Origin of the sequence: Ruegeria jejuensis (genome assembly GCF_041537905.1) — a bacterium.
Lineage (GTDB): Bacteria > Pseudomonadota > Alphaproteobacteria > Rhodobacterales > Rhodobacteraceae > Ruegeria_C.
The window spans coordinates 1-110,544 of the sequence record NZ_JBGRUO010000011.1; the positions used below are offsets into that span (position 1 = coordinate 1).

Here is a 110,544-nt window from a genome sequence, read left to right on the forward strand (position 1 = left end):
CACATCTCCGCAGGATCGGCGCGCGAACCTTCACCGATATGTTCGACGCCCTGACAGAAATCTGTGACCTACTCTCGCCACAGGAGTGCTGGAACTACCTTAAGGCTGAAGGGCATGTCTCAGGTTAAACGTCGTGGGCTCTAGGGCCGCCTTGCTGTCGCCCGATGACTTGGTCGGGTTCTTGAACAAAATCTTCAGCGCCTTCGACGAGCTGGCAGAAATACATGGCCTCGAGAAGATCAAGACCATTGGAGACGCCTATATGGCGGCCGCCGGAATGCCCTCGCCAGTCCATGACCCTACCCATCGGGTGGCAGAAATGGCTCTGGATATGCAACTGACCGTCGAGGCGATGTCCCGCGACTTCCCTACAGGACTGAACGACTACCGACTGACGTCGGTAGGATCGGCGATGTGGTTTTCGAGGTATTGCAACACGACGTCTTCGATGATGGCGCCGTTGGTCGTTGAGAAATACCCTCGCCCCCAGAACCGGCGTCCCCAATAGCGCTTGCGGATCGCGGGGAATTCCCGTTGCACCTTGTGGGACGAACGGCCCTTCATCTTGCGCACCAGATCGGAAATGGCAATCTTCGGCGGCGCGGACACGAACATGTGGACGTGGTCACTCGACAGCACACCGCGCAAGATGTCGACCTCGTTCTCCCGACAGACCTGCCGAAGGATGTCGCGCACCCGCAAGCGCAACGCCCCGGTCAACACCTTGTAGCGATACTTCGTCGACCAGACGATATGATAGCGATGATAGAAAACGCAGTGCTTGCCGCTGTCATATTGCATGATCTTACCCTCTGGAAAATGAGCCTTCGACCCGGCTGCGGCTCATTTTCCAGAGGGTAAGATCATTACACGATTCTTTACGCTGAAGCGGGTCCGACTGGAAGTCGGAGGGTTTGCTCCAGAGCGTGGATACTAAAGGTTCGCAGCGGAATCCACGCAGGCCCAGCGGTGGCAGGTGTCATCGGAAATCGAAAGCTCTTATACGATGTCTGGGGTGAGACTGTGAACACCGCCTCAAGAATGGAGAGCCACGGGGAACCTGGTCGCATCCAAGTGACGACAGCGGCAAAAGAAGAACTGGATCAGAGCTACCAATTCGAACGACGCGGATCAGTTGATGTGAAGGGTGTAGGTGATGTGGAGACTTGGTGGCGAACCGGAAGACAAGCGGCTACTTAGGGCTCTTTGCAGGCATTTTCTGCGCCGCGTTGTCGAGCCAAAGATATCTGATGTCGGAAAACAAAAAAGTTCGAGCGGGACCCTATGGGCTCGGTTCGTGACGCGAAGGTCAAATTCGTCTGACCTCTTATAATGGCCTTGATTGCCGATCGAACAGGCCATCGCTGTCGCACGCTACGCACGCCCTTGCCAAAGTGCGCGTCTGAACCTCCGCAATCCACCAGATGCAATCGAACGCCCTGCCTCCCGGGCCGGTTGATCCACATCCTGCATCCTTTGCCGCCTTTGCCCGGCCCCGGCAACAGGCACCAAAAAACCGCGAATCCCGTTCATTTCATGGATTCACAAGCCGAATCACCTGTGCCATACTGTCCCGAGACGCCCGCAAAGGGCGCATGACAGGCAGTTTTCATAAGCGGTTTCAACGTGACCCGATCCAATCGACCCAGCCTTGGCGCATTGCTGTTCTTTGCCTTTGCCTTTGCCATCGGCACCTATTTCACCTTCGCCGCCGTGCAGGGGGATTTCGGTCTGTTCCGCCGGGTCGAGATCGGCGCCGAACGCAATGCGCTGCAGCAGAACCTCGCAACACTCGATTCCGAGGTCGCACGGATGGAAAACCTCACAAGGCGCCTGTCCGACGACTACCTCGATCTCGACCTGCTGGATCAGCAGGCGCGTTCGGTGCTGGGCCTGCTGCGCTCGGACGAGATCGTCATTCGCTGATCGCCCATATTTTCAGCCGTTTTCGGCCGCGTTTTCCCCTACGTAATATTATGTCTCGCAATGGCATGTGAAATGCTTTAAGAGATAGTTTAACGCTAAACTATCTCAGCATAAGGGGATCCGCCGGCCATGGCAGCGCGTAAAAGCACAAGGAAACCAAACGTTTCCGCTGAAAAGCTGAAAGAATACTATCGTGAGATGCTGTTGATACGGCGATTCGAGGAAAAAGCGGGCCAATTATACGGCATGGGTCTGATCGGCGGGTTCTGCCATTTGTATATCGGACAAGAGGCCGTTGTCGTCGGGCTTGAGGCGGCCACCGAAGAGGGGGACAAGCGCGTCACCTCCTACCGCGATCACGGCCACATGCTGGCCTGTGGCATGAACCCCGATGGCGTGATGGCCGAGCTGACCGGGCGCGAGGGTGGTTATTCCAAGGGCAAGGGCGGCTCAATGCACATGTTCTCGAAAGAGAAGCATTTCTATGGCGGCCATGGCATCGTCGCAGCTCAGGTCCCGATCGGCGCAGGGCTGGCTTTTGCCGACAAGTACAAAGAAAACGGTCGCGTGACCTTCACCTATTTCGGGGATGGTGCCGCGAACCAGGGCCAGGTTTATGAGACGTTCAACATGGCTGCGCTCTGGGACCTGCCGGTGGTCTTCGTGATCGAGAATAACCAATACGCCATGGGCACCTCGCAACAACGCTCGACCTCGACCAAGGACATCTATCACCGGGGCGAGGCATTCGGCATCGCCGGTGAGATTGTCGACGGCATGGATGTGCTGGCGGTCAAGGCGGCAGGTGAAAAGGCCGTCGCGCACTGCCGCGCGGGCAAGGGCCCCTATATTCTTGAGGTCAAGACCTATCGCTATCGCGGCCACTCCATGTCGGATCCGGCCAAGTACCGCACCCGCGAAGAGGTGCAGAAAGTGCGCGAGGAACGCGACCCGATCGAACATGTGCGCGAGCTGCTGCTCAGCGGCAAACACGCCAGTGAGGACGACCTGAAGGCGATCGACAAAGACATCAAGCAGATCGTCAACAAAGCCGCCGACTTCTCGAAAGAGAGCCCCGAGCCCGCGCTCGAAGAGCTCTGGACCGACATCTACGCCTGAGGGGACTTACCAGACATGGCAACCGAAATTCTCATGCCCGCCCTCTCTCCGACGATGGAAGAAGGCACACTCGCGAAATGGCTGGTCAAAGAGGGCGACACCGTCTCCTCCGGCGACATCATGGCCGAGATCGAAACCGACAAGGCCACGATGGAATTCGAGGCGGTCGATGAAGGCATCGTCGGCAAGATCCTGATCGCCGAAGGCACCGAAGGGGTCAAGGTCAACACCCCGATCGCAATCCTGGTCGAGGAAGGCGAAGACGCCTCCGCCCTGCCGGAAGCCGCGCCCGCGGCTGACGCGGGCCATGAGGCGGCTCCCGCAGGGAGCTCCGAAGCGCCCGCCCCTGCCGCAGCAGCCCCGGCTGCGCCGCAGGTCGATCTGACCCCGGACTGGCCCGAGGGCACCGAGCTCAAACCGCAAACCGTGCGCGAAGCCCTGCGCGACGCCATGGCCGAAGAGATGCGCGCCGATCCGGACGTCTTCCTGATGGGCGAAGAAGTCGCCGAATATCAGGGCGCCTACAAGGTCAGCCAGGGCCTGCTGGACGAGTTCGGCGCCAAGCGCGTCATCGACACGCCGATCACCGAACACGGCTTTACCGGCATCGGCGTCGGCGCGGCCTTTGGCGGGTTGAAACCGATTGTCGAATTCATGACCTTCAACTTCTCGATGCAGGCCATGGACCATATCGTCAATTCAGCGGCCAAGACGCTCTATATGTCCGGCGGCCAGATGGGCGCGCATATGGTCTTCCGTGGCCCCAACGGTGCCGCAGCCCGCGTCGCCGCCCAGCACAGCCAGGACTATGCGGCCTGGTTCATGCAGGTGCCGGGCCTGAAGGTCGCGATGCCCTATTCGGCGGCTGACGCCAAAGGCCTGCTGAAAACCGCGATCCGCGACCCCAACCCGGTGATTTTCCTGGAAAACGAAATCCTCTATGGCCGCAGCTTCGATGTGCCGGTGCTGGATGATTTCACCATCCCCTTCGGCAAGGCCAAGATCTGCCGCGAGGGCAGCGATGTTACCATCGTCAGCTTCGGCATCTCGATGCAATTCGCGCTAGAAGCCGCCGACAAGCTCGCCGAGGATGGCATCAATGCCGAGGTGATCGACCTGCGCACTCTGCGCCCGATGGATACCGGCGCCATCCTCAACTCGGTGATGAAAACCAACCGTCTGGTGACGGTGGAAGAAGGCTGGCCGCAAGGCTCAGTCGGCAGCTACATCTCCTCGGTGGTGATGCAACAGGCCTTCGACTATCTCGACGCGCCGGTCATCAACTGCACCGGCAAGGACGTGCCAATGCCTTATGCCGCCAATCTGGAAAAACTGGCGCTGGTGACCACGGATGAGGTGATCGCCGCCGTCAAAGAAGTGACCTACCGCTAAGGGATCGGGATGGAGATCAGGGGCCGCGATCCAGCGACGGAATGCTACCGGGTGAGCCTCACGGTTGATGGCCGTGAGGTGACCGGACTGGTTCCCGAACGGCTGGCCGCGGATCTACGCCTGATCGGGTCCCGCCCCAGCCACCAGACCGCCTATGTCTGGATGGCCGAGAACAAAAAGAAGATCACAGCCGCGATCGAGATCCTCGCACGCGGCACCGGGCGCCCCAAGGCGCCTTTCGACCAAATTATTTTGATTGAGGACCGCTGAGATGCCCACCGAAATCCTGATGCCCGCCCTGTCTCCGACCATGGAGGAAGGCACGCTGGCAAAATGGCTGGTCAAGGAGGGCGACACCGTGTCGTCCGGCGACCTGCTGGCCGAAATTGAAACCGACAAGGCCACGATGGAGTTCGAGGCGGTCGATGAAGGCACCGTCGGCAAAATTCTCGTCGCCGAAGGCAGCGAAGGCGTGCTGGTCAACACCCCCATCGCCGTGCTGCTGGAAGAAGGCGAAAGCGCCGATGATATCGCCGCCAGCCCGGCCAAGGCGCCGGAGGCAGCCCCTGCTGCCGATGCGGGTAAAGAGGCGGCCCCCGCAGGGGACTCCGATGCACCCGCCCCTGCCCCCGCCGCAGCCAAATCCGCTGACGGCACCCGCATTTTCGCCTCCCCCCTGGCCCGTCGTATTGCCGCCCAGAAGGGCCTCGACCTCAGCCAGATCGCAGGCTCCGGCCCGCATGGGCGAATCGTGAAAGCGGATGTGGAAGGCGCCAGCCCAACCGCCGCTAAACCCGCACCTGCTGCCGCACCCGCCGCCGCGGCCCCCGCCGCAGCCGCAGCGACCGGCCCCTCGACCGATATGGTCGCCCGCATGTATGAAGGCCGCGAATACGAGGAAATCGCGCTCGACGGCATGCGCAAGACCATCGCCGCCCGTCTGACCGAGGCAAAACAGTCGATCCCGCATTTCTACCTGCGCCGCGACATCAAGCTCGATGCGCTGCTCAAATTCCGCAGCCAGCTCAACAAGCAGCTGGAATCGCGTGGCACCAAGCTCAGCGTCAACGATTTCATCATCAAGGCCATGGCCAACGCGCTGCAACAAGTCCCCGAATGCAACGCCGTCTGGGCCGGAGACCGTGTATTCCAGCTCAAACCGTCTGACGTTGCCGTTGCCGTCGCCATCGAAGGCGGCCTGTTCACGCCGGTCCTGAAAGATGCCGACATGAAATCGCTCTCGGCGCTCTCGGCTGAAATGAAAGACCTCGCCGCCCGCGCCCGCGACCGCAAGCTTGCGCCGCATGAATACCAAGGCGGCAGCTTTGCGATCTCGAACCTTGGCATGTTCGGCATCGACAATTTCGACGCCATCGTGAACCCGCCCCATGCCGGTATTCTGGCCGTGGGCACGGGCGTCAAGAAACCCGTTGTCGGCGATGATGGTGAATTGACGGTCGCCACCGTGATGTCGGTGACCATGTCGGTCGATCACCGGGTCATCGACGGCGCACTGGGCGCACAATTGCTGCAAGCCATCGTTGACAATCTGGAAAACCCGATGCTGATGCTGGCCTAAGAGGCATCACCAAAACACGAAAAAACGCCGCCGAATTTCGGCGGCGTTTTCATTTTCCGAGGTTAGATCAGTAACGCTTTGCCGTCACAAACCCGACCGAAACATCTGGTTCATGCTGACCGCAGGCTGGTCGCAGCCCGCCTCGCCCACGATCTTGGCCGGAATGCCCGCAACCGTCTTGCAGGGCGGCACCTCGGACAGAACAACCGATCCGGCGGCAATCCGGCTGCACCGACCAACCGTGATATTGCCGAGCACTTTCGCACCGGCCCCGATCAGAACTCCATCGGCGATCTTGGGGTGGCGGTCCTCTTCTTCTTTCCCGGTTCCGCCCAGCGTCACCGAATGCAGCATCGAAACGTTATCGCCGACAACCGCAGTTTCACCGATCACGATGGAGTGGGCATGGTCGATCATGATCCCCTTGCCGATCCGCGCTGCCGGGTGAATGTCGATCCCGAAAATCTCGGAAATCCGCATCTGGAAGAAATAGGCCAGATCATGTTTGCCCTGATGCCAAAGCCAATGCGCGATGCGATATCCCTGCATCGCCTGATAGCCCTTGAAATACAGCACGGGCTGCAACAGGCGGTGGCAGGCCGGGTCGCGCTCAAAAACCGCAACCAGATCGGCACGCGCCGCTTCGATAAGTTCCGGCGCCTTGGCATAGGCATCATCCGCGATCTCACGCAGGATCACCATCGACATCTCGTTCGAGGCCAGCTTGGCCGCGATCCGATAAGACAGCGCCTTTTCCAGCGACCGGTGATGCAGGATACAGGCATGCACCAGACCACCCATCAACGGCTCTTGGCGAACCGCCTCTTCGGCCTCTTTGGTGATGCGATCCCAGACCGGATCAACGGAAGAAATATGTGCACGCGTTTCGGCCATCAATCTGCCTCCATGTTTGCGCAGTTCTTATATGTAGCGCATCTTGCTGCAAGCCGAAAGCGGTCGTGTTTCAACTTTCTGCCAACCCCTTGTAATCGGGGCTATCTTTGACGTGGCACCCTTCGGTTTCGCGGTATCGCATCACGGCTTTCAAGACCTCGATCACGCAGCCGCAATAGTCCGGGTCGTCAAATCCCGGCTCATCGGCAACCCCGCGCGCGCGTGCGGCCGCCATCAGCGATCCGTTGCCGTAGCGCGGATGTAGCCGCCCGGTTCGCCGCACATGCGCCGCCGCCTGGGACGCATCCGCCACCAATTGCGCGCATATCTGGCTGCGCATGTCTGGCGCGACCATCAGCAAGGCACATGCGGCATTGCTGATGTCACCATGCAGCAGAGGCAACACCAGCTCAGGCCGCCCAATCCATGCTTGCAAAAAGCCCCGGTCCAAACCGCGCCGAGACCTGCGCAACCTCGATCCGCACACCGCTCTCGGCCCCGTCCTGTACCTGCATCGCTTCCGTGTAGGTCCATTCAGGCGCCCTCAGCGTTACCTCGCGCAGCAACGCCCCCTCACGCGTTACGCGCAACAAATAGGTCTCGCTCTCCTCGCCCAAGGGCACCTCGGGGGCATCCCAGCTGTCCCCATCGATCCGGGTGCGGCGAATCCAGCTGACTCGATGCCCGCCCGAAGTTGCCTCGACCCGCAAATGCACCGGCGCATAGGGGCGCAAACCATTCCCGTCAAAGGCTTCGACCCGGTGCAGGTAAGCAGGGTCATCATACCCACGTGCCGCCGGCCCGATCCTGAAATGCCGCGCGATCCGGCGCGCCGAACTGGACAGGCCCAGCTGCGTCACCGTGCGGTCAAGCAGCACAAAGACCGACCCATCCGGCCAGACCTCGGGCATCAGCGCATCGCTGCCCAATTGCCCCCGCAACCGGTTGCGCAACAGATAGGTCTCAGGCGCGATCAGTTCTGCCTCGGAAAACTGCAGCAATTCCCATCTGCCGCTCGACCCGTCCCCGATCGCCGCCAGGTTCGCACCGTTGAGCAACGCCTCGACCCCACGCGATTCCAATTCGCCCGAGATCAGCCGGACCTGCAAATCCGCCCCACGGTCCCACAGCCCGGGCCGCGCCCGGAATAGCGGCGTCTCGGTCCGCCCGATCACCGATTGTGCCGCGATGATCTCACCCAGCTCATAATCTTCGTCACTGGAGGATCGATACACCGCGACCGAACCCGGCCACGGGTCGGCCGCGACCGCCAGATAAGGCGCATGCGGCACCTCGTCCCCGGTAAAGAGAGGCAGGTCCAGAAACATCGGCGTCACCGGCAAGGGCGGCGCGAAGGCGCGCAGCGCGGGCACATCCTCGGCCATTTCGGTGGTCTCGTAGATGCCCGGCTCGATCCGCACCGCCTCGATCAATTGCAAATCGGTCTGTTCTACCCTGTCCACGCGGTAGCGCGCCGTTTTGCCATCCACCGAAGGCAATTGCACCACATCACCGGCGCCCAGCGCGATTTTCGAGGGTGGCAGCGCAAACCGGGCCGTGTCGCGTGACACCCGTGCCTCGGCCAGCCAGCGTTCGACCGTTTGCCGCCCCTCGGCGCGGGTCATGGCCAAGGGGATTTCGCTTGTCGCCACCGCATGGGTCGCGTCATCGGGCAGAACCGCCTCTTCCGAAATCGCATCGAAGTCACTACCCGATTGCACGAAGCGCAGTCGCACCCGTCCAGTCATGTCCACATCCGCCTCGCGGCGCAGCTCGACATCCCCGTCCAACTCGCGGCTCTCGGCGAACTGGTCGGGCAGGATTTCGATGGCCCGCTTGCCATCGCGCAGGCGAAACACCAGCTTGCCGTCGCGCTCGATCGCATCAAAGCCATAGCGCAGCATCAGCGGTTGCAGCGCCGCACGCGCATCCTCGACCTGATCCAGCACATAGCCACGCACCACGCCCCACAGTTCGGAGACATCCAAATCGTCCACCAGATCGGAGGCACGACAGATCTCGGCCACGACCGAAGCCAGCGACCGGTTGCTCACCCGCCCGTTCAACCAATGCCCGCGCGCATAGTTGCCACCATCGCTCCATTGTTCGCGATTGTTCGGAAAGGCCGGGAAAGGCCGCGCATCCCAGGCCCAGACATAGGCATTGCCCATGTCGATCATGCGCCCGTCATATTCGCTTGCCGCCGGATTGTTCTGAGGCCGCGCCCAATAGCCAAGAACCGCCTTCAGATACTGCATCTGCACGAAGTCATCGCGCAGCCCGTTGGAATGGTGCGGCAACCGGGATTCCGAGGATTTCGGGTCCAGAAACTTGTTGGGCTGGTTCGGCCCCTTGTCGATGGCCGCGCAACCCAGTTCGGTGAACCAAAACGGCTTTGACCCCGGCACCCAGTCGGTTGGCAACGCTTGGCGAACCCCACCGATCCGCTCGTAATGCCGCTGCGACCACCAGTTGCGCAAATCCTTATAGCGCCAAACCCACGGCTCGTCATGATCGCCATCGGTGATCGGGGTGCGGACCTGCGCCGCGCGCGCCTCGGATGAGGCATAGTACCAGTCAAACCCCTCACCGCCCTCGATATTCGAGCGCAGATAGTCGATATCGTAGATCGAGTTGATACCGGCCTGTGCGTCCAGATGATCATCCTCGTCGCGCCAATCGGCCACCGGCATGTAGTTGTCGATCCCGATGAAATCGATATTCTCATCCGCCCAGAGCGGGTCCAGATGGAAATACCGGTCACCCGGCGCATCACCGGGCTGATAGCCAAAATACTCCGACCAATCCGCCGCATAGCTGATCTTGGTATCCGGCCCGAGAAGGTCGCGCACATCCCCTGCCAACTGGCGCAGCGCGTCAACCGCCGGGAAGCCATTCGCGCCCCGGATCTGCGTCAGCCCCCGCATTTCCGAGCCGATGCAGAACGCCGACACGCCTCCCGCAGCCGCGCAAAGTGCGGCGTAATGCAGGATGAACCGGCGAAAGCTCCACTCTTGCGGACCACTATAAGAGACCCGCCCCGAACTGATCTGAAAATGCGACCTCTGCGCGGTGCCGAAAAACGCCGCCACCTCATCATCCGCCGCCACCGTCTGGTCCGGGCTGTCCGTCCGCCCCGGCGCCATGCTGAGCGTGATCCGCCCGCGCCAGGGCAGAACCGGCTGGGCCTCGGCCCCGCTCCAGGGATCGGGCAGCGTGTTGTTTTCATCCTGATCCATCAGGATGAAGGGATAGAACATCACCCGCTTGCCCTGCGCCTGTAGATACCGGATCGCCTCGACCACCGAGTCATCGGCCGGTGTGCCGCCATAGATCGGCTCGCCATCCTTGCGCGGCACCTCGGCCACGCCGGACCGGCCCGCGCCCGACACCCGCCAGGGCATGTTGGTCCCGTCGATCCCGCGCCGTTCGACTTTGGGCTCGACCCGGCATTCGCCACAGCGCAAATCGCCGCCGAACCAAGACACCACCAACGAGGCGGCACCACATCCCGGAACCTCTTCGCGCAGGGCTTTCATCGATTGCACGAAATCGGTCCCGCCAGTCGGCGAATGGACATTTGCCGCCCAATGCTGCCCCCAGCCCTTACTGTAATTGACCTGCCTGGTGGCCAGCGAATACTCCCCTGTCCCGGGCACAATCGCCACGGCGCGCACGATCCGCCCCAGATCCTCGCGGTAATCCTCGGTTTCCTTCTGCGCCGGTCTAACCACCTCGAACGAGAATTGCGGCACCCGGTTGCCGAACTGACCCAGAGGCAGGTTCTCCATCACCACATAGGCGGTGCCGCGATATGCAGGCACCGCCCCGGTGCCCTCAACCGCCTCCATGGTCGGATCGGGCAATTGATCGGCGCTGCCGGTATAGACCCGCATGTTCAGCCGGTCATGTTCGATCTCTTCGCCATCGGCCCAGACACGTCCCACCGACGCGATCTCTCCTTCGCAAAGCGCCAGCGCCACAGACACCGTGTAACTGTATTGAGTCACTTCCGGCTCAGGCGGCTTGGGCGCACCTTTGCCGCCCCCTCCGCCACCGCTGCGGCTGACATGTTCGCGAAACTGCGAGGCCCAGATCATCTGCCCGGCGATCCGCATCCGGCCATGCAACCGCGCAACCGCCGCGCCCTCACCCGAATGGGTCAGGCGGAACCGGTCCACCTTGCCGGTCTCGACCGGCTCGGCCCCCTGACCCAGCAAGCGGTTGTCGATGAGCCTGCCCACCGTCGCGCCAACCGCGCGCCCGATCGCCACCGAGGACAGACCCGCAAAGGTGCCCCCGATGGACCCGCCAATGGCCGCTCCGGCCGCAGAAAGGACGATCGTCGCCATCACTTCACCTCCACAGGAAATTCAAACCGGGAAACCACCTTGCGCCGCCAGGGCGCGCTCAGCGCGCTCTCCACCACCCCATGTCCCGAATAGGAATGGATGAAACGGGGCACCTCCCCCACCTCGGACAGGATGCCCACATGTTTGGCCACCGACCGCGACCTCATCCGGAACAGCAGCATGTCGCCGGGCCGCCATGGCCCTGCCTCGCACGGGATCAGATGACGGCGCGCCGCCGCCCACATCCGTTCCTCGCCCTGCGGCTCGGACCAGTCCATGCTATAGGCAGGGGCAGCCTCGGGCTCGGCACCATAGCACTCGCGCCAGACGCCGCGGATCAGCCCGAGGCAATCGCATCCCGCCCCACGGGCCGCAGCCTGATGGCGATAAGGCGTGCCCAGCCAGCCCCGCGCCACCTCCACGATCTCCGAGCCACGCGCAGTCATCTGCGGCTCCCGCCTTGGTTCACGCCTGACCGCTTCGGCACCGCCATCAGCCAGTCCTCGCCCGGCAGGTCCGGGAATCCCTGAAAGTTGAGCAGGTTGTTGAATTTCAGCCGACATGTCTCCATCCGCTTGTCACACCCCGCCGCCAAACGCACCCGATCGCCCGGCGTGACTGCCGCACGCAACGGTTCCCACAGCTCGATCTGGCGGTAGCCGTCGAAGAGTCGATCGGTCTTGATCGCCCCCCAAAGCCCCTTGGCGGTCCCATCCAGCACGTCCAGCCTACCTCTCTCGAACCAGCTTGGCGCAAAGCCGGGTAATTCGGGCCAGCGCAGGCTGACATCCCCGTCGACTTCAACCACGTCCAGCTCGGTCGCATATCCCGGCCGATCCAAATCAAAGGTGCAGGCGCGATCCCCCAGCACCGCCGTACACGGCTTCTGATAAACCCGCCCAACGGGGCGATTCAGCTGCTCAGTCAGCCCGCGCAGCTCGGCCTGAAAAGCACCGCCTGATTGGCGCAACTCACCCAATGTGCCGCGAAACTGCATCACCCGCATCTGCGGATCTGCCCAATTCACCAACCAGGCCGTAACCTCGGCCCCGTCATAGCGGCCCGCCTCGATATCCTCGGCCCGGATCGACGCGTCGCTAAGCGCACCAACCGCCTCGGAATTGTCCACCGACAGCCCGGTGCCCTGCTGCAGGGCCGCCGCCGTCAGCCCGGTGTCGGCGCGAAACAGCAGCCCGTCGAACGCCAGATCGCAATCATGGTCGGTAAACCCCTGCCGCGCGCCATCCTTGCGCCGGATTGCCCAGCAGCGGCAGAGCGTGGTCAACCCGCTATCAAGATGATCCTGAAACTCTTGCGTCAGCCCCGCCATCACACCCGGACCTCCACGACTGGTACATTCGGCACATCGCCTGCCTGAAAGCTCGCCACGCTGGTCTGGATACGGTCGGTATCAAAACGCACCGGCACATCGAACTCGAAGCCAGCGGTGATCTGTGTTTCGGCCGCAGGCGCCACTGCAAAACTCACCAGCCCCGAGGTTTCGTCGATCTCATAATCCACCCCTTCGCGCTGCTCGTCCTGCTCTATACCGACCCGAACGCTGCCCCGCACCGGCTTCATGATGGGCCGCTCGTAACTGAACTCGCCCGAGCGATAGAGCTTGGCCAGCCGGAACCTGCGCAGCGCGCCATCCCCTACACCGATCACTTGATCATCATAGGACACCTCAGCGGAGGCCGAGGACGACTTGAAATCCGACCAATCCTTCCAACGAAAGCCGCAGAGCTGCCCGCGTCGCGCCTCGAAAAAGGCGATCAGCGTTTCGACATCATCCAGCGACCGCATGCCCAGCCCCGCATCATAGCGCCGACGCGAATGCGCCCAGGGTGAATTGCGTTCTTCGAACCCGTTGGCCAGTGTGACCACATCGGTCCGCCGCTCAGGCCCGCCCACCGAGCCAAAGCTCAGCGACGCGGGAAACCGTACCTCGTGAAAGTTAACCATCCCTGCTCTCCCCTAGCGATTGCGATTGCCCCGGCTCAGCGCGCGGCCCATCTGTGCGGCGATCTGGCCCTGGCTGCGCCGGAAGCCCTGCACATCCGGTGTCGAGATATTCATGACAACGCTCACCGGCCGCCCACCAGACGCGCTGCGCACGCCCAGCTTGCCGTCAGCACCACGTGCCAGCGGCATGATCGCCTCCGGCCCGGCTTCGCCCATCAGGCCCATACCACCCCGCATCGGAAAGCTCACCGGCCCCGACACAACGCCGCCATTGGCAAAGGGCATCACCCGCCCTTGGGCAAAGCCCGCCCCATCGGCAAACGGCAAGATTCCCGACACCAGATTGCCCACGCCATCGGCCAGCAATCCGCCCACATGGTTCGTCACCGGCTTGATCGCCGCCGAATAGGCCGTCTGGATCATCGAATCCCGAATGCTCGACAGCGCATCCGACAGTTTCATGCCGTCAAACACCATCCCGTCAAAGGCACGGCGCAGCCCCTTGGACATGCCGCGCTCCAGCGTCTCGACATCCTTGCCGGTCGCGGCAAGCGCAGACCGCACCCGTCGCAGCTCGGTGTCGAAACCTGCGGCCATCGCCGCCGTGCTGCCAAGCGTTTCGCCCAGCGCCTCACCGCTTTCCTGCAGATCGGAAATTCCGTCGCTATCCGTCATCATCCTCTCCATTTCCCGCATCCGGGTAGGCCGCAAGCAGCGCGTCCAGACCTGTTCGGTCCAATGGCCGGCCCGCCGCCGCCTGCCCCAGCATCAACCGCAACTCTGCCGGTGTGAGTTGCCAGAACGCCTGCGGCGACAGGCGCAACCCCTGCATCCCGGCCCGCATCAGATCGGGCCAGTCAAACCCGCTCATGCCTCGCCCGGAACCATGAAGGCGCGCGCGATCAGTTCCGCCGCCGCCTTGGCCGCCCCCATGGGACCACCCGCGATCTCGGCCCGCAGCAAATCGGAGGCCGTCACATCCGCCCCGCCTCCGCGCAGCCCCGCCACGATCAGCGCCAGCACATCGCGCCCCGAGAACGCACCGCCTTCGAACCGCTGCACCAGATCCACCAGCGAGCCGCTCTCCAGCGTGGCCTCGAGCTCGGCCAGCGCGCCAAGAGTCAGTTTCAGCACCCGCCGCTTGCCATCAATCGTCAGGGCCACCTCGCCCGCCCACGGATTGGCCATGGTTCAAAGCGCCGTAAAGCTCAGCGCCCCGGCGCTGGCCATCGACATCTCATAGGTGGCCTCGCCATTGTGGCTGCCCGCGTATTCGATCGAGGTCACCTGGAACGGCCCCTCGACAATGCCGAAGTCGGGGATGATCACCTGAAACTCGGGCGTCTCACCGTCAAAGAACAGCTGCCGCGCCCGCTCATCGGTATTGGCGTCTTTGAACACGCCCGACCCCGAGATCGCCGCCGACTTCACGCCCGCGCCCGACAGCAGCTCACGCCAGCCGCCCTGGCTTTCCAGGCTGGTCACATCGACGCTTTCCGCGTTGAAACTCACCCGCGTGGCGCGCAGCCCCGCAATGGTCTCGAACAGACCACCGCCATTCATATCCACCTTGACCAACAGGTCCTTGCCGTTCTGAGCACCCATATCCGTGTCTCCAAATCCAGAAGTTCAGTTGTCTTCGACGCGCGCGCGAAAGCGCAGATCGATACGCCGCACGGCCCCACCCGAGCCGGTCCGACGCGCCACCGCGCGTTCGAACCACAGTCCCACCAGCCGCCCCCGGCCCAGCGCCAGGGGCGCATCGTCCAACGCGTCCCCGATCAGGCCCGCCAGTTCCTTGGCTGCGGCAAAGCCCGCCGCCTCCGAGATCACCGAGACGGTAAACCGATGCTCCGAGCCGCGCCCGTTCACATCCGAGCGGTCCCGCGCTTCCTCCGGTCCCAGCGCAATGTAGGTTTCGGGCACCGTCCCGGTCGGCAGCGCATCATAAATCGCTGTTCCGACGCGCGCGCTGATGTCCACATCCGCCGACAGGTGCTGAAACACCGCCGCCTGCAAGGCTGCCGCCATGCCATAGCTCATGCCGATACCTCCTCATCCGCGAAGCAGGTCAGATAGCGCCCGTCAGTTCCCAGCTCGGCCACCGCCCGGATCGCATAGATCCGGTCGCCCTCGCGCAGCCGCTGGTCCGGTTCGGGACGCATGGACGAGCCCTGAGGCGCCGCCCGCAACACGATCCGGTAATTGACCCGCGACACCGTGGCCCCGGCTTGCGCGCGCACCGTACCGCTGCGCGCCTTTACCTCACCCCAGTGCGTGCCCAGCGCCTGCCAGCTTTCGATGAACCCACCAGCCCCGTCGGCCACCCGCGAGGGGGCTTCCAACACCAGCTTGCGGTTGAGACGCGGCGCGCTCATTGTCCCGCTCCCAGCCCAAGACGCATCGTGCAATAACGCTGGATCAGGCTGGTCACACCAAAGGGCATGCAGCCATCGCCCAGAGCAGTCTCGTGACGGTACTCGTAGTAATGCGCCGCCAGCATCAGTACCGCCTGGCCCAGATCAGCGGGCAACCCGCCCCAATCCACCGCCATCCCGGCACTCAGCCCAACCCGCGCGCTGCCGCCCTGCGCGATCAGGGGCAACATCCCCCCGACAGGTTTCAGCCGTGGCCGCTGACTGTCTTTTTCCAGCCAATAGCTCTCGGCATTCAGCACGCTCTCGACGCCTTGCGCATTTTCCAACACCACCGAGCGCAGCTCGGTGACCGGCGCCACCGGCAGCACCTCGCCCGCCGGGTCGCGCCAGCGGTGCAGGACCAGCGAAAACGACCGCGAAATCAGAACCTTGCCCGTACGTGTTTCAATCGCCGCGATCGCAGCCCTCAGAAACCCGCGCAGCACGCCATCCTGCAGGTCGCCCTCGGCAAACCCGGTGCCCAGCCGCAAATGCGCCTTGAACTGATCCACCGGCAGCGCCGCGTCCGGGATCGAGGTTTCTTCGGTCAACATCATAGATACACTCCGCAAACTCGGACCCCACCGGGTCGCGTTCCCTGATTGACGCGGACGCACGCCACCCCACGTCGCTCGAACGGAGGGGAGCAGCTAGACAACGTGAAAGGCCTTCACGGCGCACGCCCGCACACGGGCCGGTTTCCCGGCCCGCCACTCGGTGCCGCTTACGCGGCGCCGAATTTCAGCAGCTTGATCGCAGCAAAGTCGCTGACATCGCCGCCCACGCGCTTGGTGGCATAAAACAGAACATGCGGTTTGGCGCTGAACGGGTCGCGCAACACGCGCAGGTCAGGACGCTCGGCAATGGTGTAACCCGCCGCAAAATCGCCAAAGGCAATAGAGTAACTGTCGGTACCGGGATCGGGCATGTCCTCGGCGATCACCACCGGATAGCCCATCAGGCGCGCAGGCTCGCCCGCCGCCAAACCGTCGGACCACAGGAAGCGGCCATCGGCATCCTTCAGCTTGCGCACGGTACCGGCAGTTTTCGAGTTCATCACGAAGCTGCCATTGGCACGGTACTGCGCACCCAGCGCATAAACGATATCGACAATCGCATCCGCCTCGACACCGCCATCAACACCGGTCGGCACATAACCCAGATTGCTCCAGGCCCAGACATCATTGTCCACCTTAGCGTGATCGAGAATGCCGCGCGGTTTGTCGACACCGTCGCCAGTGATGAACGCCCCGGCCTCGGCACGGGCGAACTTGTCGGCGATGCGCCCCGCCAACCAGGTCTCGATCTCGAACGCGCTGTCATCCAGCAGACGCTGCGAGGCTTTCGGCAGCGCCGACAGCTCATGCAGCGGGATCGAAATACGGTCGATGCTGGGCGTGCCGGTTTCGGCCGAGGGCGTGTTCTCAGCTGCCCAGCCTGCGCCAACATCGGAATGATCGACCAGCACGTCATAAGAATTGGCCTCGACATTCACCACCGAGGCGATCGAGCGGATGGAGGCGGTCGATTTCAGCACCGACTTGATCACATCCGAGGTCTGCGGGTCGATCAGGAACCCACCATCGCCACTGACGGCATTGGACAGGGATTTCGCCTCCATCTCCAGCCCGCGCAGCGCGTCGTCATCGCCCGAGCGCAGATAGTCGCCAAAGGCTTTCTGATGCGGCTGACCCGCCTCGATGGAGCCCGCCAAAGGCGGACGGCCCGCCAGTTGAGATTTACGATCCAGCATACTCACTCGCTCTTCTGTTTGTTTGAGTTTTGTTTCAAGTTCCGACCGGAACCCTTTGAACTCGCTGACAAAGCCAGCCATCGCCCGCTTCACCTCCTGCACCGGCGGCACAGCCTCACCGGTCAAGGCCGACGCATCGGTCTTGCTCATGGGAACACCCCTTTTCCTGCTGTTTGTCGCGGCGCTATCGCTGCGCCAGATCCTGCCGCGCGCCATCCAGCACATCGGCAATGCTGCGCCAGGCTTCGGCCTCGTCGGGCGCGATGCCCTTGGCCGTCACCCGCGCACTGGGCAGCATCGGAAAGGTCACCAAGGACACTTCCCAAAGCTCCAGTTCCGTCAGCAGCCGATGGCCGCTCTCATCCTTGCGCGCCCTGGTGGTGCGGTAACCGATGGACAGCCCGTCAATCGCCCCCGCCCTGATCAACGCCACCGCCTCGCGGCCCTTCTGGGTATCCTCCAGAAGTCGGCCCTTGACCCACAGCCCGCGTTCATCCTCGCGCACCTCGTCCCAGACGCCGATGGGTTGCGCGGGGTCATGCTGCCACAGCATCTTGACCCGCTGGCCCGCCGTACCGAGCTTTTCCAGAGACCGCGCATAAGCCCCTGGCATCACCCGGTCGCCGCCCTGATCCACCTGCCCGAACAGGCTGGCATAGCCCTGGATCGTTGCATCCTCTGCAACCGTCAGCCCGTCGCCAAAGCGGGCAAACTTGTGTTCCAACTCCGTGCTCATGCGTGAACACCTCCTCGCAAATCCCTGAAACTCATGGCGCGGCAATCACCAGCGATTGAAACGCTTGCGCCAGTATCACCGCCGCGACCCCGTAAACCGTCAGCCACAAGCGCTTTTCCAGCCGCTGCAACAGGTCCTCCATCTGATCCAGCCTCTGACACAGATGCTCATGCTGGATCGCCGCGACCCGCTCATGCGCGGCCAGCCGCAGCCCCGGCGCGCAATCAAACGGCGCATATCCCGGCCCATCAGCCATCCGCCTCTCCTGCAGGCAGCCCCAACAACGCCCGCTTCTCTGCCCCGCTCAGGAAATCCGCATTGTTCACCCGCGTCCATTGCGCATCGCGCTCGGTGGCCAGGGCCGGGACCTGATCCAGATCCGGCTTCAGCTCGACCGCCTCGCCGCTGAACCCCGAGAGCCATTCCGACAGCGCCGCCGCCACCCGCGTCACCAGGGGCAGCACGGTCAGGCGATAAAACGCCCGATTGGCCTCCTGATAGTTCGAATATGTCGCGTCGCCCTGGATGCCCAGCAACATCGGCGGCACCCCAAAGGCCAGCGCGATCTCGCGGGCGGCGGCTTCTTTGGTCTTCTGAAACTCCATATCCGAGGGCGAGAACCCCATTGGCTTCCAATCGAGCCCCCCTTCCAGAACCATCGGTCGCCCCGCATTGCGCGCGCCCTGATAATTCGCCTCGATCTCGTCGCTCAGGCGGCGGAACTGATCCTCGGCCATGACCCCTTGCCCGTCCGATCCCTTCCAGACCAGCGCGCCCGAAGGCCGCGCCGCATTGTCCAGCAGCGACTTGGACCAGCGCGAGGCCGCATTATGCACATCCACCGCCATCGCTGCCGCCTGCATCGGCGCAAAGCCGTAATGGTCGTCCTGTGGATGAAAGCTCTTGATATGGCAGATCGCCGGATTGACCCCCGTGACATCAAACCGATGCTTGCGCCCGCCCAGCGCATATTCATAGGCCACCGGCCAGCCATCCGGTCCCGGCACCACGCTGACCCGATCCGAGCGCAGCACATGCAGCTCAAGCGGCAAGCCCCCCTCGCCCTGCACCGCCTCGACATAGGCATTGCCCGACAAGAGCAGCTGCGCAAACAGCGCCTCGAACAGATCGGCCTTGCCCTGCGCCACATTCGGGCGTCGGATCAGCGACAGCAGCGGATGGGTCTCAAAGCGCTGCTCCGCATCCTGCAAAACCAACGGCAGCGCCGAGGCCGCCTCGGCGATCAGCTTGACTGACCGGAACCCCACCGGGTTGCCCGCAAATCCCGTCCGCGTCAGCGAGGCGGTATCCCGCGCGCTCCACGCCACGCGGCCCGCACTGTGCCAGGTGACCACCGGCCCGGCCGCACTTGCCTTGGCCTCCGGCAGCTCCGCCTTTGCCCCGCGCCGCAAGAAATCAAATACCATCCGTGATGCTCCTCATTGCCCACCGCGCCAGTGACGCCTCACCGCTTCGTTGACACCGTTATCCCGCAAAGAAGTTGAAAGCCTCGGAACCCACCGTCCGCCCCCCACGCAACGGGGCACAAAAAAAGGCGCCCGAAACCCGAGCGCCGTTGTTTTGTTGGGTAGTTGGAGTGGTATCCGCCGAGAGCCCTACAAAACCCGCAGCCGGGGCCGCTTGTAACGCACGGCAGATGCGATCATCAACTCATGCAAGGCCCAGACCAGCGCATCCACCCGGTCCGGCGATCCCTGCCCCTCGAATCCCTGGCTGGTCATCAGGCACATCTGCTCCTCTAGCGCACCAAGCCCCCGCAGATGGCAAACCTTGCCTTGCTCGTAAAGCGCCGCCACCGGTTCGGCCCGCGCCGCCTTGCCCCGCGCCGCATGCACCGCCTTGAACGGCACCAGCGGATCGACCTGACGCAAAACCTCTTCGACAAGCTGCCCGCCCTGATTGACCTCCGCAACCAGCCGCTCAGCATCAAATTCTTCCATCGCCGCAATTGCCGCCCGCGCCCAGCCCGCCGGTCCTTTTCCGCGCACCGTCCGGTCCGCCAGAACATAAGCCCGCCAATCCTGAGGCGGTCCCTGTATCCGGGCGCCAACCACAACGATACCGCATTCATCTGCAGACGCACCCGAACTCACCGCCGGGTCCAGCGCCACCACCACGCGGTCAAGCTCCGGCGCCGCGTCGACCTGCGCGCCCTCCAGCATCTCGGAGCTCCAGAGCGCGCCTTCCACATCGGCCATCAGAACGCCTTCAAGCTCCTGCCGTCCCAACCTCGTCCCGGCATAGCGCGCCCGCACTTCCTCAAGGAACGAGTCGGCCAGATTGGCCCGGTTCGCCTCTGTCGGCGCATGGGTCACGACAGTCGAGGGGGACGCCAGCAAATCCCTGAGCGCCGCTACATTGCGCGGCGTTGTTGTCGCACAGACGCGCGGCGCATCCCCCAAGCGCAAGGCAAATTGCAGCATATCCCAGGTCTCGCCCGCCTTCTTCCATTTCGCCAATTCATCGACCCAGGCCGCATCAAATTGCGGCCCGCGCAGCGCTTCGGGGTCCGAGGCGGAAAACGCCTGCGCCTCAGCCCCGTTCGGCCAGACCAGCCTGCGTTCCGAGGCTTTCCATTTCGGGCGACGATCCGGCGGCGAGCAGGCCAGAATCCCGCTGTCGCCAAAAATCATAACATCGCGCACCTGATCATAGGTCTCGCCCACCAGCGCCACCCGCCGCGCAGCGCCGCTATCCAAAGGCCGCGCGCCTTCGACCATGGATCGCACCCATTCCGCCCCGGCACGGGTCTTGCCCGCGCCCCGGCCGCCCATCACCACCCAGGCGCGCCAGTCGCCTTCGGGCGGCAATTGATGCGGCAGCGCCCAGAATTCGAACAGGAAAGGGAGGGCGCACAGCCCTCCCTCCCCAATGTCACTCAGGAACTCCTCTCTGACGGCAGCAGGCGCGGAGGCGAGCCAGTCGGCACCCGACCTCAAATCGAGCCTGCTCAAGGTCGAGGGCGTACCCGCCCTGGGCAATTCCGGTTTGGGCATGATGTAGTTCGACAAAACTTTTCTCCACTTTCTGACAGTCGCGGATCAGGCCGCTCACTTGTCCCAATTGCCTGGCTCCGCCAGCAAGATCTGCATCCTCCCCGGCCTCGATCTGTCTGCGCAGGTCTTCCGCCGCGTTTCGCAGACCGCGAATGGTTTCCTCGAACGACGCCAACAGGTCTGCCGTCCGCGAAATCCGCTCCTCCGGGGTAATCAAAGTCATGTGTGCTCGTGACCTCTTGCGTGAGTGATCTCCGCACGAGAGACATGAAAAAACGGCCAACGGGGTCATCCCCGAGGCCGCTCACCCATGTCTTCCAGCATGACACAACCTATACGCGATAACGTGCACAAAGTCAAGGAATCCCGCAACAGCTGCAACGGACAACCATCCGTTAAGTATACGAAAAATTAGGAAATACCGCTCAGACGCGCCGCGTGATCAGACGTCAGCTAGAACGGCAGTTGGGGCAGCGGCGGCGGCGCTGGCAGCCGCATATTTGCCATGCCAGCCGCAATCTCACCGATCTGTTCATTGCAGTTGATGCACGGCACCAGCGACCCCGGCGTCAGCTTTTCCTTCAACGCGGCGAGTTCTTCCAGCAACGGCAGAATCGGCACCACCGGCGGCGCAACACTCATTGAGGCGGCTATGTTCATGGCCCCCGAACTCGCAGCCTGCGCCCCCTGCGCCACGTCATCGATCTTGGGCAAGGCATCCAGTTGCACCTGCAGCGACTGCGCAGGCAGCGGCATCGGTATCTTCAGACTGGCCATATAGCTCAGCATCGCGTTGACCCGCGCAACACCGGCGGGCGTCATCGCATCCGGCCCAAAGGCTTCCTGTATTGTCGCCAGATCCTGCACCTGTTCGGCCATGGTTTTCAACTCGTCAAGCGGGATAGGCAAGGCAGGCACCGGGACAGTCGACAAGACGCCAAGCTGGCTCAGCAGCGCCTTTGTCAGGTTGGGATCGGACATGGCGGGCAACCCCATCGCCGCCGGAGCATTGGCCGCCTGCGCCGTCATTGCCATCTGATATGCAAGATCCAGCTTGGGTCCCGGCAAGGCAAAAGGCGGCATACGCAGGCGCGGCAGCGTCGCGGCAAACCCCATGGCCGAAGAAAACGTGCCCTGCGAATTGGCAGCGCCCGCCTGAGCGGCAAAACTCGCATCCACATTAGCCAGTGCCATCGGGCAGATGCCCTGCGCTCGCAGCGCCAGCGTCACGCGCGCAGCGATGGCCATGTTCTGCATCTGCACGGCTGGCAGCGCCTGCGCCTGTGGCAAGACGCTCGCCGCCAGGCTCGCAACGGCCTGCTGGATATACGCCATCAGCATACGCGGATTTGTGACCGGAAAGACCGGCGCAACCGCCGCCAGTTTCACCATCACCGACAGCATCCCGCCGCCACCCGGAGGCAGTACCGCAGGCAGTTGGATCGTCGGTGCATTGGCCGCAAGGGTCGCCCGCAAATAGGCGTCCGAGCTCATATCCGGCAGCATCGCCGCGAGTTTCATATCCGCGCGGATGTCAGCCTGCGCCTGGGCCTGCAAACCCAGCAGGCTTTGCAGCTTTATCATCTGCGGCGGCACCGCCATGACCGACAGGCTGCTTGCCGGCATCACCGGCAGGCTGAAGGCGGCAGTGTCACAAAAACAGGGCATGGGCGGTCCGATTTGGGGGATGTTGGTCAGGCAGGGCCAGAAGACCCCACCGTACTAAACCCCGTCGCGCGCAAGAAATAAACTCCCTTTCGGACAAACCCGGTCAGTTCCCGGAATTTGCCCGCTCCGCCTCGATCTCGCGCCATTTGGCAACGTTACGGTTATGTTCTTGCAACGTCTCGGCAAAGGCATGCCCCCCCGTGCCATCGGCAACAAAGAACACGAAGTCCGTGTCCTCGGGAGCCACCGCAGCCTCCAGGCTCGCCAGTCCCGGATTGGCAATGGGCGTTGGCGGAAGCCCATCTATCAGGTAGGTATTCCAAGGCGTTACACGGCGAAGCTCACTGCGACGCAAGCCGCGTCCCAACACCCGCTGACCCTTGGTGATCCCATAGATCACAGTCGGGTCAGTCTGCAGCTTCATCCCCTGATTAAGCCGATTCACAAAAACGCTGGCCACCTGGCCGCGCTCTTCGGACAGACCGGTTTCCTTTTCAATGATCGAGGCAAGCGTCAGCATCTCTTCCGGCGAGTTCAGCGGCAACCCGTCCTGACGGCTTTCCCAGACCGCGTTGATCCGCAATTCCTGCTTTTCCTGCATATCGGCCAGAACGGTCGAAACCTCGGTGCCCGGCGTCACCTCATAACTGTCGGGCGCCAGCATGCCCTCGGTCGGCAATTCACCCACATCGCCGCTCAACACATCCCAGGCCTTCAGCGCCTCGGCTACCTGCCAAGTGGTGACGCCCTCGGCCATCGCGATGCGATAGCGCGTGTCAGATTGATCCCGCTTCTCGCCATAGACCTCTGGCGCGGCATCCGCATCGGGGTCAAATTCGGCCAGTTCCACGAATTGCAGGCTTTGGGGGTCGAGTTCGCGCACTTCCATCTGGTTGCGGGTCACGCCGATGCGATAGACGATCTCGGTGCCGCAGGTGCTTGCGCCGCCCTTGGTGATCTGATCAACGATCTGTTCCATCGTCGCGCCTTCACGCACCAGAAAGCTGCCCGCCTTCAAATCCCCGGCCTTATCCTGATAATCCGCCCCGATCCGGAAGATCCGCGCATTGGTCACCGCGCCCTGATCAACGAGATCATTGCTGACCCGGGTCATGTTCGACCCGGATTCAACCCGCAGACAGATCGCGCTTTCCAGCGGCCCGGTGGACCGGTATTGCGATTGGCCCCACAGCACCACCCCGGCAACCAGAAACAGGCCAACCAGCAGGAAGGTCAGCATGTTCGAGGCAAGACTGCGCCACATTTAGCTGGCCTTTCCGAAGATCACGCTCGCATTGGTGCCACCAAAACCGAAGGAGTTCGACAGCGCCACGTCGATCTTGCGTTCCCGCTTGGCATTCGGGGCCAGATCAACCGGCGTTTCGACAGCAGGTTTGTCCAGGTTGATCGTCGGCGGAGCGACCTGATCGCGGATTGCGAGGATCGAAAAGATCGCCTCGATCGCGCCTGCCGCACCCAGCAGATGCCCGGTGGCGGATTTTGTCGAAGACATGGTGACGTTGCCCGCATGATCCCCCATCAGACGCTCGACCGCGCCCAGTTCGATCGTGTCGGCCATGGTCGAGGTGCCATGCGCGTTGATATAGTCGATATCCTTCGGCTCCAACTTGGCACTGGCCAGCGCCGCATTCATCGCCCGTTCGGCCCCATCGCCATCCTCGGACGGCGCGGTGATATGATAGGCGTCGCCCGACATGCCATAGCCCAGCACCTCGGCATAGATCTTGGCACCGCGCGCCTTGGCGTGTTCGTATTCTTCCAGGACCACAATGCCTGCGCCCTCGCCCATCACGAATCCATCACGATCCTCGTCATAGGGGCGGCTGGCCGCTTGCGGGTCGTCGGCATATTTGGTCGACAGCGCCTTGCAAGCATTGAACCCGGCAATCCCGATCTCGCAGATGCAGCCTTCGCCGCCCCCTGCGATCATCACCTCTGCATCCCCGGCGCGAATGATTCGGCTGGCATCGCCAATAGCATGCGCCCCCGTGGAGCAGGCCGTCACCACCGAATGGTTCGGCCCCTTGAACCCGAAGCGGATCGACACCTGACCCGAGGCCAGATTGATCAGCGCGCCCGGGATAAAGAATGGCGAGACCCGGCGCGGGCCACGCTCCTTGATCAGGTTGGCGGTTTCGGCAATCGAGCCCAGACCACCGATGCCAGACCCGATCAGAACGCCGGTACGCAACCGGTCGGCCTCGTCCTCGGGGGTCCAGCCGGCATCATGACAGGCCATGTCCGCCGCTGCGATGGAATAGAGGATGAAATCCTCGATCTTGCGCTGTTCCTTGGGCGCCAGCCAGTCATCGGGATTGAAACTGCCATCGCTGCCGTCACCGCGCGGCACCTCGCAGGCATAGGTTGTCGTGACCCCAGAGGCCACGGCATCAAACCGTGTGATCGGGCCCGCACCCGATTGTCCGTCCAGCAATCTCGACCAGGTTTCCTCAACGCCGCTTGCCAGCGGAGTGACCAATCCGAGACCGGTTACAACGACTCTGCGCATATAGTGCCTCATGCCTGCTTTTCGTGTTCGTCACTGCTCTTAGCCTGCGCGGGGGGCCGGGGGCAAGTGTTGGGCACGTGACGGAACCGGCCATACTCCGCCTAACTGGGCGTCAGACCACAAATGTTTCGATCCTCTATGCACGCCCGCACGCCGCCATAAGCGGCATGCGGCGGAGACGGCAGGCGGGCTGGGTCAGCGGAATTCCGCGACCGGCTCATGTGCCTGACGCGCCAAGTCTAGCGCTTCACTCAGATCCAGCGTCTTGAGAAACAGCGCCCGGCTGGCAAGTGCACCTGAAATATTATGGATATAGGCCAGACGCGAAATGTCATCGCTCGACCGGACCACGCCACTGGCGATGACCGGGGTCCGCGAATGGCTGGCCAGTGCCGAAATCAGGCCCAGCTGCGCCTCAATATCCTCCATATCGCTGTCGATATCCGTCACGATGATCGAGGCCAGCGGCACGCCGTCAAACGCCTCGATGAACCCCTCGGGCGTGAAGGCACTGGCGCTGCGCCAGCCTTCGGTCATCACCTGACCGCGCCAGACATCGACCGACAGCACGATCTGATCCGGGTAGCGCTTGGCCATTTCCTTGACCAGTTCCGGTTCGATCGCGGCCAGCGTGCCAACCACGATACGGGCCGCGCCCTTGTCGATCCAGCGTTCGATGGCCTCGCGACTGCGCATGCCGCCACCAAGCTGCACCGGGATGCCCACCGCGCGAATGATCTCTTCGATCAGTTCCGCATTGCCATCCTTGCCGTCAATTGCATCGAAATCGGTGATCTGCATGTATTCGGCGCCCGCCGCCGCCCAGCCGCGGGCGGTTTCGACAGGGTCCACATGCCACAACATCGGGTCCTCAAGGCGCCCCTTGGTCAGAGTCACGCAATGCCCGTTCTGAAGCTCCATCGTTGGATAAATTATCATGGCCGGTCCCTCCTGCTGAGCCGTCTCGAATCAGCATACCATAACGCGACGCGAATGGGCGGAACGAGCCAGTATCGGCATGATACACTCTGTTTGCGGCCCGCCGCTCAGTTGCGCGCAAGCGGCCCCTTGCGACAGAATAGACAAACGCACTTGCCATTATAGGTGGCATCACGCAGCGGCTGGTACCCCAAGCGCCCCGCAAGGCGCTGCGACGCCGGGTTGTCCGCGTCAATCATTGCGACCAGCGGTCCTGGAATAACGCGGTCGAACCAGTCATGGGCGGCCTGCGCGGCCTCATAGCCATAGCCACGCCCCCGCGCCTCGGGCGCCAATAGCCAGCCGACCTCGGGAAAGGGATCGAAATCCTCTCCCAACGCGCGGTCCTCGAAGAAAAATCCGGCCTGTCCCACCATCTTTCGGGTTTTCTGTTCGATCACGGCCCATTGGCCGAAACCGGTCATCTGCCAATGCCCTGCATTGCGCAGAAACGCGGTCCAGGCTTCACCGCGCGAGCGCGGGCGACCGCCGGTCACGCGGATAATCTCAGGGTCAGCCCATATCTCGGCATAGCGGTCGAAATCCTCCGGCCGCATTCCGCTCAGCGTCAGCTGGGCGGTGTTAATCATCGGGACTGATCGGATCATTGTCTGCTCGTCTGATCTTATGCCTCAAGCGGACCGTGCGACCAGGCAGAGATTCGGGCAAGAGACCGCTTGTCGATTTACCGGCACAGCGCGGCAAACAAACAACAAAAAACGGCGCCTCCCGAAGGAGACGCCGTTTTGTCAGTCGTCAGCGTTGGCTCAGGAAGCTTCGCTGATGAATTTGACCGCATCGCCAAATGTCTGGATGGTCTCGGCTGCATCGTCCGGAATCTCGATGCCGAACTCTTCTTCAAACGCCATGACCAGCTCAACGGTGTCGAGGCTGTCCGCGCCCAGATCGTCGATGAACGACGCATTCTCGGCTACTTTGTCCTCTTCAACACCCAGGTGCTCTACAACGATCTTCTTAACGCGATCTGCGACGTCGCTCATGTCAATTCCTCATTCACATAGGGCCTCTTGGCCCGATTGTCTGCCCTTGCCCGCTCGGGTTGGCTTGGTTTTGCCCGGTCCGGGCGGTTTAGATCCCGGCTCGCCGGGCAAAAGGATGGGGCGAATGATCACCGCCCCAAGATGTGCGCCGCCTATAACACAGTCGGCTCACAAGGCAAACGGTTTCGCCGCCCGCCCAATTTCAGGCCTACAACATGGCCATGCCCCCATTCACATGCAAGGTGGCACCGGTAACATAGGCGGCCTCGGGGCTGGCAAGATACAGAACTGCCGCTGCGATCTCTTCGGGCTCGCCCATGCGACCGGCGGGAACCTGCTGCAACAGACCGGCTTTCTGCTCGTCGGTTAGCTTCTCGGTCATCGCCGTGGTGATAAAGCCGGGTGCAACGGCGTTCACAGTGATGCCCCGAGTCGCAACCTCGTGGGCCAACGCCTTGGAAAAGCCGACCATTCCGGCCTTGGAGGCGGCGTAGTTCGCCTGCCCCGGATTGCCGATCGCACCAACCACGGACGAGATATTTACGATCCGGCCCCAGCGCGATTTCATCATGCCCCGGATTACGCCTTTGCACAGTCGCATGGTGGCGGTCATGTTGACGTCGATCACGCTCTGCCATTCTTCATCCGACATCCGCATGAACAGGTTGTCGCGCGTGATGCCTGCATTGTTGACCAGGATATCGACCGAGCCCATCGCCTCGACCGCATGTTTCGGAAGTGCGGCAACTGCTTCGGCATCGCCCAGGTTGCAGGGCAGCACATGGGCGCGCTCGCCCAGATCATCGGCCAGCGCCTGCAGCGGCTCGACCCGGGTGCCGGACAGCCCCACCGTGGCCCCCGCCCCGTGCAGCGCGCGCGCAATGTCGCCGCCAATCCCGCCCGAGGCGCCGGTAATCAGCGCGTTCTTTCCGGTCAAATCAAACATGTCTCAAGTCTCCCGCTGCGTTTGCAGCACAAGGTTTTCGTTTCGCGCAGGGGTATTCAGGGGAAACCCGCGCCCGTCAATTCTATTGTGCCAGAACAGCCGCAACGTCGTCAGGTGTGCCGACGGCGCTTGAGGTGATGGCCCGGTCGATCTTGCGGATCATGCCCGACAGGGCTTTGCCCGCGCCGATCTCCCAAACGCCGGTCACGCCCTGCGCCGCCATGTATTGCACGCTTTCGCGCCAGCGCACCGAGCCGGTGACCTGCTCGACCAGCAATTGCCGGATCGTGTCGGGGTCCGAGACAGCCTCAGCCCGCACATTGGCAACCAGCGGCACGGCGGGGGCCTTGATCTCGACCCCGGCCAGCGCCTCGGCCATCACGTCGGCGGCGGGCTGCATCAGCGCGCAATGGAACGGGGCGCTGACCGGCAGCATCACCGCCCGCTTGGCGCCCTTTTCCTTGGCGATCACGGCAGCGCGTTCCACCGCCGCCTTGCTGCCCGACACCACAACCTGCGTTGGATCATTGTCATTGGCGGCCTGGCACACATCGCCCTGCGCCGCTTCATCCGCCACCGCACGCACCGCGCTCAGATCGAGGCCCAGAATGGCCGCCATCGCGCCCTCGCCCACTGGCACCGCGCTTTGCATAGCCTGCCCGCGGGTGCGCAGCAGTCGCGCCGTGTCCGACACGCTCAACGCCCCGGCAGCCGCCAGCGCCGAATACTCGCCCAGCGAATGCCCGGCCACAAACGTTGCCCGGTCAATCGACACACCCTCAGCCTCCAAAGCCCGCATCGCGGCCAGCGAGGTCGCCATCAGCGCCGGTTGCGCGTTCTGCGTCAGTGTCAGCTCGGCAATGTCTCCGTCCCAGATCAGATCACTCAGCTTTTCTCCCAGCGCCGCGTCGACCTCGTCGAAAACCGCTTTGGCGGCCGGGTAGGCCTCGGCCAGCGCCTTGCCCATTCCGATGGTTTGCGCGCCCTGCCCGGGAAAAACAAATGCTAATGTCATGGCTGCCGTGTCCTGCGTTCTGTCCTGTCGGCCCCGTTTAGACAACCAGCCCGCGCCGCACAAGCTCTGCATCCGGACACGTTGCTTGTGCGCAGACGTGACTTGTGCCGCCTTGCGGGCACGATAATGTTGCCACACAGACCCAGTCAGGAGCCCTTAATGTCCCTCGCCAATACCAGTCGCAGCTATGGCAGTGTCTCGAAATGGTTCCATTGGCTGACCGCCCTCCTGATCCTGACAGTGATCCCGCTGGGCCTGATTGCCAATTCGCTTGCCGAGGCGATCGTAAATCCCGACATCCCCACAACCGACGCGCAGGTCGCGCGCGCCGCGCTGCTGTTCTCGATGCACAAGACCATCGGCGTCACCATCTTCTTCGTGGCGCTGGCGCGGATCATCTGGACGCTGGTTCAACCGCATCCGGGACTGCTGAACGCCGATAACCGGCCCGAGGCCTTTGCCGCCGAGACCGTGCACTGGCTGCTCTATGGCTCGCTGGTCGCGGTGCCGCTCAGCGGCTGGATACATCACGCGGCAACCACCGGCTTTGCGCCGATCTGGTGGCCTTTCGGTCAATCCCTGCCTTTCGTTCCCAAAAGCGAGAGCCTCGCGGCTTTCACCGCCGGGCTGCACTGGATCCTGCAATGGGTGCTGATCGGGGCGCTGGTGTTGCATATCGCGGGCGCGGTGAAGCATCACGTCATCGACCATGACCAGACCCTGCGCCGGATGCTGCCCGGCCCCAACACCGCGCCGGAACCGCCCGAGCAGCACCGCTCGGCTCTGCCGCCGATTGCCGCTCTCATCGCCTGGGGCGCAGCCATCACCGGAGGCGCAATGATCGGTGCCTTCAACCACGGCGCGCATGAGCATGGCGATCACCATCATGAAGAGGCATCACAACTGGCCGAGGTGCAATCGGACTGGCAGGTCGAAGATGGCAGCCTGGGCATTTCCGTGATCCAGCTGGGCAGCAAGGTCGATGGCAGTTTCGCCGACTGGACCGCGTCCATCAGTTTCGACGCGCCCGACGCGCCCAGCAAGGCGGGCGATGTCGAAGTTGTGGTCTCGATCCCGTCGCTGACGCTCGGCTCTGTGACCGGTCAGGCGCTGGGGGCGGATTTCTTTGACGCCACACAGTTTCCAACGGCCAACTTCACCGCAGAACTCTACAAGACCGAAACCGGCTACGAGGCGCGTGGCCCGCTGACCATTCGCGACCAATCGGTGGACGTGGTCCTGCCCTTCGATCTGGCGCTGGACGGGGATCGCGCTGAAATGACGGGATCGCTACAGCTTAACCGGCTTGATTTCGGCATCGGTCAGAGCATGCCCGACGAAAGCTCTCTCGCTTTTGACGTGGAGGTTGCGGTGTCCCTGACCGCAAAGCGCGGCGCTGAATGAGGTCAGCCCGATAGTTGGCTTGCGCGTCGTTCGCGATACCAAATGATGATCCCGCAGAGAGCTACAAACGAAAGTACGGCATCAGCAAGATCGATAATGTTTCCAAGGCTTAGTCCCTGTGCCATGGCAGACAGAAAGTCGAAAATACAATATGCGCCAAACAGAACAGCTACCCAGAGCTTCTCGCTACGCAAGCCCTTGCCGACGAGCACTAATATGCAAGCCAGCGTTCCGAGGGAAAGCGCTACAAACACGTACGATGCCTCGACCTGCCAAAGACCAAATGCCAAGAATACAATAGCACCGAATGAAACGAGCCAAATCTTGTATCGAACGGCTTGGATAGCAAGGTCCACTACTTACGAGCTTTCTTCATAGCAACGTCTTTCTAACTCTCTAGTATATAACCCCGATCGACGGAAACTCCGAAAACGCAAACACTGTATACGATAGCTGGCTCAGCCAAACGAGAAACGCCGGGGCGAGCCCCGGCGTTTAACAGGTGTATTTTCTGGTCGAATTATTCCGCCTTCATCGCCTCGACCGAGATGAACACGTTCACCTCATCGCTCACGAAAGGCGCGAAGCTGCCAACCTCGAACTCGGACCGCACCAGCGTCGTGGTCGCATCAAAGCCCAGCCAGGGTTTCTTGGCCATCGGATGTTCGCCCGCCTGGTTCAGCTTGGCATCCAGAACCACCGACTTGGTGATGTCATTCATGGTCAAGTCGCCGGTGATCTTGGCGGTGTCCTCACCGGTCACTTCGATGCTGGTCGAGGTGAAGGTGACCAGATCCTCCGGGGACGCGCCAAAGAAATCGTCGGACATGAAGTGCTCGGTACGCTTTTCCCAACCGGTGAACATGGACGTGACCGGCATCGCAACCGAGACGCTGGAATCGGCGGGGTTTTCGGCATCAAACATGATCTCGCCCTCAAACCCCGAGAACATGCCATAGGTTGTCGAGAATCCGAGATGGTTATAGTCAAAGACCACCTGGCTGTGGCTGGCATCCAAAAGGTATTTCTCGGGCGCGGCAAAGCCGGCAGTCGCGGCTGTCGCCAGAGCGGCGGCAAAAAGGGCGGTTTTCATAGGGGTCTTCTCCGGTCAATTGGTTGCGCATCAGTACAGGGCCGCTGAACACGACACCATGACAACAGAATTGCGCCGCCCGAAGGCGACGGCAAGTCTCTATAAGCTCACAATTACTGTGATCAGGTGAACATCCGCCGATCAGGCGGTGATATTGACCATCCCGCTTAGCTGTGCGCGCAGCGTATCGCGCACTTCGGGGGACTCGATCGGCAGGCGCATCAGCATGGTGCCATCCACATCGAACACCTCCAGCAGATTTTCGGTGAACCGGGCGGCGCCGAGGCTTTCGTAGCTGCGACGCAGGACCGTCTGCGGACGTCCGCGGTTGTTCTTCTGCAGCACCCGCACCTCGCGGCGGATCGGGTCGAAATAGGCGTCAGGCTGATTGTCCACATGATGCATCATCAGCAATGCCAGCCCGCAGAGCAGGAAAAACAGCGATGCGCCCAGCTTGAACGTCGCCGCCTCGGCCGACATGTCCGCCCCTGGCAACAGCCACATCAGCGCCGATCCCAGGATCAGCGCGGTGCCGAAGATCCGGAACAGCACCTTTCTTGCCGGCCAGTTTGGCGCAAAGGCAATCATCAATGGCATCGCTTCCTCAAAGCTGGGAAGAGCAACCGCCTGCTCCATCATATCCTTGCGCACTGCTTTCATCCTTCTGGCATCCTTGTCGCATGTGATCCAATTGCGGGAGTTTCTCCCCTTGGTTGCAAGCTTCTGAAGAGAAAGCGTCAGGATTGCGGCACGCCCGCGAAAAATTGGGGCACGCGCAGGGAAATTGAGCGGCAACAGCACCCTGTTTCTGCCCTTGCATGGCGCGTCAGAGGGTGTATATAGCGCCATCCTTTCGCAGGATTTCGAACCGCGCATCCTCTCGTGGTGGGGCAGCGAAAGGTCAAACGCCCCGCCTTTGAAGTGCGCCTTGACAGAAACAGGAGTTCACATGCCGCTGTATGAGCATGTTATGATTGCGCGTCAGGACCTGTCCAACACGCAAGCCGAGGGCCTCATCGAACATTTCGGTGCCGTGCTGTCCGACAATGGTGGCAACCTTGTCGATCACGAGTACTGGGGCGTCAAGACGATGGCCTACAAGATCAACAAGAACCGCAAGGGCCACTATGCCTACCTGCGCACCGATGCACCCGCACCGGCCGTTCAGGAGATGGAGCGTCTGATGCGCCTGCATGACGACGTGATGCGCGTTCTGACCATCAAGGTCGACGAGCACGCCGAGGGCCCCTCGGTCCAGATGCAGAAGCGCGACGAGCGCGAAGGCCGCCGCGAGCGCCGCTGATCTTAGCTTGAGAAAGGACATCTAAAATGGCTGCAAAACCGTTTTTCCGCCGCCGCAAGGTCTGCCCGTTCTCGGGCGACAACGCACCCAAGATCGATTACAAGGACACCCGTCTGCTGCAGCGCTACATCTCTGAGCGTGGCAAGATCGTGCCGTCCCGCATCACCGCCGTTTCGGCCAAGAAGCAGCGTGAACTGGCCCGCGCCATCAAACGTGCCCGTTTCCTGGCCCTGCTGCCCTACGCCGTCAAGTAAGGAGACTGGATCATGCAAGTTATCCTTCTGGAACGTGTTGCCAAGCTTGGCCAGATGGGCGACGTCGTTGACGTCAAGCCCGGCTTTGCCCGCAACTTCCTGCTGCCCCAGGGCAAGGCCCTGAGCGCGTCCGAGGCCAATATCGCCTCTTTCGAAGCCCAGAAAGCGCAGCTTGAAGCGCGCAACCTGGAGACCAAGAAAGAAGCCGAGGCTCTGGCCGAAAAGCTGGACGGTCAGCAGTTCATCGTGATCCGCTCGGCGTCTGACGCCGGTGCGCTTTATGGCTCGGTCACTCCTCGTGACGCCGCCGATGCGGCCACGGCTGACGGGTTCACCGTCGACAAGAAACAGATCGCACTGGTTGCACCGATCAAGGAACTGGGTCTGCACTCGGTTGCCGTGATCCTGCACCCCGAGGTCGAAGCCTCGATCCAGTTGAACGTTGCGCGTTCGCAGGAAGAGGCCGAACTGCAGGCCTCGGGCAAGTCGATCCAGGATTTGGCGGCCGAAGAAGAAGCCGAAGCCGAGTTCGAAATCTCCGAGCTTTTCGACGATATCGGCTCTGCCGCGTCCGAGGACGAGGAACTGGTCGCAGAGGCCGAGGCCCCTGCCGAGGACGACAGCACCAACTGAGCCTTTGGGTTTTGACAGATCTCAATGCCGCGCGAAGCCCTTCGCGCGGCATTTTTTGTTTCCGAACTACCTGCCACCAAAGCGCCGCACAGATCCCGGCGATGATGGGCCGCGATGCGCGCAAGGTCTGCGCCGAATTTCGATCTGGAAACTCCGCGCGCCCTAAGTCTAATCTCAAGATGAAACGTTCTGGCTGCGGGTCGCATTAACACTCTGCGCCACCAGAACCCGTATCTGGTGAGCGACTATCCCCTGTGGTCGCGTTCTTGGGACAGAAGGATATTCAGATGACGCCTGAAGATGTAAAATCCAAAGCCTTTGCGATGCCGCTGACGAGCCCGTCTTACCCACGAGGGCCCTACAAGTTCTTTGACCGGGAATTCATGATCATCACCTACCGCACGGATATGGGCGCCCTTCGTGCAGTGGTGCCCGAGCCGCTTGAAATTGCAGAGCCTGTCGTAAAGTACGAATTCATCCGCATGCCGGACTCGACGGGCTTCGGGAGTTACACCGAATCCGGGCAGGTCATTCCCGTGACGTATCAGGGCAAACCCGGATCTTACGTTCATTCCATGTATCTCAACGACCACAGCCCGATTGCCGGTGGCCGCGAAATCTGGGGGTTTCCCAAGAAACTCGCCGAACCCAGCCTGCGGGTCGAGAAAGAGACACTGGTCGGAACACTGGATGTCGGCTCGGTTCGGGTGGTGACCGGCACAATGGGCTACAAGCATCGCGAGTTGGACAAAGCGGCTGTACTGGCGGCCCTGGGACAGCCCAGCTTTCTGCTGAAAATCATCCCGCATGTCGATTGCACGCCAAGGATTTGCGAGCTTGTCAGATATTACCTGGAAGACGTGACCGTTAAGGGCGCCTGGCAAGGGCCGTGCGGGCTGACCGTCAACGAACACGCCTTTGCGCCGGTGTCAGGGCTTCCGGTTGTAGAAACCATATCGGCCACCCACATCCTCGCGGATCTGAGCATCGGGCTTGGCGAGGTTGTCCATGATTACCTGAACACCTGAAAAATCCAGGCATCGGCAGAAAACGGCAACGACCGTCCCGGTTGCAGTTCCCCTCGCGCCAGCCCGGCGCTAGTCTGTCGTGAACAGGAGACCACAATGCCCCCCATCCCCCGCCGAACCGCGATGACGATGCTGATCGCGACAACCTTGCTGACCGCCTGCGGAGATCGTGCGCGCGGCACCGAACGGCCCGAGCCTTTCGATCCGCCCCTCTATCCGAATGAGACGCCCGAACTGCGTGCATCCATCAACAAATGGGCCGATCATTACGAGATGCCACGCGAACTGGTGCATAAGCTCGCCATCCGCGAAAGCACGCATCGGCCTTGGGCGGTGAACCGACCCTATTACGGGTTGCTGCAGATACTGCCCGCGACTGCCCGGTCAATGGGGTATCGCGGCTCACCAAAAGGGTTGCTGGACGCGGACACCAATCTGGAATTTGCCGGGAAATATCTGCGCGGGGCCTGGCTGCTGTCCAATGGCGATCAAGCCTATGCGATCCGCCTTTATGCCAAAGGCTACTGGCCCGAAGCCAAACGCGCCGGAATGCTGGTCGAAACCGGGCTGGTGCAGCCGAAATAAGGGCGCGCGCCGGGCCATTCATAACCCGGCGCGCCTCTGGCCTCAGTCTTCGGGTGACATCACCTTCCAGATCACTGCACCGATGGCTGCCCCGATCAGCGGCGCCACCCAGAACAGCCAGAGCTGCGCCAGCGCCGGTCCGTCAGCAAAAAGCGCCACACCGGTGGAGCGTGCCGGGTTGACCGAGGTGTTGGTCACCGGGATCGAGATCAGGTGGATCAGTGTCAGGCCCAGACCGATCGCGATCGGCGCGAAGCCAGCCGGTGCCCCCTTGGAGGTCGCTCCCAGGATGATGATCAGGAAAAACGCCGTCATCACGATCTCGATCACCAGGGCGGCCATCAGCCCATAGCCCTCGGGCGAGGCTTCGCCATAGCCGTTTGAGGCAAACCCGCCGACCCCTTCGAACCCCGCCTTTCCCGAGGCGATGATGTAAAGAACCAATGCCGCAACGATTGCGCCCAGCACCTGTGCCACCCAATACGGCAGCAATTCGCGCCCCTCATGCCGCCCCCCCAGCACCAGGCCCAGCGTCACGGCCGGGTTGAAATGACCGCCCGAGATATGGCCGACCGTATAGGCCATCGTCAGCACCGTGAGGCCGAAGGCAAAGCTGACCCCAAGCCAACCGATTCCCACATCGGCGACACCCGCGGCCAGAACCGCACTGCCACACCCCCCCAGAACCAGCCAGAACGTCCCGAAGAACTCGGCAATCAATTTCTTTGTCATGTTTATCTCCCTCGTGAAATACCCGTCATTCAACGCGATTGTTTCTGACATATGCGGCCAAAAGGCCTCATAATCACGTCCACGTTACCACAACAACAACTTAAGACTGAAAATAGTTGATTGATAACAATCAATAATGCACAGTTACTTTCGTTGATCGGTATGGCTGTGTGTTTTGGTCGGATCGGTCGTGAGGGGAAACGTAATAGGTTTAGTAGGTGACGAGGTGGAGACTGTTGATTTTGTCGTGGGCCAGAGGATTCGGGCCCGTCGCGTAGCTATGGGGGTGAGCCAGGCGGATTTGGGGAAATCCATTGGTGTAAGGTTCCAACAGGTACAAAAATACGAATCCGGTACCAACCGGGTCAGCGCATCGCGCCTTTGGGCGATCGCTGAGGCGCTTGACGTGCATGTAAGCCACTTTTTTGCCGGGATTCGGCCTGCAAGTGCAGATTCTGGTGACAAATCTGCACCAAAAGATGAATTCGGCTTCCTGAAAGAGCATGATGCTGTTGAAATGTTGTCAATCTATCGCAGTTTAAAGCCTGCACATAAACATGCGGTCTTGTCCTTTGTGCGTACATTGACGCAAGATGCAACTGTAAGGCGGTTCGACGAAGCCAAATAGCGGCCCGGACCGCCACCCGCTTGAAAGGGGACATGCGGTGAAGCTGATCGATCTCGGGGCGGCGCCTGATCAGGAAACTCAATACAAAGAGTTTCTGCATCAGTTGTGCGACCAGTTCGAAATGGACCATGCCGCTTATGCGGGCATGAACCCAGCCGCTGGCACAATTCACGGCCACGTCACCTATGGCGACGATTGGAAGGCGCATTACGAGGAAAATCAGTTCCAGCTGATCGATCCAACGTTGCATATGAGCCAGCGCAGCATTGCTCCGGTTGACTGGAGCAGGCTGGAGCGCAGCGGCGACTTTCAGCATGTTTTCAAAGATGCGTCAGATTTCGGCATTTGCGATCAGGGGCTGACCGTCCCTGTTCGCGGCCCTTTCGGAGATATCGGGCTGCTGAGTGTCAACCGCGATTGCAGCTCGGAAGAATGGAAAAAGGTGGTCGGCAACGTGATTGGCGACCTGCAATCCATGGCGGTCCATATTCACGATTCGGTCATGCATTCCGATGAGTTGAGCCGCATCCTCTATCATCCCTCCCTGTCCTCGCGCGAGGTTGAAATCCTGCAATGGGTCGCAGCAGGCAAATCGCAGCAGGATATCGGAGATATCCTGTCGATCTCGCACCGAACAGTTGAAGTGCATTTGCGATCCAGCCGTGACAAGCTTTGCGCGCTGACGACGCCACAAGCGGTCGGACGGGCAATAGCTAACGGTTTAATCTACCCCAGCTAGACTCGAACTTCTCCAACTAAACCAAAAAGTTCGTCCACTACGGGAATCCCCGAATAGTGCTTCCGGTCATGTTGGGTAACTATCAGTTTACATAACCACTCGCCAAGGGGGAAACCATGATACTGGTAATAGATGCCTTAAACAAACACCTGTTCACAAACATCCTTGAGGACATGTTCCAACTTCGTGCACGCGTCTTCGGGGGAAGACTGGGCTGGGAAGTGAATGTGGAAGACGGCAAGGAGATCGATGATTTCGATCATCTGGACCCGGCATATGTCGTTGGGCTGAATGACGATGGCAATGTCGTCTCTTGCGTACGCGCCCTGCAGACCACCGGCCCACATATGCTCTCGGACGTGTTCTCTGCGATCCTCGACGGAGAGCCACCAATTCGTAGCGCGACGGTGTGGGAATCGACGCGCTTCTGTGTGGATACCAACCGCCTGACTCGCGGCAAGGACCGCAATTCCGTATCCTACGCCACATGCGAATTGATGATCGGTTCGCTGGAATTTGCCCAACGTTCGGGCATAACGGATATCGTGACCGTCATCGACCCGGTGATGGACCGTGTCCTCAAACGCTCCGACAATGCCCCATATGATTATGTCGGCAAGAAGGTCGGAATGGGCAAGGTGCCCGCACTTGCCGCCCTGCTCGACTGTTCGGAGGAACGGATCAACCGGGTGCGTGAGTTCTCGGGCATTAACCATGACGTCTTCATCGATGAAGAAGCGGCATTATCCAGGTTCGGCACAACAGCACCCGATCCAAAGCCCGAAAACCCCTTTGCCCCGGCCGCCGCGAACAAAGACAACCTTCCGCGCAGCCAGCTTGAGAACTATCTTTTCGAGCAGCTTGACCAGGCGACCAACGAAAGCGAACGCCAGGCGGCGCTGCGCTTGATGGACGCTCTGTCCAACACCTTGTCCAGCGAACAAAAGACCGCAATGCGCTCGGGCGCGAGCCGCGTTCTGGCCAAAGGCGCCTAAACGCGCCCCGTCTCGCCACTCACTCGCGAACGGAAAGAGCCGCCCCAGATATCTGAGGCGGCTCTCCTTATTTTGGCTCATGCTGTCGCACCAAAGAGGATCACTCGTCCTCAAGCGCCTCGACGGCTTTCTGCAGATCGTCCTTGCTGACTTCCTTGTCGCTGACCTGGGCCAGTTCAAAGACATAATCCACAACCTTGTCTTCAAAGATCGGCGCACGCAGTTGCTGCTGCATCTGCTGGTTCTGCTGCACGAATTCAAAGAACTGACGCTCCTGCCCCGGATACTGACGCGCCTGCGCCATTACCGCCTGGCTCATTTCAGCGTCGGTCACTTCAACCTCGGCCTTCTTGCCCAGCTCGGCCAGCAACAGGCCCAGACGCACGCGGCGCGACGCCAGCTTGTTGTGCTCCTCGGTCGCCTCGATCTCTTCGTGATCATGGCCTTCAACGTCCGGGTTTTCCTCGTGCCACAGCTGATGCGCGATCTGCTTGGCCTCGGCTTCGACCAGGGTCGGCGGCAGGTCGAACGCGACGAGGTCGTCCAGCTTGTCCAGCAGGCCGCGCTTCATCACCGCGCGCGCAGCACCGGCATATTCCGCCTCCAGACGCTCTGAAATCTGCGATTTCAGCGCGGCCAGATCCTCGGCGCCAAACTTGGTCGCCAGTTCATCGTTGATCTCGGCGGCAACCGGTTCCTTCACCTCTTTTATGGTGCAGGAGAACACGGCTTCCTTACCGGCCAGATGTTCGGCCTGGTACTCTTCGGGGAAGGTCACGGTGACGTCTTTTTCCTCACCGGTCTTCACACCGACCAGCTGTTCTTCGAAGCCGGGGATGAAGCTGTTGGAGCCCAGCGCCAGCGGATAATCCTCGGCCGAGCCACCCTCGAAGGCTTCGCCGTCAACCTTGCCGACAAAATCCATAACGACCTGATCGCCATCCTTGGCCTTGGAGCCTTTCTTGCGCGCTTTGAAGTCCTGCGCATTCTCGGCCAGATTGGCCAGCGCCTCGTCCACGGCGGCGTCATCGGCCTTGACCACCAGCTTTTCCAGCTCGATGGATTTCAGATCAACCTCGGGGATTTCGGGCAGAGCCTCATAAGACATCTCGACATGCACGTCGTCGCCTTCTTTCCAGTCCTCATTGGTCATCTTGACCTCGGGCTGGAGCGCGGGGCGCTCACCGCTGTCTTCGAAATGCTGGTTCATCGCGCCGTCGATGCTTTCCTGCATCGCCTCGCCCAGCAAACGCTGGCCGTACTGCTTCTTCAGCAGCGCCATCGGCACCTTGCCTTTGCGAAAGCCCTTCATCTCGACTTCGGGCTGTGCCTCGGTCAGTTTCTCGTTGACCTTGTCGTCCAGCTCGGCGGCGGTGACGACGATGTTATAGCCGCGTTTCAGACCTTCGTTCAGCGTCTCGGTGACCTGCATCTGGTATCCCCATGAGGTTGGGGCGCGCAACCCTGGCGCGCCAAGCAAATTTGACGCCTTCTATTGGCCCTGCCCGGCCTGTGCAAGGCCCATCTGGCGCATCATTCCGGATTCGGACCGCCAAAAAGAAAAGACCGCCCCGGATTCCCGGAGCGGTCCGCTCTTGTACAATCCGATGACGGCTCAGAACCTCCAGCGCGCGCCCAGAACAACAGTCGACAGATCGTCGAAATCATCGGTCGAATCATCGTAGGCGTAGTTCTGATAGGTCAGGTAGGTGTCGACGTTGTAATCCTCGATCCGCTGAGCCACACCCACGCCCCAGACGCTGGAATCGGAGCCATCGGCATTGAAGTCCGAGCCGTCCCAGTAATGCACACCGATGCCGGTCTTACCGAGATTTGGCAGCCAGTTCTCGGTCTCATAAGCGATCTTGGCATAGTAGTAGTTCGGGTCGGTATCCGTGTCGGAATCGACATCGCGGGTACCGGCGGCCACGGTAAAGCTCAGCCCGCTGTCCAACAGAACCGAGGCAGAGCCGATCACGTCCTCACGTTTGGCGCTGCCGTCCCCTTCGCGAACCTGATACGCTAGCGCCGCGTTCAGCTTGGCCCCCGCGAACTCGTTCGAGTAATAGGTGCCGAAATCATAATAGTCGCGGTCGTCATCCTCACCCAGTACGTTACGCCCCCAGGCCGCACCAAAGCTGAAGCCATTGAAGGACGGGGTGTCATAGCGGATGCGCGCCCGCCGCGAGCCATCGAAATCATCCGTAGTATCCCCGACAGTCGGGCCACTGAGAGCACCGGCAGTATCGCGGAAGAGGAAGCTGAAGTTGGAATCGGCGGTGAAGGAATAGAGCGCCAGGCCAACATAGGACAGGTCCTGCTCCGCCGCACCATCGGCAAACATGCTACCCTGACCGGCTGACACCTTACCCCAGTTGCCTTTTAGCGAGAAATCGACATGGCGGATATCCTGACGGGTCCAACCGCCGAAATCATTGCCAAGCTGGCTGGTTTCAGTCGAGTTCGGCAGCCCCAGCGCCGTTTCAAAGCGGAACTGGAAAGTGTTGGCGCCGTAGGGCTGGATCACCTCCAAGCCGACCCGGCTGTTGGATGCGTCGTAGTCGCGCACATTGGTCTCGGTCTCCTGGCCATCATCAACCGAGATGATCGCCGGGTTGAGCTGCCCATAGAGCTTCACATAGCCACCCGAGTTGTTTTCGTACTTCAATTCGGCCGCAGCGGGGGCGGCAAAAGCCGAAGCCGTAAGCGCCGTAAGGGAAACGGCCCTGAGAGTCTTAGTCATTGGAATCACCCATAACGGTAGTTGCTGGAACACCCTGTTCGACTTGATCGATAGATTGGTTTTTATTGATCTAAACAAACGACCCTGGCGCCCAGTCGGCAAACAGATCGCCCGGTCCTTATGTGACCCTGATACTTGAACACGACCCGAAGCAGAGGCCGCATATTGCCGCACAGCTGGTTTCGGTCAATATCCGCCGATCGAACGGGTCGCGCCCGCTCCCCCGACGTTCTCGCGCGGCGTTTTTTGGCCTCAACTGCGATCAAATTACTTGTTTAATCCTTGGAAATATCAGAAACGTTAGCGCAATCATTCCAAGTCTGAAAGCGATCGCATGATATTGTGTTGTGGCGAAGCCCTGATCGATATGCTCCCGGCCCGGACCACCGCCGGAGCAGAGGCCTTTGCGCCACATTGCGGTGGTGCCGTGTTCAACACCTCGATTGCGCTGGGACGTCTTGGGATCGAAACCGGCCTGCTGACAGGGTTGTCGCAAGATTTCTGGGGCGAGATGCTGCGGGACGCCTTGAATGAGAGCCATGTAGATCCCGGGTTTTCGGTTGTCAGCGACCGCCCCACCACCCTGGCCTTTGTGCAGCTCAAGGACGGGCAAGCCAGCTACAGCTTTCATGACGAGAACTCGGCCGGGCGCGGGATCACGTCGCAGGACCTGCCCGATATCCCCGATCGGGTCGATACGCTGTTCTTTGGCGGCATCAGCCTGTGCAACCCGCCTTTCAGCGACAGTCTGGTTGCACTGGCCGAGCGCGAGGCCGGGCGGCGCACCATCATGGTCGACCCCAATATCCGCCCGGGCTTTGTCAGTGACGCCGAGGCCTACCGGGATCGGCTGACGCGCCTGATCGCGGCTGCCGATCTGATCAAGGTCTCGGACGAAGACCTCGCCTGGCTGCGTCCCGATCTTCCCGATGACTTGGGCCGCGCCGACGCGCTTCTGCAGGCCGGTCCCGCGCTGGTCCTGCTGACGCGCGGCAGCGCCGGGGCCACCGCCTTGCGAGCCGGTGCCGAGCCAGTCAGCGCAAAGGCCCGAAAGGTCACGGTCGTGGATACGGTCGGCGCGGGTGACACGTTCAACGCAGGCTTCATGGCCAAGGCGCAAGAGCTTGGCCTGCTGACCCGTCATAAACTTCAAACCGCCAGCGACACCGACCTGCGCTCCTGCCTGTCCTTCGCCGCCCAGGTGGCGGCGGTGACCGTCTCGCGCGCAGGCGCAAACCCGCCCTGGGCCAAAGACCTGACCAACTGATTGCCAAAGGCCACATCATGAAACGATCCGAAATCAACGACATCCTTGCCGAAGGTGACGCCTTCATGCGCCAGCACGGCGTCATCCTGCCTCCCTTTGCCTATTGGCAGCCCGAACAGCTGCGCGGCGACGAAGCGGCACTGATCCGCGATCGCGGCCTGGGCTGGGACATCACCGATTACGGGGAAGGCCGGTTTCACGAGTTGGGCCTGTTCCTGTTCACCACCCGCAACGGCGCGGTCGAGGATCTGGGCGCGGGCAAGGGCATGCTCTATGCCGAAAAGATCATGATCTCGCGTGACAAGCAGCTGTCACCGATGCACCGCCACAACATCAAGGCCGAGGATATCATCAACCGCGGCGGCGGCGATCTGGTGCTGGAACTCTGGGCACCGGACGCAACCGGCGGCATCGACCGCGACGCCAAGGTTACCGTGCCCTCGGATGGTGTGATGGTCACGCTCGACCCCGGTGGTCTGCTGCGTCTGAAACCGGGTCAGAGCGTCACCCTGATGCCCGGCATCTGGCACGCCTTCTGGGCAGAACAGGGTGATTGCCTGATCGGCGAGGTTTCAACCGTCAATGACGACAGGACCGACAACGTGTTCGAAGCCCCGATCGCGCGCTTTTCCGATATCGACGAGGATGTCTCGCCCAGCCATCTGCTGGTGTCGGATTACTGAGACCTGAGGCGGTCAGGCCGAGCACGATCCCGGCGATCGGAAACCCTCGGCTTGCGCTTTTTTCGCTCGCACTCGGTTTCAACCTTTGTTATGCACCGCCGCACAGCGCGGCCCTGGGGCTGCACGGCTGCGGGTGTGGCGGAATTGGTAGACGCACCAGATTTAGGTTCTGGCGCCGCAAGGCGTGGGGGTTCAAGTCCCTTCACCCGCACCATACTGTTTTCAAAAGATAAACCATCGACGCCATGTTGGCGTAGAGACGCGCGAAAACCTGAGTTTCACAATTAGTTTCACAGTTTTCCGTTACGTTCTGGATTTGCTTTGTGCCCGATTGACTGCCCAAGTCTCCCTGTATGTGCAGGAATGAGAGTTTCTACATCGTTAAGGATAATTTCGCGTGTAAGGCCGCAAGTATTGCCGCAGCATTCACTAAGTGGACGTGAGCCTCCTCAAGCGGTATCCATGTTCTGGCGATCGTCTTTGCAGGCAGAAAGATCGAGTCGGAAGGCACCTGAGGAATTGGTGGGGCGACCCAGTAGCCGCGTTCCAAAAAGCTTGTTGGAACTGAACTGCCCTGTCGACGTGTTGCATGGTGTTTTGAAGGGTTTGGGTTCTCAAATATGTGGCAAGTCGATTGTGCAAAGAACACGCTCACCGCGATGTTGCCCTTTCAGCAAAGGCTGCGCGCTCTGAAACGGCGCATCGCCGGCAAGACGCATCAGATTCATGAGCAATCGGTTTATTCAGGTGGTTTTGACCAAATAAACTTCCTGACCGAAGCGGGGCTGGACCTTCGGGACAGCACTATTCTCGAGATAGGGACCGGCTGGTATCCGGTGATTCCGCTCATGTTGCGGGCGGCAGGCGCCAGGCAGGTCATCCTTACGGATGCCCATCCGCTGCTTGACCGGGAAACACTTGAGGCAGCGGTGGACTTCGTGGCAGCGCGCCGCACCGATCTGGCGGAGCGCCTGTGCACCACTGTCGAGAAGATCGAGGAAACTCTTGCCTTTCCCCATGATACACCACTCAATGAAGCTCTGGATGCGCTTGGGTTGACGTATCGCGTGCAGGCGTCGCTCAAGACAATGGATGTCCGCGTCGATGCCATCATAAGTCACACGGTGCTCGAACATGTTCCGCCCCCAGCTATTGTCGAATTGCTGGAGCAGAGCCGCGACATCCTGCGCCCGGGCGGGGTCATTTCCCACGGCATTGACCATTCCGACCACCGGGCGCACAGAGATGCGCGCCTGAGCCGTGTCGACTTCCTGCGCTACAGCGATACGATTTGGGGGCTTCTCTGCCTGAACCCGCAGGATTACACAAATCGCCTGCGCCACTCCGACTACGTCGCGATGGTGGATGCCGCTGGATACGACCTGGCGCTGGAGCGACCCATCTTGGATTCCGGGGCAAGAAAGGACCTGAATGAGATGGAACTGGCGCCCCGTTTTCAATCCCGCGACCCCGACGACCTTGCCGTTTTGTGGACAAATATTCTGGCCCGGCCGCGCACACCGAGTAAGGCAGCGGTTTAAGAGGTGACCTGAGCATTCAGGCTGCGCGTTCAAAGTTTTGGTTTTAAGGAACGTCTGATCTGTATCCCCGCCGGTCTGAATGCGCACAATTTGGCGGTTGCAAAGCCGGTGGCTCAAAAATTGCCGCCCCAACCTCACGCTTTTGCCACATTCCCAACGCCACACTGGCACATGCCGTCAAGTGAGAGCGCCATGACCCAGACCAGTGTCGACCACAGAACCGATCAGCCCACCCTGCCCCGCATTCAGGCAAAGGCAAAGGCAGACACGGGGTTTCTGTCCGGAACCGCTGTCATAACCCAGCGCGGCGAATGCCTGGTTGAAGACCTGGCCAAAGGTGACAAGCTCATCACGCGCGACCACGGCTTTGTTCCGGTGCGAGACGTAAAGCGGACCACCTGCCGCTGCCGCGCGATCTCCTTTGCTGCAGGCTCGCTTGGCGACACGCGACCCGATCAGGATCTGGTCCTGCCCGCCGGGCAGAAAGTGCTGATCCGCGACTGGCGCGCGCAGGCGCTGTTCAATGCCGACCGCGCCATGGTGCGTGCCGATGCCCTGCTTGACGGAGAGTTCATCCGCGATCTGGGCATTCGCGAAATGGTGCTTTACCAGATCGCATTCGATGCCCCCCATGTGCTCTATGCGGGCGGGCTGGAACTGGCGGCGGAACCATCGGGCGCAGCGCTCAGCCACGCAGCCTAGAGCCCCAGTTCCCGAAACACCGCGGGCAATTGCTCTGGCAGGTCCTCGGCGATCAGGCCGGGCCCAAAGTGGCGCGCGCATTCCACGTGCAGCCAGGCCCCTGTTTCCGCCGCCTGCATCGGGGCGAATCCCCGCGCCAGCAATCCGGTGATGAACCCCGCCAGCACATCCCCTGACCCGGCCGTCGCCAGCCACGGGGCAGCGCGCTCATAATGGGCGGAGTTGACCGAACAGCGCCCATCCGGTGCCGCAATCACCGTGTCCGGCCCCTTGAACAGAACAACGCACCCCGCCCGCTTTGCGGCCTCTCGCGTGGCGTCAACCTTGGAATAGGCCGGTCCCTTGGTGGGCACCGCGTTCAATTTTCTGGAGATATCAGGAAAGAGCCGCGCAAATTCGCCCCCATGCGGGGTAAGCACGCAAGATTCATGCAGCATTGCAAAAAGCGCGTCCGGCGCATCCGCAAAACCCGACAGAGCGTCCGCATCCAGAACCGTCGCGCGCGCGCTCTTTAGTGCCCCCGGCACCAGATCCCGAGCCCGCTCCAACCCAAGCCCCGGCCCGAGACAAAGCGCGTTCAAGCGCTCATCACTCAGCAATTCTGCCAGCCCATCGCCCCCTTCGACCCGGCGCAGCATCAGCGAGGTGATCTGGCCCGCCACCTCCATCTGCGCCGAAGGCGGTACCCCCAACGTCACCAGCCCCGAACCGATCCTGAGCGCGCCCCTTGCGGCCAACCGCGCCGCGCCGGTCTTGCCCGCGCCACCAGAAAGGATCAGGGCGTGGCCATGGGAGTACTTGTGAACGGTTTTTTCGTCTTGTGGCGTTCGATCCTTACCGCAAAAAACCCATGTGCCCATACCATCGTTGTCGTTTTCCAGCAGCACCTGAGAGCTGGTCGGATGAGGCCATTTCGATGGCAAACCGATAGGTGCGATTTTCAGCGAGACACATCCATTCGCTGCGGTGGCCAAGTGGTGACCGCATTTTGGTAGGTGAAAACTCACCGCCAGTTCGGATGGCAAGGCCAAGCCCAGCGGACGTCCGCTATCGGAGCAAATACCGCTTGGAATATCGACGGAGACTATTGCTCCTCTGGCACCCAGTTCCATCTCCGCGAGCGGCTGAAGAATTTCGGCAAGTTCGCCCTCTATCGGCCGAGTCAAACCTGTCCCAAACAACGCATCAATGATCCAAACACCTGTGCACAATTGAACCGGTGAATGGCGATCCGATTTGAAATCAGCGAGTGGCGAAACCGCGCCTATGGTCGACCACCGATCATAATTCACCCGCGCATCCGGCGGCAGCTTCTCGGGATCACCATAGAGGAACACCTCCACCTCCCAGCCGCGCTCCTTCAGCAACCGCGCCACGACAAACCCGTCGCCGCCATTGTTACCCGGCCCGCAGAGCACCACCGCCCGACCAACGCTTTCCGCCAGTTCCGGCCACTCCTCGAAAATCGCCTCGACCACCCCCTGCCCGGCCCGCTCCATCAGTTCCAGGCCGGTCACCTCGCCACTGTCGATGGCGGCCTGTTCGATGGCCCGCATTTGGGCGGCGGTCAGCAATTCACTCATCGAAAACCCCTCGCGATTCAAAACTGCGCAATTTTTATGCAACTTGCCTATTTTTTGACCGGGCGTTAGAAATCGCCACGTTCCGGCAGTCCCGGCGCCACTATCGGATTGTGGCTCTTATTCAGACATGATCTGAGCCGGACTGACAAGATTTCAGGGAGGCTCCGCCAATGAAAAAGATCGAGGCCATCATCAAGCCTTTCAAACTCGATGAGGTGAAGGAAGCGCTGCAGGATGTCGGCGTTCAGGGCCTGAGCGTGATCGAGGTCAAGGGCTTTGGCCGCCAGAAAGGGCATACCGAGCTCTATCGCGGCGCAGAATACGTCGTGGATTTCCTGCCCAAGGTCAAAATCGACGTGGTTCTGGACGACGATCAGGTCGATGCCGCCATCGAGGCCATCGTGGGTGCCGCAAAGACCGACAAGATCGGCGACGGCAAGATTTTTGTCAGCCCTGTCGAGCAAGCCATTCGCATCCGCACCGGCGAGACCGGTTCGGACGCACTGTAACCCAACACATACCTTCCAATCAGAGGACCCAACAGAATGAGCAAAGACACAGTTCTTCAGCTGATCCGGGACGAGGATGCCGAATATGTCGACATCCGTTTCACCGACCCGCGCGGCAAGCTGCAGCATGTGACCATCATGGCCGATCAGGTCGACGAAGACTTTCTGGAAGAAGGCTTCATGTTTGATGGCTCGTCCATCGCGGGTTGGAAGTCGATCGAAGCCTCCGACATGAAGCTGATGCCCGACACCGAAAGCGCCTATGTCGATCCGTTCTACGCGGAAAAGACTGTCTGCGTGCATTGCTCGGTCGTCGAACCCGACACCGGCGAAGCTTATGAGCGTGACCCGCGCGGCACCGCACAGAAGGCCGAGGCCTATCTGAAAGCCTCCGGCATCGGCGATGCGGCTTATATGGGCCCCGAGGCCGAGTTCTTCCTGTTCGACGATGTGCGCTTTTCGAACTCGATCAACAAAGTGTCCTATGAGGTCGACGCCACGGATGCGTCCTGGAACACCGACACCGAGTATGAGATGGGCAATATGGGCCATCGTCCCGGCGTCAAGGGCGGCTATTTCCCGGTCAACCCGGTCGATGAAAGCCAGGATCTGCGCTCGGAAATGCTCAGCACGATGAAGCGTCTGGGCATGAAGGTCGACAAGCACCACCACGAAGTGGCGTCCTGTCAGCACGAGTTGGGTCTGATCTTTGACAGCCTGACCAAACAGGCCGACGAGCTGCAGAAATACAAATACGTGATCCACAACGTGGCGCATGCCTATGGCAAATCGGCGACCTTCATGCCGAAGCCGATTGCGGGTGACAACGGCACCGGCATGCATGTGAACATGTCGATCTGGAAGGACGGCAAGCCGCTCTTTGCGGGCGACAAATACGCCGATCTGTCGGATGAGGCCCTGTGGTATATCGGCGGTGTTCTGAAACACGCCAAGACCCTGAACGCCTTCACCAACCCCTCGACCAACAGCTACAAGCGCCTGATCCCGGGCTTCGAAGCCCCTGTTCTGCGCGCCTATTCGGCGCGTAACCGCTCGGGCTGCGTGCGTATCCCATGGACCGAAAGCCCGAAAGCCAAGCGCGTCGAGGCCCGCTTCCCCGATCCGGCCGCAAACCCCTATCTGGCGTTTGCTGCCCTGCTGATGGCCGGTCTGGACGGCATCAAGAACAAGATCGATCCAGGCGAAGCGATGGACAAGAACCTTTACGATCTGCCCGCCGAGGAACTGGCCGGTATCCCGACCGTCTGCGGCAGCCTGCGCGAAGCGCTGGAAGCTCTGGCCTCCGATCACGACTTCCTGCTGCAGGGCGACGTGTTCACCAAGGACCAGATCGAAGGCTATATCGAGCTGAAGATGGAAGAGGTCGAAACCTACGAGCACACTCCGCACCCGGTTGAATACGGCATGTATTACAGCTGCTGATCGCAAGATCGCGGAACAGACTTTGGGCACCCCTTGCGGGTGCCCTTTTTTGTTGCCTTGGCGCGATGCTGCGCCCAGTCTTGCATTGGCACAGCCAGGCCGGAGGTCCAGATGCCCGATACCGCAGACCCCTTTGGAGCGTTCACCGATATCATTTCCTCGGTCGAGGAACTTGAAGAGCTTGCCGGTCCGCCCCTGCCCCAGATCGTAGCCAAGGAGATAGACGAGCTGGACGAGATCTGCCGGGATTTCATCGCGACCTCTCCCTTTTGCGTCATGGCGACCGCATCGCCTGCGGGCCATGTCGACCTGTCGCCGCGTGGCGATCCGCCCGGATTTGTCACCTGCATCACCCCCAACCTGCTGGCCATTCCCGACCGGCCCGGCAACCGGCGCATGGATACGTTCCACAACCTGTTGGGTGACGCGCGCATCGGCCTGCTGTTCCTGATTCCGGGCCGGGGCGAGACATTGCGGGTACGCGGTCAGGCACGGCTCTGTCGTGATCCGCGTTTGCTAGAGACCATGGCAGTGAACGCGCGGGTGCCGAAGATGGCGCTTCTGGTGCAGGTGCAGACCGCTTTCATGCATTGCCCCAAATGCGTGATGCGCTCGCGGCTCTGGCAGCCCGAGGACTGGCCCGACACGTCGGGGCTGGCCGACATGAACCAGGCGATGGTGAAACACGCCCATGTGGCAATGTCGCCCGAAGACTGGTTCCAGACCCTGTTGGAGCACGGAGAGTTGGACCTGTATTGAGTCCAACCCCAAGCGCGGCGCAGGAAGGCACCTCTTTGGCCCCTGCGCGCATTTTCTCTTTAGGGTTGCCGTTACGCCCGCTATCGTCCAGCCCAAGTAACCAGATTGGATGATTGATGCGATTTCTTCTCACAAGCCTTGCCCTCGCCACCACATTGGCAACCGCCGCCCCGGCCCAGACGCTGGACCGTATCCGCGAGACCGGGCAGTTCAATATCGGCTTTCGCGCCGACGCCGTCCCGCTGTCTTACATCAACACCGAAGAGCAGCCCGCAGGCTATTCCGTACTGATCTGCGACCGGATTGCGCAAAGCCTGGCCAACGAGCTGGAAATCGACAATCTCAACGCAACATTTGTTTCGGTCGATACCGAGGACAGGTTCGACAAGATCGCCAGCGGCGAGATCGACATTCTGTGCGGTGCGGCCACAATCACCCTTGAGCGGCGCGAAGAGGTCGATTTCTCGATCCCCACATATGTGGACGGCACCGCGCTGCTCCTGCCCAAGGAGGGCGGTGAGAACCTGAGCGATCTGGCTGGCAAAAAGGTTGGCATGCGCGGCGCAACCACAACCGAAACTGCGGTACGCAACAGTTTCGAACAGGCGGGGATTGAGGCTGAAATGGTGCCTTTCGTCTCTCATCAGGATGGGTTCAAGGCGATGGTTGACGGCGAGATCGATGCCTATTTCGCCGATCAGAGCATCATGCTTGTCAGTTTTGCAGGCGGCAAGATGCAGGACAATTTCAAGATGTCCGACCAGATTCTGACCATTGAGAAACACGGGCTGGCGCTGACCCGCGGCGATACCGAATTCCGCCTGTTTGTGGATCAGGTGATCTCGGGACTTTATGAGGACGGTTCGATGGAGAAGTTCTTTGAAACCACCCTTCCCGGGGTTGAACCCGGTGGCGCCCTTCAGGCGCTGCACATCATCGCGCCGACCCTGCCCTGATCCACATACAAGAAGCGAGCCTGCCATGCGATCCCTGCCATGCCTTGCCCTGATCCTGTCTCTTGCCGCACCGCTGGGGGCGCATGCCGCCAGTTGCGGCAATACAAGCGCCGGGTTTGAGGCCTGGAAACAGGATTTCGACAAGCAGGCCCGCAAGGCAGGCGTCAAGAAAAAGGGACGGCAGGCGCTGGCGGGTGCGCAATATGCCAATCGCACCATCGCCGCCGACCGCAATCAGAAAAGCTTCAAATACACGCTCGACAAGTTCATGCGAATCCGCGGGGCCGATACGATCGTGGCGCAGGGACGCAAGCGCAAGGCGCGCAACCCCGACTTCTACGCCGCGCTGGAGCGGCAATATGGCGTGCCCAGCGGCGTCTTGCTAGCCATTCACGGGATGGAGACGGGGTTTGGCAATTTCATGGGCGACAGTCAGGTTGTCTCGGCCATCGTGACGCTGGCCTATGATTGCCGCCGCTCGGAGTTTTTCATCCCCCATGCCATCGGCGCGCTGAGACTGGTCGATCAGGGCGCGATCACCCCCGCCACTCTGGGGGCCAAACATGGCGAGTTGGGCCATACGCAGTTTCTGCCGGGCAACGCAATGATCTATGGGGTCGATGCGACCGGCGACGGACGGGTCGATTTTTACAACTTGACAGACGCGCTGGCCTCGACCGCCAACTTTTTGCGCCAAAAAGGCTGGAAACCGGGCAAGGGCTATCAGCCCGGAGAGCCCAATTTTGCGGTGATAAAGCAGTGGAACGCGGCCACGGTCTATCAGCAGTCGATCGCCATAATGGGCGCACGCATTGACGGCTGAGCGCCGCAACGCCGCCACAAGATTGCCACATTGCCCTCATGAAGGGGCATAATCACCATAAAATGAAAGGGTTTCCGAATTGGCATCAATCCGCCGATATCCGCCGGACTGCCTCGAATCTGGCAATCGCGGTCACAGTTTCTCCCTCTTCGCCTCTTACCTTGGTTGCTGAACACAATTTCGTGGAGGGTTGTAACAGTGACGGATACGGGCAGGTATCACGGTGGACTGGTAATCCAGGGCTATGAGGATGGCGCGCTTGACCGATTTGGTCAGATCGCCTCGGCAACTCTGGAAGATCACGGTCATAGGGTCGAACGGCAGACATTGGTGAACGCGCATGAGGCGCGCATCGTCACCAGCCAATATCTGGTCAAGCTGACCTATGACCGCGTGGCGGGCCTGAACTCCAAGGATCAGGGTGAAGCCGCGCAGGGCAAGTCCCGTCTCTACATCACCCTCACACCGGTCTCGGCAGAGCTTGCCGATCAGGACATGTCCGAGCTGATCCTGGTCGTGATGCTGTACCGGATGGTGGATCTTGCAACGACCGAGTCGATCGAATGGCTTGACTCGGATGTCTCATTAACCGTCGAGCAGTTCATGGGAGCCTTCGCAAATATCTCCCCAAAGCGGGTGGGCGACCGCAAACAAATCATCGCCAACAAAGGCGAGCGGTTCGCCCCCATCGAAGAAGAGGTCGCAGACCTGACGACCCATTACGACTATGTTTCGGCCCAGACCCCGCATTGCGGCAGGCTGGGGCTGGTAGAGCTTTCCGAGGAAGAGGCGCTTGCGCTGACATTCCGGACCGAGCCCCTGCCCGCCGAGCTGGAGGCCATCGCGCTGGAAGATCAGCCCGAAAGCGACATCCGGCGGCTGACCAGCTGGAGCATGACCGGCTGCCTTTACTTCGTCTCGGCCCCGGTCGCGGTGTCGATGGCGGCGGTCAACCTGATCAAGGGTGAGGATTTCAGGCTCAACACCCATGTGCTGGCCCTGACCAGCTCGATAATGATCTACAAGAATACTGGCATGATCGACAGCGTAACATCCTTCTTTTTGTGATGTAGTCTCTCTCTCACCGTCTCTCTCGTGCCTGTAAGATCGCCCCGTTCTCCGAGCGGGGCGATCTTACGTTTGCGCGACGTCGGCGCGGGCCAGAACATATGTGTGGATCGAAAAGACCACCGCACCGGTCTGCGGCAGGCGCAGGATGCATTGCCGTTCGCTGCGCAGGTAGTCCGCCGCCATGGCCTCGGGGGTCTCGCGACGCGCCGCCGCGCTGCGGGGCTGGTGCAGTTCCGGGTCCGCGTACCAAAGCGCGTTGAATCGCCAGAGCGGGCGCTCTGGCTGCACCCCGTCAAACAGGCGCTGCACGCGTTTGGCGATGCCACCATCATACGACGCAACCGGTTCGTGGATGCCAACCAAGGGGCGCAGGTATTTCTCGGCCAGCAGCCAGCTTGCCGGAAAACACAGCACCGCGCCGGTCAGCACATGTTCCTCGCCCTGTTTCTGCAACAGGCACAGATCCTCCTGCACCAAGCGGCCCAGCGTGCCCATTGGGTCGGAACGGTCGATGGTGACATTCACTCCATCGGGGCGCGTCACATGCGCGCCTGCCCCCGGATAGGCAAGGCTTAGCACCAGATCGAGCAGTTCTTCAGCCGCCAGGCGTGCGGCCTCATCCAGCGCCAGCACCTCGGCGCGGCGGTCTGCCAGCAACTCCTCGCGCCACGCCATCTGCCCGGCAAAGACCTCGTCACGGATCAGCCAGTCCTGCATGCGCAAGGGCGCGATACCCGGCAAGGGCCGGGGCACCAGTGGATCATAGGGAAGGCTGCGCTGAAGAAGACCCGTCATGACAGGGCCTTAGCACTCCCTGCCCTCTCTGTCGGCCCAAAAACGACATGTGCTCAGGTCGCAATCGACCGGCATCGGGGCGCAAAACTGCGCTCAACTGGTCTCAGCAAAAAGGGGGAGAGCCACCGTGAACACGCATTACCGGGACAGCCGCAAGATTGACCCCACGCGCGGCGCAACGCTGGGGGACGGCACGCCGAACGACATGGACCGGATCGAGATCGGCCCGACGCAGCTTGCCTTTGCGGAATGGGAGACCGCAGGGCTGCACCTGCCCAACCTGGAGCGCATGCGAGAATATCGCTGGAAACGGTTGACCCAGCACATCGTTGATCGCGGCTATGCCGGGCTGTTGATGTTTGATCCGCTCAACATCCGCTATGCCACTGACAGTACCAACATGCAGCTCTGGAACACCCATAACCCGTTTCGCGCGGTGCTGGTATGTGCCGACGGCCATATGGTGATCTGGGACTACAAAAACTCGCCTTTCCTGAGCAGATTCAACCCGCTGGTGCGCGAACAGCGCTCGGGCGCGGACCTGTTTTATTTCGACCGGGGCGACAAGGTGGATGTGGCAGCGGATGTATTCTCGAACGAGGTACGCATTCTGCTCGCCGAACATGCGCCGGGCAATATGCGGCTGGCGGTGGATAAAGTGATGCTGCACGGGCTTCGGGCGCTAGAGGCGCAGGGCTTTGAGATCATGGAGGGCGAAGAGGTCACCGAAAAGTCGCGCTCGGTCAAAGGCCCTGACGAAATCCTTGCCATGCGCTGCGCCAGCCACGCCTGCGAAACCGCAGTGCAGGCAATGGAGGATTTCGCGCGCGCCAATGTGGGCGATGGCGTGACCTGCGAAGATGATATCTGGGCAATTTTGCACGCCGAGAACATCCGGCGCGGCGGCGAATGGATCGAAACCCGCCTGCTGTCCTCGGGCCAGCGCACCAATCCGTGGTTCCAGGAATGCGGGCCGCGCGTCACGCAGAAGAACGAGATCATCGCCTTTGACACCGATCTGGTCGGCTCTTACGGGATCTGCGTCGATATCAGCCGCACCTGGTGGGTCGGGGACAAGCCACCGCGCCCCGATATGATCTATGCCATGCAGCACGCCCACGAACATATCATGACCAATATGGAGATGCTCAAACCCGGCGTGATGATCCCGGACCTGTCAGCCAATTCACACCGGCTTGATGATTGCTTCCAGACGCAAAAATACGGCGCGCTGATGCATGGGGTCGGTCTGTGCGATGAATGGCCGCTGGTCGCCTATCCCGACAAGGCGGTGCCCGGCGCTTATGAGTATGCGCTGGAACCGGGCATGGTGCTCTGTGTCGAAGCCTTGGTGAGCGAGGTCGGTGGTGATTTCTCGATCAAGCTCGAAGATCAGGTCCTGATCACCGAGGACGGCTATGAGAACCTGACCACCTACCCGTTCGATCCCGCCCTGATGGGCGGCTGAAACAGATGCACTCAGCCCGCGGGGCTGGGCGCAGTATCCCTGTAGTTCCCGACCTCCTCACTGAGGTATTTATTGTTCCGCTCGCGGATTTCTGCGGCCGCATCATCATAGAGGAAGGGCAGGAAGGCATATCTTCTGCCGCGCGTGACCTTTGACACCGCATGTAACAGCGAACAGGAAAAGATGACCGCCCCGCCGGGAGGCGCCTTGAAGCTGCGGGTTCCGTATTCCGGGAACGAGACCTCGCCGCCATCAAAATCGGCATTGAGATTGATCGAGACCGCAAAGCGGCGATGCGCGGTGCCTTTGGTCGTGTTGTCGCGATGGGGCCTGAAATGCCCGCCATCTTCTGCCGAGTAGCAGGAGACGATGTATCGCTCCATGCGGGTGACGTGGAACTGATGGATCTTGGCAATCTCCGGCACGACCCGACGATTGACCCGGCCTTGCAATTCCTTGATCAGGGCGTTGTCCTCGATCTGGAAATCCCGCCGGCTTTTGTGCTTGCGGTCAATCTTGGCCACGGTCTTGCCGCCCTCATCCCGCATGAACCCTGTCTCGATCCCGCCATCTGCCTCGTAGAGGCTGATCAACCGGTCGCAAAGCTCTGCCTCGAAGACATTCGGCAGGACGATAATCGGCGCCTGAAGCTCCAGCCCGGAAAATCTCACCGGCGGCGGCAAGGCATCCAGATAGGCCGTCAATTCAGCAATATCGCTCTGGTCCGTCTTGAAGGTGATCAGCTTCATGACCCGCATGGTAGGATCGATCACAACCCAGAGTCGCCGTATCTCTGGCGCCGGAGGCAGTTCGGTGGCATCCTTGTCCACCACACCGTAGCGCCGACTGACGCTCAGATCGAGGTCGAGGAAAAAGCGGTAGCCGGGATATTGCTCCGTCAGTTGCGCAGGATCGTCGTCTGTGGGGTCGATTGTGACACCAAAAAAGCTGGCAAACGTGTCGTCGAAAAGATCCTTGCGCTCGAACATCGCCTGCAATGCAGCCTGACCATGCGGGTCGCTGGCACTGCAAAAGAAGCACAGCACAAGATATCGGCCAGCAGCCGAATTGAACACGAATTGCGGGTTCTGGAAGGAACGTTGAACAAAGTCCGGGGCAACATCCCCAGGAAGTAAGTTTAAATATGTCGCCATCTCAAATACCGTGCGTTGAACACTGTCCCAAGTCTAAGTCACCGCCCCGTTTCGGGCAACATTCCTGTCAGCGCGGCCCGTCACGACCGGATCAGTTGGGCAGAACGCAACACTCGACTCGCGGAATTCCGGCAATATGGCCTTGCTTCCGCAGGCGGAGCGGCGGGCAAGTCCGGCCCCTGCCCGCCGCAGCGCTCACCGGGTCTCAGACCAGGTTGAGCGTTTCACATTGCCGTGCCAGTCTTCTGCCGGTGGCAGAGTCCGTGCGGTGTCGGACTCGGGTTCAAATCCGTCCGGCGCGCCGCCATTGATCCCGGCGCCAAGCGCGATGCCAAGGCCCAGGGCGAGGACGGACCACAAGAAGGTCCTGCCCCGTTCCACGCCGAGGCCGGTGTTTTTGTGAGCAATCATATCGTGCATATCCATATCTCCTCATCTGATCATGAGATGAACAGAAGATAGGAGCGGATTGATCGTCACAAAAACGAATTAATGTTTGCCAACGCATCACAAACCATGATGTTTCAGGTTAACCCGGTCTATAACCCCAGAAAATCCTGCATCACTTTCGCCTGCAGTTTCCGGCCATCAGGATCGGCTTGGGTCTTGATGCGGCACAGGTCTTCGGCCCAGTCCGACGTCCGGGCGCGGATCGGCGGGGTTTCAGCTTCCATGCAGCGCAGCACAACCTCCGCCACCTCATCGGCGGTCTGATAGGCAGTATCGCCACGCGCCTGCGAGCCGCCGATATAGCTCTGCAGGATGGGCAGGTATTCATCCTCAAGCATGCCACCGGTCTCGTTGACCTGTTTCAGTACCGAATTGGCGAACTCGGTCTGGATGCCGCCCGGCTCGACCACGGTAAAGTTGATCCCGAAATGCGGCGTGACATAGCTGGCCAGCGCCTCGGTATAGCCTTCGACGGCGAATTTGGCCGCGCAGTAGATCTCGTTGAAAGGCTGACCCACCAGCCCGCCAACCGAGCCGATATTGATGACATGGCCGCAGCGGGCCGCGCGCATATGCGGAAGGGCCGCCTTGGTACAGCGCACAACGCCGGTGAAGTTCACATCCAGCACCCATTGCACATCCGCCATCTCGGCCTGTTCGGTCGAGCGGACATAGCCCGCGCCCGCGTTATTAATCAGCACATCGATCCGCCCCTCGGTCGCGATGATCTGCGCCACCGCAGCTGCCACGCTGGCATCGTCCTGAACGTCCAGTTGCAGGCAGGCGACGGAGACACCGGCCTGGGTCACAGCCGCGTCCAGCCCCGCGCGCTTGTCCAGATTGCGCATGCTGGCATAAACCTTGTGCCCGGCTCGCGCCGCCTGCACGGCAAGGCTGACACCCAAACCGGTTGAGGCCCCCGTTATCAGGATTACTTTACCCATATTTTCATACCCTTATATATCGAAGCTCATGTTTCACTGACCGTCAGCGCAGATCGACCGCCAGACCCGGTCATAGGTCAGGTCGATCTCACCTTGGGTCGGGTGTTCGTTCGTCATCAGCGCCATGCGCGCCAGGTGCATTGCAGGCGCGACCAGCAAGACGGTCACAGTCCGCACCGGCAGAGGCGCAAGGGTTCCATCGTCAATGGCAGCTTGCAGCATGGCGCGAATCTCGTCCTGCATATGCGCGATCGAGTTGCTTTGCTCCGGGCTCAGTATCTGCGCCGCACCGGCATATTCCACAAACAGGAAGGCCTGCGGGTTGGCGCGGACATAGTCGAACATGTCCAGCCACATGCGGCGGATCATGGCGCGCGAGGTTGGCTCCTGTTGGGCGGCCACCATGATGGCGTGGAACTCTGTCTTGATTTCGAGATAGAGCGCCTGCAGCATCTGCTCCTTGCTGTCGAAATGCAGGTAGAGCGTTCCGGGCGCGACCTTTGCGCGTTTGGCCACGGCCGCCATCGAAACCGCGCCAATCCCCTTTTCCGCCACTTCCTGCAACAGGGCGGTGCGAATGGCGCTGCGAATCTGGGTTTTACTGGGTCGGGGCATAGGGTCATGTATTTGAGAAATGAATATTCATTTCTGAATAATGCCTACCAACTGCGCATACAAGACCGGCGACTCCTCTGGGCGGGTTAACGCCAATGCACGGTGCCGTGAACAGACGGCTTGCCTCTTGGAATCTGGCCGCCTCAACGCCAGTCTCTGATGGAAAGCGAGAGGATCACCCATGCCCACTGAACGCATCACATTTGCCGGTCATGACGACAGCCAGCTTGCCGCGCGGCTTGATCTGCCGGACGGGCCGGTCCTGGCCACCGCGCTTTTTGCCCATTGCTTCACCTGCTCCAAGGACATCCCGGCAGCGCGGCGCATCGCGGCGCGGCTGGCAATGATGGGGATCGCGGTGCTGCGGTTCGACTTCACCGGGCTAGGCCATTCGGCGGGTGAATTCGAAAACACCAGCTTCACCTCGAATGTGCAGGATCTGGTGGCTGCCGCGCAGTATCTTGTTGGCCGCAACATGGCTCCGGCGCTGCTTATCGGCCATTCGCTGGGCGGTGCGGCGGTGCTGCGGGCGCGGGCGGGCATCCCCTCGGTCAAGGGTGTGGTGACGTTGGGCGCGCCTGCTGATCCGGGCCATGTCTCGCACCATTTCGAGGCGGCCTTGCCGCAGATCGAGGCCGAGGGCGTGGCCGATGTCACCCTTGGCGGGCGGCCCTTCCGGATCGGCAGGCAATTTGTCGAGGATATCGCGCAGGCCCAGTTGGAACCCGCCATTGCCGAGTTGAACGCCGCGCTTCTGGTGCTGCACGCGCCGCTGGATGATACCGTCAGCATCGACAATGCCGCGCAGATCTTTTTGGCCGCCAAACACCCCAAAAGCTTTGTGACGCTGGACGATGCCGATCACCTGATCACCCGCCAGAGTGATGCCGATTATGCCGGTGAGGTTATCGCCGCCTGGGCCGCGCGCTATGTCAACCTGTCGCCACCCGCCCCGCCACCGGGCGCACCCGAAGGCGTTGTGCGGGTGACCGAGGCCGACGCTTCAGGCTTCCGGCAGGATGTGCAATCAGGCCCGGACCATCACGCCGTTGCGGATGAGCCTGCCTCTTATGGTGGCACCAATAGCGGCATGTCGCCTTATGGCTTTGTGTCTGCCGGTCTGGGCGCCTGCACCTCGATGACGATCCGCATGTATGCGCGCCGCAAAGGCTGGCCGCTTGAGGGGGTCAGCGTCGATACCTTCCACAACAAAGTCCACGCCCAGGACGCCGAGGCCGCAACCCGTGGCAAGGTCGACGAGTTCCGCCGCATCATCCGGCTTGACGGCCCGCTGAACGCCGAACAGCGCGCCAAACTGCTGGAGATCGCCGACAAATGCCCGGTGCATCGGACACTTGAGGGCTCCTCACATGTGGTGACCGAGCTGGTGGCCGGTTAGCGCATAAACTTGCAGTTCGATAAGGGCGCAGACCCGACGTGTATTTAGGCCTATATAATGGGCGATGTAGATTGGCATCCTCATGGGTGCAGAACCAGTTATATTGTAATGTTCAAATGGGATGCGTTTCCATGCTTTTATCCAAGTCTTTCTCGAATGTGACCGTAGGCCTGTTTGCCCTGGTCAGCCCGCTCGCTGCTGATACAACATCAAATCAGGCCGAAACGCTGGATTCGGGGTTCATTTCCTACGGGGATGATCTGAATTCTGACAGGTGGTACATCTCTAAATACAACAACGAGGCTTCGTGGCTCGATACGGTCTGGAGCCGCGACGCGGTGGAGTACGATCCGAAGGATGGCGCGCTTGTGCTATCGCTTTCGCCCGCGCCCGCCAGCACCGGAAAATCCTTTCAGGGCGGCGAGGTACAGCTGCGTCAGCAGACCTCCTTCGGTCGCTATGAGGTGATCATGACAGCTGCCCCAGGGGACGGAGTCGTGTCGTCCTTTTTCACCTATACGGGCCCGCATTTCGAGACACCGCATGATGAAATCGACTTTGAGTTTCTGGGGCGAGACACATCCGAGGTCTGGTTGACCGCCTTCGTTGAGGGCGAAAAGAAACCCGGTCAGGCGGTCGATCTTGAATTTGACGCCACAGAGGGGCCGCATCTTTATGCGTTTGATTGGCAACCCGACAGCCTGACCTGGTATGTGGACGGACAGGAACTGCTGCATGTGACCGCTGAAGACGCTCCGATCCCGTCCCTTCCCCAAAAAATATTCATCAACATCTGGGTTGGTGGCGAGGGACAACAAGACTGGACCGGCGCGGCGCCGAAAAACACAATGAGCACCGCGCGCTATTACTGTATCTCCTACCGCCCGGCGGGTGCAGATACGCCGCAATGCTCGGACTGGTCACCGCAGTGAGGTGATCGCCACGCTTCGCACATTTGTTCAGGCCCCAGCGGAGCGCATTGCCAAACTTTTTGCGGCCGACGCCTAACGCCGCCCGCCGCGCGCGGGCATCGGGCGCGCCACCGGCGGGCGGTGCACCGGCGGACGGGCGACCGGGGGTCGGGCCACGGGCGGTCGGGCAACCGGAGGCCGGGCGATTGGTGGCTTGGCGATCGGTGGCTCAGGCCGGACCGGAGGGTCGGGCCGATCAGGGCGGTCCGGCTCGTCAGGCGGGCGCGGGTAGCCGTAGTAATAGTCATTCCACAGCATCGAATCATAATAACCGCCGGTGCCGGCACCGACATAAACACCGTCGCAACCCGCCAGACCAAGAAGCCCAAGAGCAAGAACAAGCTTTTTCAACATCTTACCCTCCTTACCTGATCGCCCGGAACGAGCTGTAGATCGCATTCACATCATTGACCAATTCCGGGTTCGCCCCGTTCTCGATCACCGCAAGCGAGATCGCGACCCGGTTGGTCGGCAGATCGATCAGCAATGCAGTGAAACTGACCGCGCGCCCGTCGCGCCGTCCGGTTCCGGTAATGCGATTGGCGGGCAACCCGCCCAGCCTGATCGAGGTGCGCCCGGTGACCTCGGGATCAGAGACCAGCGATTTGCCGATGCCCGACAGATAATCTGCGGCCTGATCCAGCGTGCTGATACCGTTGGGCGACAGAAACCCCACCCAGACGCCCTTATCGGCCACCGGCTCCAGCCCGATGACCCGGTTGATCAGCCGCGCCTCGCCGGTTTCAGGCGCGGTGATGGCTCGGGGGCCACCAGCGCGCACCTGCCAGAAATCCGGTGCGCTCAGCCGGAACAGGGCCTGCCCGTCGCTTTCATAGGTCAAGGGCATGTCCGCAAGCGCGGCACCGGGCAGCCCCGCAATAAGCGCGGCACATACAGCGCGGCGCAGAAGCGTTTTGGCAGGTCGCATGAAACTCACTTTCATTGATCGGTCAGGGCGATCATTGACCGTCAAGCGCAACCTGTAAATGCTTAATATCGCTGGAAACAGCCCAATATGGCGCAAGGCCCTCACCGCCTCGCGCCCCATCTTTCGTTCTTGCTGAAAGGCTGAGTGGCTGCTAGCCCTGCCCTCATGGACAAGCAGATCGTATGTATCAACTGGGGCACGAAATACGGCGCGCCCTATATCAATCGTCTCTATGAGATGGTGCGCGCCAATATCAAGCCACCTTTCCGTTTTGTCGCCTTCACCGACACGCGCGAAGGGGTTCATCCCGACATTGTCTGCTTTGATCTGCCCGAAATGCCGGGTTTCATGCCCGAACGCACCATCGGTCAATGGCCGAAATCACGCCTCTGGGCGCCTGAGTTGGGCGATTTGAAGGGGCCGTTCCTGTTCCTCGATCTGGATGTGGTCATCACCGGGTCGCTGGACCCGTTTTTCGAGTTCGGCTCGGAAGAGGATGTCGTCCTCGCCCGCAACATCACCAAGCCGCTGCACAAGCTGGGACAGACCTCGATCTATCGCATGCCCGTGGGGGCGTTGGCACCTCTGCAGGCGCAATTTGCCGCCGACCCTCAAGCCGTTGCGGATAAATACCGTTTTGAGCAGCATTTCGTCACCAAGAACGCGCCAAACGGGATCAAGTTCTGGCCCGGCGGCTGGGTGCGCCATTTCCGGATCGAGTGCATCCCGACCTTCCCGCTGAACTATTTCAAACCCTCGCGCCCGCCCAAAGGCACGCGCGTGGTGATCTTTGCAGGCTCGCTCAACCCCCCGGACGCCATTGCCGGGCGCTACCACCCCAGATACGAGTTCCTGCCGCCCTGGCAGCACATCAAGCGATCGCTGAAATCGCACCGAAAGCTGCGATACCTGCGCCAGTTCATGTGGCCTGCGGATTGGGTCAAGGATATCTGGGACAAGGCCGATCGCGCCTGGCAAAGCGCGCTTGAGACCAGGAAATAGCACTTAGTCGCTCTGCCGCTCATACCGGCTTTTCATGACATAAGATTTGCGCGGCCCCGAGACGGTCCAGACCACCGACCAGCGGGGCCAGTCGCTGAAATCATATGCCGCGTCGTAGCTGTCGGGCGGGCAATCATGATGGTCACGCGGGCTGTCCTGCCCCAGCGCCAGATGGTGAAAGAAGCGCCCGTCCTCAAACCGGATGTCGATGCCGCCCTGCCCCTGCTGCCAGAGATAGCGCCGCGTGGCCTGCATCGGTGCCTGCCCGGGCACCTGCAGGCGCAGCGCCTCGTCATAGATCAGCGCATCATCCTTCCAGACCAGCGAGGCAGTGCCTTCGGCGCTCAGCACCTGCCCGGCCTTGGCATCAGTGATCTCGCGCGTGATGCGCCAGTTCCCGGCGAACGCATCAAGGCTTTGCGGCAGCGTCATTCCACATAGGTCCCGTCGGTCAGGTCGCCGCCCGCGCCGATGAAGCGGATCACATCGCCCTTTTGTTCGATATTGTAGCAGGCCCAGATATCGGAGGGCGGCCAGACCGAGCAATATTGATCCCCCCGCACCGCCCATGTGCCAGTGCTGGGACCGTTTGAGAAATAGTGTGTCTGCATCGACGACTCGAATGTCTGCGTCGCCCCACCCTCATAGGCCAGCTTGCGGTCTGTCAGGGCGGCCAGAATGTCATCTCCGCTCAGTATGCGGAACTCTTCCGCCGCCAAACTGCCCGGCACCAGCGCCAAAATCAGGGCAAACCGCCTCATATCCACTCTCCTGCCTTGTCCGCACGCGATCACGGGTCTATGACCCGCCCCGTATCCGCATGCCAATCACAAAAAGGTGCCGCTGCCAATGATCCCTCGTTATTCCCGTCCCGATATGGTCGCCATCTGGTCGCCCGAGACCAAGTTCCGCATCTGGTACGAGATCGAGGCGCATGCCTGCGATGCGATGGCCGATCTGGGCGTGATCCCGCGCGAAAACGCCGAGGCGGTCTGGAAGGCCAAGGATGTCGAGTTCGACGTGGCCCGCATTGACGAGATCGAGGCGGTGACCAAACATGACGTGATCGCCTTTCTGACCCATCTGGCCGAACATGTGGGCAGCGACGAGGCGCGGTTTGTGCATCAGGGTATGACCTCTTCGGACGTGCTGGACACCTGTTTCAACGTCCAGTTGACCCGCGCTGCCGATATCCTGATCGAGGATATGAAAGGGTTGCTCGCCGCCCTGAAACGCCGCGCCCATGAACACAAAGACACGGTGCGCATCGGGCGCAGCCACGGCATCCACGCCGAACCCACGACCATGGGGCTGACCTTCGCCCGCTTCTATGCCGAGATGGACCGCAACCTGAACCGGCTGGAAAAGGCCCGTTACGAGATCGCCACCGGCGCGATCAGTGGCGCGGTCGGGACCTTTGCCAATATCGACCCAGCCGTCGAGGAACATGTCTGCGCCAAGCTGGGGCTGGAGCCCGAGCCGATCAGCACACAGGTGATCCCGCGCGACCGCCACGCGGCGTTCTTTGCCGCGCTTGGCGTGGTCGCCTCATCTATCGAAAACGTGGCCACCGAAATCCGCCACATGCAGCGCACCGAGGTGCTGGAGGCCGAAGAGTTCTTCTCGAAAGGCCAAAAGGGCTCGTCAGCCATGCCGCATAAACGTAATCCGGTACTGACCGAGAACCTGACCGGTCTGGCCCGTCTGGTGCGCATGGCCGTTGTTCCGGCGATGGAAAACGTGGCGCTCTGGCATGAACGCGACATCTCGCACAGCTCGGTCGAGCGCAATATCGGCCCGGATGCCACCATCACGCTCGATTTCGCGCTGGCGCGCCTGACCTCGGTGATCGACAAGCTGGTGGTTTATCCTGACAACATGATCGCCAACATGAACAAGTTCCGCGGTCTGGTGATGAGTCAGCGCGTGCTGCTGGCGCTGACCCAGGCGGGTGTCAGCCGCGAGGACGCCTATAAGCTGGTGCAGCGCAACGCGATGAAGGTCTGGGAAGAAGGCAAGGACTTCAAGACCGAACTGCTGGGCGACGCGGATGTGACAGCGGCGCTAAGCCCCGACGAGATCGAAGAGAAATTCGATCTGGGCTACCATACCAAACATGTCGACACGATCTTCAAGCGGGTCTTCAAGGACTAGAACGTATCGCGCCGGGTGGAACCTGTTCCTGACCCGGCGCGTGCCATGTCCCTGCAAGTTTCATTGCCCCGATCTTAAACCTTCTTCATAAGCCTGCGCGCCGCTTGCGAATGGGCATGGCCCCTCCATGTGGGACGCAACACATGAATCAAGAAGGGGCCGACGCCATGGCGTATTACAACACCAACACAGACGCATATCTGAACACCGAGGTTCGGGCCGCGGACCAGCACGACCGTGACCTGTTCGCTACCCATACCCTGCTGCAAACAATCGGCGATCCAACGGGCAAGACCGTGATCGACCTGTGCTGCGGCGACGGGCGGCTGGGCTGGAAGCTGCTTGAGATGGGGGCGAAATCGGTGATCGGTGTCGATATCTCACGCGAGATGCTGAAACGTGCGGGTGATCAGCGCAAAGTGCTGCCGCTGCATATGCGCGAGCGCATTCGCTTTGTTCAGGCGGATCTGCGGAAATCGACACTGAAGCTGCCGCAAGCAGATATCGTGACCGGGCTTTATGTGCTGCACTATGCCGACTCGCCCGAGGCCATCGGCGGCATGGGGAGGTTCATCGCGCGCCATATGAAACCGGACGCGACCTGCGCGATGGTGACGCTGAACCCAGATATTGACCCGAACCGGGATCATTCCGCCGCGCAGGCAGAAGAAGGGGTTCATATCACGTTCAGCGACGGCCCCGAAAGCCACATGCGTATCGGCGAATTCAGCTGTCCGATCTGGCGCTGGACCCGCGACGTGCTGGAACCGAATCTGGCAGATGCCGGTTTGCAGAACTTTGATTGGCAGGCTTGCGACCTGCCCTATTCGCGCCCCGACCTTCGCACGCGCTATGCTGAATGGCTGCGCAACCCGCAATGCGTCGTGTTCTCGGCGCAACCTACCCCCGTGGCCTGAGCCCGCCGTGTCACCGCCAATACCGGCGGTGACCATTGCGCCCGCGACAGATCGCCCAAAAGATGTTATGGTCGCCTTGTAACTCCGATACAGGGAAGGAGCGCGACCATGAAACTCCGGATCATCGTGACCGCAACCGTGCTGGGCCTTGCGCCCGGACTGGCATTGGCGATGGGCTGCAACTATGGCCACGACCAGCAAACCCAATCCTGTGCGCCCGGAACAGTCTGGGACGGCGACAGCCAAAGCTGCGCTCCTATTGTAAACAGCTGACAGAAACCTCACCTTAGTTTGAAGCGCCGGGATCGATTCTGGTGCTTCTCTTTTGATGAAATGCACTACCTTGGTTCCAAGTTGATTTGTTAATGGGAGTCTCCCGATGCGTATCCTTCTCGCCGTGGCGCTTGCGCTGCCCACTTATGTCGCCATGCCCCATGCCGGATTGGCGGCAGGCAGCGGCTCAAACCCGCCCAAGCCCACCAACACCACTCGCAAATGTCTGTTTGGTCGCGTCTGGGATAAGAATGCAGGCCGGTGCCTGAAGCCGAACAAGACCAATTTCAGCGATGACGCGCTATATGACGCGGTGCGTGAGTTGGCCTATGACGGGCAGTATGGGAACGCGCAGATCGCCCTCTCCGAGATGCGCGATCAGGAGGATGACCGGGTCCTGACCTATTGGGGCTTCACCTATCGCAAGATGGGCGAGATCGAACTGGCCAACATGTTCTATGAACAGGCCATCGAGGCCAATCCCGACAATCTGCTGGCGCGCAGCTATATGGCGCAGGGCTTTGTCGAAGAAGGCAAAACCGATCTGGCCGTCGCTCAATGGCGCGAGATCAAGGCGCGCGGCGGCGAAGGCAGCTGGGCCGAGGTTTCGCTGCGCGATGCGATCCGCACCGGGCTGACCTACAGCTACTGAGTTTCAGGGTTTCTTTACGCCCCCTGACCTATCCTGTCCGTGACAGACCTCAATGGATGACGCGGACAGATGCAGCACGATACCGCCTTGATGCCGCTTGGCATGACCCCTGTGGAAACCGGCGCAACGGAAGTGCCGCCCGACAAGCGGGTGCCGCGCCGGTTGGACGGGCGCGAAAAGGCCGCCGTGATCGTGCGGCTTTTGCTGACCGAAGGGGCCGATATCCCGATCGAGGACCTGCCTGAGGATCTGCAGGAGATCCTGACCCATCAGATGGCGGGCATGGGGCTGATCGACCGGTTGACGCTGGATGCGGTCGCGCATGAATTTGTCGAGGCGCTTGAAGGCGTCGGCCTGTCCTTCCCGCATGGTATCGCGGATGCGCTCACCGCGATGGATGGCAAGATCACCCCCGGCACCGCTGCGCGCCTGCGCCGCGCTGCGGGTGTGCAGCAGACCGGCGATCCCTGGCCGAATCTGCGCAAGCTCGATGCGGCGGAACTGGCCGGTTTCGCCCAGAGCGAAAGCACCGAAGTTGCGGCCGTGCTGCTGTCAAAGCTCGACACGCCCAAGGCCGCCGAGTTGCTGGGCCTGCTGCCCGGCCCGGTGGCGCGCAGGATCACCTACGCGATTTCGCGCACCACCCATATCTCGCCCGACGCGGTGGACCGGATCGGGCGCGCGTTGCTGGCCCAGTCCCAGACACGCCCGCCTACCGCCTTCGAAGACCGGCCCGAAAAGCGCGTTGGGGAAATACTCAATCAGTCGCCATCCACCACCCGCGATCAGATGCTGACCGCGCTGGACGAAGAGGATGCCGATTTCGCCACCTCCGTGCGCAAGGTTCTGTTCACCTTTGCCGATATCGCCCGACGTATCGCGCCCAAGGATGCCACCACCGTGGCCCGCGCGGTCGAGCAGGACGTGCTGGTGACCGCATTGGTGGCAGCCAGTGAGCCCGACGATGTCGCCACCGCGGAATTTCTGCTCAGCAACATGACCAGCCGCATGGCTGACGCCCTGCGCGAGGAGATGGCCGAGAAAGGCAAGGTCAAACAGGCCGCCGGAGAGCAGGCAATGACAACCATCGTTGCGGCCATCCGCACGCTGGAACAGGAGGGCGGCCTGACGCTTCTGTCGCTTGACGAGGAAGAGGAGGACGGCTGAACACACTTGCCGGGCCGCGCCGGGGCCATGTTCGTGACGCTTGTGATCGCGGGTGCGGGTCTATATGTCTGGCCGAACACCAGAAACAGGCAATGAGACGGCAAGATGCCCGCAGAAAAGTCGGAACTGAGCAAATCCAAACTGGCCGGGTACTATGTCGCGAATCTGTTCCTGCAGGCGATGATCGCAGGCCTGCGGCGGCTGCCCTATGAAACCAGATTGGCGGCAATGGGGCGCATCACGCGGGCGGTCTCGCCACTGGTGGGCTTTCGCAAGCGGGTTGAAAACAATCTCAATCTGGTCTGCCCGGACCTGCCCGAAGCAGAGGTCAAGCGCATCTGCGGCGCCGTGCCCGACAATGCCGGGCGCGCCATCATGGAACATTTCTCGCCCGAGGACTTCACCAAACGCCAGCAAAACGCCAAGGTCAGCGGCCCCGGCATCGCCGCCTTCGAGGCCGCGCTGGCCGAGGGCAAGCCGGTGATGATGATCACCGCCCATTTCGGCCATTACCTGGCGGCGCGGATCGCGCTGCAGACCCGCAGCGGCAAGCCCATCGGCTGCCTTTATCGCCGCATGGCCAACCCCTATTTCAATGACGCCTATGTAGATGCCTTCCTGCGCACTGGCGAGCCGATGTTCGAACAGGGTCGCCGCGGCATGATGGAAATGGTGCGCTCGCTGAAAAAGGGAGGCATCATCGCCATCGTTTCAGACCTGCACGCCCATGGTGGCGAGGAGCTGATGTTCTTTGGTAAACCCGCCGTCACCTCGGTGCTGAACGCTGAACTGGCGATAAAATACAAGGCGGTGATGATCCCCTGTTATGCCATCCGCCAGCCCAACGGCGCGGATTTCGAGATCGTGCTGAACGAGCCGGTTCCACATTCCGACCCCAAAACCATGACCCAATACATCAATGATGATCTTGAGGCACAGGTGCGCCAGCATATGGGTCAGTGGTTCTGGATTCACCGCCGCTGGAAGCCCTGGTACGGGCTGGGCGTGCAGGACGCCTGAACCTCTAGTTGACCCGCGTCGCCGCCACGATCGGCCCGTGCCCGGCGGCCTGCACCAGCACAACGGCGGGCAGATCCCCCTCTAGCGCGGCGTTCAGTTCCACAGGCCCCGTCCCGTCCCACTGCCCGACCTGGTCCCAGCTCTCGACCACATTGGCATAGTCCAGCTCGTGTCCCGCCAACTCGCCGCGCCGGATCGAGGCGTGTTTCATCGGGGTATAGCGCACCAGTTGCACGACATAGGCCCCCTGCGCGGCGCTGTCATAAGGCGCGACCGAGATCGACACGGCATCGCCGTCCCGCGTTGCGGTGACCATCGCCGTATCGGGCGCGGCACGATGCGCCTCGATCAGGCCCAGCAGCTCCGCTTCGCGAGCGCCGACCACATCCTCCTGCCCGGCAATGATCATCTGCGGCGTATAGATCATCGTGCGCCCGCCGCTGCGCGCATAGCCCTGCTGGCGCTTGGTATGGGCGGGATCGGCATATTCGTCCTTCCAGCCGATGTAGTCCCAGTAATCCACATGCAGCGCCAGCCCGATCACGTCATCGCGCGCGGCCAGCTTGTGCATCATCGCATCCGCGGGCGGGCAAGAGGAACAGCCTTGCGAGGTATAAAGCTCAACCACCACCGGATTGTCCCCCGCCATAAGCGGCGCGGCGAGGCTGGTAAGCAGGAATGCAATGCTGGTGGTCAGGGTTTTCATGATACGGCTTTCGGCTTTTGCTCCCTCTGATCTAGCCGCCTGAGCGCGGATTTGCGAATCAAGGTTTCTTGAAAATCAGTGAGCGAAAGCGTGGTTTTGGCAAAATTGTGTGCCATGGTATACAAAAATTGCCGCACCTGGCCGGTTGAGCCTTGAAGTGTGGCCGCGCCTGATGCAGATACGCTTCAGCGAATCCCGCAATCCACCACATTTGAGAGGGAGGCCATCAGATGCCCATCAAAGTTGGACAGGACACCGCCAAGACACGCCGCAGCCTGAGCGTGAATGGCAAGACCATCAACTATTATTCAATCCCTGCCGCGCAAGAGGCCGGTCTGGGCGATTTTTCCCGCCTTCCCGCCGCGCTCAAAGTGGTGCTGGAAAACATGCTGCGCTTCGAGGATGACGGTTTCTCCGTCTCGGTCGACGACATCAAGGCCTTCGGTGAATGGGGCGCGCAGGGCGGCAAGAACCCGCGCGAGATCGCCTATCGTCCGGCCCGCGTCCTGATGCAGGATTTCACCGGCGTTCCGGCGGTTGTGGATCTGGCGGCGATGCGTGACGGGATCGTGGGTCTGGGCGGCGACGCGCAGAAGATCAACCCGCTGAACCCCGTTGATCTGGTCATCGACCACTCGGTCATGATTGACGAGTTCGGCAATCCACGCGCCTTCCAGATGAACGTGGATCGCGAATATGAGCGCAACATGGAGCGCTACCAGTTCCTGAAATGGGGTCAGTCGGCCTTTAACAACTTCCGCGTTGTGCCTCCGGGAACCGGTATCTGCCATCAGGTGAACCTGGAATATCTGGCCCAGACCGTCTGGATCGACACCGATCAGAACGGGGACGAGGTTGCCTATCCCGATACGCTGGTCGGCACCGACAGCCATACCACCATGGTCAACGGCGCCGCCGTTCTGGGCTGGGGTGTTGGCGGGATCGAAGCCGAGGCCGCGATGCTGGGCCAGCCGATCTCGATGCTGATCCCCGAGGTTGTGGGCTTTGAGCTGACCGGCGATCTGGTCGAAGGCACCACCGGCACCGATCTGGTGCTGAAGGTCGTGGAGATGCTGCGCGAAAAGGGCGTGGTCGGCAAATTCGTCGAATTCTACGGCAGCGGTCTGGACCGTCTGCCGCTCGCGGATCGCGCAACCATCGCCAACATGGCTCCCGAATACGGCGCGACCTGCGGCTTCTTCCCGATCGACGCCGAAACCATCCGCTACCTGCGCAACACCGGCCGCGACGAAGACCGCATCGCGCTGGTCGAAGCTTATGCCAAGGAAAACGGGTTCTGGCGCGATTCCGATTACGCACCGATCTACACCGACACGCTCAGCCTTGACATGGGGACCATCGTTCCGGCGATTTCCGGCCCCAAGCGTCCGCAGGATTATGTCGCGCTGACCGATGCCAAATCGGCCTTCACTAGGGAAATGGCGGAAACCTTCAAGCGTCCGATGGGCAAGGAAGTCGCTGTCAAAGGCGAAGATTACACGATGGAATCGGGCAAGGTCGTGATCGCCTCGATCACGTCGTGCACCAACACCTCGAACCCTTATGTGATGATCGGCGCGGGCCTGGTGGCGCGCAAGGCCGCCGCTTTGGGCCTGGACCGCAAGCCCTGGGTAAAAACCTCGCTCGCACCCGGCTCACAGGTTGTAAGTGCCTATCTTGAGGCAGCGGGCCTCCAGGAAGATCTGGACAAGGTCGGCTTTAACCTCGTGGGCTATGGCTGCACCACCTGTATCGGCAACTCCGGCCCGATTCAGGCGGAACTGTCCGAGGCCATTGCCGAAGGCGATCTGGTCGCCACCTCCGTACTGTCGGGCAACCGCAACTTCGAAGGCCGGATCAGCCCCGATGTGCGCGCCAACTATCTGGCCTCGCCGCCGCTGGTGGTGGTCTATGCGCTGGCCGGGACCATGGATATCGATCTGACCTCGGAACCGATTGGCACCGACAAGGATGGCAATGACGTCTACATGAAAGACATCTGGCCCACCCAGAAGGAAATCGCCGATCTGGTCCAGCAGACCGTGACCCGTGATGCGTTCCTGTCGAAATATGCAGACGTCTTCAAAGGTGATGAAAAGTGGCAGGAGGTCGAGACCACCGATGCCGAGACCTATGACTGGCCGCCCACTTCGACCTATATCCAGAACCCGCCCTATTTCCAGGGCATGGGGACAGAGCCGGGCACCATCAGCAATATCGATGGCGCCAAGGTTCTCCTGATCCTGGGCGACATGGTCACCACCGACCACATCTCGCCTGCGGGGTCCTTTGCGACCACCACGCCTGCGGGGACATATCTGACCGACCGTCAGGTGCAGCCGCGCGAGTTCAACTCCTACGGCTCGCGCCGGGGCAATCACGAGATCATGATGCGCGGCACCTTCGCCAATATCCGCATCAAGAACGAGATGCTGGACGGCGTCGAGGGCGGCTATACCAAGGGCCCTGATGGCGCGCAGACCTCGATCTATGACGCGGCCATGGCCTATCAGGATCAGGGCACCCCGCTGGTGGTGTTCGGCGGCGAGCAATATGGCGCGGGCTCCAGCCGTGACTGGGCGGCCAAAGGCACTGCATTGCTGGGCGTGAAGGCCGTGATCGCCGAAAGCTTCGAGCGGATCCACCGCTCGAACCTGGTGGGTATGGGCGTGATCCCGTTCGAGTTCACCGGCGGTGACACCCGCAAATCGCTGGGCCTGAAGGGCGACGAGACCGTGTCGATCCACGGGCTGGACACGATCGAGCCGCTGCAGGAGGTGCCCTGCACCATCACCTATGGCGATGGCAGCGAGAAGACGATCACGCTGAAATGCCGGATCGATACTGCGCCCGAGATCGAATACATCGAACATGGCGGCGTGCTGCACTACGTGCTGCGCAATCTGGCCAAGGCCAGCTGAGCCGGACCGATATCCGCTTGACGGGCGCCCCACGGGGCGCCCTTCTTCATTCCGAAGCAGGAGGATCGACATGCGCAGAATCGCCCTCGTCACAGGTGCTGCACGCGGCATCGGACGCGCAATCGCCGAGGACTTGGCACGCGATCATGACATTGCGATCACCTGGCGCAGCAGCGACCCCGACGCGCTGTTGCAGGCCTGCCCCGAGCTTCTGGCGATCAAGGCCGATCTAACTACGCCGGGAGAACCGCAGAAAGTCATCGACCAGGTGATCGACAGGTTTGGTCGGTTGGATGTCATCGTGAACAATGCCGGGCTGGTGGCTGAGACCCCCATCGACGAGATGGACATCGCCGCGCATCGCAGCATTTTCGACACCAATCTGATCGGCCCGGCGGCGCTGCTCAGCGCAGCGTTGCCGCATCTGAAACCGGGCGCCGCTGTCGTCAATATCTCTTCGATCAATGCCGCCCTGCCACCGGTCGGAGCCGTCGCATATGGCGCCAGCAAGGCGGCGCTGAACCTCTGGACCCGCGGCATGGCCAAGGAGTTGGGGGCAAAGGGCATCCGGGTCAACGCCGTTGCACCCGGCGCGATCAACACGGCGGAAAACCCGCGATCACAGGAATTGACCGACCTTATCGCGCAGGACACCGCCCTTGGCCGCCCCGGCATCCCCGAAGATATCGCCCGCGCGGTGCGATTTCTGGCCTCCGATCAGGCCAGCTTCATCACGGGTGAGGTGTTGACGGTCTCGGGTGGCTATCGGCTATGACTGCGTATCAGGGCCAATGACGAAGCCTGTTCCGTTTTCCTGAAAGGACCCAGAAGTTGGATATCCGTGCTTTGATCATGGGGCTGGCATTTGCGCTGATGTGGTCCTCGGCCTTTTCCTCGGCGCGGATCATCGTCGCGGATGCCTCGCCGCTTTTCTCGCTTGCCGTGCGGTTTCTGATCTCGGGCCTTCTGGGAGTCTGGATCGCGCGTCTGATGGGGCAGAGTTGGTATCTGACGCGGGCACAATGGCGCGCAACGATTATCTTCGGCATCTGCCAGAACGCCCTCTATCTGGGTCTGAACTTCTATGCGATGCAAACGGTACAGGCCTCGGTGGCGGCCATCATCGCCTCGACCATGCCGCTGCTGGTGGCGCTGGCGAACTGGCTCATCCTGGGTCAGCGGCTGAACCTGATGGGGGTTCTGGGCCTGCTGGCGGGGCTGGTTGGTGTAGCGTTGATCATGGGCGCGCGGATCAGCGCAGGCGTCGATCTGTTCGGCGTGATGCTCTGCGGGATCGGCGCGGTGGCGCTGACGCTGGCCACTCTGTCGGTACGCAACGCCACCACGGGTGGGAATTTCATGATGGTGGTCGGGCTGCAGATGCTGGTTGGCTCAGCGATCCTGTTCCTCGCCGCACCGCTGTTTGAGGTGATCCGGGTCACGCCCAGCTGGCCGCTTGCGGCGGCTTTTGCCTATACGACGCTGATCCCCGGTCTGGCCGCAACCTATATCTGGTTCCGGCTGCTCGACCGGATCGGAGCGGTGCGCGCGGCGACCTTTCACTTTCTCAACCCGGTCTTCGGGGTCGGCATCGCGGCGCTGCTGCTGGGCGAGCGACTGACGCTGCTGGACGCGATCGGCGTGCTGATCATCACTGTTGGAATTCTGGCGGTGCAACTGGCCCGCCAGCCGAAAGCCTGATCAGTTGGCAGCCCGCTCGCGCGCCTCGGTCAGAACGGGCTCGATCCGTTCGCGATACGCGCGCTGCGTGACCGGCCCGGCAAAGCGCAGCAGGATCGTGCCATCACCATCGACCACATAGGTCTCAGGCACGCCGTAGACGCCCCAATCCAGTGCCATGCGCCCCTCGGGGTCGCGACCCAGAGCGGCATAGGGATCACCCAACTCATCCAGAAAACCGGCAGCGTTCTGCGGCTGATCCTTGTAGTTCACGCCATAGACCGGGATTCCCTGTTTTGACAGCGCATCCAGATTGGGATGTTCTACCCGGCAGGGCGCGCACCAGCTTGCCCAGTAATTCACCAGCTTCACCTCCCCATCGCGCAGGGTCGCATCGTCAAAAACCGGCTTATCGCTGAAAGGTTCCATCACCACGGGTGGTGCGGGTTGACCGGCGCGGGCCGAGGGCAATGCCTCGGGGTCGTCGCGGAACATGCCCACGGCGGCAAGTAGCACGAAGGCCCCGAAAATCACCGGCGGCGCGATCATCAATGGAGATATCCTAGCCATTGCGCGACACCCTTGCTTCGGTCTTTTCCATCTCCGCCCGGACCTTGCGTCCGCGCCACAGGCTCAGCGCAACCAGCAGCACCAGCATCAGCAGCGACAGCGCGTAAGAGGACAGCACCGCGTCGGCATATTTCCCCAGATCCGGCATCATGCGCCTGCCCTTTCCCGCGCCAGCAGCGCACGGATGCGGCGCGCGCGGATTTCGGTCCCGGTGCGATAAAGCACCAGCGCAATGAACAGTAGAACAAAACCGATGATGCACAGAAACAGCGGGTAGAAGAACACGTTGCTGACCTTTTCGGTGGTATCGGTGCCGGTTACGGCCCCTGCCCGCATGACCGAGGCCCCCTGATGCAGGCCCTGGTTCCAGAAATTCACCGCATAGCGGCTGAGGATAGCAAAGACGCTGCCCACCAGACACAGGACCGAGGTCAGATCAGCGGCGGTATCGGGGTCCTCGATCGCCTCCCACAGCGCGATATAGCCCAGGTAGAACAGGAACAGGATCAGGAAGGATGTGAGGCGCGGGTCCCAGGCCCACCAGGTGCCCCACATGGGTTGCCCCCAGATCGCACCGGTGATCAGCGCGATCAGCGTCATCACCACCCCGATGGGCGCTGCGGCGCGCGCCGCCAGCGCGCTGACATGATGGCGCCGCACCAGCCAGACCAGCGAGGTCACCAGCATCATCAGCCAGCAATTGATCGCCATCAGCGCTGAGGGCACATGCAGGTAGATGATCTTGACCGTCGATCCCTGACGGAAGTCATCAGGTGTGAAGAAGAACCCCCAGACCAGCCCCACAACAAGGCAGATGGCGGCGGATGTCCAGAAAAACGGCAGAACCCGTTCACTGGTGGCCAGAAACTTCTTGGGATTGGCATATTGCCAGATCGTGTTGGCTTTGGCGGCTATCGACATGGGGGTTATCTAGCCCGACTCACGGGTATTCTCAATTGACACATATCAACGCAGGTTCACACGTAAGACAGCGGCGCTGGCAAAAGGCAGCAGCGCGATGGTCGCCAGCGTGATCCCACCCAGCATCAGAAGCGGTGTACCCGTCTCCATCCCTTGCGCACCGCGCCGCGCCACCTCGGCCCCGAAGATCAGCGTCGGCACGTAGAGCGGCAGTACCAAGAGCGACAAGAGCAGCCCGCCGCGTTTCAGCCCCACGGTCAGCGCGGCCCCAAACGTGCCCACAACGCTGAGCGCGGGCGTGCCCACCGCCAGCGAGGCCACCAGCCAGAAAAAGCCCGGCCCCGGCAGGTTGAGCAGCACGCCAAAGACCGGGGCCGCCAGAACCAGCGGCAGGCCGGTGGTGATCCAATGCGCCAGGGCCTTGACCGACACCACAGCCTCCAACGGCAGCGGCGCGGTGGCCAGCAGGTCCAGCGTGCCATCCTCCCAATCCAGCGCCAGCAGCCGGTCGAGCGACAGCAGGCAGGCCAGCAGCGCACCCAGCCACAGCACGCCCGGTGCGATGCTGGCCAGCAGGTCGGATTGCGGACCCACCGCAAAGGGCACCAGCGTGGTCACGATCAGGAAAAAGACCAGCCCAAGACCAAAGCCACCCCCGGCCCGCATGGCCAGTTTCAGATCCCGGAGCAGCAGCGCGATCACAGGAAATCTCCGTCGAAATCATCCACCGGCTTCGGCACGGCGCGGAATGGGCCGACATCCAGCGTCGTGGCATCGATCCCCAGATCGATATGGGTGGCGATCAGCGCCGAGCCACCCTGCCCCAGATGTGACCGCACCGCATCGGCGAATTTGCCGACGGCCTCCTTGTCGAGCGAGACGGTCGGCTCGTCCAGCACCCAGATTGGACGCCCGGTGACCAGCAGGCGGGCAAGTCCGAGGCGGCGTTTCTGTCCCGCCGAAAGGTTTCCGGCATGCCGGTCGGCAAGCTCATGCAGGTCATAGGCGTCCAATGCGTCCGCAATGCCGTGCGCGCCAAAGACAGCAGCCCAGAAATTCAGGTTTTCGGTCACGGTGAGCGTCGGCTTGATGCCGTCGGAATGGCCCGCATAGGCGATCCGGTCCTCGGCCCCCGTGATCTGGCCTGCAAGCGGTGGCTGCAACCCGGCAATGGTGCGCAATAGCGTTGTCTTGCCGATCCCGTTTGGTCCGCGCACGACCAGCGCCTGCCCTGATTCAAGGGAAAATCCCAGCTTTTCGAGCACGGGAACGCCCCCACGGGCGATGGCAAGGTCGGTGACGGTCAGGGTCATGAAACTCGCTTAACCGATTGCAGGGGGCGGCAAAAGGCCGGAGTCGCGCAGGGACGGAGTGTCGCGTCTGTGACATCTGCCGGAAGTCAGGAGCCAGAACCCTACGCTCCCCGAAATGTTTTTGGCCAGATGAAGAACGGACCCGGTCACACAGGCAGGGCCGCCAGCGCGATGCGGCGGCCTTCGGAGAGCAGGACGTTGTAGGTGCGGCAGGCGGCGGGGGAGGACATGTTTTCCACCCCGATGCCTGACTCCTCCAATGCGCGGCGCAGATCGTCGGGCAGATGCGCCATCTCGGCCCCGGTGCCGATGAACAGCACATCGATCTGGCCTGCCAGGTCCAGCAACGGCGCGATATCGTCGTAGCCGCCCCACGCAAACGTACCAGAGGCACCGGTCAGAACCGGACCGTAAAGCACCTCGCCTGCGATGCGGAAAAACCCCGGGCCGTAGCCGTCAACGGGTTGGGCATCGGTAAAGGCGATCTCGTTCAGGCGCATGGGTCAGGTCCAGATTGGCAGCCCCGCCAGCGCGACGCTGAGGATCAGAATATAGGCAGCGGAGCGGTAGAGTTTCTCGCGTTCCGGCACAAATAGCGCGCTGCCCACGAGGTTGCCAAGCATATTCGGAAGTGTCAGCAGCAGCCCCGTCGCCGCGATTGCGGGATCAAGCCGGCTGGCCAGCGCCAGAAACACAACCACCATGATGTCATAGCCAAGCAGATAGAGCGTGGTATTGGCGCGGATCACCTGCGGCGGATGCGGGCTGGCCATGTAGACGAAGATCACCGGCGGCCCCGGCATGCCCACCGCACCGCCCAGAAACCCCGCGACCAGACCGGTCCCGAACACCGCACGTGGCCCCAGCGCACCGCTATAACGCCAGCCCAGCAACAGCCCCGCCAGCATCAATAGCGATACGGACGAAACAAGCACCCGGAACAGGTCGGGGTTCATGACGAACAACGCCACCAGCCCCAAAGGCACAGCCAGCACCGCCCCGGCCAGCAGCCGCAGCAGGTCTGCGCGATGGGCGTGCGGCAGCACCTTGGGTACCATCGGGACCGGCCCGAAAATATCCATCAGGATCAGCGTCGTGACGGCAGAGACCGGGTCGAGCACCATTCCCGCCAAGGGCAGATAGACCATCGCGGTCCCAAACCCGGTGAAGCCCCTGGTGCAGCCCGCCATCAGAGCAGCGACAAACAGCACCGTCAGATCGGCCGCTTCCAGTGAGAGCAGATGTTCGGTCACCCGGTCCGGCCCTTATGCCAGACGGGTGAGCGGGGATCAGGCATCGATATTGGCGTATTGGTTGCCAGCGGTGTTGGACGGCTTTGTCCAATCCCGCTTGACGCCCAGATAGAGCAGGATCGCCGAGGCCACGAAGACCGAGGAATACGTCCCCACGATCACGCCCCAGATCATCGCAAAGACAAAGCCGCGGATCACGTCGCCGCCCAGCACATAAAGCGAGATCAGCGCCAAGAGCGTGGTGACCGAGGTCATCACCGTCCGGCTAAGCGTTTCGTTGATCGAGACGTTCAGCACATCCTTGAGCGGGGTTTTCTTATATTTCCGCAGGTTTTCACGCACCCGGTCAAAGACCACCACCGTGTCGTTCAGCGAGTAGCCGACAATGGTCAGAAGCGCCGCGATGATCGCGAGGTCGAAGCGAATCTGCAGTTCCGAGAACACGCCAATCGTCAGGATCACGTCATGCACCAGTGCGGCCACAGCCCCCAGCGCGAACTGCCATTCAAACCGCAGCCAGATATAGACAAGCACCGCCCCGATCGCGAGGACCACAGCAATTACAGCGGTCTGGATCAACTCGCCCGAGACCTTGGGGCCGACGGATTCGACCGAGACAAACTGGATATCTGGCACTGCGGCCTGTAGGGCGCTTTCGACCTCGGCGACCATGGTGGCGGTTGCGGCCTCTTCGCCCTCCTGCGCCTGAATGCGCAACATGGCGACGTTCTGGTCGGGGCCGAAGGTGGGGTCAAAAATCTCGGTGATGGTGATGTCGCCAAGCTCCAACGCATCCAGCGCACCGCGATAGACGCCCACATCCACCGGCTGCGCGCTTTCGGTGCGGATCGTGGTACCGCCGCGGAAGTCGATGCCGAAATTCAGGCCCTGATACAGGAACGACCCCGCCGCCAGCAGCATCATGAAGGCTGAAATGCCCAGCCACAATTTCCAGCGGCTGAAGAAATCGAACGAGGTGTTCTGGGGGACAAGTTTCAGTCTCATATCACACCTCGATCATTTTGGGACGGCGGCGTTCGAACCAGATCACCACCAGCAAACGCGTCACGAAGATCGCGGTGAAGACCGAGGTGAGAATACCCAAGCCCAGGGTGATGGCAAAGCCGCGCACCGGGCCGGAGCCCATGGCAAACAGGATCACCGCCGTGATGAAAGTGGTGATGTTGGCGTCCAGAATGGCGCTCAGCGCCTTCTCATAGCCCAGTTCGATGGCGCGGGCCGGTCCCTTGGCGGTCTTGAGTTCTTCTCGTATCCGCTCGAAGATCAGCACATTGGCGTCCACCGCCATACCGACGGTTAGCACGATCCCGGCGATACCGGGTAGTGTCAGCGTTGCCCCGATCAGCGACAGCAGACCAAAGATCAGCCCGATATTGATGATCAACGCCACATTGGCAAACAGACCAAACAGGCCATAGCTGAGCGCCATGAAGACCAGCACGGCGGCAAAGGCCACCATGGTCGCCACCTTGCCTGCGTCGATACTGTCCTGACCCAGTTCCGGACCGATGGTGCGCTCCTCAAGGAATTCCAGCCCGGCGGGCAAGGCCCCTGCCCTGAGCAGCACCGCCAGATTGGTGCTTTCCTCGACGGTGAAATTGCCGGTGATGATGCCCGAGCCGCCGGGAATATGGCTCTGGATCACCGGGGCCGAGATGACCTCGTCATCCAATACGATCGCAAAGGGCGCACCGATATTGTCGAGCGTATAGTCGCCAAACTTGCGCGCGCCGGTGGTGTTGAAGCGGAAATTCACCGCCGGACGGCCGTTCTGGTCAAAGGCAGGCTGGGCATCGACCAGTTCCTCGCCGGTGACCACGGGGGCGGCTTCGATGATGTAGAACGTCCCCGCCTCATCGATTGAGGGGACCAGCTTTTCCCCCGGACCCACACGGGCGTCGGCATCGGTGGTGCGCGAGACAACCGGGTTGAAGGTCAGTTGCGCCGTGGTGCCGATGATTTCCTTGAGTTCCGAAGCGCTGCCGATACCCGGCACCTGGATCAGGATACGTTGCGGGCCCTGACGCTGGATGGTGGGCTCGCGAGTGCCGACCTCGTCGATCCGGCGGCGGATGATTTCCAGCGCCTGGCGCACCGTGCGATCATCCGAGGCCAGCTTCTCGGCCTCGCTCAGCGTCACGACAATGTCGCTGCCCTGCGCCGACGCCTCGATATCGGTACCCGTCGGGCCGGCGAGGGTCTGGATCGGCGTTGCCAGTTCCCGCACGACCTGCAGCGCGCGCGACATGCCCTCGGGCTGGCTGATACGGACGCGAATCTCACCCGGCGCGCCGTCCTGACGGCGGATCGTGCCCACCGTCGCACGCTGATCGCGCAGCGCATCGCGGATTTCCGGCCACATGGCATCCATGCGCGCCTCGTACACATCCTCGACCTTGACCTCGGCCAGCAGATGCGCACCCCCGCGCAGATCGAGACCCAGATTGACCAGCCCCGAGGGCAGCCAGGAGGGCCATTGCGCCGCCTCGGCCTGCATCTGCGGCGTGTCATTGCCCAGCTCAATCGCGGCGCGGGCGTCGTTGGATTGTTCCACGCGGGTGTAGAACGCATTCGGCAGGGCCAGAAGCAGGCCAGCCACCACGACCAGCCAGATCAGGACCCGTTTCCAGGTATCGATTTGCAGCATTACCCTGCCTTTATAATGGGTTGTGAGGCGCTCTTATTTCGCCGGCTCGGTCTTGTTCAGCACCTGGGAAATGGTCGCCTGCACCACCCGGACCTTGACGCCTTCGGCAATCTCGACCTCAAGCTCGCCATCATCCTTGACCTTGGTCACCTTGCCGATCAGGCCACCCTGCGTGACCACCTGATCACCCCGGCGCAGCGCGTTAACCATGGCCTGATGTTCCTTGACCTTCTTCTGCTGCGGACGGATCAGCAGGAAGTACATGATCGCGAAGATCAGAATGAGGGGGAGAAACTGGGCGATTGCGCCACCTTCCATGGGATGTTCCTTTGTCCAGAAGAGCGGGCACACCCCGCGAATTTTGCGGGAACCTATGCGTTAGCGCAAAAAGGTTCAAGCAGCGCGGCGCCACTCGGGACGGAAAGTTTTGAGCGGTCCGTGTCTCGTTTTTCAGATCAGCCCCCTATCCGAGGTCGGTTGGCCGGTTCTCGGGCACTCTCCGGCGGCATTGCGCGCCCTGAGGCGGGACTTGGGGTGTCAAAACGGGGTGTTGTCAGCCCTCGCAGAATTGGGTCTAAGGGCGCTACCGACATGGACCTAAACAGAAGGACGCTGACCCATGCATGACATCCGCGCTATTCGCGAAAATCCAGCCGCTTTCGACGCCGCTCTGGCGCGGCGGGGGGATGCGCCGATGTCGTCAGACCTGCTCGCGGTGGATGAGGCGCGGCGCGCCAAGATACTGGCTGCCGAAACGGCGCAGGCGGAGCAGAACAAGGCCTCCAAAGAAGTTGGTGCGGCCAAGGGTCGTGGTGACGAGGATGAGTTTCAGCGGCTGCGTGTATTGGTCGCCGACAAGAAGGCCGAAGTGGCAGCGATGCAGGGCGAGGCCAAGGAGTTGGACGCGAGGCTGACCGACATGCTGGCCCGGATCGCCAATTCCCCTGCCGAGGATGTGCCGGATGGCGCGGATGAGGATGACAATGTCGAGGTCACCCGCTGGGGGACCCCAAGGGATTTCGACTTTGCACCCAAGGAGCATTACGAAATCCCTGCGGTTGCGGCGGCGATGGATTTCGAGACGGCCGCCAAGACCTCAGGCAGCCGCTTCGTGAACCTGTCCAAAGGCGTGGCGCGCATTCACCGGGCGCTGGCGCAGTTCATGATCGACACCCATGTGGACAAGAACGGTCTGACCGAGATGCAGACGCCGGTTCTGGTGCGCGACGAGGCGATGTACGGCACCGATAAGTTGCCAAAATTCGGCGAGGACAGCTATCAGACCACCAATGGCTGGTGGCTGATCCCGACCTCCGAAGTGACGCTGACCTATTCGGTGGCGGGCGACATTCTGGATGAGGGCGATCTGCCGATCCGGATGACCGCACATACGGTCTGTTTCCGCTCGGAAGCGGGCAGCGCAGGCAAGGACACGGCGGGTATGTTGCGCCAGCACCAGTTCGAAAAGGTCGAGATGGTCTCGGTCACTCATCCGGATGCCAGCGATGATGAGCAAAAGCGCATGCTGCGCTGCGCCGAGGGGTTGCTGGAGGCGCTGGGTATCCCCTATCGCACCGTGGCGCTGTGTACCGGTGACATGGGATTTGGCGCGCGCCGCACCTTTGACATCGAGGCCTGGCTGCCGGGGCAGGATGCCTATCGCGAGATCTCCAGCGTGTCGACCACCGGCGACTTTCAGGCCCGGCGCATGAATGCGCGGTTCCGCCCCGAGGGCGGCGGCAAACCCGCCTTTGTGCACACGCTGAACGGCTCGGGCCTGGCGGTGGGCCGCTGCCTGATCGCGGTGCTGGAAAACGGCCAGAACGCGGATGGCACGGTCACCCTGCCCGACGCGCTTGCGCCTTATCTGGGCGGCAAGACCACGCTGGGGCTGGATGGCACGCTGAGCTAAAGGCGCCCAGCCCGCACCACAGGCGAAGAAGGCTTACTTCTTCGCCTTTTTCTTGTCCTTGGCTTTTTTCTTGCCGTCCTTGGACTTGGCTTTTGCTTTGGCCTTTGCCTTGGCGTCCTTGGCCTTTTCCTTCTTGGCCTTCGCCTTGGCCTTTTCCTTGGCCTTCTTGAACTCGACCTCCAGCGCCTTGGCCTTCTTGGCGGCTTTTTCGGCCTTGGCTTTCGCCTTGGCCTTCTTGGCTTTCTTCGCCGCTTCAGCTTTGGCTTTTTTCGCTACTTCAGCCTCGGCCTTGGCTTTCTTGGCGGCCTGAGCCTCGGCCTTGGCTTTTTCCATAGCCTTCGCCTCAGCAGATTTCGATGGGGTCGAGGCGGCAGGCTTTTTCGCGGCCGGTTTTGCCGCCACGGTTTTCGGGGCCGCTGCCTTGGCTGCAGCTGGCTTTGCGGTCGCGGCTTTTGCGGCGGCTGGTCTGGTTGCTGCCGCCTTCGCGGCAGCGGGCTTTGCCGCCGCAGGTTTGGCCGTTGCGGTCTTCCGCGCCGCGGGTCGCCGCGTTGCCGTTTTTCTCGCGGCAGTCCGGGTCCTCGGTCTGGTGGCAGCGGCGCGTTTGGTCCCGGGCGTCGCCGGTGCAGAAGCGGCAGCCTTGGCCGATGCGATCATGGCCTGCGCACGCGCCTTGCCCACGCGGGGCAGCGTGATCAGCTGTTCCGGCGTCGCCTTGGCCAGCTCGGCGATCGTCTTGATGCCCATTGCGATCAGTGCCTTTTCCAGCGTGACGCCGATGCCGCTCAGATCAGAAAGTTTGCTCATTCACGTGTCCTTCTAGTCGTTGGAGCCCCGCGCCCTCCTCCCGAGAGCGGGTGGCTGAGTGTCGATACCCGGAATGCTCACCCATCAGCCAAAGTGATTAGCTGGCTTGGGGCACGTCCGGGCGATGCGCCGGTTTCGGGAAGGGAACCAGCCGTTTGCGGTCCTCATCCCAAAGTTTCAGGTTCAGCGCCGCCACCGCCTCGGGGAACTTGATCCGACGCGGAGCGTATTCGGGCGGCAGGTTGTAGTGGCAGGCCCGCAACCGGTAGGATGGGATGCGTGCATTGAAATGGTGGATGTCGTGCAACGTAATGCAGGCCACCGCCAAGTCGAACCACCAGCCGAAATCCAGCGCCGACGATCCTTGCAGCGCGGCGATTTGCGGGTCGAGGTCAGGGCGGCGATCCCAATAGGTATCCTCGAAATTATGCTGCAGATAGACGAGGAACACGCCCAGCATGCCACCAAGGAAAGAAAAGGCCAGCCAGACCCAAATACCGGTCATACCTGCCACGGCGTAAAGCAGCCCGAGCATCAGCACGATCGACAGGTTGTGCAGCACCACGCCTTTCCAGCCGAAGCGCAGCGTGTTCTTGGGCCAGCGATAGCGGAGGAAATAGGTGAAGGCCGCCCCGACCGGCACCAGGATGAACGGGTTGCGGTAGAGCCGGTAGAAGACCCGCGTTTTCCAATCCGCCGCGTTCCATTCGCGGACGGTCATGGTGTTGATCTCGCCGGTTTCGCGGTGTTCCAGATTGCCAATCCCTGAATGATGCAGGTTGTGGTTCTGCTTCATCACCTCGAAGGGCGCGAAGGTAAACGGCGAAAGCCCGTGGCCCGCCCATTCGTTTTGCTGGCGCGTCTCGAACAGGGAGTGGTGACCGCAATCATGTTGCAGCACATAAAGCCGCACCGCCGCAAAGGCAAAGACCACACCGGCGGGCAGCATGATCACCCAATTGTCCACATAGCGGATCGCCAGAAAGAGCGATGCGAAATACACCGCAAACGTGCCGAAATAGCTGAGCGATGCCAGCAGGTTGTCCTGCACGGCATATTGGCGCGTATAAGCCCTTAGATCCATTCCGCCCGTCTCCTTGGGTTTGGTCTGGCTTTCCTTGCAATTGCGGATGTCACATTGCCGGATGGCAGGATGCAATCAAAACGATACTCTTTCGACATGCATAGCGCCCCTTTCCGGGGCTTGTCACGTGTCGAGATGAAAAATGCAGCAAATTGGCGCAGTTACGCGCGCCCTTTGAGATGTTTGCGCAGTTTCGAGGGGCCGGCCTTCTTTTTCCCCTTATACGGGTTTTTGTCGCCCTGCCCGCGCATGGTCAGCCGGATCGGCGTGCCGGGCATGTCGAAATCCTCGCGCAGACCGTTCACCAGATAGCGCGTATAGCTGTCGGGCATCTTGTCGGGATGGCTGCACATCACCACAAACCCCGGCGGGCGGGTCTTGGCCTGGGTCATGTAGCGCAGCTTGATCCGGCGACCGGCGGGCGCTGGAGGCGGGTGCTGTTCCAGCATCGCGGTCAGCCAGCGGTTCAGCGCCGCGGTGGTCACCCGGCGGTTCCAGACGTCATGAGCACGCAGGATCGCGTCATGCAACCGATCAAGACCCCTGCCCGTCTTGGCCGAAACCGTGATCAGCGGCGCGCCGCGCAATTGCGGCAGCAGCCGGTTGAAGGCCTCTTTCAGATCACGCAGCTTTTCCTGCTTGCTGTCCTCGATATCCCACTTGTTGACGGCCACCACCACGGCGCGGCCTTCGCGCTCGGCCAGATCGGCGATGCGCAGGTCCTGTTGTTCAAAGGGGATGGCCGCATCCAGCAGGACAACCACCACCTCGGCGAACTTGACCGCGCGCAACCCATCGCTGACCGAGAGCTTTTCCAGCTTCTCCTGCACCTTGGCTTTCTTGCGCATCCCGGCGGTGTCAAAGACCCGCATCGGCGTGCCTTTCCAGTCGATGCGCAGGGAAATCGCGTCGCGGGTGATCCCGGCCTCGGGGCCGGTCAGCAGGCGATCTTCGCCCAGTATCTTGTTGATCAGCGTGGATTTTCCCGCGTTTGGACGGCCGACAACGGCAACCTGCAACGGTTTCGCAGCTGTGATGGCGGGTGCGGCACCCTCTTCGGCGGCCTCGTCTTCGTCCAGATCCACATCGGTCTCGGGCGCGATGCGCTCGGCCTCTTCGGCCATGCGATCAGCGACCGGCATCAGTTGCGAATAGAGATCGTTCAACCCCTCGCCATGTTCAGCGCTCAGCCGCACCGGCTCGCCCAGACCCAGCGAATACGCCTCGATCACGCCCGCATCGGCGGCGGCCCCTTCGGCCTTGTTCGCGGCCAGGATCACATGATCGGAGCGTTTGCGCAGGATATCGGCAAACAGCTCATCCGTGGGCGTCACGCCCGCGCGGGCATCGATCATGAACAGGCACACATCGGCCATATCCACCGCCCGCTCGGTCAGGCGGCGCATGCGGCCCTGCAGGCTGTCATCGGTGGCCTCTTCCAGACCGGCGGTATCAACGACCGTGAAGCGCAGATCGCCCAGCCGCCCTTCGCCCTCGCGCAGGTCGCGGGTCACGCCGGGCTGGTCATCAACCAGCGCCAGCCGTTTGCCGACAAGGCGATTGAAAAGCGTGGATTTGCCCACATTGGGGCGCCCCACAATGGCGAGGGTCAAAGACATCGGGCTTCACTTTCAAGACTCAGACGCGCCCTTTAGCGCATGTTTGCGTCAACGGAAAGCGTGTAGATCACCTTTGGCGCTGACGACATAGAGCGTGCCACCCGCCACCACAGGCCCGGTGGTGGCCCCGCCGGGCACCTCGACCTGGTTCAGGAGCGTGCCATCCTCGGGGCGGAAGAAGCGCAGGTAGCCGTCATTGGAGGCGACCACAAGGCGACCACCGGCCAGAATGGGCCCGTAATTGGCGACCACTTCGCCCCGCCGGCGCGGCTTGTCGCGCAGAAAGCCCGGCAGGTCCCGCGCCCAGATGACCGAGCCATCACTGGTACTCAGCCGCATGAGCTGACCGCGATCGCTGATCTGGAAGATGCTGTCGCCTGCAGGCCAGACCGGCGAGATCGCGCCCTCATCCGCTGTCCATTGCCGCTCGCCCAGCTGGGTTTCCAGCGACACGGTGCGGCCCGAATGGTTGCCGATATAGACGCGGCTGCCCACAACGACCGGACCGCCGGTAATGTCGGCAATGCGCGCCACGGCACGGCCTTTGCGCTGACCAGCCACCGAGGCGCTCCAACGGCGCAGCCCGCCTTTGCGGAAGCTGGCGATAACATCGCCTGAGGCAAAGGCGAAGATCACCAGATCCGAGGTCAGCGCGGGCGCAGGCGCGCCCAGAACGTTGCCGATACTGGGGGTGGCCTGAATCTGCCAGGCGATGCGCCCGTCCTTGGTGTTGATGGCCCAGCCCGTCTCATCCCCGGCAACCAGATAGAGCAGCCCATCGCGAATGGTCGGCGTGCCGCTGCCGGTGGCGTTCAGCCGTTGCTGCCAGCGCACCGCGCCCGAGGTGGCATCCAGCGCGCTGAGGCGGCCAAAGCCCGACGAGACATAGAGCGTGCCGTTGTCATAGGCCATGCCGCCGCCGGTCGCCTGCCCGTCGCCCTCGCCTTCGGGAACCAGAGTGCGGCTCCAGACCACGCCGCCATTGGGGGAAACGGCAGTCACCTGCGCTGCCGCATCCAGCGTGTAGATCAGGCCCCTTCCAACAACCGGGTCGGCCGTGATCCGCTGGCGACGGCTGTCGCCCGCGCCGATCGGGGTGGTCCAGATGCGTTGCGGTGTCGCCCGCAGGGCGGGATTGTCGGTGCGGTAGGCTTGTGTGCCGAAACTCTGCGGCCAGGCAGCGTTGGTCTTCTGCGCAGGCAAGCGGATCGGTTTCGAGCCTGTGATCTCGCCCAGCCCGACCTCTGCGCCGCGCAGCGTTTCGCGCTTGCCTGGAAGCACCGGGTCGGGTTCCTGACAGGCCCCGAGCAGCAGCACTGCGCCCATCGCGGCCAATCCGCTGCGCGAGAATGAGAAGTTTGCCATGCCCGATCCTGCCTATTCGTTACCCACTGCCGGTGCCTTGCAGACCCGGATTATCCCCGTTGACCGGGGGCCTGTTCCGGCGTCCCGCCCAGCGCGACAATCAACTGTGCGGCGCGCTGTTGCAAGTCCGTGCTGGCCTCGGCGTCCTGAATGAGGGCCTGCAGCCGCGTCACCGCCGCCTCGGCCTCGCCATGGGCGATCTCGATCAGGGCCAGCTGCTCCTCAGCCAGCAGGCGCAGCGGTGCGCCGGGTTGGGCCAGCGCCTCGAACCGTTGCCGCAGGTCTTCGACCGCCAGCGTCTCGGTCTGCAAGGTCAGCGATTTGAAGCTGGCGATGTCACGATAGATTTGCGGCAGCTCTGCATTTGCCGCCACCGCGTCGAGGCTTTGCACCGCCGCGTCGGTCTGATCCGATCCGGCCTGAGCCGATGCGGTCAGCATCTTGAGAATCGCGTCACCCCCGCTGGAAGGGGCATCGACCTGCGAGAGCTTGTCTGCCTGGGCAGCGGTCTCATTCTCGTTCAGCGCCGCAATGATGCTGTCGCCAAGCTGCTCGGCCTTCGAGCGGACCTGCGCCTTGGAATACTCGTTATAGGCCGCGCCGCCCACGATCGCGACCACGGCCAGCGCGCCAACCCAGCCCCAGCGCTTGAGCAGCAGGAACATGCGGTCGCGACGCACCTCTTCGGTGACTTCGTCAATGAAACTGTCAGTGTCGCTCATCCCGGCCCTCGGTCCTGCCTCAATGCGGTTTTCTGGCGGTTGTCATAGCGTGGCTCACCCGGCAAGCCAAGGGCTCTGAAACGCTGGAACAGCCAGTGCTTGCACAGCGCGGCGAAAAAAAATAATCTGAACTGGTCAGTTTAGCGTAGACAACATGGAAACAAGACACCATGTCACAAAGCGCAGTGCAGGTCTGATTGGACCACCCCCTCTGCGCCGTGAAGAATTTGAGAGAGGCAAAAGATGCGTCTGATTCCCATAATCACCGCGATTCTGGTGACAATTGCACTTTATCTCTTGGTATTTGAGCGTGACGCGTTCCTGGCCTTCGCCAAAGGCGATACCGCTGCCGAGCCGGTGGAAACGCAAAGCGACACTGTTGAAGTGACGGAAGACGCGCCAAACCTTATTGGCGTTGTCGCTGTGCACTCGGTTGCGCGCGAGATTGACAGCGCGGTGCTGCTGCGCGGCCAGACCAAGGCGATCCGCGAGGTCGAGGTTCTGGCCGAGACCACCTCGACCGTGATCTCCGAGCCTTTGCGCAAGGGCGCGTTTGTCAAGGCGGGCGACCTGCTGTGCCAGTTGGATGTCGGCACCCGCGAGGCTGATCTGCTGGAGGCGCGCGCGCGTCAGAGTGAGGCGCAAAGCCGGGTGCCGGAATCGCAGGCGCGGCTGGACGAGGCCAAGGCGCTTCTGGAAGAGGCGCTGATCAACAACAATGCAGCCCAACGCCTGTCCGAGGGCGGTTATGCCTCGGAAACGCGCCGTGTTTCGACCGAAGCGGGCGTGCGCAGCGCCGAGGCCGGGATCAAGACCGCCGAATCCGGTCTGGAAGCCACCCGCGCCGGGATCGAGGCCGCAAGCGCCGCTGTAGCGGCAAGAGAACGCGAGCTGGATCGCATCACCATTACCGCGCCGTTTGATGGCTTGCTGGAAAGCGACGCGGCAGAGCTGGGCAGCCTGATGCAGCCCGGATCGCTCTGCGCAACGGTGATTCAGCTTGACCCCATCAAGCTGGTGGGGTTCGTGCCCGAGGCCGAGGTCAACCGGGTGCAACTGGGCGCCCAGGCAGGTGCGCAATTGGCGACCGGTCTGCAGGTGGCGGGGCAAGTCACCTTCCTCAGCCGCTCGGCAGATGAGACCACCCGCACCTTCGAGGTCGAGGTTTCCGTCCCCAACCCCGATCTGAAAATCCGCGACGGGCAGACCGCCACGATCCAGATCGCCGCCGAAGGGGCCAAGGCGCATCTGCTGCCGCAATCCTCGCTGACGCTCGACAATCACGGCGAGCTTGGCGTGCGGGTCGTTGGCGATGGCAATCTGGTGGAATTCGTGCCGGTCGAGTTGTTGCGCGATGATGCCAACGGCGTCTGGCTTTCTGGCTTGCCGGAAAAGGCGGATGTGATCGTGATTGGTCAGGATTTCGTCACCGCAGGTGTTGAGGTCGCGCCCACCTATCGGGAGGCCGCGCAATGACGGGCATCGTCGACTGGGCCGCCGCGCGCGCCCGGATGGTTCTGGCCTTTATCGCGCTGTCGCTGATCATCGGCGGCTTCGCCTATGTGAACCTGCCCAAGGAGGGCGAGCCGGATATCGAGATCCCGGCGCTGTTCGTCTCGGTCTCTTTCCCGGGCATTTCAGCGGAGGACAGTGAGAACCTGCTGGTCAAGCCGATGGAAACCGAGCTGGCCGATCTGGACGGGCTCAAGGAAATGACCGCGACCGCCGCCGAAGGCTATGCCGGTGTGGCGCTGGAGTTTGATTTCGGTTGGGACAAAACCGCAATCACCGCTGATGTGCGCGATGCGATGAACACTGCGCAGGCCGAATTTCCGACCGGGGCCGAGCAATATACGCTGACCGAAATCAACTTCTCGGAATTTCCGATCGTCATCGTCAGCCTGACCGGCGCCGTTCCCGAGCGGACAATGGCGCGCATTGCCAAGGACTTGCAGGATGATCTTGAATCGCTCGATGCGGTTCTGGAAGCCGGGATCGCGGGCAATCGCGACGAGTTGCTAGAAGTCATCATCGATCCGCTGCGGCTGGAGGCTTATAACGTCACCGCCTCGGAACTGATCACGGTTGTGCAGAACAACAACCAGTTGATCGCGGCGGGCGAGGTTGACAGCGCGCAGGGCGCGTTCTCGGTCAAGATCCCCTCCTCCTTCACCACGGCGCAGGATGTCTATGGCCTGCCGGTCAAGGTGAATGGTGACCGGGTCGTGACGCTGGGCGAGCTGGCGCAGATCAACTACACGTTTGAAGATCGCGAAGGCACCGCCCGGTTTGACGGCGAAAACACCGTCGCCCTGCAGGTGGTCAAGCGCAAGGGGTTCAACCTGATCGACACGGTCGATCTGGTCAAAGCCACGGTTGCTGAATCGCAGCTTGGCTGGCCCAAGGAATTGCAGGCCGCGGTCGAGGTCGGCACCTCAAACGACCAGAGCCGCGTGGTCAACTCGATGGTGCGACAGCTTGAAGGCTCGGTCCTGACCGCGATTGCGCTGGTGATGATCGTGGTGCTGGCCGCCCTTGGCAGCCGCGCCGCGCTGCTGGTGGGCTTTGCCATTCCGACCTCGTTCCTGCTGTGTTTCGTGCTGCTGGCGATCATGGGGATCAGCATTTCAAACATTGTGATGTTTGGTCTGATCCTCGCGGTGGGGATGCTGGTCGATGGCGCCATCGTGGTGGTGGAATATGCCGACAAGCGCATCAAGGACGGGATCGGCCCGATGCACGCCTATGTCGAGGCGGCGCAGCGGATGTTCTGGCCCATCGTCTCATCCACCGCCACAACGCTCTGCGCCTTCCTGCCGATGCTGTTCTGGCCCGGTGTTCCGGGTGAGTTCATGGGTATGCTGCCGGTCACGCTGATCTTCGTGCTATCCGCCTCGTTGGTCGTCGCGCTGATCTATCTGCCGGTCATGGGCGGTGTCTCCGGTCGCATGAGCCGCATCCTTGGCCGCATCTCGGACTGGCTGCGGTCACGCGCTCCGTTCTGGCTGCGGGCCGCCCTTGTTCCGGTTGCACTCTATCTGGTCTTCGCAGGCGCGATGATGATGCTGCGTAGCGGTGACACGGGTATCGCGGGTCTGATCTCGGGGGTCCTTGTGTTCGTGATTGGTGCGCTTTCAGCCTCCGTCACGATGGGCGCGGTACAGCGCATCCAAGAGAGCCATCATGTCGAGCGCAGCTCCAAACACACGCCCTTTGGCAACTTCATCAAGTTCATCGCGGGCAACCCGATCATGCCGATCGTGTCGCTCGCCATTGTCTTTTCCGCCGTCATATTCGTCGCGACGGTCTGGTTTCCGGCCAATTCGCGCGGCGTTGAATTCTTCGTCGACAGCGAGCCCGAACAGGCCACCACCTATGTCCGTGCGCGCGGCAACATCTCGTTGCATGAAAAAGACGAGATGGTCCGCGAGGTCGAAGAGATCATCAAGGCGCATCCGGCGGTGATCAACGTGTTCTCTTTCGCTGGCGAAGGCGGGCTGAACACCGGCGGCCCTGGTGGCGGCCAATCCCCTGCCGATACAATTGGTCAGGTCCAGTTCGAGATCATCCCGTGGGAAGAGCGCCCGCATGCCAAGGAACCTCTGACCGGCTTTATCGGTGGGCTGATGAGCCGCTGGCTGGGCTTCGAGAAAGAGATCATCGACCCCGACTATGACGGCAATTTCGTCCTCGATCAGTTGAACGCAGAGCTGGTCAAGCTGCCCGGCATCATCGCCGAGGTCTCGGCGCTGGAACAGGGCCCCGGACAGGGCAAGCCGGTGCATCTGCGCCTCAGAGGTGACGACTGGGAACAGCTGACGCTGGCGGCGGAAACCGCTCGGGAGCAGTTCGAAGCGACACCGGGCCTGATCAAGATCGAGGACAGCCTGCCCCTGCCCGGCATCGACTGGCAGATCGACGTGGATGTGGCCAATGCCGGTCGCTTCGGCGCTGATGTGGCCACCGTGGGTGCCATGGTGCAGCTTGTCACGCGCGGCGTGCTGCTGGGCGAGATGCGCCCCGAAGGCAGTGACGAGGAAATCGAGATCCGTGTGCGTCTGCCCGAGGAAGAACGCGTACTCTCCACGCTCGATTCGATCAAGGTGCGCACGCCTGACGGGCTGGTCCCGCTCAGCAACTTCGTGACCCGCAAGCCGGTGCCGAAACTGGCCTCGATCGACCGCGTCGATCAGAAGCGGTATTTCGACGTCAAAGCGGATGTGGAGCCGGGGCTGATCAAGGTCACGAGCCCCGATGCAGATGGCATCGAGCAGACGCTCGCACTGGTCAAGGAAGTGCCCGAGGGAGCCGAGGTCTCTGGACCTATAGTGACCGCGCCAAGCGGTGTGCGCTATACGGTTTTCAGTCTGGCTGAAGCCGAGACCAACGCGGCTCTGCAGGCGGCCTTTGATGCGGGCGACGCGAAAATCGCTCCAGTCAACCCGAACGAACGCATCGCCGAACTCACCAAATGGCTCGATACCGATCCCCTGCCCGGCTCGATCGAGTGGTTCTGGACCGGCGATCAGGAGGATCAGGCGGAATCGGGCGCCTTTCTGGTCAACGCCTTCGCGGGCGCGCTGGGGCTGATGTTCATCATCCTGCTGGCGCAGTTCAACAGCTTCTACAATTCGGTGCTGGTGTTGCTGGCAGTGGTGCTGTCGACAACCGGGGTGCTGATCGGGATGATCATGATGGAACAGCCCTTCTCGATCATTATGACCGGCACCGGCATCGTGGCGCTGGCGGGGATCGTGGTGAACAACAACATTGTTCTGATCGACACCTATCAGGAATACAGCCGCTACATGCCCCGGATCGAGGCGATCATCCGCACCGCCGAGGCGCGTATCCGCCCGGTGCTGCTGACCACAATCACCACCATGGCGGGCCTGACGCCGATGATGTTTGGACTGAGTCTGGACTTCATCAATGGCGGCTATTCCATCGACAGCCCAACGGCGCTCTGGTGGAAACAGCTGGCGACAGCGGTGGTGTTCGGCCTGGGCATCGCGACGGTGCTGACGCTGATCGTGACGCCCTCGTTCCTGGCGCTGCGGGTATGGGTTGAAACCTACGCGATCTGGCTTGGCCGTCTGCTGGCCCGTCTGACCGCAGGCCGCTCCAGCCGGATCGCGCGCGACATGCATCTGTTCCGCTCGGCCAAAGACCTGAGCGCAACCGAGATCATCTGGGGCGAACCCGGCAAATCCACCGCCGACGTTTCGGAATTCAAGGCCCCCGAGACCTCCGAAACGCCTGTCCCCCCCGGCACACCGCCCATCAAGGCGGCGGAGTGAGGCTCATCCCTGGACGCCTGTCTGCGTAGCGGCAGGCGTCCGGAGCAAAACCAGGTGAACATCGGCCCTGTGTTTTGCCAGCCTGTTTTACGGCGCAACGTCAGTACTCAATGAAAGTTCAAAGACCGCTTCGAACCCGGGGCGGACATGCTTGTCATCAATGGATGCCCTGCCTGTTTCAGAAACGAACCATAGAAAAACCGACACTTATAGGTCATGGTGATGTTGTCCAATTGGGTTGCTTAGCCACAGCAAAGACGGGCACGCCCTCTGCCCCGCAGTCATTTGCCACTCGACATCGCGGCAGCAATCCAGCCGAAAGCCGGAGCACGAATACAAACCCGTGTAAGGAGAAACTGGAAATGAGACGGATCTTGTCAGGCCTGATCGCCGCACTGTTCAGCGTTACAATACTTACGCCCGCCGCATTGGCCTGTACAGGGGTTACGCTGACCGGAGGGGACGGAAGCGTTGTGTTCGGTCGGACCCTGGAATGGGGGCCCTTCGATTTGAAAGGACGGCTCGATATCATTCCGCGCGGACACGCATTCGAATCCGAGGAGATGCCGGATGGCAGTGCCGGCATGGCCTGGACCGGCAAATACGGTGTCGTTGGCATTTCCATTCTCGACAAGACAGCTCTGACCGATGGCATCAATGAAGTCGGGCTTTCCGGTGGCATGTTCTATTTGCCCGGATTTTCCGAATACAAGGACTATGACCCCGGCCAGGCCGATGTGTCGCTGTCACCGCCCGACGTCCTCGGCTATATGCTCAGCCAGTTCCAGAGCATCGAGGAGGTGCGCAACGCCTTTGCCGAGATACGGGTCGTGTCGGTCGTAGAAGAAGCGCTCGGCTTTCCAGCGCCCATGCATCTTATCTTCACCGAACCCTCCGGCAACTCGATAGTGGTCGAATTCGACAGTAAGGAAGTTCAGATTTTTGACGCGCCGCTTGGTGTGATCACCAACGCGCCTACCTATGACTGGCACACGACCAATCTGCGCAATTACGTAAACTTGTCTCCCGTTTCAGTACCGCCGAAGACGATTGACGGCGAACAGTTTTCGGCGCTTGGTGCTGGCAGCGGCATGATCGGATTGCCCGGCGATTTCACGCCACCATCGCGCTTCGTGCGTGCCGTGGCGTTCTCGACGACGGCGCGGCCGACAACTGGCGGATACGACACAGTGCGTGAAACTTTCCGGATTCTCGACAATTTCAACGTACCGCTCGGAGCGGCCGAGGGCGCAGATGATGCACCCGCCCTTGACGATCTGCTCTACAGCGCGACGCAATACACCACCGCGATCGATACCAAAAACCACGTGTTCTACTACCACACGCAGTTCAGCCGACGGGTGCGGATGGTTGATCTGAAGCAGATCGACTTCGCAGAAATCGGCGATGAGGTCATCATCCGTCCCCTCGATGACACGACCGAAGAGGACATCGTGGACCTGACGCCGAGCAAGTAAAGCGTGGGAGTCTCCGTTTGGCCACGCCCGCCCGGCCTATCGGTAGGGGCTTGCTGGGTTCCAGCAAACGACAAGTCGTAAGAGCCGGTGGGAGTATCTGCGACTGCGGTGTTCAAGCATCTGACGCGGCTGTTGCCTCAATTGCAGATCATGCCAAAGAGAACAGAGAAGCCCGCTTCGCCCGCCTTACGAACACCCGCATGAAACCCGGTCAGCACACTATCCCGGCGACCCTGTTGTTGAACTTCCCGCTAAGCTGTTCCTATCCAACCGAGTGATCAGAGCCGGGTCCAGGTCTGGTGTCCGCAGATATGGTGGCTGCAGCCTTTGACCTTCAGGCTGTTGCCGCTGAGCGTCATGGTCGGCACCGCGTCGACATCGATCAGCGGGACCCAGAACTCGCCTCCGCCATATGTGCCGCCGCCCTCGCTGGCGACATCCCAGAACAAGCGCTTGCCGATATTCTTGGTCTGCACTTCTTTGCCGGATTTGTCATAGGCGCTTTCGATCACGCCGCAGAACTTGTCGCCGCAGGTGCTGATCTTGATATGCGAGATCAGGTCTTTGCGGTCCGGCTCGGTCTTCCAGAGTCCCACGATCGGGTCGGCCCCGGCCTGCGCCGCCGCGACGCAAAGCCCAACTGCAAAGGCGGTCTGCCTCAGGCCGTTTTTCAAACTGCGATACATGTCGTCACCTCGAACTCACGCAACCTCAAGATATCACGCCCGCACCGCCCGGCAAAACAGCCGCGCGCGAATGTGATATCTCCGAGTGAGGTCGAGCCCGCCGCTTTCGCGGCAAGCTCTCAGACAAGGCAGATGAGACGGGATCAGTCGGTGAAGGTGTAGCCGCCCAGATCACAGAGATCGAGACCGAAATCCTCCACTTCGGAGCCATCCGCGAAGACTCCGCGCAGATCATAGATGCAGGTGCTGAGCCCATCCGCGATCAGCACGCCGCTTTCATAACCGGGTGCCAGGTATCCGCCCTCAAGCAGGTTCTCTTCCCAGTCATCCGACGACGCGCTGGAGATGTTGAACTCCACAAGATCGGCGCTGCTTTCATTGGCCAGCATGAATTCCAGATCATCGGCATGGGCAGGTGTCTGGCTTGCAATCAACATCGCGATTGCGCCCAAGGCGTGCAGTCTTTTCATGGGTGAGATCCTGTTATTCAGACATGTCAGAGTCACACGCATATAGGCAGCGAACGCCCGCAAACACAACCTATATGCGCCCGAAATGCCGGCCGCCCTGCCCCGATAACAACCAGCGCGCTTTCGCGCAAATGTTCAGGATCAGGCCGCCTCGTCGCTGTCCCGCTGCTGGCGCGACCAGAGCTGGGCGTACCGCCCCTCATGACCGAGCAATTCGTCATGGGTGCCCTGTTCGACGATCCGGCCAGCATCCAGAACCACGATCCGGTCGGCCTCGGCAATGGTGCTGAGGCGGTGGGCGATGGTGATCACCGTGCGGCCCTCGCCCGCGCGCGCCAGCGCATCCTTGATCTCCTGCTCGGTTTCGGTGTCGAGCGCGCTGGTTGCCTCGTCCAGCAGCAGGATGGGCGGGTTCTTCAGCAATGTGCGCGCGATGCCGACGCGCTGTTTCTCGCCACCTGACAGTTTCAACCCGCGTTCGCCCACTTTGGTGTCATACCCCTCGGGCAGCTGCGCGATGAAGTCGTGGATCTGGGCTGCGCGCGCAGCGTCCTCGACCTCGTCCATGGTGGCATCAGCGCGGCCATATGCGATGTTGTAGCGGATCGTGTCGTTGAACAGCACCGTGTCCTGCGGCACCACGCCGATATTCTCATGCAGGCTTTGTTGCGTCACGTCGCGCACATCCTGCCCGTCGATCTTCAGCGCTCCCGCCGTCACATCATAGAACCGGAACAAAAGCCGCCCGATGGTCGATTTGCCCGAACCGGTGGCCCCCACGATGGCAACGGTCTGACCAGCGCGCACTGCAAGCGAGACACCTTTGAGAATCTCGCGGTCGGGTTCATAGCCGAAATGCACATCCTCCAGCGTGATCTCTCCGCCATTGACCTTGAGCGCGCGCGCGCCTTGCTTGTCGCTGACCTCGGCAGGCTGTTCGAGCAGATCGAACATCTCGCCCATATCAACCAGCGACTGGCGAATCTCGCGATAGACGGTGCCAAGAAAATTGAGCGGCACGGTGATCTGGATCATGTAGGCGTTGACCATGACGAAATCGCCCACGGTCAACTGCCCGCTCTGCACGCCAAGCGCGGCCATCACCATCACGCCCACCAACCCGCAGGTGATCAGGAAGGACTGGCCGAAATTCAGGAAGGCCAGCGAATAGGCGGTCTTGAGCGCGGCCTGCGCATAGGCCCCCATCGACTGATCATAGCGGTGCGCCTCGCGTTCTTCGGCGCTGAAATACTTGACGGTTTCGAAATTCAGCAGGCTGTCGATGGCGCGCTGATTGGCCTCGGTATCCTGCTCGTTCATCTCGCGGCGGAGCTTTACCCGCCACTCGGTCACCGCGAAGGTGAACCAGATGTAAAGCCCGATGGTGACGGCAACAACGACCAGATACCAGACATCGAAAAGCCACATCAGAACAACAGCGACCAGCACCAGTTCCAGGATCAGCGGGCCGATGGAAAACAGCAGAAAGCGCAGCAGGAAATCCACGCCCTTGACCCCGCGCTCGATGATCCGGCTGAGTCCGCCGGTCTTGCGGGTGATGTGATAGCGCATCGACAAGCGATGGATATGCTGGAAGGTCTCCAGCGCCAAGGCCCTCAGCGCGCGCTGGCCCACCGGTGCAAAGAGCGCGTCGCGCAATTGCTGGAACCCCACGGTCATCATCCGCGCCACGCCATAGGCCACGGTCAAACCCACCGCCCCCAGCAGCAGTTGAGATTGTGCGTCACCGGCCAGCGAGTCCACCGCGTTTCGATAGAGGATCGGCGTGTAAACCGCGATCAGCTTTGCAAAAACCAGCGCCGCCATGGCCCAGATCACCCGTTTTTTGACCCAGGGCTCATCCTCGGGCCAGAGATAGGGCGTCACCTTGCGGATCGTGCGCCAGCCCGAGCGGCGTTCGGTGTCCGAGATGTCCTGTTTGGTCGGGGTCGCGCGTGCTGGCTTCATGGCTGGCTCTGCTGGGACCAGAGATCACTCCGGCAGGTTGAATATTTGCCCCGGATAGATCAGATCGGGGTTCCGGATGCTGTCCCGGTTCGCGTCGAACACTTTCACATAGAGCACCCCGTCGCCATAGCGATCGCGCGATATCGCCCAGAGCGTGTCACCCTGCTGCACGGTGATGGCGCGAATGGTTGCGGGCTGGGTGGCGACATCTGCGTCTGACGCCAGCAGTTGTTCGGGCGCTTCGCGGCGGAACGGGGTTTCCAGCCGGTCGATCACCTTGCCATCCTCGCCCAGCGCATCAAGGCGCAGCGTATAGGTGCCCGGGGCGATCCCGTCGATCTCGCCCCGCCAGCGGCCATCCTCTGCCGTCGTCAGGTCACGTGCGGCCCGGTTGTCGAGATAGATCCGCACGATGGCACCGCCTGCGGCGCGTCCGGTCAACTCGACCTCGCCTGTGTCGGTGTAACCAATCGTATCGAGTTGCAGCCCCTGCCCCGCCGCCGGGCTTTGTGCCTGTGGCGATTGCACCAGTTCCACACCCTCTTCATCCGAGCGCAGGATGGTAGGCGTGTCGTTGGTGGTGTCTTGCGTGGTATCCAGCGTTGCCTCGGCCAGGTCTGTCTCGTCGGTGCTGTCCGGCGGCGCCGGTTGCGCATCGGCGGGGTCGTCTGATAGAGCGGAGGTATCGTTTGTGGCAATATCGAGCGTCGCTTCGGCGTCAGTGGCATCATCCCCATCCCCGTTTTCGGTACCAGTGCGGCTCTCTTCCGAAGGGCGCGTTTCCGAGGGGGTCTCATTTGCGGCCAGTTGATCGGGCGCGCGCTCTGGCGCCGCCGCGATCACGAAGTCATCCGACAAAGCGGCCTGATCGCCCCGCTCCGAGCGCAGCGTGAGGGTTCGGGGCGCATCCTCGGGCGTGATTGGAAACAGCGCAGCGAACTGCCCGCTTTGGTCGACCTCAAAGGAATGCACCTCGTCCCCGTCCACCAGTACCTGCACCTGACTGCCTGGCGCAGCCCGCCCCGCAAGCGTGGTCGACCCATCCGGCTCCACCCGGATCAGGTCAAGCTCAGGCGCAACGACCTCCGTGTCTGGCACCTCAGTCCGCTGCTCCGGGTCTTCGGCTTCTGCAGTATCGGTCGGCGCGGGTGGATTGGCTTCGGAGGTTGGTTGATCGGTTGCCTCGGCAGCGGTGTCATCCGATGCGGGTTCTGAGGCCGTCGTAGGCTCGCCGGGATCGGTTGTCTCACCCGCCTCTGCTTCGCCCAAGTCCGTTTGACCCGCATCCGTTTCGCCCGTCTCGGCCACGCTCGTCTGCGGCGTTGCAGAGGTATCGGCCTCGGGTTCTGGCTGGTCCTGCGAGGACAGGAAATAGACCAGTGCGACCGCCACCGCAGCCCCGCCTGCGACAATTGCCCAGGTCGTTTTGCCGCCTCCTTCGCCACCAGCGTGCTCCGCCATTGTGCTCCCTTCGCGCCCCGCCGCCCGGTTCCCGCCATGATGGGCAAGAATTCCGGACCTGATATTGAGCCTACCCTTGCGCCTCGTTATCAGGGGGTACTCCCCCTATTGTGCCAGCGAAAGGCCCGCCCATGAACAATAAATCCGTCTGTGTGTATTGCGGATCACGCCCCGGAGCAATGCCTGCCTATACCAAGGCCGCCCGCAGCTTTGGAACATTGCTCGCGCGGGAGGGTTGGCGGCTGGTCTACGGGGCCGGAGATGTGGGGCTGATGGGCGAGGTCGCGCGAGCCGCGCAAAGCGCAGGTGGTGACACGTTTGGCGTCATCCCCGAGCATCTGGTGCGGCGCGAGGTCGGCAAGTCCGACCTGACCCGCTATGTGGTCACCGAAACCATGCATGAGCGCAAGAAGGTGATGATCATGAACGCCGATGCGGTCGTGGTGCTGCCGGGTGGGCCGGGCTCGCTGGATGAGCTGTTCGAGGCGCTGACATGGCGACAACTGGGCCTGCATGACAAACCCATTCTGGTCATGAATATAGAGGGTTACTGGGACCCGCTGCGCGTTCTTGTCGAGCGCACGATCAATCAGGGTTTTGCCGATCCCTCGCTTGGCACGTTCCTGAACTGGGTCACCGACCCGGAAGAAGCGATGGAGCTCTTGCGACAGGCGTTTGGATGAATTCGGAAGGCCGGGTGCCTGGCGTCAGTTCAGGCGTCTTGGCCGGTCGAAATTGGGACCAGTGATCGAAAAATCCTCGGGCCTGTCGTCATTTGGGCTAACAAAGGCTTCAAGCTCCTGAGGCAGCGGACCGTCTTCTATATCCATATAACAGACCAGCACATGGCGATCGTCGTCCCAGTGGCAATCGATGCCCGGCCCCTCGTAGTCCTGCGGCACAAGCGGAACACGCAAGTAGCTGCATCCACGCGGAAAGGTAGGATCGTCAAGAAATTGCGCCCGCCGGGAGACTTGCTCGCGCACCCGTGTTTCGTGATAGCGTGAGCATGGCCCGTCCCATTCGATTTTGAATTCCGGTTCCATTCCGGTGACATAGACAGCCCGTCCCGGTTCGAAAATACCGGATCGCGCCAATGTGTGCAGGATTTGAGCCAATGACCGGCGCGTTGCTCCTGGTTTGACTTACGTATTCGGCCGGATAAGGCTGCGCCATGACCCGACGCGATCATGTCAAATCCCACCAGGCAGCGCCCTGAGATGCTGAGCGTTCTGCGCCACCGGACCTATCGAAATCTCTTTGCTGCGCAGGTGGTTGCGCTGCTGGGCACCGGCCTTGCCACGGTGGCGCTGAGCCTTTTGGCTTTCGATCTGGCCGGAGCGCAGGCGGGGGTGGTGCTGGGTACGGCGCTGACCATCAAGATGCTGGCCTATGTGGGGCTGGCCCCGATCGCGGCTGCCTTTGCCGCGCAGCTGGACCGGCGCAGAATGCTGATCGTGCTGGATCTTGTGCGGGCGGGGGCGGCGCTCTGCCTGCCTTTTGTCGATGCGATCTGGCAGATTTATGCGCTGATCTTCGTGCTTCAGGCCGCCTCGGCCGGATTTACGCCCGCCTTTCAGGCCACGATCCCGGATGTTCTGCCCGAAGAGCGCGACTATACCAACGCGCTGTCGCTATCGCGACTGGCCTATGATCTGGAAAACCTCGCCAGCCCTGCCCTGGCTGCCGCCCTGCTGGTTCTGGTCAGCTTCGACACGCTGTTCTGGGGCACGACGATGGGCTTTCTCGCCTCGGCGCTGCTGATCGGGGTGCTGACACTGCCCTCGCCAAAACCGACCGCGCGTCGTGGAATCTGGGACCACACTACGCGCGGCATCCGTCTTTACCTGAGCCTGCCGCGCCTGCGCGGGCTGCTGGCGCTGAGCCTGTCGGCGGCGATGGTGAGCGGTATGGTTCTGGTCAACACCGTGGTCCTGATCCGCAGCACGCTGGGTCTGGGCGAGACGATGGTGGCGCTGGCATTGGGCAGTTTCGGCGCTGGCTCGATGGCGGCCGCGCTGGTGCTGCCCCGGCTGCTGGAGCACCGCTCCGACCGATCTGTTATGATGGCCAGCACCCTGCTTGCAGTCGGAACCTGTCTTGCGCTGGGAAGCGTTGCGGTCTTGGCCGGACTGACACCGATGATCCTGCTGAGCGGGTGGTGCCTGATCGGGATTGGCTATTCGGGCGTGATGACGCCGGTAGGTCGCCTGCTGCGCCGCTCTGCCCCGCCCGAGGATCGCCCGGCGCTGTTTGCTGCGCAGTTCACCCTGTCCCATGCCTGCTGGTTGCTGGCCTATCCGCTGACCGGCTGGCTGCTCGCCCGGTTCGGCCCGGCGCCGAGTTTCTTTGCGCTCGGCGTGATCTGCGCGCTCAGCCTGCTCGCGGCGAGGCAGCTCTGGCCCGCGAACGCCACGAAAGAGTGACGTGCAGAGTCAGGCCCCTTCGAGCGACCGGGTATAGGTTTCGAGCGCCGCAGCCACGCCGTCCTGCCAAATGAGCGGGAGCCAGTGTTCGAAGGCCCGCACGACCCGCGCATCTGTTGCAAGCGCGCCATAAAGCCCGGTCTCTTCCAGCCAGGCCTGAGGTCTGTCCTTGGACCGTTTTGCAACAGGCACCAGTTGATCCCAGGCCGGGTCGTTCGGCTCGATCCGCGTTCCATCCTCGCAGGTGCCCGCGCACATGCGCGCCCAGAGCGCCTCGACCAGCACCAGCCCGTCGATGGGACCGCCCGCGGCAAGCGCATCGCGCAGGATCGGCAGCACAAAACCGGGATGCCGGGACGAGCCGTCAAATGCCACTCGCCTTGTGGTGTCCCGGATCGCTTGATTGGCGAAACGCTGTTCGATCAGGTCGATGTAAGCCTCCGGCGCCATGCCGGGAACCGGGGCGATATAGGGCGCGATCTCGGTGCGTTGCACCTTGCGGAACAGCGCCTTGATCAGCGGATGGGACAGGCAGTCGGCGATGGTTTCAACACCCAGCAGCACGCCCGCATTTGCGACCACCTGATGCCCGGCATTCAGAACCCGGATCTTCATCATTTCATAGGCATGCACATCTTCTGAAAAGGTGGCCCCCGCCCTATCCCAGTTGGGGCGGCCCGTCACAAAGCTGTCTTCGATCACCCATTGGCGAAAGTTCTCATGAGGGACCGGCACCGCATCTTCGACCCCCATGTCGCGCACAAGCGCCAGTTCGCCGGGGCCGGTGGCGGGCACGATGCAATCGACCATTGAGTTGGGAAACGCGCCTTCACTGTCGATCCAGCGGGCCAGATCTGGATCGCTCAGCCGAGCAAGCCCGACAATGAGGTTGCGCAGGATGCGGCCATTGCCTTGCAGATTGTCACAGCTCATCGCGGTGAAGGGCCGAATATTCGCAGCGCGGCGCATCCGAAGCGCTGCGACCATCGCGCCAAAGGCCGTTTTCGGAATGTCCGGATTGGCCGCATCGTGCTGAATGTCCGGGTGAGTGACGTCGAACCCGCCGGTGGCGCCGTCGATGAAGTAGCCCCCCTCGGTCACCGTCAGAGAGACGATCCGGATCGACGGATCAGCCATGGCCCGGATCAGGGCGCCGTGCCCGTCCTCGATCGGCAGATAGTCGACCATCGGGCCGATGATTTCGGCGGCGCGGCTGTCCGGGGCCAGTTCGACGAGCGTTGTCAGGCAGTCCTGCGCGATCAGCTTCTCGCGCATCGCCGCATCATAGGGCCGCACGCCCGCACCGATGATCGCCCAATCCAGCGCTTCGCCCTGCTGCATCAGGCGGTGCAGATACCAGGCCTGATGGGCGCGGTGAAAATTGCCCAGCCCGATATGCACAATGCCGGGGCTGAGGTCGCGCCTGTCATAGCGCGGCCTGTCTATATGGCTCGGCATCGCAGCAAGAGTTGCCAGGCTCAACCCGGTCGGAGAGGACGCCATATCTTTCATCAGCTCATCCATTGCCCGCCATCCACGTTAAAACATTGGCTGACGATATAGTCAGCCTCGGTACTGGCCAGAAACACCGCCATGCCGGTCAGATCTTCGGCCACGCCCATGCGGCCAAAGGGCACGGCCTGACCGACTTCGCGTTTCTTCTGCCCCGGTGCCTTGCCCTCATATTTGGCAAAAAACGCATCAACCCCGTCCCAATGCTCGCCATCGACCACGCCGGGTGCGATGGCGTTCACATTGATCCCGTGTTCGATGAGGTTGAGCCCCGCCGATTGCGTCAGGCTGATCACTGCGGCCTTGGTGGCACAGTACACGGCCACCAATGGCTCGCCCCGGCGCCCCGCCTGCGAGGCCATGTTGATGATCTTGCCGCCCTGCCCGCGCGCGATCATGTGGCTGGCGACGGCCTGCAACGTGAAAAGCGTGCCCGCGACATTGATGTCGAAGGTGCGGGCAAAATCCGCGCGCGTGATCTCGGTGATCGGTGCTGCGGTGAAGATCGCCGCGTTGTTGATCAGGATGTCGATCTGACCCAATTGAGCGACGGCCTCGGCCACACCTGCCTCGATGCTGGCCTGATCCGTTACATCCATATGGATCGCCACCGCGCCGATCTCACCGGCGGTCTCACGAGCGCGGGTGATGTCGATATCGGCAATTGCCACCCTGGCACCCTCGGCGAGATACGCCTCGGCAAAGGCGCGCCCGATGCCTCGGGCCGCGCCAGTAATCAGGGCCGTTTTGCCGTCCAGCCGGGTCATTCGATCCTGAGCCCGTTCTGGTCGAACCGGTGCAGGTGTTCGGTCTGCGGGGTCAGGTAGACTTCGGTGCCGTATTTCAGCTTGCGCTCGCCACCTGCCCGCACCGTCAGCGGCTCGGTGCTCAGCCCGCTCTGGATGTGGAAGAACGTGTCGGAGCCCAGATGTTCGGACACACCCACCGTGCCTTGCCACATGCCTTCGGTTTCCGAGATGTCGATATGCTCGGGGCGGATGCCGATGGTGGTTGCGTTATGCTTGGCGGCTTCCGGACCTTCGATCAGGTTCATCTTGGGCGAGCCGATGAATCCGGCGACAAAGGTGTTGCCGGGCTGCTGGTAAAGTTCCAGCGGGCTGCCGACCTGCTCGACGATACCGGCGCGCAGCACCACAATCTTGTCGGCCATGGTCATTGCCTCGACCTGATCGTGGGTCACATAGATCATCGTGGTCTTGAGCCGTTCATGCATTTCGCTGATTTCCAGCCGCATGCCGACCCGAAGCGCGGCGTCCAGATTGGACAGCGGCTCGTCAAAGAGGAAGGCCGCCGGTTCACGCACAATGGCCCGCCCGATGGCCACCCGCTGGCGCTGGCCACCCGACAATTGGCCGGGACGCCGGTCCAGATAGTCGGTCAGGTTCAGCGCCTTGGCGGCGGCCTCGATCCGCCGGTCCTGTTCGGCCTGATCAATCCCGGCCATGCGCATCGGAAAGGCGATGTTTTTGCGCACTGACATATGCGGGTAGAGCGCATAAGACTGGAACACCATGGCCAGACCGCGCTTGGCCGGGGGCACATCAGTGGCGTCTGTCCCGTCAATTGCGATATGCCCGGAGGTGATGTCCTCCAGCCCCGCGATCAGCCGCAGGAGGGTGGACTTACCGCAGCCCGAGGGGCCGACGAAAACCGTGAACTCTCCGTCTTCGATGGTCAGATCCAGTGGCGGAATGACCTGAACGTCGCCGAAGCTTTTGGTCACTTGGTTCAGTTGAATTTGTCCCATTGGTCAGTTTCCTTATTTGACGGCGCCGAAGGTCAGGCCGCTGACAAGTTGTTTCTGGCTGAACCAGCCAAGGATGAGGATCGGCGCAATCGCCATGGTCGAGGCCGCGCTGAGCTTGGCGTAGAACAAGCCTTCGGGGCTGGAGTAGCTGGCGATGAAGGCCGTGAGCGGGGCTGCTTTGGCCGCCGTCAGGTTCAGCGTCCAGAAGGCTTCGTTCCAGGCCAGGATGACATTGAGCAACAAGGTCGAGGCGATGCCGGGAATGGCCATCGGCGTCAGCACATAAAGCACTTCTTCCTTCAGGCTGGCCCCGTCCATCCGTGCCGCTTCCAGGATCTCGCCGGGGATTTCCTTGAAGTAGGTGTAAAGCATCCAGACAATGATCGGCAGGTTGATCAGCATCAGCACGATGGTCAGACCGAACTTGGTATCCAGAAGCCCCAGTTTGATGAACAGCAGGTAGATCGGATAGAGCACACCAACCGCCGGCAACATCTTGGTCGACAGCATCCAGAGCAGGATGTCCTTGGTGCGCTTTGAGGGCACAAAGGCCATCGACCAGGCGGCGGGTACCGCGATGATGATCCCGAGGATGGTCGAACCGCCCGCGATGACGATCGAATTCCACAGAAAGCGCATGTAGTTCGACCGCTCCATGACCACGCCGTAATTCTCCAGCGTCCAGTCAAAGGCCAGAAAAACTGGCGGGTCGGAAATGGCCTGCGCTTCGGTCTTGAAGCTGGTGAGGATGGTCCAGAGGATCGGGAAGAAGATCAGCAATCCGACGGCCCAGGCGGCAGTGGTGTTGATGATCTTGCGGTTTTGCGTAACAGAGCGTGCCATGGGGTCCTCCTCACGCGTCCAGGTTCTTGCCGACGATGCGCATCAGGAAGATGGCAACGATATTGGCGAGAATGATTGCGTAGACACCGCCTGCCGATCCAAGTCCGACATTCTGGCTTTCCAGCACCCGCTGGAAGATCAGGTAAGACAGTGTCTTGGTTCCAAAGGCGCCGCCGGTGGTGACGAATATCTCGGCGAAGATCGCCAGCAGAAAGATCGTCTGGATCAGGATCACGATGGTGATCGCGCGGCTCAGATGCGGCAGAATGATGAACCAGAAGCGCTTGATCGAAGGCGCGCCATCCATTTCCGCCGCTTCAAGCTGCTCGCCATCCAGCGATTGGATCGCCGTCAGCAGGATCAGCGTCGCAAAAGGCAGCCATTGCCAGGACACGATCATGATCAGCGACGGCAGGGACGCCTGGCTGAGCCATGCGATGGGCTCGGCACCGAAGAACTTCCACAAATAGGCCAGCAGCCCGTTTGTCGGGTCCATGAACATGTTCTTCCAGACCAGCGCGGATACGGTGGGCATGACAAAGAACGGGGCAATGACCAGAATACGGACCACACCCTGGCCCCACATCGGCTGATTGAGCAGAAGTGCAAGCAGAACGCCAAGAACCACCGTGATGATCAAAACGCCGCCAACGATGACCAGCGTAGCCTGGACACTTGGCCAGAACGCGCTGGAGCCGACGAACCGCGCGTAGTTTGCGAAACCGACCCATTCGAGGCCATTGGCCATCGAGTCACCGCGCAGCGGAAGGTATTTCTTGAACGAGAAGAACAACGTCATTGAAAGCGGGATCAACATCCAGCCGAGAAGCAGAACAACCGCAGGGGCCATCATTAGGCGGGCGGCTGATCTGGAATGCTGCGTAGCCATGGAAACACCTCCTCTGTTGACGGCCATGGGACCGCCTCGGGCGAATCTTACAGTGAATTTGAAGGGATGGGGGAACAGAGGGCGGACGTAGCGCCCTCTGCGTGTTTGTCTGGTCGACCGGCCGCCTTAGCGGTACCCGGCCGCTTCCATCGCGTCGTTGGTCAGCGCCTGGGCCTTTTCAAGCGCTTCCTCCACGCTCTGCTGACCAGCATAGACAGCCGAGAATTCCTGGCTGACCTCGGTGGCGATCCCGGCAAATTCGGGGATAGCCACGAACTGGACACCGACATAGGGCACCGGCTTGACGGTCGGATTCTGCGGGTCGGCCGCGTTGATCGAGTCAAGCGTCATCTGAGCAAACGGCACAGCCTGATACTCGGGATTTGCATAAAGCGAGGTCCGCGCGCCCGGAGGCACGTTGGCCCAGCCCTCGTTTGCGGCAACCAGCTCGATATAGTCTTTTGAGGTCGCCCATTCGAGGAACTCTTGCGCCGCATCCACTTTCTGCGATCCGGCGGGGATGGCCAGCGCCCAGGCCCAGAGCCAGTTGGCGTTTTTGCCAAGGCCAGTGTTTGGCGCCAGAGCGAAGCCCACCTGATCGGCCACAGTTGAATCGTCAGGATTGGTCACGAAGGATGCCGCAACGGTCGCGTCGATCCACATGCCGCATTTGCCCTGCTGGAACAACGACAGGTTTTCGTTGAACCCGTTGGTCGCATAGCCCGGAGGTCCGGATTCCTCCATCATGCCAACAAAGAAATTCAGCGCCTCGGCCCATTCAGGCTGATCGAACTGCGCATTCCAGTCTTCGTCGAACCAGCGGGCACCAAACGAGTTGCCGGTGACAGTGATAAAGGCTCCGCCCTCACCCCAGCCAGCCTTGCCACGCAGGCAGATGCCGTTGATCTCGGCGTCGCGATCGGTCATCGCGGCGGCGGCTTCGCGGATGAATTCCCAGGTCGGGGCATCGGGCATTTCCAGCCCGGCCTTTTCCATCAGGTCCTTGCGGTACATCACCATCGAGCTTTCGCCGTAAAACGGCGCTGCATAAAGCGTGCCGTCATGGCTCAGCCCGGCGCGCATCGCGGGCAGGATGTCATCGACATCGTATTCCTCGGACAGCCCCTCAAGCGGGACCAGCCAGCCATTGGCACCCCAGATCGGCGTTTCGTACATGCCGATGGTCATGATGTCGAAAGCGCCGCCCTTGGTGCTGATATCGGTTGTCACGCGCTGACGCAGTACGTTCTCTTCCAAGGTGACCCATTCAACCTCATGGCCGGTCTTGGCCGTGAAATCGTCCGTGTAACCCTGCATACGGATCATGTCGCCGTTGTTGACGGTCGCGATGGTGATGGTGTCGGCAATAGCTCCCGTTCCCATGACAAGCGCCATGGCAGTCGCCGCACCCAATGATGCCTTGAGATACATCCTGTTCCTCCCTGTGTTGGATGTTGGGAATGACCCTACGTCCTGTTCGGGAGGCAAGTCAACAAAAACTTTACGCGCGTAAACTTTTCATTGGATCAAGCCGAAGACCGCAGAACGAGTTTCGCCGGATAGAGATGCTCTGACCTGCTCTCGAAATGCCCCCCGCTCTCGATCAGCTGGAACAGCATTTCGATGACCTTGTTCGAGACCTGGTCGTAGTCATGGGCCACAGTGGTCAGCGATGGGCAGGTGAAGCGCGAAAAAGGATGATCGTCATGTGCCGCCACCCTCAGCGTGCAGTTTTCGTCGCGCCCGACCTGGATGCCGCGTTCGAAACAGGCCGACAGAAACCCGATCGCAAGCCGGTCGTTGCTGCACAGGACGGTATCGGTCTGCGCGGGTTTCTGATCCAGAAACCGCAGCCCTTCCTTGTACCCGATCTCTTCGAATCCCCAGCCATGCCCCTCGGCCTGGAAAATCTGAGGATCGAACCCCAATCGATCCATCATCGACATATAGGCCTTGCGCCGCTTGTTTGCGTTCGGGTTGGCCGGGTGGAACATCTCGAACAGAACCGGAGGGTTTCCGGTGCGGGTCAGATACTCTACACTCTGCGACACAAAGCTGAAATTGTCTGATCCGACAAAGGCTTCGCCAATACCGTCCAGGTTACTGTCAAACAGAATCGTGGGCACGTCCCGGCAAAATTTCTCGATCACGCCCCGATCGGAAATCCGTCCAAGCGGCGCCAGAAGAACCCCGGCGGGTTTCATCGAGCGCAGGCTGTCCAGAATATCGACCTCCAAATCCTTTTCGCCATGCGCACTGAACAGAATCGGGGACCAGCCCGCCTCGATACAGCGCAGTTCAAGTTTCCGGGCAATCTCGGCAAAGAACGGGTCGGCCAGATACGGCACCACGATGCCGATATTCTTGGTCAGGCGGCGGTTCTGGTTCACCGCATAGATGTTGGGGCGATAATCGTGCTCCTCCAGCGCAGCCTCGATCCGCGCCCGCGTCGAGGCGCGCACACTTTCGGGATTATTGAAGTATTTTGAAACCGTTGGACGCGAGATACCGCTCAGCGCGGCAAACTCTTCCATGTTCCGGATCTTGTTCCCGCTCATCCGCCCGCGCATCCAATCCAAGTCATCATACCGGGGTCAATCGCCCCCCATTGCAGAAGGCAATATATCGAAAAATTTTCGCGAGAAAAGTTTTGCGGTGCTTGCAGGGCGTCCTTTCCCGAAATTGTTATTTGGAGTCAGTGCCCTCCGGGCCCGTAACGGCGAGCCGCCGGATCAGAGCTTCGCGTGCCAGTCGCGGATGGCTTGACCGATCTCATCAGGAGAATCTTCCTGAATGAAATGGCTGCCCGCCACGGTCACCTCGGACAGGGCTGGCCAGGCACGCACATAGTCGCGCACCGGCCCCGCAATCAGCGCACCGGGTTCGGCATTGACGAAGAGTTTCGGGATCGGCGACTGCGCCAGCCAGGCGGAATAGTCCGAGACGATCTGGACCACATCCGCAGGCTCACCCGCGATGGGGATCTGGCGCGGCCAGGTCAGCGTCGGGCGACGATCCTCGCCCGGATTGCCAAAGGGGCGGCGGTATTCATTCATCTCGTCCTCACTCAGATCGCGCAGGATCGAGCCAGGCAGGATCGCCTCCACGAACAGGTTCTTTTCCAGCACCATCTCGTCCCCAGCGGGCGAGCGCAGGGCCTGGAACATCTCGCGCGCGGCTTCGGGGAAGCTGTCCCAGCCCGGCACCGGCGCGACGATGGCCTCCATGAAGGCGATGCCCTTGATCGCGTCCGCGTGCGTATGGGCCCAGTGAAAGCCCAGCCCGGAGCCCCAGTCATGCAGCACAAGCGTCACGTTGTCCCGCACGCCAAGCTGCTCAAGCAGCGCGAACAGGTATTTGCGGTGTTCCACATAGGTGTAACGATCAGGGCCGCTGTCATCGAGCTTGTCGGAATCGCCCATCCCGATCAGGTCCGGCGCGATCAGCCTGCCCTTGCCCGCCAGATGGGGCATGATGTTGCGCCACAGATAGGACGATGTCGGGTTGCCATGCAAAAACATGATCGGGTCGCCC

At 61.5% G+C, this 110,544-nt stretch carries 117 protein-coding genes, 1 tRNA gene and 1 pseudogene (1 of these 119 only partly in view); 46 read left to right on the top strand and 73 right to left on the bottom strand.

The window, feature by feature from the left end; translation table 11 throughout:
• Positions 1-133: 133 nt before the first annotated feature.
• Positions 134-349: pseudogene (locus tag AB1E34_RS13715) on the top strand (adenylate/guanylate cyclase domain-containing protein); the annotation flags it as partial.
• Between the two features lie 35 nt (positions 350-384).
• On the opposite strand, the gene tnpA reads toward AB1E34_RS13715, so the two are convergent.
• The gene (tnpA, locus tag AB1E34_RS13720) at positions 385-801 is read right to left on the bottom strand and encodes an IS200/IS605 family transposase (protein ID WP_372572913.1); all 417 of its coding nucleotides are present in this window, start codon (positions 799-801) and stop codon (positions 385-387) included.
• Between the two features lie 129 nt (positions 802-930).
• Between tnpA and AB1E34_RS13725 the strand changes: the two genes are divergently transcribed.
• The 6 genes from AB1E34_RS13725 to AB1E34_RS13750 all read left to right on the top strand — a co-directional run bounded on the left by AB1E34_RS13725 (position 931) and on the right by AB1E34_RS13750 (position 6,016).
• Complete coding sequence (locus AB1E34_RS13725) at positions 931-1,200, top strand: adenylate/guanylate cyclase domain-containing protein (RefSeq protein WP_372573058.1); 270 nt, start codon at positions 931-933, stop codon at positions 1,198-1,200.
• Between the two features lie 426 nt (positions 1,201-1,626).
• Positions 1,627-1,926, top strand: a complete 300-nt coding sequence (locus tag AB1E34_RS13730) for an FtsB family cell division protein (RefSeq protein WP_372572914.1) — start codon at positions 1,627-1,629, stop codon at positions 1,924-1,926.
• Between the two features lie 129 nt (positions 1,927-2,055).
• The gene (gene pdhA, locus AB1E34_RS13735) at positions 2,056-3,045 is read left to right on the top strand and encodes a pyruvate dehydrogenase (acetyl-transferring) E1 component subunit alpha (RefSeq protein ID WP_372572915.1); all 990 of its coding nucleotides are present in this window, start codon (positions 2,056-2,058) and stop codon (positions 3,043-3,045) included.
• Between the two features lie 15 nt (positions 3,046-3,060).
• Positions 3,061-4,437 (top strand): pyruvate dehydrogenase complex E1 component subunit beta, encoded by a 1,377-nt coding sequence (locus tag AB1E34_RS13740; protein ID WP_372572916.1) that lies wholly within the window; start codon positions 3,061-3,063, stop codon positions 4,435-4,437.
• 9 nt (positions 4,438-4,446) lie between these two features.
• Positions 4,447-4,707, top strand: coding sequence for a hypothetical protein (locus AB1E34_RS13745; protein ID WP_372572917.1), 261 nt, complete (start codon positions 4,447-4,449; stop codon positions 4,705-4,707).
• Position 4,708: 1 nt separating this feature from the next.
• On the top strand, positions 4,709-6,016 hold the full coding sequence (locus AB1E34_RS13750) for a pyruvate dehydrogenase complex dihydrolipoamide acetyltransferase (RefSeq protein WP_372572918.1): 1,308 nt from the start codon (positions 4,709-4,711) through the stop codon (positions 6,014-6,016).
• An 84-nt stretch (positions 6,017-6,100) separates the two neighbouring features.
• Here AB1E34_RS13750 and cysE read toward each other — a convergent pair whose 3' ends face one another.
• The 27 genes from cysE to fabD form a co-directional block, all read right to left on the bottom strand.
• Positions 6,101-6,910, bottom strand: coding sequence for a serine O-acetyltransferase (gene cysE, locus AB1E34_RS13755; RefSeq protein ID WP_372572919.1), 810 nt, complete (start codon positions 6,908-6,910; stop codon positions 6,101-6,103).
• 70 nt (positions 6,911-6,980) lie between these two features.
• The gene (locus AB1E34_RS13760; RefSeq protein WP_372572920.1) at positions 6,981-7,346 is read right to left on the bottom strand and encodes a DUF7742 family protein; all 366 of its coding nucleotides are present in this window, start codon (positions 7,344-7,346) and stop codon (positions 6,981-6,983) included.
• Complete coding sequence (locus tag AB1E34_RS13765; protein ID WP_372572921.1) at positions 7,321-11,262, bottom strand: baseplate multidomain protein megatron; 3,942 nt, start codon at positions 11,260-11,262, stop codon at positions 7,321-7,323. Before AB1E34_RS13765 ends, AB1E34_RS13760 begins: the two co-directional genes overlap by 26 nt.
• Positions 11,262-11,708 carry an NlpC/P60 family protein gene (locus tag AB1E34_RS13770; protein ID WP_372572922.1) on the bottom strand — a complete coding sequence of 149 codons (447 nt, stop codon included), beginning with the start codon at positions 11,706-11,708 and terminating at the stop codon, positions 11,262-11,264. The genes AB1E34_RS13765 and AB1E34_RS13770 overlap by 1 nt, the downstream gene beginning before the upstream one ends.
• Entirely contained in the window at positions 11,705-12,592 is an 888-nt protein-coding gene (locus AB1E34_RS13775; protein WP_372572923.1) for a phage/gene transfer agent baseplate hub protein, read from the bottom strand. The genes AB1E34_RS13770 and AB1E34_RS13775 overlap by 4 nt, the downstream gene beginning before the upstream one ends.
• Entirely contained in the window at positions 12,592-13,227 is a 636-nt protein-coding gene (locus AB1E34_RS13780; protein ID WP_372572924.1) for a phage distal tail protein, Rcc01695 family, read from the bottom strand. The genes AB1E34_RS13775 and AB1E34_RS13780 overlap by 1 nt, the downstream gene beginning before the upstream one ends.
• Before the next feature lie 12 nt (positions 13,228-13,239).
• On the bottom strand, positions 13,240-13,902 hold the full coding sequence (locus AB1E34_RS13785; protein WP_372572925.1) for an RcGTA-type gene transfer agent tail tape measure protein: 663 nt from the start codon (positions 13,900-13,902) through the stop codon (positions 13,240-13,242).
• Positions 13,892-14,098: a rcc01693 family protein gene (locus AB1E34_RS13790; protein ID WP_249707714.1), complete on the bottom strand. Its 207-nt coding sequence runs from the start codon at positions 14,096-14,098 to the stop codon at positions 13,892-13,894. Before AB1E34_RS13790 ends, AB1E34_RS13785 begins: the two co-directional genes overlap by 11 nt.
• Complete coding sequence (locus tag AB1E34_RS13795) at positions 14,095-14,415, bottom strand: gene transfer agent family protein (protein ID WP_372572926.1); 321 nt, start codon at positions 14,413-14,415, stop codon at positions 14,095-14,097. The genes AB1E34_RS13790 and AB1E34_RS13795 overlap by 4 nt, the downstream gene beginning before the upstream one ends.
• 3 nt (positions 14,416-14,418) lie before the next feature.
• A complete protein-coding gene (locus AB1E34_RS13800) occupies positions 14,419-14,832 on the bottom strand; it encodes a phage major tail protein, TP901-1 family (RefSeq protein ID WP_306193766.1) in 414 nt (137 codons plus the stop codon).
• A 24-nt stretch (positions 14,833-14,856) separates the two neighbouring features.
• A complete protein-coding gene (locus AB1E34_RS13805) occupies positions 14,857-15,270 on the bottom strand; it encodes a DUF3168 domain-containing protein (protein ID WP_372572927.1) in 414 nt (137 codons plus the stop codon).
• Positions 15,267-15,605 carry a phage head closure protein gene (locus AB1E34_RS13810; protein WP_372572928.1) on the bottom strand — a complete coding sequence of 113 codons (339 nt, stop codon included), beginning with the start codon at positions 15,603-15,605 and terminating at the stop codon, positions 15,267-15,269. Before AB1E34_RS13810 ends, AB1E34_RS13805 begins: the two co-directional genes overlap by 4 nt.
• Positions 15,602-16,201, bottom strand: coding sequence for a head-tail connector protein (locus AB1E34_RS13815; RefSeq protein WP_372572929.1), 600 nt, complete (start codon positions 16,199-16,201; stop codon positions 15,602-15,604). The genes AB1E34_RS13810 and AB1E34_RS13815 overlap by 4 nt, the downstream gene beginning before the upstream one ends.
• A 167-nt stretch (positions 16,202-16,368) precedes the next feature.
• On the bottom strand, positions 16,369-17,547 hold the full coding sequence (locus AB1E34_RS13820; RefSeq protein WP_372572930.1) for a phage major capsid protein: 1,179 nt from the start codon (positions 17,545-17,547) through the stop codon (positions 16,369-16,371).
• A gap of 34 nt (positions 17,548-17,581) precedes the next feature.
• Positions 17,582-18,133, bottom strand: a complete 552-nt coding sequence (locus AB1E34_RS13825; RefSeq protein ID WP_372572931.1) for an HK97 family phage prohead protease — start codon at positions 18,131-18,133, stop codon at positions 17,582-17,584.
• Positions 18,134-18,164: 31 nt separating this feature from the next.
• On the bottom strand, positions 18,165-18,389 hold the full coding sequence (locus AB1E34_RS13830) for a GTA head formation protein, RCAP_rcc01685 family (RefSeq protein WP_372572932.1): 225 nt from the start codon (positions 18,387-18,389) through the stop codon (positions 18,165-18,167).
• Positions 18,382-19,560, bottom strand: coding sequence for a phage portal protein (locus AB1E34_RS13835; RefSeq protein ID WP_372572933.1), 1,179 nt, complete (start codon positions 19,558-19,560; stop codon positions 18,382-18,384). The genes AB1E34_RS13830 and AB1E34_RS13835 overlap by 8 nt, the downstream gene beginning before the upstream one ends.
• 189 nt (positions 19,561-19,749) lie before the next feature.
• Complete coding sequence (locus AB1E34_RS13840; protein WP_372573059.1) at positions 19,750-21,036, bottom strand: DNA-packaging protein; 1,287 nt, start codon at positions 21,034-21,036, stop codon at positions 19,750-19,752.
• Positions 21,029-21,373 carry a hypothetical protein gene (locus tag AB1E34_RS13845; protein ID WP_372572934.1) on the bottom strand — a complete coding sequence of 115 codons (345 nt, stop codon included), beginning with the start codon at positions 21,371-21,373 and terminating at the stop codon, positions 21,029-21,031. The genes AB1E34_RS13840 and AB1E34_RS13845 overlap by 8 nt, the downstream gene beginning before the upstream one ends.
• Positions 21,374-21,603: 230 nt before the next feature.
• On the bottom strand, positions 21,604-22,818 hold the full coding sequence (locus tag AB1E34_RS13850) for a hypothetical protein (protein WP_372572935.1): 1,215 nt from the start codon (positions 22,816-22,818) through the stop codon (positions 21,604-21,606).
• Between the two features lie 103 nt (positions 22,819-22,921).
• The gene (mltG, locus tag AB1E34_RS13855; protein WP_372572936.1) at positions 22,922-24,082 is read right to left on the bottom strand and encodes an endolytic transglycosylase MltG; all 1,161 of its coding nucleotides are present in this window, start codon (positions 24,080-24,082) and stop codon (positions 22,922-22,924) included.
• Complete coding sequence (gene fabF / locus AB1E34_RS13860) at positions 24,083-25,348, bottom strand: beta-ketoacyl-ACP synthase II (RefSeq protein ID WP_372572937.1); 1,266 nt, start codon at positions 25,346-25,348, stop codon at positions 24,083-24,085. It lies immediately after the preceding gene.
• Positions 25,349-25,543: 195 nt separating this feature from the next.
• Positions 25,544-26,287, bottom strand: coding sequence for a 1-(5-phosphoribosyl)-5-[(5-phosphoribosylamino)methylideneamino]imidazole-4-carboxamide isomerase (locus AB1E34_RS13865; RefSeq protein ID WP_372572938.1), 744 nt, complete (start codon positions 26,285-26,287; stop codon positions 25,544-25,546).
• A 107-nt stretch (positions 26,288-26,394) separates the two neighbouring features.
• Positions 26,395-26,934 (bottom strand): GNAT family N-acetyltransferase, encoded by a 540-nt coding sequence (locus tag AB1E34_RS13870; protein ID WP_372572939.1) that lies wholly within the window; start codon positions 26,932-26,934, stop codon positions 26,395-26,397.
• Between the two features lie 159 nt (positions 26,935-27,093).
• Positions 27,094-27,327 (bottom strand): acyl carrier protein, encoded by a 234-nt coding sequence (locus AB1E34_RS13875; protein WP_008756330.1) that lies wholly within the window; start codon positions 27,325-27,327, stop codon positions 27,094-27,096.
• A 208-nt stretch (positions 27,328-27,535) separates the two neighbouring features.
• Entirely contained in the window at positions 27,536-28,273 is a 738-nt protein-coding gene (fabG, locus tag AB1E34_RS13880; RefSeq protein ID WP_372572940.1) for a 3-oxoacyl-[acyl-carrier-protein] reductase, read from the bottom strand.
• A gap of 82 nt (positions 28,274-28,355) precedes the next feature.
• Positions 28,356-29,288, bottom strand: coding sequence for an ACP S-malonyltransferase (gene fabD / locus AB1E34_RS13885; RefSeq protein WP_372572941.1), 933 nt, complete (start codon positions 29,286-29,288; stop codon positions 28,356-28,358).
• Between the two features lie 159 nt (positions 29,289-29,447).
• Here fabD and AB1E34_RS13890 point away from each other — a divergent pair, with 159 nt between their 5' ends.
• Complete coding sequence (locus AB1E34_RS13890; RefSeq protein ID WP_372572942.1) at positions 29,448-30,692, top strand: cytochrome b/b6 domain-containing protein; 1,245 nt, start codon at positions 29,448-29,450, stop codon at positions 30,690-30,692.
• 2 nt (positions 30,693-30,694) lie between these two features.
• Here the strand turns inward: AB1E34_RS13890 and AB1E34_RS13895 are convergent, their stop codons facing one another.
• The 3 genes from AB1E34_RS13895 to AB1E34_RS13905 all read right to left on the bottom strand — a co-directional run bounded on the left by AB1E34_RS13895 (position 30,695) and on the right by AB1E34_RS13905 (position 32,445).
• Complete coding sequence (locus AB1E34_RS13895) at positions 30,695-31,048, bottom strand: hypothetical protein (protein ID WP_372572943.1); 354 nt, start codon at positions 31,046-31,048, stop codon at positions 30,695-30,697.
• 164 nt (positions 31,049-31,212) lie between these two features.
• A complete protein-coding gene (locus tag AB1E34_RS13900; RefSeq protein WP_372572944.1) occupies positions 31,213-31,785 on the bottom strand; it encodes a YceI family protein in 573 nt (190 codons plus the stop codon).
• Positions 31,786-31,926: 141 nt separating this feature from the next.
• Positions 31,927-32,445 (bottom strand): hypothetical protein, encoded by a 519-nt coding sequence (locus tag AB1E34_RS13905; RefSeq protein WP_372572945.1) that lies wholly within the window; start codon positions 32,443-32,445, stop codon positions 31,927-31,929.
• A gap of 289 nt (positions 32,446-32,734) precedes the next feature.
• Between AB1E34_RS13905 and rpsF the strand changes: the two genes are divergently transcribed.
• The 5 genes from rpsF (at position 32,735) to AB1E34_RS13930 (ending at position 35,588) form a co-directional block, all read left to right on the top strand.
• On the top strand, positions 32,735-33,088 hold the full coding sequence (rpsF, locus tag AB1E34_RS13910) for a 30S ribosomal protein S6 (protein WP_372572946.1): 354 nt from the start codon (positions 32,735-32,737) through the stop codon (positions 33,086-33,088).
• Positions 33,089-33,114: 26 nt separating this feature from the next.
• The gene (gene rpsR, locus AB1E34_RS13915; protein WP_005982441.1) at positions 33,115-33,342 is read left to right on the top strand and encodes a 30S ribosomal protein S18; all 228 of its coding nucleotides are present in this window, start codon (positions 33,115-33,117) and stop codon (positions 33,340-33,342) included.
• 12 nt (positions 33,343-33,354) lie between these two features.
• Positions 33,355-33,975, top strand: a complete 621-nt coding sequence (gene rplI / locus AB1E34_RS13920; protein WP_372572947.1) for a 50S ribosomal protein L9 — start codon at positions 33,355-33,357, stop codon at positions 33,973-33,975.
• Between the two features lie 287 nt (positions 33,976-34,262).
• Positions 34,263-35,003, top strand: coding sequence for an acetoacetate decarboxylase (locus AB1E34_RS13925; RefSeq protein ID WP_372572948.1), 741 nt, complete (start codon positions 34,263-34,265; stop codon positions 35,001-35,003).
• 96 nt (positions 35,004-35,099) lie between these two features.
• Positions 35,100-35,588 (top strand): transglycosylase SLT domain-containing protein, encoded by a 489-nt coding sequence (locus AB1E34_RS13930; protein ID WP_372572949.1) that lies wholly within the window; start codon positions 35,100-35,102, stop codon positions 35,586-35,588.
• A gap of 42 nt (positions 35,589-35,630) precedes the next feature.
• Here AB1E34_RS13930 and aqpZ read toward each other — a convergent pair whose 3' ends face one another.
• Complete coding sequence (aqpZ, locus tag AB1E34_RS13935; protein WP_372572950.1) at positions 35,631-36,320, bottom strand: aquaporin Z; 690 nt, start codon at positions 36,318-36,320, stop codon at positions 35,631-35,633.
• 226 nt (positions 36,321-36,546) lie between these two features.
• Between aqpZ and AB1E34_RS13940 the strand changes: the two genes are divergently transcribed.
• The 3 genes from AB1E34_RS13940 to AB1E34_RS13950 all read left to right on the top strand — a co-directional run bounded on the left by AB1E34_RS13940 (position 36,547) and on the right by AB1E34_RS13950 (position 38,682).
• Positions 36,547-36,948: a helix-turn-helix domain-containing protein gene (locus AB1E34_RS13940; RefSeq protein ID WP_372572951.1), complete on the top strand. Its 402-nt coding sequence runs from the start codon at positions 36,547-36,549 to the stop codon at positions 36,946-36,948.
• A gap of 37 nt (positions 36,949-36,985) precedes the next feature.
• Positions 36,986-37,687, top strand: coding sequence for a LuxR family transcriptional regulator (locus AB1E34_RS13945; protein WP_372572952.1), 702 nt, complete (start codon positions 36,986-36,988; stop codon positions 37,685-37,687).
• A 116-nt stretch (positions 37,688-37,803) separates the two neighbouring features.
• Positions 37,804-38,682, top strand: coding sequence for an acyl-homoserine-lactone synthase (locus AB1E34_RS13950; RefSeq protein ID WP_372572953.1), 879 nt, complete (start codon positions 37,804-37,806; stop codon positions 38,680-38,682).
• 100 nt (positions 38,683-38,782) lie between these two features.
• Here AB1E34_RS13950 and tig read toward each other — a convergent pair whose 3' ends face one another.
• On the bottom strand, positions 38,783-40,114 hold the full coding sequence (tig, locus tag AB1E34_RS13955) for a trigger factor (RefSeq protein WP_372572954.1): 1,332 nt from the start codon (positions 40,112-40,114) through the stop codon (positions 38,783-38,785).
• 183 nt (positions 40,115-40,297) lie between these two features.
• The gene (locus tag AB1E34_RS13960) at positions 40,298-41,425 is read right to left on the bottom strand and encodes a porin (protein ID WP_372572955.1); all 1,128 of its coding nucleotides are present in this window, start codon (positions 41,423-41,425) and stop codon (positions 40,298-40,300) included.
• 334 nt (positions 41,426-41,759) lie between these two features.
• On the opposite strand from AB1E34_RS13960, the gene AB1E34_RS13965 reads away from it, so the two are divergent.
• From AB1E34_RS13965 to AB1E34_RS13985, 5 genes are all read left to right on the top strand, one after another.
• Positions 41,760-42,692, top strand: a complete 933-nt coding sequence (locus tag AB1E34_RS13965) for a carbohydrate kinase family protein (protein ID WP_372572956.1) — start codon at positions 41,760-41,762, stop codon at positions 42,690-42,692.
• A gap of 17 nt (positions 42,693-42,709) precedes the next feature.
• Positions 42,710-43,375, top strand: coding sequence for a D-lyxose/D-mannose family sugar isomerase (locus tag AB1E34_RS13970; RefSeq protein WP_372572957.1), 666 nt, complete (start codon positions 42,710-42,712; stop codon positions 43,373-43,375).
• Between the two features lie 129 nt (positions 43,376-43,504).
• Positions 43,505-43,589, top strand: a tRNA-Leu gene (locus AB1E34_RS13975).
• Between the two features lie 406 nt (positions 43,590-43,995).
• Positions 43,996-44,916 carry a methyltransferase domain-containing protein gene (locus AB1E34_RS13980; RefSeq protein WP_372572958.1) on the top strand — a complete coding sequence of 307 codons (921 nt, stop codon included), beginning with the start codon at positions 43,996-43,998 and terminating at the stop codon, positions 44,914-44,916.
• A 192-nt stretch (positions 44,917-45,108) separates the two neighbouring features.
• Complete coding sequence (locus AB1E34_RS13985) at positions 45,109-45,618, top strand: Hint domain-containing protein (protein ID WP_372572959.1); 510 nt, start codon at positions 45,109-45,111, stop codon at positions 45,616-45,618.
• Here AB1E34_RS13985 and AB1E34_RS13990 read toward each other — a convergent pair.
• Positions 45,615-47,201 (bottom strand): NAD(P)H-hydrate dehydratase, encoded by a 1,587-nt coding sequence (locus AB1E34_RS13990; protein ID WP_372572960.1) that lies wholly within the window; start codon positions 47,199-47,201, stop codon positions 45,615-45,617. The genes AB1E34_RS13985 and AB1E34_RS13990 overlap by 4 nt on opposite strands.
• Before the next feature lie 170 nt (positions 47,202-47,371).
• On the opposite strand from AB1E34_RS13990, the gene AB1E34_RS13995 reads away from it, so the two are divergent.
• From AB1E34_RS13995 to AB1E34_RS14020, 6 genes are all read left to right on the top strand, one after another.
• Positions 47,372-47,710, top strand: a complete 339-nt coding sequence (locus AB1E34_RS13995; protein WP_372572961.1) for a P-II family nitrogen regulator — start codon at positions 47,372-47,374, stop codon at positions 47,708-47,710.
• 36 nt (positions 47,711-47,746) lie between these two features.
• Positions 47,747-49,153 carry a type I glutamate--ammonia ligase gene (gene glnA / locus AB1E34_RS14000; RefSeq protein ID WP_372572962.1) on the top strand — a complete coding sequence of 469 codons (1,407 nt, stop codon included), beginning with the start codon at positions 47,747-47,749 and terminating at the stop codon, positions 49,151-49,153.
• Positions 49,154-49,264: 111 nt separating this feature from the next.
• Positions 49,265-49,912: an MSMEG_1061 family FMN-dependent PPOX-type flavoprotein gene (locus AB1E34_RS14005; protein WP_372572963.1), complete on the top strand. Its 648-nt coding sequence runs from the start codon at positions 49,265-49,267 to the stop codon at positions 49,910-49,912.
• A gap of 116 nt (positions 49,913-50,028) precedes the next feature.
• On the top strand, positions 50,029-50,868 hold the full coding sequence (locus AB1E34_RS14010) for an amino acid ABC transporter substrate-binding protein (protein ID WP_372572964.1): 840 nt from the start codon (positions 50,029-50,031) through the stop codon (positions 50,866-50,868).
• A 25-nt stretch (positions 50,869-50,893) separates the two neighbouring features.
• Complete coding sequence (locus tag AB1E34_RS14015) at positions 50,894-51,691, top strand: lytic murein transglycosylase (protein WP_372572965.1); 798 nt, start codon at positions 50,894-50,896, stop codon at positions 51,689-51,691.
• 198 nt (positions 51,692-51,889) lie between these two features.
• Positions 51,890-52,759 (top strand): hypothetical protein, encoded by an 870-nt coding sequence (locus AB1E34_RS14020; RefSeq protein ID WP_372572966.1) that lies wholly within the window; start codon positions 51,890-51,892, stop codon positions 52,757-52,759.
• Positions 52,760-52,825: 66 nt separating this feature from the next.
• Here the strand turns inward: AB1E34_RS14020 and AB1E34_RS14025 are convergent, their stop codons facing one another.
• Entirely contained in the window at positions 52,826-53,557 is a 732-nt protein-coding gene (locus AB1E34_RS14025) for a heme-dependent oxidative N-demethylase family protein (protein ID WP_372572967.1), read from the bottom strand.
• Positions 53,558-53,684: 127 nt separating this feature from the next.
• Here AB1E34_RS14025 and dddP point away from each other — a divergent pair, with 127 nt between their 5' ends.
• Complete coding sequence (gene dddP / locus AB1E34_RS14030) at positions 53,685-55,025, top strand: dimethylsulfonioproprionate lyase DddP (protein WP_372572968.1); 1,341 nt, start codon at positions 53,685-53,687, stop codon at positions 55,023-55,025.
• A gap of 11 nt (positions 55,026-55,036) precedes the next feature.
• Here the strand turns inward: dddP and AB1E34_RS14035 are convergent, their stop codons facing one another.
• The 4 genes from AB1E34_RS14035 to AB1E34_RS14050 all read right to left on the bottom strand — a co-directional run bounded on the left by AB1E34_RS14035 (position 55,037) and on the right by AB1E34_RS14050 (position 58,188).
• A complete protein-coding gene (locus tag AB1E34_RS14035) occupies positions 55,037-56,179 on the bottom strand; it encodes a 2OG-Fe(II) oxygenase (protein ID WP_372572969.1) in 1,143 nt (380 codons plus the stop codon).
• A gap of 195 nt (positions 56,180-56,374) precedes the next feature.
• On the bottom strand, positions 56,375-56,599 hold the full coding sequence (locus tag AB1E34_RS14040) for a hypothetical protein (RefSeq protein ID WP_372572970.1): 225 nt from the start codon (positions 56,597-56,599) through the stop codon (positions 56,375-56,377).
• Positions 56,600-56,718: 119 nt separating this feature from the next.
• Positions 56,719-57,573 carry an SDR family oxidoreductase gene (locus AB1E34_RS14045; RefSeq protein WP_372572971.1) on the bottom strand — a complete coding sequence of 285 codons (855 nt, stop codon included), beginning with the start codon at positions 57,571-57,573 and terminating at the stop codon, positions 56,719-56,721.
• A gap of 33 nt (positions 57,574-57,606) precedes the next feature.
• Positions 57,607-58,188, bottom strand: coding sequence for a TetR/AcrR family transcriptional regulator (locus tag AB1E34_RS14050; RefSeq protein WP_372572972.1), 582 nt, complete (start codon positions 58,186-58,188; stop codon positions 57,607-57,609).
• Between the two features lie 181 nt (positions 58,189-58,369).
• Here AB1E34_RS14050 and AB1E34_RS14055 point away from each other — a divergent pair, with 181 nt between their 5' ends.
• Together AB1E34_RS14055 and AB1E34_RS14060 are read left to right on the top strand one after the other, a co-directional pair.
• On the top strand, positions 58,370-59,587 hold the full coding sequence (locus tag AB1E34_RS14055) for a bifunctional alpha/beta hydrolase/OsmC family protein (protein WP_372572973.1): 1,218 nt from the start codon (positions 58,370-58,372) through the stop codon (positions 59,585-59,587).
• Between the two features lie 131 nt (positions 59,588-59,718).
• The gene (locus AB1E34_RS14060; RefSeq protein WP_372572974.1) at positions 59,719-60,519 is read left to right on the top strand and encodes a family 16 glycosylhydrolase; all 801 of its coding nucleotides are present in this window, start codon (positions 59,719-59,721) and stop codon (positions 60,517-60,519) included.
• Positions 60,520-60,591: 72 nt separating this feature from the next.
• On the opposite strand, the gene AB1E34_RS14065 is transcribed toward AB1E34_RS14060, so the two are convergent.
• Positions 60,592-60,912: a hypothetical protein gene (locus AB1E34_RS14065; protein WP_372572975.1), complete on the bottom strand. Its 321-nt coding sequence runs from the start codon at positions 60,910-60,912 to the stop codon at positions 60,592-60,594.
• Between the two features lie 10 nt (positions 60,913-60,922).
• Positions 60,923-61,486 carry a hypothetical protein gene (locus AB1E34_RS14070; RefSeq protein WP_372572976.1) on the bottom strand — a complete coding sequence of 188 codons (564 nt, stop codon included), beginning with the start codon at positions 61,484-61,486 and terminating at the stop codon, positions 60,923-60,925.
• A 165-nt stretch (positions 61,487-61,651) separates the two neighbouring features.
• Here AB1E34_RS14070 and AB1E34_RS14075 point away from each other — a divergent pair, with 165 nt between their 5' ends.
• Positions 61,652-62,488, top strand: coding sequence for a glycosyl transferase (locus AB1E34_RS14075; RefSeq protein WP_372572977.1), 837 nt, complete (start codon positions 61,652-61,654; stop codon positions 62,486-62,488).
• 3 nt (positions 62,489-62,491) lie between these two features.
• Here AB1E34_RS14075 and AB1E34_RS14080 read toward each other — a convergent pair whose 3' ends face one another.
• Together AB1E34_RS14080 and AB1E34_RS14085 are read right to left on the bottom strand one after the other, a co-directional pair.
• Positions 62,492-62,920, bottom strand: coding sequence for a DUF6314 family protein (locus tag AB1E34_RS14080; RefSeq protein ID WP_372572978.1), 429 nt, complete (start codon positions 62,918-62,920; stop codon positions 62,492-62,494).
• On the bottom strand, positions 62,917-63,249 hold the full coding sequence (locus AB1E34_RS14085) for a hypothetical protein (protein ID WP_372572979.1): 333 nt from the start codon (positions 63,247-63,249) through the stop codon (positions 62,917-62,919). Before AB1E34_RS14085 ends, AB1E34_RS14080 begins: the two co-directional genes overlap by 4 nt.
• Before the next feature lie 88 nt (positions 63,250-63,337).
• Between AB1E34_RS14085 and purB the strand changes: the two genes are divergently transcribed.
• The 6 genes from purB to AB1E34_RS14115 all read left to right on the top strand — a co-directional run bounded on the left by purB (position 63,338) and on the right by AB1E34_RS14115 (position 68,671).
• Positions 63,338-64,642, top strand: coding sequence for an adenylosuccinate lyase (gene purB / locus AB1E34_RS14090; RefSeq protein ID WP_372572980.1), 1,305 nt, complete (start codon positions 63,338-63,340; stop codon positions 64,640-64,642).
• Between the two features lie 143 nt (positions 64,643-64,785).
• Positions 64,786-65,559 (top strand): class I SAM-dependent methyltransferase, encoded by a 774-nt coding sequence (locus tag AB1E34_RS14095; RefSeq protein WP_372572981.1) that lies wholly within the window; start codon positions 64,786-64,788, stop codon positions 65,557-65,559.
• Positions 65,560-65,667: 108 nt separating this feature from the next.
• Entirely contained in the window at positions 65,668-65,832 is a 165-nt protein-coding gene (locus tag AB1E34_RS14100; protein ID WP_372572982.1) for a hypothetical protein, read from the top strand.
• A gap of 106 nt (positions 65,833-65,938) precedes the next feature.
• Positions 65,939-66,484, top strand: coding sequence for a tetratricopeptide repeat protein (locus tag AB1E34_RS14105; RefSeq protein ID WP_372572983.1), 546 nt, complete (start codon positions 65,939-65,941; stop codon positions 66,482-66,484).
• A gap of 69 nt (positions 66,485-66,553) precedes the next feature.
• Positions 66,554-67,651 (top strand): flagellar motor switch protein FliG, encoded by a 1,098-nt coding sequence (locus AB1E34_RS14110; RefSeq protein ID WP_372572984.1) that lies wholly within the window; start codon positions 66,554-66,556, stop codon positions 67,649-67,651.
• A 105-nt stretch (positions 67,652-67,756) separates the two neighbouring features.
• Positions 67,757-68,671: a lysophospholipid acyltransferase family protein gene (locus AB1E34_RS14115; RefSeq protein ID WP_372572985.1), complete on the top strand. Its 915-nt coding sequence runs from the start codon at positions 67,757-67,759 to the stop codon at positions 68,669-68,671.
• A 4-nt stretch (positions 68,672-68,675) separates the two neighbouring features.
• Here AB1E34_RS14115 and AB1E34_RS14120 read toward each other — a convergent pair whose 3' ends face one another.
• Positions 68,676-69,377, bottom strand: coding sequence for a DUF1223 domain-containing protein (locus AB1E34_RS14120; protein WP_372572986.1), 702 nt, complete (start codon positions 69,375-69,377; stop codon positions 68,676-68,678).
• Positions 69,378-69,607: 230 nt separating this feature from the next.
• On the opposite strand from AB1E34_RS14120, the gene acnA reads away from it, so the two are divergent.
• From acnA to AB1E34_RS14135, 3 genes are all read left to right on the top strand, one after another.
• Positions 69,608-72,298 (top strand): aconitate hydratase AcnA, encoded by a 2,691-nt coding sequence (acnA, locus tag AB1E34_RS14125; RefSeq protein WP_372572987.1) that lies wholly within the window; start codon positions 69,608-69,610, stop codon positions 72,296-72,298.
• Positions 72,299-72,368: 70 nt separating this feature from the next.
• Positions 72,369-73,073: an SDR family NAD(P)-dependent oxidoreductase gene (locus AB1E34_RS14130; protein WP_372572988.1), complete on the top strand. Its 705-nt coding sequence runs from the start codon at positions 72,369-72,371 to the stop codon at positions 73,071-73,073.
• Positions 73,074-73,129: 56 nt separating this feature from the next.
• On the top strand, positions 73,130-73,999 hold the full coding sequence (locus tag AB1E34_RS14135; protein WP_372572989.1) for a DMT family transporter: 870 nt from the start codon (positions 73,130-73,132) through the stop codon (positions 73,997-73,999).
• Here AB1E34_RS14135 and AB1E34_RS14140 read toward each other — a convergent pair whose 3' ends face one another.
• The 10 genes from AB1E34_RS14140 to yajC all read right to left on the bottom strand — a co-directional run bounded on the left by AB1E34_RS14140 (position 74,000) and on the right by yajC (position 81,021).
• Positions 74,000-74,548, bottom strand: a complete 549-nt coding sequence (locus AB1E34_RS14140) for a DsbE family thiol:disulfide interchange protein (RefSeq protein WP_372572990.1) — start codon at positions 74,546-74,548, stop codon at positions 74,000-74,002.
• Positions 74,541-74,699 carry a heme exporter protein CcmD gene (gene ccmD / locus AB1E34_RS14145; protein ID WP_372572991.1) on the bottom strand — a complete coding sequence of 53 codons (159 nt, stop codon included), beginning with the start codon at positions 74,697-74,699 and terminating at the stop codon, positions 74,541-74,543. The genes AB1E34_RS14140 and ccmD overlap by 8 nt, the downstream gene beginning before the upstream one ends.
• Positions 74,696-75,469 carry a heme ABC transporter permease gene (locus AB1E34_RS14150; RefSeq protein ID WP_372572992.1) on the bottom strand — a complete coding sequence of 258 codons (774 nt, stop codon included), beginning with the start codon at positions 75,467-75,469 and terminating at the stop codon, positions 74,696-74,698. The genes ccmD and AB1E34_RS14150 overlap by 4 nt, the downstream gene beginning before the upstream one ends.
• A gap of 45 nt (positions 75,470-75,514) precedes the next feature.
• Positions 75,515-76,171: a heme exporter protein CcmB gene (ccmB, locus tag AB1E34_RS14155; protein WP_372572993.1), complete on the bottom strand. Its 657-nt coding sequence runs from the start codon at positions 76,169-76,171 to the stop codon at positions 75,515-75,517.
• Positions 76,168-76,782: a heme ABC exporter ATP-binding protein CcmA gene (ccmA, locus tag AB1E34_RS14160; protein WP_372572994.1), complete on the bottom strand. Its 615-nt coding sequence runs from the start codon at positions 76,780-76,782 to the stop codon at positions 76,168-76,170. The genes ccmB and ccmA overlap by 4 nt, the downstream gene beginning before the upstream one ends.
• 146 nt (positions 76,783-76,928) lie before the next feature.
• On the bottom strand, positions 76,929-77,282 hold the full coding sequence (locus AB1E34_RS14165) for an Mth938-like domain-containing protein (RefSeq protein WP_372572995.1): 354 nt from the start codon (positions 77,280-77,282) through the stop codon (positions 76,929-76,931).
• A gap of 3 nt (positions 77,283-77,285) precedes the next feature.
• On the bottom strand, positions 77,286-78,035 hold the full coding sequence (locus AB1E34_RS14170; protein ID WP_372572996.1) for a sulfite exporter TauE/SafE family protein: 750 nt from the start codon (positions 78,033-78,035) through the stop codon (positions 77,286-77,288).
• Between the two features lie 36 nt (positions 78,036-78,071).
• Positions 78,072-79,040: a protein translocase subunit SecF gene (secF, locus tag AB1E34_RS14175; RefSeq protein WP_372572997.1), complete on the bottom strand. Its 969-nt coding sequence runs from the start codon at positions 79,038-79,040 to the stop codon at positions 78,072-78,074.
• Position 79,041: 1 nt separating this feature from the next.
• Positions 79,042-80,703, bottom strand: coding sequence for a protein translocase subunit SecD (secD, locus tag AB1E34_RS14180; RefSeq protein WP_372572998.1), 1,662 nt, complete (start codon positions 80,701-80,703; stop codon positions 79,042-79,044).
• 33 nt (positions 80,704-80,736) lie between these two features.
• Entirely contained in the window at positions 80,737-81,021 is a 285-nt protein-coding gene (yajC, locus tag AB1E34_RS14185) for a preprotein translocase subunit YajC (protein ID WP_306193636.1), read from the bottom strand.
• A 301-nt stretch (positions 81,022-81,322) separates the two neighbouring features.
• Between yajC and serS the strand changes: the two genes are divergently transcribed.
• Positions 81,323-82,615, top strand: coding sequence for a serine--tRNA ligase (gene serS / locus AB1E34_RS14190; RefSeq protein WP_372572999.1), 1,293 nt, complete (start codon positions 81,323-81,325; stop codon positions 82,613-82,615).
• 33 nt (positions 82,616-82,648) lie between these two features.
• Here serS and AB1E34_RS14195 read toward each other — a convergent pair whose 3' ends face one another.
• The 5 genes from AB1E34_RS14195 to AB1E34_RS14215 all read right to left on the bottom strand — a co-directional run bounded on the left by AB1E34_RS14195 (position 82,649) and on the right by AB1E34_RS14215 (position 88,209).
• On the bottom strand, positions 82,649-83,419 hold the full coding sequence (locus AB1E34_RS14195) for a helix-hairpin-helix domain-containing protein (RefSeq protein WP_372573000.1): 771 nt from the start codon (positions 83,417-83,419) through the stop codon (positions 82,649-82,651).
• 97 nt (positions 83,420-83,516) lie between these two features.
• Positions 83,517-84,503: a fatty acid desaturase gene (locus AB1E34_RS14200; RefSeq protein WP_372573001.1), complete on the bottom strand. Its 987-nt coding sequence runs from the start codon at positions 84,501-84,503 to the stop codon at positions 83,517-83,519.
• Between the two features lie 161 nt (positions 84,504-84,664).
• On the bottom strand, positions 84,665-86,122 hold the full coding sequence (gene der, locus AB1E34_RS14205) for a ribosome biogenesis GTPase Der (protein WP_372573002.1): 1,458 nt from the start codon (positions 86,120-86,122) through the stop codon (positions 84,665-84,667).
• A 48-nt stretch (positions 86,123-86,170) separates the two neighbouring features.
• A complete protein-coding gene (locus AB1E34_RS14210; RefSeq protein WP_372573003.1) occupies positions 86,171-87,487 on the bottom strand; it encodes a PQQ-like beta-propeller repeat protein in 1,317 nt (438 codons plus the stop codon).
• A 50-nt stretch (positions 87,488-87,537) separates the two neighbouring features.
• Positions 87,538-88,209, bottom strand: coding sequence for a tetratricopeptide repeat protein (locus AB1E34_RS14215; RefSeq protein ID WP_372573004.1), 672 nt, complete (start codon positions 88,207-88,209; stop codon positions 87,538-87,540).
• Positions 88,210-88,452: 243 nt separating this feature from the next.
• On the opposite strand from AB1E34_RS14215, the gene AB1E34_RS14220 reads away from it, so the two are divergent.
• The 3 genes from AB1E34_RS14220 to AB1E34_RS14230 all read left to right on the top strand — a co-directional run bounded on the left by AB1E34_RS14220 (position 88,453) and on the right by AB1E34_RS14230 (position 94,987).
• Positions 88,453-89,685, top strand: a complete 1,233-nt coding sequence (locus AB1E34_RS14220; protein ID WP_372573005.1) for an efflux RND transporter periplasmic adaptor subunit — start codon at positions 88,453-88,455, stop codon at positions 89,683-89,685.
• Positions 89,682-93,509 (top strand): efflux RND transporter permease subunit, encoded by a 3,828-nt coding sequence (locus AB1E34_RS14225; RefSeq protein ID WP_372573006.1) that lies wholly within the window; start codon positions 89,682-89,684, stop codon positions 93,507-93,509. Before AB1E34_RS14220 ends, AB1E34_RS14225 begins: the two co-directional genes overlap by 4 nt.
• 374 nt (positions 93,510-93,883) lie before the next feature.
• Positions 93,884-94,987: a linear amide C-N hydrolase gene (locus AB1E34_RS14230; RefSeq protein WP_372573007.1), complete on the top strand. Its 1,104-nt coding sequence runs from the start codon at positions 93,884-93,886 to the stop codon at positions 94,985-94,987.
• A gap of 278 nt (positions 94,988-95,265) precedes the next feature.
• Here the strand turns inward: AB1E34_RS14230 and AB1E34_RS14235 are convergent, their stop codons facing one another.
• The 4 genes from AB1E34_RS14235 to AB1E34_RS14250 all read right to left on the bottom strand — a co-directional run bounded on the left by AB1E34_RS14235 (position 95,266) and on the right by AB1E34_RS14250 (position 99,572).
• Complete coding sequence (locus AB1E34_RS14235) at positions 95,266-95,673, bottom strand: DUF2147 domain-containing protein (protein WP_372573008.1); 408 nt, start codon at positions 95,671-95,673, stop codon at positions 95,266-95,268.
• Positions 95,674-95,816: 143 nt separating this feature from the next.
• The gene (locus AB1E34_RS14240; RefSeq protein WP_372573009.1) at positions 95,817-96,143 is read right to left on the bottom strand and encodes a hypothetical protein; all 327 of its coding nucleotides are present in this window, start codon (positions 96,141-96,143) and stop codon (positions 95,817-95,819) included.
• Between the two features lie 141 nt (positions 96,144-96,284).
• Positions 96,285-98,111 (bottom strand): ABCB family ABC transporter ATP-binding protein/permease, encoded by a 1,827-nt coding sequence (locus AB1E34_RS14245; RefSeq protein WP_372573010.1) that lies wholly within the window; start codon positions 98,109-98,111, stop codon positions 96,285-96,287.
• 24 nt (positions 98,112-98,135) lie between these two features.
• A complete protein-coding gene (locus tag AB1E34_RS14250) occupies positions 98,136-99,572 on the bottom strand; it encodes a LysM peptidoglycan-binding domain-containing protein (RefSeq protein ID WP_372573011.1) in 1,437 nt (478 codons plus the stop codon).
• Between the two features lie 131 nt (positions 99,573-99,703).
• On the opposite strand from AB1E34_RS14250, the gene AB1E34_RS14255 reads away from it, so the two are divergent.
• Positions 99,704-100,255, top strand: a complete 552-nt coding sequence (locus AB1E34_RS14255) for an LOG family protein (RefSeq protein WP_372573012.1) — start codon at positions 99,704-99,706, stop codon at positions 100,253-100,255.
• Positions 100,256-100,279: 24 nt separating this feature from the next.
• Here AB1E34_RS14255 and AB1E34_RS14260 read toward each other — a convergent pair whose 3' ends face one another.
• Entirely contained in the window at positions 100,280-100,618 is a 339-nt protein-coding gene (locus AB1E34_RS14260; protein ID WP_372573013.1) for a hypothetical protein, read from the bottom strand.
• 174 nt (positions 100,619-100,792) lie between these two features.
• Here AB1E34_RS14260 and AB1E34_RS14265 point away from each other — a divergent pair, with 174 nt between their 5' ends.
• Positions 100,793-101,998, top strand: coding sequence for an MFS transporter (locus AB1E34_RS14265; protein ID WP_372573060.1), 1,206 nt, complete (start codon positions 100,793-100,795; stop codon positions 101,996-101,998).
• 9 nt (positions 101,999-102,007) lie between these two features.
• Here AB1E34_RS14265 and AB1E34_RS14270 read toward each other — a convergent pair whose 3' ends face one another.
• The 8 genes from AB1E34_RS14270 to AB1E34_RS14305 all read right to left on the bottom strand — a co-directional run.
• Positions 102,008-103,522, bottom strand: a complete 1,515-nt coding sequence (locus AB1E34_RS14270; RefSeq protein WP_372573014.1) for a mannitol dehydrogenase family protein — start codon at positions 103,520-103,522, stop codon at positions 102,008-102,010.
• A complete protein-coding gene (locus tag AB1E34_RS14275; RefSeq protein WP_372573015.1) occupies positions 103,510-104,277 on the bottom strand; it encodes an L-iditol 2-dehydrogenase in 768 nt (255 codons plus the stop codon). Before AB1E34_RS14275 ends, AB1E34_RS14270 begins: the two co-directional genes overlap by 13 nt.
• Complete coding sequence (locus AB1E34_RS14280; RefSeq protein ID WP_372573016.1) at positions 104,274-105,278, bottom strand: ABC transporter ATP-binding protein; 1,005 nt, start codon at positions 105,276-105,278, stop codon at positions 104,274-104,276. Before AB1E34_RS14280 ends, AB1E34_RS14275 begins: the two co-directional genes overlap by 4 nt.
• 12 nt (positions 105,279-105,290) lie before the next feature.
• A complete protein-coding gene (locus tag AB1E34_RS14285) occupies positions 105,291-106,121 on the bottom strand; it encodes a carbohydrate ABC transporter permease (RefSeq protein ID WP_372573017.1) in 831 nt (276 codons plus the stop codon).
• Between the two features lie 10 nt (positions 106,122-106,131).
• Positions 106,132-107,010: a carbohydrate ABC transporter permease gene (locus AB1E34_RS14290; protein ID WP_372573018.1), complete on the bottom strand. Its 879-nt coding sequence runs from the start codon at positions 107,008-107,010 to the stop codon at positions 106,132-106,134.
• 126 nt (positions 107,011-107,136) lie between these two features.
• Positions 107,137-108,441, bottom strand: a complete 1,305-nt coding sequence (locus AB1E34_RS14295; protein ID WP_372573019.1) for an ABC transporter substrate-binding protein — start codon at positions 108,439-108,441, stop codon at positions 107,137-107,139.
• Between the two features lie 95 nt (positions 108,442-108,536).
• The gene (locus AB1E34_RS14300) at positions 108,537-109,568 is read right to left on the bottom strand and encodes a LacI family DNA-binding transcriptional regulator (protein WP_372573020.1); all 1,032 of its coding nucleotides are present in this window, start codon (positions 109,566-109,568) and stop codon (positions 108,537-108,539) included.
• Between the two features lie 174 nt (positions 109,569-109,742).
• Positions 109,743-110,544, bottom strand: the 3' portion of a protein-coding gene (locus AB1E34_RS14305) for a haloalkane dehalogenase (RefSeq protein WP_372573021.1). 77 nt of this gene lie beyond the right edge of the window; only the last 802 of its 879 coding nucleotides appear in the window; the start codon falls outside the window, past its right edge — the gene reads right to left on this strand; its stop codon occupies positions 109,743-109,745.

Excerpts from the sequence above, each read along its gene's own strand:
- tnpA (WP_372572913.1), bottom strand. The coding sequence starts at position 801 with ATGCAATATGACAGCGGCAAGCACTGCGTTTTCTATCATCGCTATCAT.
- pdhA (WP_372572915.1), top strand. The coding sequence starts at position 2,056 with ATGGCAGCGCGTAAAAGCACAAGGAAACCAAACGTTTCCGCTGAAAAG.
- AB1E34_RS13740 (WP_372572916.1), top strand. The coding sequence starts at position 3,061 with ATGGCAACCGAAATTCTCATGCCCGCCCTCTCTCCGACGATGGAAGAA.
- AB1E34_RS13745 (WP_372572917.1), top strand. The coding sequence starts at position 4,447 with ATGGAGATCAGGGGCCGCGATCCAGCGACGGAATGCTACCGGGTGAGC.
- AB1E34_RS13750 (WP_372572918.1), top strand. The coding sequence starts at position 4,709 with ATGCCCACCGAAATCCTGATGCCCGCCCTGTCTCCGACCATGGAGGAA.
- cysE (WP_372572919.1), bottom strand. The coding sequence starts at position 6,910 with ATGGCCGAAACGCGTGCACATATTTCTTCCGTTGATCCGGTCTGGGAT.
- AB1E34_RS13765 (WP_372572921.1), bottom strand. The coding sequence starts at position 11,262 with ATGGCGACGATCGTCCTTTCTGCGGCCGGAGCGGCCATTGGCGGGTCC.
- AB1E34_RS13770 (WP_372572922.1), bottom strand. The coding sequence starts at position 11,708 with ATGACTGCGCGTGGCTCGGAGATCGTGGAGGTGGCGCGGGGCTGGCTG.
- AB1E34_RS13775 (WP_372572923.1), bottom strand. The coding sequence starts at position 12,592 with ATGGCGGGGCTGACGCAAGAGTTTCAGGATCATCTTGATAGCGGGTTG.
- AB1E34_RS13780 (WP_372572924.1), bottom strand. The coding sequence starts at position 13,227 with ATGGTTAACTTTCACGAGGTACGGTTTCCCGCGTCGCTGAGCTTTGGC.
- AB1E34_RS13785 (WP_372572925.1), bottom strand. The coding sequence starts at position 13,902 with ATGACGGATAGCGACGGAATTTCCGATCTGCAGGAAAGCGGTGAGGCG.
- AB1E34_RS13790 (WP_249707714.1), bottom strand. The coding sequence starts at position 14,098 with ATGAGCGGGTTTGACTGGCCCGATCTGATGCGGGCCGGGATGCAGGGG.
- AB1E34_RS13795 (WP_372572926.1), bottom strand. The coding sequence starts at position 14,415 with ATGGCCAATCCGTGGGCGGGCGAGGTGGCCCTGACGATTGATGGCAAG.
- AB1E34_RS13800 (WP_306193766.1), bottom strand. The coding sequence starts at position 14,832 with ATGGGTGCTCAGAACGGCAAGGACCTGTTGGTCAAGGTGGATATGAAT.
- AB1E34_RS13805 (WP_372572927.1), bottom strand. The coding sequence starts at position 15,270 with ATGAGCTATGGCATGGCGGCAGCCTTGCAGGCGGCGGTGTTTCAGCAC.
- AB1E34_RS13810 (WP_372572928.1), bottom strand. The coding sequence starts at position 15,605 with ATGAGCGCGCCGCGTCTCAACCGCAAGCTGGTGTTGGAAGCCCCCTCG.
- AB1E34_RS13815 (WP_372572929.1), bottom strand. The coding sequence starts at position 16,201 with ATGATGTTGACCGAAGAAACCTCGATCCCGGACGCGGCGCTGCCGGTG.
- AB1E34_RS13820 (WP_372572930.1), bottom strand. The coding sequence starts at position 17,547 with ATGAGCAAGACCGATGCGTCGGCCTTGACCGGTGAGGCTGTGCCGCCG.
- AB1E34_RS13825 (WP_372572931.1), bottom strand. The coding sequence starts at position 18,133 with ATGAGCACGGAGTTGGAACACAAGTTTGCCCGCTTTGGCGACGGGCTG.
- AB1E34_RS13830 (WP_372572932.1), bottom strand. The coding sequence starts at position 18,389 with ATGGCTGATGGGCCGGGATATGCGCCGTTTGATTGCGCGCCGGGGCTG.
- AB1E34_RS13835 (WP_372572933.1), bottom strand. The coding sequence starts at position 19,560 with ATGGTATTTGATTTCTTGCGGCGCGGGGCAAAGGCGGAGCTGCCGGAG.
- AB1E34_RS13845 (WP_372572934.1), bottom strand. The coding sequence starts at position 21,373 with ATGACTTTGATTACCCCGGAGGAGCGGATTTCGCGGACGGCAGACCTG.
- AB1E34_RS13850 (WP_372572935.1), bottom strand. The coding sequence starts at position 22,818 with ATGCCCTGTTTTTGTGACACTGCCGCCTTCAGCCTGCCGGTGATGCCG.
- mltG (WP_372572936.1), bottom strand. The coding sequence starts at position 24,082 with ATGTGGCGCAGTCTTGCCTCGAACATGCTGACCTTCCTGCTGGTTGGC.
- fabF (WP_372572937.1), bottom strand. The coding sequence starts at position 25,348 with ATGCGCAGAGTCGTTGTAACCGGTCTCGGATTGGTCACTCCGCTGGCA.
- AB1E34_RS13865 (WP_372572938.1), bottom strand. The coding sequence starts at position 26,287 with ATGATAATTTATCCAACGATGGAGCTTCAGAACGGGCATTGCGTGACT.
- AB1E34_RS13870 (WP_372572939.1), bottom strand. The coding sequence starts at position 26,934 with ATGATCCGATCAGTCCCGATGATTAACACCGCCCAGCTGACGCTGAGC.
- AB1E34_RS13875 (WP_008756330.1), bottom strand. The coding sequence starts at position 27,327 with ATGAGCGACGTCGCAGATCGCGTTAAGAAGATCGTTGTAGAGCACCTG.
- fabG (WP_372572940.1), bottom strand. The coding sequence starts at position 28,273 with ATGTTTGATTTGACCGGAAAGAACGCGCTGATTACCGGCGCCTCGGGC.
- fabD (WP_372572941.1), bottom strand. The coding sequence starts at position 29,288 with ATGACATTAGCATTTGTTTTTCCCGGGCAGGGCGCGCAAACCATCGGA.
- AB1E34_RS13890 (WP_372572942.1), top strand. The coding sequence starts at position 29,448 with ATGTCCCTCGCCAATACCAGTCGCAGCTATGGCAGTGTCTCGAAATGG.
- AB1E34_RS13900 (WP_372572944.1), bottom strand. The coding sequence starts at position 31,785 with ATGAAAACCGCCCTTTTTGCCGCCGCTCTGGCGACAGCCGCGACTGCC.
- AB1E34_RS13905 (WP_372572945.1), bottom strand. The coding sequence starts at position 32,445 with ATGAAAGCAGTGCGCAAGGATATGATGGAGCAGGCGGTTGCTCTTCCC.
- rpsF (WP_372572946.1), top strand. The coding sequence starts at position 32,735 with ATGCCGCTGTATGAGCATGTTATGATTGCGCGTCAGGACCTGTCCAAC.
- rpsR (WP_005982441.1), top strand. The coding sequence starts at position 33,115 with ATGGCTGCAAAACCGTTTTTCCGCCGCCGCAAGGTCTGCCCGTTCTCG.
- rplI (WP_372572947.1), top strand. The coding sequence starts at position 33,355 with ATGCAAGTTATCCTTCTGGAACGTGTTGCCAAGCTTGGCCAGATGGGC.
- AB1E34_RS13925 (WP_372572948.1), top strand. The coding sequence starts at position 34,263 with ATGACGCCTGAAGATGTAAAATCCAAAGCCTTTGCGATGCCGCTGACG.
- AB1E34_RS13930 (WP_372572949.1), top strand. The coding sequence starts at position 35,100 with ATGCCCCCCATCCCCCGCCGAACCGCGATGACGATGCTGATCGCGACA.
- aqpZ (WP_372572950.1), bottom strand. The coding sequence starts at position 36,320 with ATGACAAAGAAATTGATTGCCGAGTTCTTCGGGACGTTCTGGCTGGTT.
- AB1E34_RS13950 (WP_372572953.1), top strand. The coding sequence starts at position 37,804 with ATGATACTGGTAATAGATGCCTTAAACAAACACCTGTTCACAAACATC.
- tig (WP_372572954.1), bottom strand. The coding sequence starts at position 40,114 with ATGCAGGTCACCGAGACGCTGAACGAAGGTCTGAAACGCGGCTATAAC.
- AB1E34_RS13960 (WP_372572955.1), bottom strand. The coding sequence starts at position 41,425 with ATGACTAAGACTCTCAGGGCCGTTTCCCTTACGGCGCTTACGGCTTCG.
- AB1E34_RS13965 (WP_372572956.1), top strand. The coding sequence starts at position 41,760 with ATGATATTGTGTTGTGGCGAAGCCCTGATCGATATGCTCCCGGCCCGG.
- AB1E34_RS13970 (WP_372572957.1), top strand. The coding sequence starts at position 42,710 with ATGAAACGATCCGAAATCAACGACATCCTTGCCGAAGGTGACGCCTTC.
- AB1E34_RS13980 (WP_372572958.1), top strand. The coding sequence starts at position 43,996 with ATGTGGCAAGTCGATTGTGCAAAGAACACGCTCACCGCGATGTTGCCC.
- AB1E34_RS13985 (WP_372572959.1), top strand. The coding sequence starts at position 45,109 with ATGACCCAGACCAGTGTCGACCACAGAACCGATCAGCCCACCCTGCCC.
- AB1E34_RS13990 (WP_372572960.1), bottom strand. The coding sequence starts at position 47,201 with ATGAGTGAATTGCTGACCGCCGCCCAAATGCGGGCCATCGAACAGGCC.
- AB1E34_RS13995 (WP_372572961.1), top strand. The coding sequence starts at position 47,372 with ATGAAAAAGATCGAGGCCATCATCAAGCCTTTCAAACTCGATGAGGTG.
- glnA (WP_372572962.1), top strand. The coding sequence starts at position 47,747 with ATGAGCAAAGACACAGTTCTTCAGCTGATCCGGGACGAGGATGCCGAA.
- AB1E34_RS14005 (WP_372572963.1), top strand. The coding sequence starts at position 49,265 with ATGCCCGATACCGCAGACCCCTTTGGAGCGTTCACCGATATCATTTCC.
- AB1E34_RS14010 (WP_372572964.1), top strand. The coding sequence starts at position 50,029 with ATGCGATTTCTTCTCACAAGCCTTGCCCTCGCCACCACATTGGCAACC.
- AB1E34_RS14015 (WP_372572965.1), top strand. The coding sequence starts at position 50,894 with ATGCGATCCCTGCCATGCCTTGCCCTGATCCTGTCTCTTGCCGCACCG.
- AB1E34_RS14025 (WP_372572967.1), bottom strand. The coding sequence starts at position 53,557 with ATGACGGGTCTTCTTCAGCGCAGCCTTCCCTATGATCCACTGGTGCCC.
- AB1E34_RS14035 (WP_372572969.1), bottom strand. The coding sequence starts at position 56,179 with ATGGCGACATATTTAAACTTACTTCCTGGGGATGTTGCCCCGGACTTT.
- AB1E34_RS14040 (WP_372572970.1), bottom strand. The coding sequence starts at position 56,599 with ATGCACGATATGATTGCTCACAAAAACACCGGCCTCGGCGTGGAACGG.
- AB1E34_RS14045 (WP_372572971.1), bottom strand. The coding sequence starts at position 57,573 with ATGGGTAAAGTAATCCTGATAACGGGGGCCTCAACCGGTTTGGGTGTC.
- AB1E34_RS14050 (WP_372572972.1), bottom strand. The coding sequence starts at position 58,188 with ATGCCCCGACCCAGTAAAACCCAGATTCGCAGCGCCATTCGCACCGCC.
- AB1E34_RS14055 (WP_372572973.1), top strand. The coding sequence starts at position 58,370 with ATGCCCACTGAACGCATCACATTTGCCGGTCATGACGACAGCCAGCTT.
- AB1E34_RS14060 (WP_372572974.1), top strand. The coding sequence starts at position 59,719 with ATGCTTTTATCCAAGTCTTTCTCGAATGTGACCGTAGGCCTGTTTGCC.
- AB1E34_RS14065 (WP_372572975.1), bottom strand. The coding sequence starts at position 60,912 with ATGTTGAAAAAGCTTGTTCTTGCTCTTGGGCTTCTTGGTCTGGCGGGT.
- AB1E34_RS14070 (WP_372572976.1), bottom strand. The coding sequence starts at position 61,486 with ATGCGACCTGCCAAAACGCTTCTGCGCCGCGCTGTATGTGCCGCGCTT.
- AB1E34_RS14075 (WP_372572977.1), top strand. The coding sequence starts at position 61,652 with ATGGACAAGCAGATCGTATGTATCAACTGGGGCACGAAATACGGCGCG.
- AB1E34_RS14080 (WP_372572978.1), bottom strand. The coding sequence starts at position 62,920 with ATGACGCTGCCGCAAAGCCTTGATGCGTTCGCCGGGAACTGGCGCATC.
- AB1E34_RS14085 (WP_372572979.1), bottom strand. The coding sequence starts at position 63,249 with ATGAGGCGGTTTGCCCTGATTTTGGCGCTGGTGCCGGGCAGTTTGGCG.
- purB (WP_372572980.1), top strand. The coding sequence starts at position 63,338 with ATGATCCCTCGTTATTCCCGTCCCGATATGGTCGCCATCTGGTCGCCC.
- AB1E34_RS14095 (WP_372572981.1), top strand. The coding sequence starts at position 64,786 with ATGAATCAAGAAGGGGCCGACGCCATGGCGTATTACAACACCAACACA.
- AB1E34_RS14100 (WP_372572982.1), top strand. The coding sequence starts at position 65,668 with ATGAAACTCCGGATCATCGTGACCGCAACCGTGCTGGGCCTTGCGCCC.
- AB1E34_RS14105 (WP_372572983.1), top strand. The coding sequence starts at position 65,939 with ATGCGTATCCTTCTCGCCGTGGCGCTTGCGCTGCCCACTTATGTCGCC.
- AB1E34_RS14110 (WP_372572984.1), top strand. The coding sequence starts at position 66,554 with ATGCAGCACGATACCGCCTTGATGCCGCTTGGCATGACCCCTGTGGAA.
- AB1E34_RS14115 (WP_372572985.1), top strand. The coding sequence starts at position 67,757 with ATGCCCGCAGAAAAGTCGGAACTGAGCAAATCCAAACTGGCCGGGTAC.
- AB1E34_RS14120 (WP_372572986.1), bottom strand. The coding sequence starts at position 69,377 with ATGAAAACCCTGACCACCAGCATTGCATTCCTGCTTACCAGCCTCGCC.
- acnA (WP_372572987.1), top strand. The coding sequence starts at position 69,608 with ATGCCCATCAAAGTTGGACAGGACACCGCCAAGACACGCCGCAGCCTG.
- AB1E34_RS14130 (WP_372572988.1), top strand. The coding sequence starts at position 72,369 with ATGCGCAGAATCGCCCTCGTCACAGGTGCTGCACGCGGCATCGGACGC.
- AB1E34_RS14140 (WP_372572990.1), bottom strand. The coding sequence starts at position 74,548 with ATGGCTAGGATATCTCCATTGATGATCGCGCCGCCGGTGATTTTCGGG.
- ccmD (WP_372572991.1), bottom strand. The coding sequence starts at position 74,699 with ATGATGCCGGATCTGGGGAAATATGCCGACGCGGTGCTGTCCTCTTAC.
- AB1E34_RS14150 (WP_372572992.1), bottom strand. The coding sequence starts at position 75,469 with ATGTCGATAGCCGCCAAAGCCAACACGATCTGGCAATATGCCAATCCC.
- ccmA (WP_372572994.1), bottom strand. The coding sequence starts at position 76,782 with ATGACCCTGACCGTCACCGACCTTGCCATCGCCCGTGGGGGCGTTCCC.
- AB1E34_RS14165 (WP_372572995.1), bottom strand. The coding sequence starts at position 77,282 with ATGCGCCTGAACGAGATCGCCTTTACCGATGCCCAACCCGTTGACGGC.
- secF (WP_372572997.1), bottom strand. The coding sequence starts at position 79,040 with ATGAGACTGAAACTTGTCCCCCAGAACACCTCGTTCGATTTCTTCAGC.
- secD (WP_372572998.1), bottom strand. The coding sequence starts at position 80,703 with ATGCTGCAAATCGATACCTGGAAACGGGTCCTGATCTGGCTGGTCGTG.
- yajC (WP_306193636.1), bottom strand. The coding sequence starts at position 81,021 with ATGGAAGGTGGCGCAATCGCCCAGTTTCTCCCCCTCATTCTGATCTTC.
- serS (WP_372572999.1), top strand. The coding sequence starts at position 81,323 with ATGCATGACATCCGCGCTATTCGCGAAAATCCAGCCGCTTTCGACGCC.
- AB1E34_RS14195 (WP_372573000.1), bottom strand. The coding sequence starts at position 83,419 with ATGAGCAAACTTTCTGATCTGAGCGGCATCGGCGTCACGCTGGAAAAG.
- AB1E34_RS14200 (WP_372573001.1), bottom strand. The coding sequence starts at position 84,503 with ATGGATCTAAGGGCTTATACGCGCCAATATGCCGTGCAGGACAACCTG.
- der (WP_372573002.1), bottom strand. The coding sequence starts at position 86,122 with ATGTCTTTGACCCTCGCCATTGTGGGGCGCCCCAATGTGGGCAAATCC.
- AB1E34_RS14210 (WP_372573003.1), bottom strand. The coding sequence starts at position 87,487 with ATGGCAAACTTCTCATTCTCGCGCAGCGGATTGGCCGCGATGGGCGCA.
- AB1E34_RS14215 (WP_372573004.1), bottom strand. The coding sequence starts at position 88,209 with ATGAGCGACACTGACAGTTTCATTGACGAAGTCACCGAAGAGGTGCGT.
- AB1E34_RS14220 (WP_372573005.1), top strand. The coding sequence starts at position 88,453 with ATGCGTCTGATTCCCATAATCACCGCGATTCTGGTGACAATTGCACTT.
- AB1E34_RS14225 (WP_372573006.1), top strand. The coding sequence starts at position 89,682 with ATGACGGGCATCGTCGACTGGGCCGCCGCGCGCGCCCGGATGGTTCTG.
- AB1E34_RS14235 (WP_372573008.1), bottom strand. The coding sequence starts at position 95,673 with ATGTATCGCAGTTTGAAAAACGGCCTGAGGCAGACCGCCTTTGCAGTT.
- AB1E34_RS14240 (WP_372573009.1), bottom strand. The coding sequence starts at position 96,143 with ATGAAAAGACTGCACGCCTTGGGCGCAATCGCGATGTTGATTGCAAGC.
- AB1E34_RS14245 (WP_372573010.1), bottom strand. The coding sequence starts at position 98,111 with ATGAAGCCAGCACGCGCGACCCCGACCAAACAGGACATCTCGGACACC.
- AB1E34_RS14250 (WP_372573011.1), bottom strand. The coding sequence starts at position 99,572 with ATGGCGGAGCACGCTGGTGGCGAAGGAGGCGGCAAAACGACCTGGGCA.
- AB1E34_RS14255 (WP_372573012.1), top strand. The coding sequence starts at position 99,704 with ATGAACAATAAATCCGTCTGTGTGTATTGCGGATCACGCCCCGGAGCA.
- AB1E34_RS14260 (WP_372573013.1), bottom strand. The coding sequence starts at position 100,618 with ATGGAACCGGAATTCAAAATCGAATGGGACGGGCCATGCTCACGCTAT.
- AB1E34_RS14265 (WP_372573060.1), top strand. The coding sequence starts at position 100,793 with ATGCTGAGCGTTCTGCGCCACCGGACCTATCGAAATCTCTTTGCTGCG.
- AB1E34_RS14270 (WP_372573014.1), bottom strand. The coding sequence starts at position 103,522 with ATGGATGAGCTGATGAAAGATATGGCGTCCTCTCCGACCGGGTTGAGC.
- AB1E34_RS14275 (WP_372573015.1), bottom strand. The coding sequence starts at position 104,277 with ATGACCCGGCTGGACGGCAAAACGGCCCTGATTACTGGCGCGGCCCGA.
- AB1E34_RS14280 (WP_372573016.1), bottom strand. The coding sequence starts at position 105,278 with ATGGGACAAATTCAACTGAACCAAGTGACCAAAAGCTTCGGCGACGTT.
- AB1E34_RS14285 (WP_372573017.1), bottom strand. The coding sequence starts at position 106,121 with ATGGCACGCTCTGTTACGCAAAACCGCAAGATCATCAACACCACTGCC.
- AB1E34_RS14290 (WP_372573018.1), bottom strand. The coding sequence starts at position 107,010 with ATGGCTACGCAGCATTCCAGATCAGCCGCCCGCCTAATGATGGCCCCT.
- AB1E34_RS14295 (WP_372573019.1), bottom strand. The coding sequence starts at position 108,441 with ATGTATCTCAAGGCATCATTGGGTGCGGCGACTGCCATGGCGCTTGTC.
- AB1E34_RS14300 (WP_372573020.1), bottom strand. The coding sequence starts at position 109,568 with ATGAGCGGGAACAAGATCCGGAACATGGAAGAGTTTGCCGCGCTGAGC.